The 115,343-nt window shown below is 49.3% G+C and carries 106 protein-coding genes (1 of these 106 running past the window's edge); 89 read left to right on the top strand and 17 right to left on the bottom strand.

Annotated elements, in window-relative coordinates:
- A protein-coding gene (locus tag ABID13_RS17230; protein WP_048929436.1) for a sensor histidine kinase crosses the window boundary here: on the top strand, positions 1-1,970 show its 3' portion. It extends 805 nt beyond the left edge of the window; 1,970 of the gene's 2,775 nt are visible here — the last part of the coding sequence; its start codon lies beyond the left edge, outside the window; the stop codon is at positions 1,968-1,970.
- A 114-nt stretch (positions 1,971-2,084) separates the two neighbouring features.
- Here ABID13_RS17230 and ABID13_RS17225 read toward each other — a convergent pair whose 3' ends face one another.
- Positions 2,085-3,662: an SPFH domain-containing protein gene (locus ABID13_RS17225; protein ID WP_048929435.1), complete on the bottom strand. Its 1,578-nt coding sequence runs from the start codon at positions 3,660-3,662 to the stop codon at positions 2,085-2,087.
- Positions 3,663-4,405: 743 nt separating this feature from the next.
- Between ABID13_RS17225 and ABID13_RS17220 the strand changes: the two genes are divergently transcribed.
- The 3 genes from ABID13_RS17220 to ABID13_RS17210 are packed head-to-tail and all read left to right on the top strand — an operon-like array spanning position 4,406 to position 9,853.
- Positions 4,406-4,921 carry an NADH-quinone oxidoreductase subunit NuoE family protein gene (locus ABID13_RS17220; RefSeq protein WP_007862874.1) on the top strand — a complete coding sequence of 172 codons (516 nt, stop codon included), beginning with the start codon at positions 4,406-4,408 and terminating at the stop codon, positions 4,919-4,921.
- Positions 4,921-8,016, top strand: coding sequence for an NADH-ubiquinone oxidoreductase-F iron-sulfur binding region domain-containing protein (locus tag ABID13_RS17215; protein WP_048929434.1), 3,096 nt, complete (start codon positions 4,921-4,923; stop codon positions 8,014-8,016). The genes ABID13_RS17220 and ABID13_RS17215 overlap by 1 nt, the downstream gene beginning before the upstream one ends.
- Positions 8,017-8,056: 40 nt before the next feature.
- The gene (locus ABID13_RS17210; protein WP_007862872.1) at positions 8,057-9,853 is read left to right on the top strand and encodes an NADH-dependent [FeFe] hydrogenase, group A6; all 1,797 of its coding nucleotides are present in this window, start codon (positions 8,057-8,059) and stop codon (positions 9,851-9,853) included.
- Between the two features lie 107 nt (positions 9,854-9,960).
- On the opposite strand, the gene ABID13_RS17205 is transcribed toward ABID13_RS17210, so the two are convergent.
- Genes ABID13_RS17205 through ABID13_RS17185 form a run of 5 tightly spaced genes read right to left on the bottom strand, consistent with a single transcriptional unit; the run spans position 9,961 to position 15,066 of the window.
- On the bottom strand, positions 9,961-11,751 hold the full coding sequence (locus ABID13_RS17205; protein WP_007862869.1) for an NADH-dependent [FeFe] hydrogenase, group A6: 1,791 nt from the start codon (positions 11,749-11,751) through the stop codon (positions 9,961-9,963).
- A gap of 18 nt (positions 11,752-11,769) precedes the next feature.
- On the bottom strand, positions 11,770-13,560 hold the full coding sequence (gene nuoF, locus ABID13_RS17200) for an NADH-quinone oxidoreductase subunit NuoF (protein WP_048929433.1): 1,791 nt from the start codon (positions 13,558-13,560) through the stop codon (positions 11,770-11,772).
- Positions 13,561-13,577: 17 nt separating this feature from the next.
- The gene (locus tag ABID13_RS17195) at positions 13,578-13,955 is read right to left on the bottom strand and encodes a (2Fe-2S) ferredoxin domain-containing protein (protein ID WP_007862865.1); all 378 of its coding nucleotides are present in this window, start codon (positions 13,953-13,955) and stop codon (positions 13,578-13,580) included.
- 54 nt (positions 13,956-14,009) lie between these two features.
- Positions 14,010-14,567, bottom strand: a complete 558-nt coding sequence (locus ABID13_RS17190; protein WP_007862864.1) for an ATP-binding protein — start codon at positions 14,565-14,567, stop codon at positions 14,010-14,012.
- A gap of 4 nt (positions 14,568-14,571) precedes the next feature.
- Complete coding sequence (locus tag ABID13_RS17185) at positions 14,572-15,066, bottom strand: NADH-quinone oxidoreductase subunit NuoE family protein (RefSeq protein WP_007862861.1); 495 nt, start codon at positions 15,064-15,066, stop codon at positions 14,572-14,574.
- A 319-nt stretch (positions 15,067-15,385) separates the two neighbouring features.
- Here ABID13_RS17185 and ABID13_RS17180 point away from each other — a divergent pair, with 319 nt between their 5' ends.
- The 29 genes from ABID13_RS17180 (at position 15,386) to ABID13_RS17040 (ending at position 44,452) form a co-directional block, all read left to right on the top strand.
- Entirely contained in the window at positions 15,386-15,733 is a 348-nt protein-coding gene (locus ABID13_RS17180; RefSeq protein WP_007862860.1) for a DRTGG domain-containing protein, read from the top strand.
- 26 nt (positions 15,734-15,759) lie between these two features.
- On the top strand, positions 15,760-16,182 hold the full coding sequence (locus ABID13_RS17175) for an ATP-binding protein (protein WP_045092063.1): 423 nt from the start codon (positions 15,760-15,762) through the stop codon (positions 16,180-16,182).
- 42 nt (positions 16,183-16,224) lie between these two features.
- Positions 16,225-17,625: a [Fe-Fe] hydrogenase large subunit C-terminal domain-containing protein gene (locus ABID13_RS17170; protein ID WP_007862856.1), complete on the top strand. Its 1,401-nt coding sequence runs from the start codon at positions 16,225-16,227 to the stop codon at positions 17,623-17,625.
- Positions 17,622-17,957 carry a hypothetical protein gene (locus ABID13_RS17165; protein ID WP_007862852.1) on the top strand — a complete coding sequence of 112 codons (336 nt, stop codon included), beginning with the start codon at positions 17,622-17,624 and terminating at the stop codon, positions 17,955-17,957. Before ABID13_RS17170 ends, ABID13_RS17165 begins: the two co-directional genes overlap by 4 nt.
- Positions 17,954-18,670 (top strand): PHP domain-containing protein, encoded by a 717-nt coding sequence (locus tag ABID13_RS17160; protein ID WP_007862850.1) that lies wholly within the window; start codon positions 17,954-17,956, stop codon positions 18,668-18,670. The genes ABID13_RS17165 and ABID13_RS17160 overlap by 4 nt, the downstream gene beginning before the upstream one ends.
- A gap of 220 nt (positions 18,671-18,890) precedes the next feature.
- The gene (gene yhfZ, locus ABID13_RS17155) at positions 18,891-19,823 is read left to right on the top strand and encodes a GntR family transcriptional regulator YhfZ (RefSeq protein ID WP_007862848.1); all 933 of its coding nucleotides are present in this window, start codon (positions 18,891-18,893) and stop codon (positions 19,821-19,823) included.
- A 78-nt stretch (positions 19,824-19,901) separates the two neighbouring features.
- Positions 19,902-20,288 (top strand): PRD domain-containing protein, encoded by a 387-nt coding sequence (locus ABID13_RS17150; protein WP_147329394.1) that lies wholly within the window; start codon positions 19,902-19,904, stop codon positions 20,286-20,288.
- Between the two features lie 30 nt (positions 20,289-20,318).
- The gene (locus tag ABID13_RS17145) at positions 20,319-21,638 is read left to right on the top strand and encodes a YhfT family protein (protein ID WP_048929431.1); all 1,320 of its coding nucleotides are present in this window, start codon (positions 20,319-20,321) and stop codon (positions 21,636-21,638) included.
- Positions 21,639-21,656: 18 nt separating this feature from the next.
- A complete protein-coding gene (locus ABID13_RS17140) occupies positions 21,657-22,013 on the top strand; it encodes a DUF2620 domain-containing protein (protein WP_048929430.1) in 357 nt (118 codons plus the stop codon).
- Positions 22,010-23,065, top strand: coding sequence for an amidase family protein (locus ABID13_RS17135; protein ID WP_048929429.1), 1,056 nt, complete (start codon positions 22,010-22,012; stop codon positions 23,063-23,065). Before ABID13_RS17140 ends, ABID13_RS17135 begins: the two co-directional genes overlap by 4 nt.
- Positions 23,062-23,973 (top strand): phosphotriesterase family protein, encoded by a 912-nt coding sequence (locus tag ABID13_RS17130; RefSeq protein ID WP_045092066.1) that lies wholly within the window; start codon positions 23,062-23,064, stop codon positions 23,971-23,973. The genes ABID13_RS17135 and ABID13_RS17130 overlap by 4 nt, the downstream gene beginning before the upstream one ends.
- A 26-nt stretch (positions 23,974-23,999) precedes the next feature.
- Positions 24,000-25,094: an aminotransferase class V-fold PLP-dependent enzyme gene (locus ABID13_RS17125; protein WP_007862839.1), complete on the top strand. Its 1,095-nt coding sequence runs from the start codon at positions 24,000-24,002 to the stop codon at positions 25,092-25,094.
- Positions 25,095-26,261 (top strand): YhfX family PLP-dependent enzyme, encoded by a 1,167-nt coding sequence (locus ABID13_RS17120; protein ID WP_048929428.1) that lies wholly within the window; start codon positions 25,095-25,097, stop codon positions 26,259-26,261.
- A complete protein-coding gene (locus ABID13_RS17115) occupies positions 26,258-27,469 on the top strand; it encodes a phosphopentomutase (RefSeq protein WP_007862834.1) in 1,212 nt (403 codons plus the stop codon). Before ABID13_RS17120 ends, ABID13_RS17115 begins: the two co-directional genes overlap by 4 nt.
- 118 nt (positions 27,470-27,587) lie before the next feature.
- Complete coding sequence (locus ABID13_RS17110) at positions 27,588-28,091, top strand: MarR family winged helix-turn-helix transcriptional regulator (RefSeq protein ID WP_007862832.1); 504 nt, start codon at positions 27,588-27,590, stop codon at positions 28,089-28,091.
- A 455-nt stretch (positions 28,092-28,546) separates the two neighbouring features.
- Positions 28,547-29,908: a C4-dicarboxylate transporter DcuC gene (gene dcuC / locus ABID13_RS17105; protein ID WP_007862830.1), complete on the top strand. Its 1,362-nt coding sequence runs from the start codon at positions 28,547-28,549 to the stop codon at positions 29,906-29,908.
- 47 nt (positions 29,909-29,955) lie between these two features.
- Entirely contained in the window at positions 29,956-31,137 is a 1,182-nt protein-coding gene (locus ABID13_RS17100; RefSeq protein ID WP_007862825.1) for a MalY/PatB family protein, read from the top strand.
- 19 nt (positions 31,138-31,156) lie between these two features.
- Positions 31,157-31,579, top strand: coding sequence for a DUF1893 domain-containing protein (locus tag ABID13_RS17095; RefSeq protein ID WP_007862824.1), 423 nt, complete (start codon positions 31,157-31,159; stop codon positions 31,577-31,579).
- Between the two features lie 454 nt (positions 31,580-32,033).
- Positions 32,034-33,998, top strand: coding sequence for a beta-glucoside-specific PTS transporter subunit IIABC (locus ABID13_RS17090; protein ID WP_045092068.1), 1,965 nt, complete (start codon positions 32,034-32,036; stop codon positions 33,996-33,998).
- 19 nt (positions 33,999-34,017) lie between these two features.
- Complete coding sequence (locus ABID13_RS17085) at positions 34,018-35,433, top strand: glycoside hydrolase family 1 protein (RefSeq protein WP_048929427.1); 1,416 nt, start codon at positions 34,018-34,020, stop codon at positions 35,431-35,433.
- 22 nt (positions 35,434-35,455) lie between these two features.
- The gene (locus ABID13_RS17080; RefSeq protein ID WP_007862821.1) at positions 35,456-36,313 is read left to right on the top strand and encodes a PRD domain-containing protein; all 858 of its coding nucleotides are present in this window, start codon (positions 35,456-35,458) and stop codon (positions 36,311-36,313) included.
- A gap of 1 nt (position 36,314) precedes the next feature.
- Positions 36,315-37,553: an MFS transporter gene (locus ABID13_RS17075; protein ID WP_082173810.1), complete on the top strand. Its 1,239-nt coding sequence runs from the start codon at positions 36,315-36,317 to the stop codon at positions 37,551-37,553.
- A gap of 375 nt (positions 37,554-37,928) precedes the next feature.
- Complete coding sequence (locus ABID13_RS17070; protein WP_007862819.1) at positions 37,929-38,234, top strand: PTS sugar transporter subunit IIB; 306 nt, start codon at positions 37,929-37,931, stop codon at positions 38,232-38,234.
- Positions 38,235-38,248: 14 nt separating this feature from the next.
- A complete protein-coding gene (locus ABID13_RS17065) occupies positions 38,249-39,478 on the top strand; it encodes a PTS sugar transporter subunit IIC (RefSeq protein WP_007862817.1) in 1,230 nt (409 codons plus the stop codon).
- A 15-nt stretch (positions 39,479-39,493) separates the two neighbouring features.
- Entirely contained in the window at positions 39,494-39,871 is a 378-nt protein-coding gene (locus ABID13_RS17060) for a PTS lactose/cellobiose transporter subunit IIA (protein WP_007862815.1), read from the top strand.
- 3 nt (positions 39,872-39,874) lie between these two features.
- Positions 39,875-41,311, top strand: a complete 1,437-nt coding sequence (locus ABID13_RS17055) for a glycoside hydrolase family 1 protein (protein ID WP_048929426.1) — start codon at positions 39,875-39,877, stop codon at positions 41,309-41,311.
- Between the two features lie 73 nt (positions 41,312-41,384).
- Complete coding sequence (locus tag ABID13_RS17050; protein ID WP_007862812.1) at positions 41,385-42,257, top strand: DMT family transporter; 873 nt, start codon at positions 41,385-41,387, stop codon at positions 42,255-42,257.
- Between the two features lie 16 nt (positions 42,258-42,273).
- Positions 42,274-44,208 (top strand): BglG family transcription antiterminator, encoded by a 1,935-nt coding sequence (locus ABID13_RS17045; RefSeq protein WP_007862810.1) that lies wholly within the window; start codon positions 42,274-42,276, stop codon positions 44,206-44,208.
- Positions 44,195-44,452 (top strand): HPr family phosphocarrier protein, encoded by a 258-nt coding sequence (locus tag ABID13_RS17040; RefSeq protein ID WP_007862809.1) that lies wholly within the window; start codon positions 44,195-44,197, stop codon positions 44,450-44,452. The genes ABID13_RS17045 and ABID13_RS17040 overlap by 14 nt, the downstream gene beginning before the upstream one ends.
- Before the next feature lie 33 nt (positions 44,453-44,485).
- Here the strand turns inward: ABID13_RS17040 and ABID13_RS17035 are convergent, their stop codons facing one another.
- Positions 44,486-44,722: a hypothetical protein gene (locus tag ABID13_RS17035; protein ID WP_007862807.1), complete on the bottom strand. Its 237-nt coding sequence runs from the start codon at positions 44,720-44,722 to the stop codon at positions 44,486-44,488.
- 153 nt (positions 44,723-44,875) lie between these two features.
- On the opposite strand from ABID13_RS17035, the gene ABID13_RS17030 reads away from it, so the two are divergent.
- The 10 genes from ABID13_RS17030 to ABID13_RS16985 all read left to right on the top strand — a co-directional run bounded on the left by ABID13_RS17030 (position 44,876) and on the right by ABID13_RS16985 (position 54,402).
- Entirely contained in the window at positions 44,876-46,018 is a 1,143-nt protein-coding gene (locus ABID13_RS17030; RefSeq protein ID WP_048929609.1) for an exonuclease SbcCD subunit D, read from the top strand.
- Positions 46,015-48,948 (top strand): AAA family ATPase, encoded by a 2,934-nt coding sequence (locus ABID13_RS17025; RefSeq protein ID WP_048929425.1) that lies wholly within the window; start codon positions 46,015-46,017, stop codon positions 48,946-48,948. Before ABID13_RS17030 ends, ABID13_RS17025 begins: the two co-directional genes overlap by 4 nt.
- A gap of 46 nt (positions 48,949-48,994) precedes the next feature.
- Positions 48,995-49,153 (top strand): hypothetical protein, encoded by a 159-nt coding sequence (locus ABID13_RS17020; protein ID WP_007862799.1) that lies wholly within the window; start codon positions 48,995-48,997, stop codon positions 49,151-49,153.
- 8 nt (positions 49,154-49,161) lie between these two features.
- Positions 49,162-49,626, top strand: a complete 465-nt coding sequence (locus tag ABID13_RS17015) for a pyridoxamine 5'-phosphate oxidase family protein (protein WP_040416444.1) — start codon at positions 49,162-49,164, stop codon at positions 49,624-49,626.
- Entirely contained in the window at positions 49,619-50,245 is a 627-nt protein-coding gene (locus ABID13_RS17010; protein ID WP_242953478.1) for a pentapeptide repeat-containing protein, read from the top strand. The genes ABID13_RS17015 and ABID13_RS17010 overlap by 8 nt, the downstream gene beginning before the upstream one ends.
- 72 nt (positions 50,246-50,317) lie before the next feature.
- Positions 50,318-50,944, top strand: a complete 627-nt coding sequence (locus tag ABID13_RS17005; protein WP_007862795.1) for a cyclodeaminase/cyclohydrolase family protein — start codon at positions 50,318-50,320, stop codon at positions 50,942-50,944.
- Between the two features lie 60 nt (positions 50,945-51,004).
- Positions 51,005-51,856 (top strand): bifunctional 5,10-methylenetetrahydrofolate dehydrogenase/5,10-methenyltetrahydrofolate cyclohydrolase, encoded by an 852-nt coding sequence (locus tag ABID13_RS17000; RefSeq protein ID WP_045092074.1) that lies wholly within the window; start codon positions 51,005-51,007, stop codon positions 51,854-51,856.
- A gap of 126 nt (positions 51,857-51,982) precedes the next feature.
- Positions 51,983-52,837, top strand: a complete 855-nt coding sequence (locus ABID13_RS16995; RefSeq protein WP_048929424.1) for a basic amino acid ABC transporter substrate-binding protein — start codon at positions 51,983-51,985, stop codon at positions 52,835-52,837.
- Positions 52,838-52,970: 133 nt separating this feature from the next.
- Positions 52,971-53,663 carry an amino acid ABC transporter permease gene (locus ABID13_RS16990; protein WP_007862792.1) on the top strand — a complete coding sequence of 231 codons (693 nt, stop codon included), beginning with the start codon at positions 52,971-52,973 and terminating at the stop codon, positions 53,661-53,663.
- Positions 53,653-54,402, top strand: coding sequence for an amino acid ABC transporter ATP-binding protein (locus ABID13_RS16985; protein ID WP_007862791.1), 750 nt, complete (start codon positions 53,653-53,655; stop codon positions 54,400-54,402). The genes ABID13_RS16990 and ABID13_RS16985 overlap by 11 nt, the downstream gene beginning before the upstream one ends.
- 109 nt (positions 54,403-54,511) lie before the next feature.
- Here ABID13_RS16985 and ABID13_RS16980 read toward each other — a convergent pair whose 3' ends face one another.
- On the bottom strand, positions 54,512-55,012 hold the full coding sequence (locus ABID13_RS16980) for a MarR family transcriptional regulator (protein WP_007862790.1): 501 nt from the start codon (positions 55,010-55,012) through the stop codon (positions 54,512-54,514).
- Positions 55,013-55,223: 211 nt separating this feature from the next.
- On the opposite strand from ABID13_RS16980, the gene ftsH reads away from it, so the two are divergent.
- The 14 genes from ftsH (at position 55,224) to ABID13_RS16905 (ending at position 74,564) form a co-directional block, all read left to right on the top strand.
- Positions 55,224-57,092 (top strand): ATP-dependent zinc metalloprotease FtsH, encoded by a 1,869-nt coding sequence (gene ftsH / locus ABID13_RS16975; protein WP_045092076.1) that lies wholly within the window; start codon positions 55,224-55,226, stop codon positions 57,090-57,092.
- 313 nt (positions 57,093-57,405) lie between these two features.
- Positions 57,406-57,690 (top strand): DUF6809 family protein, encoded by a 285-nt coding sequence (locus ABID13_RS16970; RefSeq protein WP_007862786.1) that lies wholly within the window; start codon positions 57,406-57,408, stop codon positions 57,688-57,690.
- A gap of 471 nt (positions 57,691-58,161) precedes the next feature.
- Entirely contained in the window at positions 58,162-59,442 is a 1,281-nt protein-coding gene (locus ABID13_RS16960) for a BMP family ABC transporter substrate-binding protein (protein WP_007862784.1), read from the top strand.
- A 192-nt stretch (positions 59,443-59,634) separates the two neighbouring features.
- Positions 59,635-61,167, top strand: a complete 1,533-nt coding sequence (locus ABID13_RS16955; RefSeq protein ID WP_048929608.1) for an ABC transporter ATP-binding protein — start codon at positions 59,635-59,637, stop codon at positions 61,165-61,167.
- The gene (locus tag ABID13_RS16950; protein WP_048929423.1) at positions 61,160-62,278 is read left to right on the top strand and encodes an ABC transporter permease; all 1,119 of its coding nucleotides are present in this window, start codon (positions 61,160-61,162) and stop codon (positions 62,276-62,278) included. Before ABID13_RS16955 ends, ABID13_RS16950 begins: the two co-directional genes overlap by 8 nt.
- 16 nt (positions 62,279-62,294) lie before the next feature.
- Positions 62,295-63,275: an ABC transporter permease gene (locus ABID13_RS16945; RefSeq protein WP_007862775.1), complete on the top strand. Its 981-nt coding sequence runs from the start codon at positions 62,295-62,297 to the stop codon at positions 63,273-63,275.
- A 238-nt stretch (positions 63,276-63,513) separates the two neighbouring features.
- On the top strand, positions 63,514-64,047 hold the full coding sequence (locus tag ABID13_RS16940) for a hypothetical protein (protein WP_242849227.1): 534 nt from the start codon (positions 63,514-63,516) through the stop codon (positions 64,045-64,047).
- Positions 63,962-65,338 (top strand): zinc-binding metallopeptidase family protein, encoded by a 1,377-nt coding sequence (locus tag ABID13_RS16935; protein WP_242849226.1) that lies wholly within the window; start codon positions 63,962-63,964, stop codon positions 65,336-65,338. The genes ABID13_RS16940 and ABID13_RS16935 overlap by 86 nt, the downstream gene beginning before the upstream one ends.
- A gap of 113 nt (positions 65,339-65,451) precedes the next feature.
- Positions 65,452-68,301 (top strand): excinuclease ABC subunit UvrA, encoded by a 2,850-nt coding sequence (gene uvrA / locus ABID13_RS16930; protein WP_045093814.1) that lies wholly within the window; start codon positions 65,452-65,454, stop codon positions 68,299-68,301.
- Between the two features lie 219 nt (positions 68,302-68,520).
- Positions 68,521-70,062: a glutamine-hydrolyzing GMP synthase gene (guaA, locus tag ABID13_RS16925; protein ID WP_048929422.1), complete on the top strand. Its 1,542-nt coding sequence runs from the start codon at positions 68,521-68,523 to the stop codon at positions 70,060-70,062.
- A gap of 223 nt (positions 70,063-70,285) precedes the next feature.
- On the top strand, positions 70,286-72,052 hold the full coding sequence (locus ABID13_RS16920; RefSeq protein WP_048929421.1) for a DUF2075 domain-containing protein: 1,767 nt from the start codon (positions 70,286-70,288) through the stop codon (positions 72,050-72,052).
- Positions 72,053-72,343: 291 nt separating this feature from the next.
- Entirely contained in the window at positions 72,344-73,333 is a 990-nt protein-coding gene (locus ABID13_RS16915; RefSeq protein ID WP_048929420.1) for a hypothetical protein, read from the top strand.
- Positions 73,334-73,397: 64 nt separating this feature from the next.
- A complete protein-coding gene (locus ABID13_RS16910) occupies positions 73,398-74,195 on the top strand; it encodes an RNA polymerase sigma factor (RefSeq protein WP_048929419.1) in 798 nt (265 codons plus the stop codon).
- 111 nt (positions 74,196-74,306) lie between these two features.
- Positions 74,307-74,564 (top strand): DUF3795 domain-containing protein, encoded by a 258-nt coding sequence (locus ABID13_RS16905; protein WP_048929418.1) that lies wholly within the window; start codon positions 74,307-74,309, stop codon positions 74,562-74,564.
- 193 nt (positions 74,565-74,757) lie between these two features.
- Here the strand turns inward: ABID13_RS16905 and ABID13_RS16900 are convergent, their stop codons facing one another.
- Positions 74,758-76,035: an MFS transporter gene (locus tag ABID13_RS16900; protein ID WP_048929417.1), complete on the bottom strand. Its 1,278-nt coding sequence runs from the start codon at positions 76,033-76,035 to the stop codon at positions 74,758-74,760.
- Between the two features lie 207 nt (positions 76,036-76,242).
- Here ABID13_RS16900 and hdhA point away from each other — a divergent pair, with 207 nt between their 5' ends.
- From hdhA to ABID13_RS16860, 8 genes are all read left to right on the top strand, one after another.
- On the top strand, positions 76,243-77,031 hold the full coding sequence (gene hdhA, locus ABID13_RS16895) for a 7alpha-hydroxysteroid dehydrogenase (RefSeq protein ID WP_048929416.1): 789 nt from the start codon (positions 76,243-76,245) through the stop codon (positions 77,029-77,031).
- A gap of 68 nt (positions 77,032-77,099) precedes the next feature.
- Positions 77,100-77,921: a GNAT family N-acetyltransferase gene (locus ABID13_RS16890; RefSeq protein ID WP_045093811.1), complete on the top strand. Its 822-nt coding sequence runs from the start codon at positions 77,100-77,102 to the stop codon at positions 77,919-77,921.
- Between the two features lie 289 nt (positions 77,922-78,210).
- Positions 78,211-79,104, top strand: a complete 894-nt coding sequence (locus ABID13_RS16885) for a MurR/RpiR family transcriptional regulator (protein ID WP_048929415.1) — start codon at positions 78,211-78,213, stop codon at positions 79,102-79,104.
- A 107-nt stretch (positions 79,105-79,211) separates the two neighbouring features.
- Positions 79,212-79,889: a 4-carboxy-4-hydroxy-2-oxoadipate aldolase/oxaloacetate decarboxylase gene (locus ABID13_RS16880; RefSeq protein WP_007862714.1), complete on the top strand. Its 678-nt coding sequence runs from the start codon at positions 79,212-79,214 to the stop codon at positions 79,887-79,889.
- Between the two features lie 51 nt (positions 79,890-79,940).
- Positions 79,941-80,393 (top strand): tripartite tricarboxylate transporter TctB family protein, encoded by a 453-nt coding sequence (locus tag ABID13_RS16875; protein WP_007862713.1) that lies wholly within the window; start codon positions 79,941-79,943, stop codon positions 80,391-80,393.
- Positions 80,394-80,404: 11 nt separating this feature from the next.
- Positions 80,405-81,922 carry a tripartite tricarboxylate transporter permease gene (locus ABID13_RS16870; RefSeq protein ID WP_007862712.1) on the top strand — a complete coding sequence of 506 codons (1,518 nt, stop codon included), beginning with the start codon at positions 80,405-80,407 and terminating at the stop codon, positions 81,920-81,922.
- Between the two features lie 76 nt (positions 81,923-81,998).
- A complete protein-coding gene (locus ABID13_RS16865; RefSeq protein ID WP_045093810.1) occupies positions 81,999-83,012 on the top strand; it encodes a tripartite tricarboxylate transporter substrate binding protein in 1,014 nt (337 codons plus the stop codon).
- 37 nt (positions 83,013-83,049) lie between these two features.
- Positions 83,050-84,072 carry a zinc-binding alcohol dehydrogenase family protein gene (locus tag ABID13_RS16860; RefSeq protein ID WP_354021079.1) on the top strand — a complete coding sequence of 341 codons (1,023 nt, stop codon included), beginning with the start codon at positions 83,050-83,052 and terminating at the stop codon, positions 84,070-84,072.
- Between the two features lie 170 nt (positions 84,073-84,242).
- Here the strand turns inward: ABID13_RS16860 and ABID13_RS16855 are convergent, their stop codons facing one another.
- Together ABID13_RS16855 and ABID13_RS16850 are read right to left on the bottom strand one after the other, a co-directional pair.
- Entirely contained in the window at positions 84,243-84,440 is a 198-nt protein-coding gene (locus ABID13_RS16855; RefSeq protein ID WP_007862706.1) for a hypothetical protein, read from the bottom strand.
- 181 nt (positions 84,441-84,621) lie between these two features.
- Positions 84,622-85,416, bottom strand: coding sequence for a DUF305 domain-containing protein (locus ABID13_RS16850; RefSeq protein WP_045093808.1), 795 nt, complete (start codon positions 85,414-85,416; stop codon positions 84,622-84,624).
- Positions 85,417-85,653: 237 nt separating this feature from the next.
- Between ABID13_RS16850 and ABID13_RS16845 the strand changes: the two genes are divergently transcribed.
- From ABID13_RS16845 to ABID13_RS16805, 9 genes are all read left to right on the top strand, one after another.
- Positions 85,654-86,013 (top strand): nucleotide pyrophosphohydrolase, encoded by a 360-nt coding sequence (locus ABID13_RS16845; protein WP_007862703.1) that lies wholly within the window; start codon positions 85,654-85,656, stop codon positions 86,011-86,013.
- A 218-nt stretch (positions 86,014-86,231) separates the two neighbouring features.
- Positions 86,232-86,648, top strand: coding sequence for a YjdF family protein (locus ABID13_RS16840; RefSeq protein WP_007862701.1), 417 nt, complete (start codon positions 86,232-86,234; stop codon positions 86,646-86,648).
- A 455-nt stretch (positions 86,649-87,103) separates the two neighbouring features.
- Positions 87,104-87,880, top strand: coding sequence for a PIG-L deacetylase family protein (locus ABID13_RS16835; RefSeq protein ID WP_045093806.1), 777 nt, complete (start codon positions 87,104-87,106; stop codon positions 87,878-87,880).
- On the top strand, positions 87,873-88,823 hold the full coding sequence (locus tag ABID13_RS16830; protein WP_048929413.1) for a hydroxyacid dehydrogenase: 951 nt from the start codon (positions 87,873-87,875) through the stop codon (positions 88,821-88,823). Before ABID13_RS16835 ends, ABID13_RS16830 begins: the two co-directional genes overlap by 8 nt.
- Positions 88,824-88,850: 27 nt before the next feature.
- On the top strand, positions 88,851-89,939 hold the full coding sequence (locus ABID13_RS16825; protein WP_048929412.1) for a TRAP transporter substrate-binding protein: 1,089 nt from the start codon (positions 88,851-88,853) through the stop codon (positions 89,937-89,939).
- A 91-nt stretch (positions 89,940-90,030) separates the two neighbouring features.
- On the top strand, positions 90,031-90,543 hold the full coding sequence (locus ABID13_RS16820) for a TRAP transporter small permease (protein WP_007862694.1): 513 nt from the start codon (positions 90,031-90,033) through the stop codon (positions 90,541-90,543).
- A 15-nt stretch (positions 90,544-90,558) separates the two neighbouring features.
- On the top strand, positions 90,559-91,848 hold the full coding sequence (locus ABID13_RS16815; protein WP_048929411.1) for a TRAP transporter large permease: 1,290 nt from the start codon (positions 90,559-90,561) through the stop codon (positions 91,846-91,848).
- Between the two features lie 22 nt (positions 91,849-91,870).
- A complete protein-coding gene (locus tag ABID13_RS16810; protein WP_048929410.1) occupies positions 91,871-92,644 on the top strand; it encodes a fumarylacetoacetate hydrolase family protein in 774 nt (257 codons plus the stop codon).
- Positions 92,641-93,810, top strand: a complete 1,170-nt coding sequence (locus tag ABID13_RS16805; protein ID WP_048929409.1) for a mandelate racemase/muconate lactonizing enzyme family protein — start codon at positions 92,641-92,643, stop codon at positions 93,808-93,810. Before ABID13_RS16810 ends, ABID13_RS16805 begins: the two co-directional genes overlap by 4 nt.
- On the opposite strand, the gene ABID13_RS16800 is transcribed toward ABID13_RS16805, so the two are convergent.
- Positions 93,807-94,721: a LysR family transcriptional regulator gene (locus ABID13_RS16800; protein ID WP_048929408.1), complete on the bottom strand. Its 915-nt coding sequence runs from the start codon at positions 94,719-94,721 to the stop codon at positions 93,807-93,809. The two genes, ABID13_RS16805 and ABID13_RS16800, sit on opposite strands and share 4 nt — an antisense overlap.
- 208 nt (positions 94,722-94,929) lie before the next feature.
- On the opposite strand from ABID13_RS16800, the gene ABID13_RS16795 reads away from it, so the two are divergent.
- The 9 genes from ABID13_RS16795 (at position 94,930) to ABID13_RS16755 (ending at position 103,226) form a co-directional block, all read left to right on the top strand.
- Complete coding sequence (locus ABID13_RS16795; RefSeq protein WP_048929407.1) at positions 94,930-95,841, top strand: helix-turn-helix transcriptional regulator; 912 nt, start codon at positions 94,930-94,932, stop codon at positions 95,839-95,841.
- 127 nt (positions 95,842-95,968) lie between these two features.
- Positions 95,969-96,331, top strand: coding sequence for a TfoX/Sxy family protein (locus tag ABID13_RS16790; protein WP_007862681.1), 363 nt, complete (start codon positions 95,969-95,971; stop codon positions 96,329-96,331).
- A gap of 429 nt (positions 96,332-96,760) precedes the next feature.
- The gene (locus ABID13_RS16785) at positions 96,761-98,254 is read left to right on the top strand and encodes a Na+/H+ antiporter NhaC family protein (protein WP_007862678.1); all 1,494 of its coding nucleotides are present in this window, start codon (positions 96,761-96,763) and stop codon (positions 98,252-98,254) included.
- A 166-nt stretch (positions 98,255-98,420) separates the two neighbouring features.
- On the top strand, positions 98,421-99,134 hold the full coding sequence (locus tag ABID13_RS16780) for a CAP domain-containing protein (RefSeq protein ID WP_048929406.1): 714 nt from the start codon (positions 98,421-98,423) through the stop codon (positions 99,132-99,134).
- 471 nt (positions 99,135-99,605) lie between these two features.
- Positions 99,606-100,481 (top strand): branched-chain amino acid ABC transporter permease, encoded by an 876-nt coding sequence (locus ABID13_RS16775; RefSeq protein ID WP_007862673.1) that lies wholly within the window; start codon positions 99,606-99,608, stop codon positions 100,479-100,481.
- A gap of 12 nt (positions 100,482-100,493) precedes the next feature.
- Positions 100,494-101,474, top strand: a complete 981-nt coding sequence (locus ABID13_RS16770) for a branched-chain amino acid ABC transporter permease (RefSeq protein WP_007862670.1) — start codon at positions 100,494-100,496, stop codon at positions 101,472-101,474.
- Entirely contained in the window at positions 101,471-102,241 is a 771-nt protein-coding gene (locus ABID13_RS16765; RefSeq protein ID WP_007862669.1) for an ABC transporter ATP-binding protein, read from the top strand. The genes ABID13_RS16770 and ABID13_RS16765 overlap by 4 nt, the downstream gene beginning before the upstream one ends.
- Before the next feature lie 3 nt (positions 102,242-102,244).
- Complete coding sequence (locus tag ABID13_RS16760) at positions 102,245-102,952, top strand: ABC transporter ATP-binding protein (protein WP_007862668.1); 708 nt, start codon at positions 102,245-102,247, stop codon at positions 102,950-102,952.
- Positions 102,953-102,992: 40 nt separating this feature from the next.
- Entirely contained in the window at positions 102,993-103,226 is a 234-nt protein-coding gene (locus ABID13_RS16755; protein WP_007862667.1) for a hypothetical protein, read from the top strand.
- Between the two features lie 24 nt (positions 103,227-103,250).
- Here ABID13_RS16755 and ABID13_RS16750 read toward each other — a convergent pair whose 3' ends face one another.
- Complete coding sequence (locus ABID13_RS16750) at positions 103,251-104,171, bottom strand: AraC family transcriptional regulator (RefSeq protein ID WP_156200031.1); 921 nt, start codon at positions 104,169-104,171, stop codon at positions 103,251-103,253.
- 261 nt (positions 104,172-104,432) lie between these two features.
- On the opposite strand from ABID13_RS16750, the gene ABID13_RS16745 reads away from it, so the two are divergent.
- The gene (locus ABID13_RS16745) at positions 104,433-105,671 is read left to right on the top strand and encodes an ABC transporter substrate-binding protein (RefSeq protein ID WP_048929404.1); all 1,239 of its coding nucleotides are present in this window, start codon (positions 104,433-104,435) and stop codon (positions 105,669-105,671) included.
- Between the two features lie 11 nt (positions 105,672-105,682).
- The gene (locus ABID13_RS16740) at positions 105,683-106,861 is read left to right on the top strand and encodes a mandelate racemase/muconate lactonizing enzyme family protein (protein ID WP_007862661.1); all 1,179 of its coding nucleotides are present in this window, start codon (positions 105,683-105,685) and stop codon (positions 106,859-106,861) included.
- A 108-nt stretch (positions 106,862-106,969) separates the two neighbouring features.
- Here the strand turns inward: ABID13_RS16740 and ABID13_RS16735 are convergent, their stop codons facing one another.
- Positions 106,970-107,374 (bottom strand): AraC family transcriptional regulator, encoded by a 405-nt coding sequence (locus ABID13_RS16735; RefSeq protein ID WP_082173808.1) that lies wholly within the window; start codon positions 107,372-107,374, stop codon positions 106,970-106,972.
- Entirely contained in the window at positions 107,262-107,834 is a 573-nt protein-coding gene (locus tag ABID13_RS16730) for an AraC family ligand binding domain-containing protein (RefSeq protein WP_048929403.1), read from the bottom strand. Before ABID13_RS16730 ends, ABID13_RS16735 begins: the two co-directional genes overlap by 113 nt.
- A gap of 397 nt (positions 107,835-108,231) precedes the next feature.
- Between ABID13_RS16730 and ABID13_RS16725 the strand changes: the two genes are divergently transcribed.
- The 3 genes from ABID13_RS16725 (at position 108,232) to ABID13_RS16715 (ending at position 111,437) form a co-directional block, all read left to right on the top strand.
- Positions 108,232-109,698, top strand: a complete 1,467-nt coding sequence (locus ABID13_RS16725) for a Na+/H+ antiporter NhaC family protein (RefSeq protein ID WP_007862658.1) — start codon at positions 108,232-108,234, stop codon at positions 109,696-109,698.
- 295 nt (positions 109,699-109,993) lie between these two features.
- A complete protein-coding gene (locus ABID13_RS16720; RefSeq protein ID WP_007862655.1) occupies positions 109,994-110,599 on the top strand; it encodes a sugar O-acetyltransferase in 606 nt (201 codons plus the stop codon).
- A gap of 10 nt (positions 110,600-110,609) precedes the next feature.
- Entirely contained in the window at positions 110,610-111,437 is an 828-nt protein-coding gene (locus ABID13_RS16715; RefSeq protein ID WP_007862654.1) for an HAD family hydrolase, read from the top strand.
- 268 nt (positions 111,438-111,705) lie between these two features.
- On the opposite strand, the gene ilvD is transcribed toward ABID13_RS16715, so the two are convergent.
- Both ilvD and ABID13_RS16705 read right to left on the bottom strand, forming a co-directional pair.
- Positions 111,706-113,376, bottom strand: coding sequence for a dihydroxy-acid dehydratase (gene ilvD / locus ABID13_RS16710; protein ID WP_007862652.1), 1,671 nt, complete (start codon positions 113,374-113,376; stop codon positions 111,706-111,708).
- A gap of 1 nt (position 113,377) precedes the next feature.
- The gene (locus tag ABID13_RS16705; protein WP_007862650.1) at positions 113,378-114,244 is read right to left on the bottom strand and encodes an AraC family transcriptional regulator; all 867 of its coding nucleotides are present in this window, start codon (positions 114,242-114,244) and stop codon (positions 113,378-113,380) included.
- Between the two features lie 307 nt (positions 114,245-114,551).
- Here ABID13_RS16705 and ABID13_RS16700 point away from each other — a divergent pair, with 307 nt between their 5' ends.
- Positions 114,552-115,217 (top strand): hypothetical protein, encoded by a 666-nt coding sequence (locus tag ABID13_RS16700; protein WP_007862648.1) that lies wholly within the window; start codon positions 114,552-114,554, stop codon positions 115,215-115,217.
- Positions 115,218-115,343: the final 126 nt, after the last annotated feature.

Below are 115,343 nucleotides of genomic sequence, written 5' to 3'. Positions count from 1 at the left end.
GAACAGGAAGCCTTAAGGTGGTGGACTTTGCAGGGGGGGATGAGGATGCCTCCAGACTGCTTCAGGCAATGAACCGTTTTGAATTCTACGATCCACTGACCCAAAGGTTGTCTGATGACTACCGCTACAGCGATGTGCGGTTTTCCGGTCCAAAGAATATTAAGATCCAGTTCAGGTGCGTGCCTGACACATTTAACAATGCCATGCGTCTGGCAGATGACTGGGAGACTGATGGCAGATCATACATTGACGGAGGCGGATACTATACGGTCGTGGGCAGCATGATGTTTATCCTGGCCGTAATGGCCCTGGCCCTTCCGGCTGTTAAGAAGCTGGAGATCGGCAAAAGCGCGCTGTGCCGCCTGAGCTTTGAACCTCTCAGCCTGATCGGGATGGGATGGCTCTGCATCATGGGAGAGGGAAGCATTCCCGGTACTCTTATGTCCGCAACCGTGACCGGAACCTTGAAGCAGGAGCTTTTGAGAGCCGAATTCCTGCCATGGTCCGCGGATGTGATGGTGGTGGTGATCAACCTTGTATTCTGGGGAATCGCTTATGGCCTGTTCTATTGGGGGATCACATGCTACAGGGCGGTCTTTTCCCTGGGGTTGTGGCGCTACTTTAAGGAGCGCACCTGGCTTGGAAGATTCCTGCGCTTTATCAAGCGCTGGGCCTGCAATGCCCTGAATGTGTTCAATGAGACGGACTGGGAGAGCCGGTCCACTAAGATCATCGGCAAGGCGGTGATCGGAAACTTCGTGATTTTGACCCTGATCTCTTGTCTGTGGTTCTGGGGGATCGGTGCTCTGGTAATCTATTCCATTGTGCTGTTTATCCTTTTGAGGAAATACTGGGGAGAGATGCAGGTGAAATACAGGACGCTGCTAAATGGGATCAATGAGATCGCAGAGGGCAACCTGGATGTGGAGATCAAGGAAGACCTGGGTATATTTAATCCCTTTAAGGAACAGCTTTGCAGAATCCAGGAGGGCTTAAAAAAGGCAGTTGCACAGGAGGTAAAAAGCGAGCGGACCAAATCCGAGCTGATCACCAATGTATCTCACGACTTAAAGACGCCCCTCACTGCCATTATCACTTATGTAAACCTTTTAAAACAGGAAAATGTCACTGAGGAGGAGCGCAGGTCCTATATCCAGGTGTTGGACCAGAAGTCCATGCGTCTGAAGGTGCTGATCGAAGACCTGTTTGAAGTGAGCAAGGCCAGCAGCGGCACCGTAACCCTGCACCCGGAAAATGTGGATATTATCAGTCTTTTGAAGCAGGTCCGCTTTGAACTGTCGGATAAGATGGAGGCCAGCGGGATTGAGTTCAGGTTTAACCTGCCCGAGGAACGTGTGGTTCTGTACCTGGACAGCCAGAAGACATACCGTATATTTGAAAACCTTTTGGTCAACATTGCGAAGTACGGACTGCCGGGAACCAGGGCATACATTCTGGTCGCCCGGGAACCGGATGGGTATGTTAATATCTCCATGCGCAATATATCGGCCAAGGAGCTGAATGTATCGCCGGAGGAGCTGACCGAGCGGTTTGTGCGGGGCGACTCATCCCGCAACACAGAGGGCTCCGGCCTGGGGCTTGCCATTGCCAGAAGTTTTGTGGAGATCCAGGGCGGCACCATGAAGATCGAGGTGGAGGATGACCTGTTCAGGGTGATCATACGCTGGAAGGAAGCAATGGTGCAGCGAGATAAGGAACCGGATAAAGGACAGGAGAAGGATTCGGAAGGAGAACCGGAAAGAGGACCGGAAAGAGGACCGGAACAAGGACCGGAAGGAGGAATGGAACAAAATCCGGATCAGTATCCGAATCTGGATAACAGAGGAGGCGGAGCACCTGTGTCCGGGGAAGATGGAAGAATTACGGACAGGGAGGCATCTGATGACATTGAAGTGATATCCGGAGAATGGACCGTGGTCCAGGATGAGGAATCCCGAGATGCCAGATAAGGATATGTAAAAATAAAAATAGTATTAAAAAAATGATATTATGAAGATGATATTAAGAAGATGGTGCAGCCGGAAATCTGGCTGCACCATCTCAATATGTAGACAAAATAGGAATTAAACAGACTGATTGGGACTTGCCTCCCCATTTGCGCCGATCACTATGTCAGGGGCGCCGGTAAGATTTACATTGCGTGTCACTTTGGCATCATATGTATCGGCTTTCATGATCTCAGCCAGATCCACGCCCGTGGTCTCTTTCATGGACTCAAACAGCTTTGCCATAACAACGGGGACATTACCGGCGATGGAGCCAACACCGCTTTCAGAGTCGTTGCCGCCTCCTCCGATGATCGTGATCTTGTCGATCTGTGAAAGGGGTTCAGCAATTCTTCCTGCAATTTCAGGAAGCACCTGGATCATCATCTCGGCCATGGCTGCCTTGTTGTACTTCTGGTAAGCCTCGGCCTTTTTCTCCATACCTTCTGCCTCAGCCAATGCCTTGGCCCGGATGGCCGTAGCCTCGGCTTCGCCCTTGGCCCGGATACCTTCCGCCTCCTGGACCATGGCATACTTCTGTGCTTCCGCAATGGCTTTTTGCGCTTCCGCATCCTTTTCGCGCTCATACTGTTCCGCATCGGCCTGGGCTTTTTTGGCCAGTGCTTCCTGCTCCTGCTCGTATTTCTTGGCCTCCGCCTCACGCTGGCGTTTGGTCAGTCCGGCCGCGGCAGCCTGCTCAATGGCATATCTGTCAGCGTCCGCCTTTTTGTTGATCTCGGCCTCCAGCGCCTGCTGCTGGACTAATACCTCCTGCTTGCGCAGTTCGGCCTCACGCTCAGCCCTGGCAATCTGTGCATTGACCGTGGCGGTCTGGATCGTTTTTTGCTGTTCCTGTTTCTGGATCTCGTAAGCAGCGTCCGCCTCCGCTTTCTTGGTGTCGGATGCTTTCTGAAGTTCGGCTTTCTTGATGGCCAGTTCATTGTTCTTCTGGGCGATCTCCGTCTCGGCGATCACCCTGGCATCATTGGCTGCATTGTCGGCCGCAGCCTGGGCAATGGCAATATCCCGTTCCGCTTCGGCTTTTGCAATGGATGCGTCCTTACGGATCTTGGAAGTGTTGTCCATACCAAGGTCCTGGATCAGTCCGTGCTCATCCGTTACATTCTGGATGTTACAGGAGAGGATATCAATTCCCAGCTTTTCCATGTCCTTGGAGGCCTTGATCATTACCTGGTCTGAGAAGGAATCACGGTCCGTGTTAATGGCCCGCAGGGTAAGTGTGCCGATGATCTCACGCATATTGCCCTGAAGGGAGTCCTGAAGGTCCGATGCGATCTTGGCAGGCTCCTTGTTGAGGAAGTTCCTCATGGCCAGCTTCATACGTTCACCATCATCCGCAACCCTTACTTTGGCAACCGCATCCACCATAACATTGATGAAGTCGTTGGTAGGGATATACTCATCCGTTTTGATATCCACGGTGATCTGCCCCAGATACAGTTTATCCATCTGCTCAAAAAAAGGTATCTTGATACCTGCCCGGCCGATGAGCACGCGGGGCTGTTTGCGAAGGCCGGATATGATATAGGCGTGGTCCGGCGGAGCTTTTACGTACCCCTGGGTAATAATGAGGATAACAAGAATGATGGGGACAATAAAGCCCAAAGCAGTGATGATAAAATCTAAATCAAACATAAGGACTCCTTTCTGATAAAAAAGTATAAAGATTTTGTTAAAGCTATTGTACCATATGTTGGAAATGGTGCAAATATTATTCAGAAATTCGACAGAAATCGACAGGAAAAATTTAGAATAGACTGAAAAAAATCGGGTAAAAATGGAGAATTGGAACGGTGAAAAAGATTGTTATAAAAAAGATTGTATATTGACAAGTACAATTTTATATGTTACCATAAAATATATACAAAATTATTTTGATATACCAAAAATTTTTAGGCACAATACAAAGGACAGGATGATAGGACATACCAACGTTCATACGTCTCCCGGATGTGCAGGGCGTTCCGGCGGAACTTTCCGGCATAAGATGCCACGGGGCATGACGGGCGCGGACACCAGTTTTTAAGGGAGATTGAATTGTTTACATATTAGTTCATTGGATTGAGGTGCGATATGAGAGTTGTAATTGGCAATGTTCGTTTGCTACACCGCAAGCGAGAGATTTTTAAAAAGTCAGAAATGATTATACAGGGACATTTTGGCGGGAGCAACCCATAAGGTTGCTCCCGCCTTAACTTTGTATAATTTTTCACAATACACTCTCCCAATGATCGGGAGAACCTGCGATGAGGGAGCCGTCAAACGGACTGCAGCCGTTTGCCAGGCCAGCAACGCAACGCTTAAACAAATGGAAAACAAAAGCGGGCTAAGGAAGGTCCACGGTCAAATGGATCGTGGAAAAGTGAGGAGGTAAAGTTATGGGTGAAAACACGCATACATGCTGCTGTGACCACAGTGAGGAAGCGCTGTTAAAACGGATTGGTGAATTGGCGGCAGAGTACAAGGGCAAGGAAGGAAGCCTGATCCAGGTCCTTCATATGGCGCAGGGAATTTATGGGTATCTGCCTTTGGAAGTACAGAAGGTGATTGCGGACGCGCTGGACGTTCCGCTGGCAGAGGTATCGGGAGTAGTGACATTCTACTCTTTCTTCTCCACACAGCCCAGAGGAGAGCACACCATACGTGTCTGTCTGGGAACCGCCTGTTACGTGCGGGGCGGCAAAAAAATCGTGGAACGGATAAAGGATCTGCTGGATGTGGAGATCGGAGAGACAACGGCCGACAGGAAGTTCACCTTTGAGGTGGCGCGCTGTATCGGAGCCTGTGGTCTGGCACCGGCCATGTCCATTGACGACCAGGTTTACAAGCAGGTAAACCCCGACAAACTGGAGCAGATCCTGGAACGTTACTATGAAGAGGAGGGAGAGCAGTGATGGAAGTGAGAAAGCAGGAAGATCTGTTAAGAATAAAAGAAGAATATCTCAGGCAGCAGCTGTCTTACAAACGCCAGGTGCTGGTATGCGGAGGCGCGGGCTGCATTTCCTCCAACTGCGGGGAAGTAAGGGATGCACTGATCAAGGCGGTGGATGCATATAACCTGTCCCATGAAGTGAAGGTGACAGTGACCGGATGTATGGGCACTTGCGCCATGGGACCTGTGATCCTGGTGGAACCGGAAGGCATTTTCTATACAAAGATGAATCCGGAAAAAGCAGAGCAGGTGGTTGCTAGGCATCTTCTGAAGGATGAGATCTGTGAGGAATTTACATATTTTGACGAGGAATCGGGGAACTACGTTCCAAAGATGGAGGATATAGAGTTTTTCCAGGGCCAGGTGCGCATCGCCCTGAGAAACTGCGGTCATATGGAATATGCTTCCCTGGAAGCATACATATCCAGAGATGGATATGCTGCAATGGCCAAGGCGCTGTCCGGCATGACACCCCAGGAAGTGGTGGATGAGATGAAGGCCTCGGGGCTTCGGGGCAGAGGAGGAGCTGGTTTCCCAACCGGTGTAAAGTGGGAAGCAGGGCTTAAGGCTGTTTCTGAGGACGGCCGGAAATTCATGGTCTGTAATGCGGACGAGGGCGATCCCGGAGCATTTATGGACAGAAGTATTCTGGAAGGAGATCCCCACAGCATTATTGAAGGCATGATGCTGGGCGGATACGCCATCGGGGCCTCCAAAGGATATGTATATGTCCGTGCCGAGTACCCGATCGCGGTGGAACGCCTTGGCAATGCCATTGACCAGGCCAGGAAAGCCGGAATTCTGGGTGAGCATATATTTGGCAGCGATTTCTCCTTTGACCTGGAGATCCGTATCGGTGCAGGAGCGTTTGTCTGCGGCGAGGAGACTTCTCTCCTGGCATCCATCGAGGGCAGGAGAGGCGAGCCCAGGCAGAAACCGCCCTTCCCCTTTGAAAAGGGTCTGTTTGAAAGTCCCACCATCATCAATAACGTGGAGACGCTGGCCAATGTGGCCCCCATTATCCTCAACGGTTCCGGGTGGTACCATGGGATCGGCACTGAGAAAAGCGCTGGTACAAAGGTGTTTGCCCTGGCAGGAGATATTGTCAATGCGGGTATTATCGAGGTTCCCATGGGAACCGTGCTGGGTGACATTATTTATAAGATCGGCGGCGGGATCATTGGCGGCAAGAAGTTTAAGGCCATCCAGTCCGGCGGGCCTTCCGGAGGATGCCTGACCAAAGAACACCTGAATACCTCAGTGGACTATGAATCCCTGTCCAAATTAGGGGCCATCATGGGTTCCGGCGGACTGATCGTCATGAATGAGGACACCTGTATGGTGGATACGGCCAGGTATTTTATGGACTTTATCTGTGACGAGTCCTGCGGAAAATGCCTCCCCTGCCGTAATGGCACCAGGCGGATGCTGGAGATCCTGGAGCGCATTACAGAGGGCAAGGGAGAACCGGGAGACCTGGAGCTTTTGGAGGAACTGGCAGAAACCATCAAGCAGACGGCCATGTGCGGCCTGGGCCAGACAGCCCCCAACCCGGTGCTCTCCACCCTTAAATATTTCCGAAGTGAATATGAGTCCCATATTTACGAAAAACACTGTACCGCTGGTGTATGCGCGGAGCTTCAGTCATCGCCCTGCCGCAACGCCTGCCCTGCCAATGTATTTATACCCGGCTATATGTCCATGCTGGCAGCCGGAAGGATCGAGGATGCTTACCGCCTGATCCGCCAGGATAACCCCTTCCCCGCAGTGTGCGGACGTGTATGTACCCATCCATGTGAGGACCACTGCCGCCGTTCCCAGGTAGATGAGGCGCTGTCCATCTGTTCCGTGAAACGGTTTATCGGGGATTATGCCCTGCGGGATGAGTATGCCATTCCTATGATTGAGCCAAGGCCCGCCACCGGATTACGCATATCCATTATCGGAGCAGGCCCTTCCGGTCTCTCCTGTGCATATTTTCTGGCTAATATGGGGCATGAGGTCCATGTATATGAGGCGGAATCCGTGGCAGGAGGCGTGCTCTACTGGGGAATCCCTGAATACCGACTTCCCAAGGCAGTGCTCCAGAAAGAGATCCGCGCCATTGAGATGAGCGGTGTGAAAATCCACCTGAACACAAAGGTTGGTACGGATATCTCCTTTGAAGATATGAAAAAGCAGTCCGATGCAATCTATATCGCGGCAGGAACCCAGGTTTCCAGGCTGCTGGATGTGCCGGGAGAGGACTTAAAGGGCGTGGAAAGCGGCCTTGGATTCCTTAAGCGGATCGGACTGAAACAGGATATGAGCGTTCCTAATAAGCTGGTGGTGATCGGCGGCGGAAGCACGGCCATGGATGTGGCCAGGACCGCGGTCCGTCTGGGTGCATCAGAGGTAACCGTTATCTACCGCAGATCTGAGAAGGAAATGCCCGCAGGCGGGGAGGAGATCGTGGAGGCCAGGGAAGAGGGTGTGAAGATCATCACCATGGCATCTCCTGTGGAATTCCTGGGAGCGGACAAAAAGGTGACCGGTATTCACCTGGTACGCAGAAAGGAGACGGATTACGGCAGTGACGGACGCAGACGCACGGCGCATATCCCGGATTCTGATTTCTTCCTGGAGTGCGATGGCGTGGTGACGGCCATTAACCAGGATGTGGACCATCAGGCATACAGGACCACCAATGTGGAAGTGAAGAAGAACGGAAAGCTGGCCATTGACCGTTTCACCGGAGCGACCGGCGAGAAAGGCGTATTTGCAGGAGGCGATGTGAGCCCCTGGGGAGCCAATGTGGTGATCCAAGCCATTGCGGACGGTAAAAAGGCGGCTGTGAAGATCGACCAGTACCTGGGCGGACAGGGCGAACTGAATCAGGGTGAGCGGTTTACCATTCCCGAGATCGATATAGAAGTAAATGAACCTCATAACCGGTTCCAGACCAGATGCCTGTCTCCGGAGGAGAGAAAAGACAACTTCATGGAAGTAAACTGCGGGTTCCATAAACTGGATGCCATGGGCGAGGCGCTGAGATGTCTGCACTGTGACCGCAGATAGACGGGATGCCAACTGATCGTAACAAGGAGGAGATAATCGTATGATACATATAACAATCAACGGAAAACCGGTGGAGGCAGCGGAGGGCTCTACCATTATGGAAGCAGCAGAGTCCGTGGGTATCAAGGTTCCCAGTCTCTGCCATATGAAGAACGTTCACCAGTACGGTTCCTGCCGTATCTGCGTGGTGGAAGTGGAAGGCATGAGGAACCTGCAGGCATCCTGTATGGCAAAGGTGCGGGAGGGGATGGTTATCAGGACCCATTCGCCTAAAGTGCTGGAGGCCAGAAAGGTGCTCTATGAACTGCTTCTCTCCAACCATCCCAAGGACTGCCTAAACTGCGGGCGCAATACCAACTGTGAACTTCAGGACCTGGGATATGAGCTGGGAGTGACAGAGAGCCGTTTTGAGGGGGCAATGACAAAACCCCTGGTGGACATTTCCCCGTCCATCACAAGGGATACCAGCAAATGTATCCTGTGCCGCCGCTGTGTGACTGTCTGTAAGGAGATCCAGAAGGTGGGAGCGATCCAGGCGCAGAACAGGGGATTTGACACAGTGGTCAGCCCGGCTATGGGCCTTCCTCTCAATTCCACGGCCTGTGCCATGTGCGGCCAGTGTACGGTGGTCTGTCCCACGGGAGCGCTGAAGGAAACGGACGGCCTTACCCCGGTATGGCGGGCGCTTGCTGATCCCGGCAAGCGCGTGGTGGTCCAGGTGGCCCCGGCTGTGCGTGCTGCCCTGGGAGAGGAGTTCGGCCTTCCTGTGGGAACACCTGTCACCGGTAAAATGGCCACGGCTCTCCATGAGATCGGATTTGATGACGTGTTCGACACTTTGTTTTCAGCTGACCTGACCATCCTGGAGGAGGGAACGGAGCTGCTGGGACGCCTTAACGCAGTGCTGAAGGGGGATGACAACAAGGAGGGGCCAACTGCCCTTCCCATGATCACCAGCTGTTCCCCGGGCTGGATCAAACACATTGAACACCAGTTCCCGGAGGAGCTGGACCACCTGTCTACCTGTAAGAGTCCCCACACCATGCTGGGAGCGGTTGTAAAGTCATTTTATGCAGAGCGCACCGGCACGGATCCCAAGGACATGTTCGTTGTATCCGTGATGCCCTGTACGGCAAAAAAATATGAGATCCAGCGCCCGGAGATGGAAGTGGACGGACGCCGTGATGTGGATGCGGTCCTGACCACCAGGGAACTGGCCAGGATGATCAAAAAGGCGGGATTGGATTTTGTGAATCTGCCGGAAGGTGAGTTTGATTCCCCACTGGGGCTGGGAACAGGAGCCGCCGACATTTTCGGTGTGACCGGCGGCGTTATGGAGGCAGCGCTGCGCACCGTATATGAAGTGGTGACAGGCAGGGAACTGCCCTTTGAAAAGCTGCATGTGACACCTATTGTAGGTCTGGACCAGGTAAAAACAGCATCCATTACCATAGAAGAACCTCTTCCCGTCTATGGGCACCTGAACGGGGTAACGGTAAATGTGGCTGTGACCAGCGGTCTGGAGGGAGCTTCCAAGCTTATGGAGGAAGTGGCGGCAGGTACTTCGCCCTATCACTTTATCGAAGTCATGGGATGCCCGGGAGGATGTATCAACGGCGGAGGACAGCCGCGCTGTACGGAGGAAAATTACCGTGAAAAGCGTTCAAAGGCCCTTTACAGCGAGGATGAACGCAAGGTGCTGCGCAAATCCCATGAGAACCCGGATCTGATGAAGCTCTATAACGAGTACCTGGGAGAGCCCAACGGGCATTTGTCCCACCATCTGCTCCACACCCACTATGTGAGGCGAGGGAAATATAACCAGCTGGTCAAATAAACAGAGGACATAGAATAGAGGATAAAATAGAAGACAAAGCAAAACAGCGGATGCAGGGGCAAGCCTGCAGTCCGCTGTTTTGTATATAAAAATGCTTGCAAAAAACCTTAGTAATCCCCAACCTCAATGGCAATATTGGGCTTTTCATTGACGATCTTTTTATTGATGGTCCTCTTTACATAAGTGGTGTGGAGCAGGTGATGGGCCCTCTCGCTTCCAGGCTCGCCCAGGTAAGTTGAGTAGAGTTCCTTAATGGCAGGATTCTCATGGGACTTACGGATTGGGTTAGCAGAATCAATATTGTAGAGAACCTTTGCGCGCAGGCCGCGGATATCAGTGGTGTTGCGCACATATCCCGGCTGCTGGGGCTGTCCGCCGCCGTTGACACAGCCGCCGGGGCATCCCATGATCTCAATAAAGTGATAATCGGCTTCGCCGGATTTCACCTTTTCAAGCAGTTCTTTTGCATTGCCAAGGCCGGAGGCCACGGCAACCTTTACATCCATACCGGCTACGTTGTAGGTAGCTTCCTTGATTCCCTTTGTACCGCGGACTTCCTCGAAATCCAGTTTGGGCAGTTCTTCGCCGGTCAGTGTTTCCACAGCGGTTCTCAGTGCCGCCTCCATAACGCCGCCGGTTGCGCCAAAGATAACGGCAGCGCCGGTGCCAAGGCCCAATGGGTCGTCAAACTTCTCGTCCGGAAGGTCTAAGAACCTGATGCCGGACTTCTTGATCATGCGCGCCAGCTCCCTGGTGGTAATGGAAATGTCCACATCCGGTACGCCGTTGGCATCCTGGTCGTCACGGCCGATCTCAAACTTCTTGGCAGTACATGGCATTACACTGACACTTACGATATTCTTGGGGTCAATGCCTGCCTTCTCAGCATAGTAGGATTTGGCAATGGCGCCAAACATCTGCTGAGGAGACTTGCAGGAAGAAAGGTTCTCGGTCATATCCGGGAAGTAGTGCTCACAGTATTTAACCCAGCCCGGTGAACAGGAGGTAATAAGAGGAAGCACGCCGCCGTTCTGTACGCGGTCCAGGAATTCATGGGCCTCTTCCATGATGGTCAGGTCAGCGGAGAAGTTGGTGTCAAATACCTTGTCAAAGCCAAGACGGCGCAGTGCAGCTGCCATCTTGCCCTCCACGTCCGTGCCGATGGGCAGTCCGAATTCCTCGCCCAGTCCCGCACGCACGGCAGGAGCTGTCTGCACAATGACATGTTTGGCGGGATCTGCAATAGCTGCAAATACGTCACCGGTGTAATCTTTCTCAGTCAGAGCTCCGGTAGGACATACGGCAATACACTGTCCGCAGGATACACAGGAGGTTTCTCCCAGACCCATCTCAAAGGCGGAGCCGATATCAGTTGCAAACCCGCGATGGTTAGCGCCGATCACGCCAATACCCTGTATGTTATCACATACAGCCACACAGCGGCGGCACAGGATACATTTGCTGTTGTCGCGGATCATGTGGGCAGCGGAGTAGTCGATCTCAGACGGCGTCTTTTCCCCGTCATAATAAGCCTCGTCCTCAACGCCCAGCTCATGAGCCAGTTCCTGAAGCTCGCAGTGTCCGCTGCGGACACAGGATAAACAGGAGCGGTTGTGGTTGGATAACAGAAGCTGAAGTGTCTTCTTTCTGGAATCCAGAACCTTTGGTGTATTGGTGAATACTTCCATGCCTTCCTCAATTGGATACACACAGGAAGTTACCAGTTTTCCATTCTTTAATTCTACAATACAGATACGGCAGGCACCGATTTCGTTGATCTCTTTTAAGAAACACAGAGTAGGGATCTCGATATGTGCCAGTCTTGCTGCCTCCAGGATAGTGGTACCCTTGGGAGCGGTGACTGCAATGCCGTTGATTTTAAGATTAATTGTCTCCATCGTCTATTCCCTCCCTTATTATTTCTTGTAGATTGCGCCGAACTTACATTTCTCCATACAAGCGCCGCACTTGATACACTTGTTAAGGTCAATGACGTGCGGATTCTTAACGCTTCCGACAATTGCACCTGCAGGACAGGTACGTGCGCACAGGGTACATCCACGGCACTTGTCGCGGTCAATGACATAAGACAGAAGAGCCTTACATACTCCGGCCGGACAGCGTTTTTCCTTGATATGTGCCTCGTACTCGTCACGGAAGAAATGAAGGGTGGACAGTACAGGGTTGGGAGCGGTCTGGCCCAGACCACACAGGGAGTTGGCTTTTACGTAGTGGCAGAGTTCTTCCAGTTTGTCCAGGTCGGCCATCTCGGCTGTTCCCTTGGTGATCTTTTCCAGAATCTCCAGCATACGTTTGGTGCCGATACGGCAGGCAGTACACTTGCCGCAGGATTCTTCCACGGTAAATTCCAGGAAGAACTTGGCGATATCCACCATACAGTCATCCTCATCCATGACAATGAGTCCGCCGGAACCCATCATGGAGCCGATGGAGAGCAGGTTATCATAGTCAATAGGGATATCGAAGTGCTCAGCAGGGATACATCCGCCGGAAGGTCCGCCGGTCTGTGCTGCCTTGAACTTCTTGCCGTTTGGAATGCCGCCGCCGATCTCGTCAATAACGGTGCGCAGTGTGGTTCCCATGGGAACTTCCACAAGACCGGTGTTGTTGATCTTGCCGCCCAGGGCAAATACTTTGGTGCCTTTTGATTTCTCGGTGCCCATGGAAGCAAACCACTCAGGTCCATTGAGGATGATCTGAGGAATGTTTGCGTAAGTCTCAACGTTGTTTAAGATACTTGGCTTGCCGAACAGACCCTTCTGTGCAGGGAAGGGAGGTCTTGGCCTTGGTTCGCCGCGCTTGCCCTCGATGGAGGTCATAAGAGCGGTTTCCTCGCCGCAGACAAATGCTCCTGCGCCCAGACGGATGTCCACATCAAAATCAAATCCGGTTCCGAAAATGTTCTTGCCAAGGAGTTCCATCTCACGGGCCTGGTTGATGGCAATCTTCAAACGCTCCACGGCGATGGGGTACTCGGCACGCACATAGACATAACCCTGGTTGGATCCGATGGCATAGCCTGCAATGGCCATGGCCTCAAGCAGTGCATGGGGATCGCCTTCCAGAACGGAACGGTCCATGAATGCGCCTGGATCGCCCTCGTCCGCGTTACAACAGACATACTTCTGGTCCGCATCATTCTGCTTACACAGTTTCCACTTTAATCCTGTGGGGAAGCCTGCGCCGCCGCGGCCGCGAAGACCTGCGTCAAGCAGGGTCTGGATCACATCATCCGGGGTCATCTCTGTTAAAACCTTGCCAAGGGCCTGGTATCCGCCGGTGCCGATGTACTCCTCGATATTCTCAGGGTTGATAACACCACAGTTGCGCAGGGCAATACGGTGCTGTTTCTTATAGAAATCAGTGTCGCTTAAAGCCTTGATGCCGCCGCTTGGGCTGATGGTCTCCTGGTAAAGGAGGTGTGTTACCACACGGCCCTTTAACAGGTGCTCGGCAACGATCTCGGGAATGTCTTCCGGCTGGACCATGGAATAGAAGGTGGCATCCGGATATACGATCATAATGGGACCTAAGGCGCAAAGACCGTGGCAACCTGTTTCAACCACTGCCACTTCTTCCTCCAGTCCCTGTTTTTTAATTTCATTCTGCAGGGCTTCCATGATCTTTGGACTTCCAGAGGAAGTACAGCCGGTACCACCGCAGACTAACACGTGTGAACGATACATGGTACTTTCCTCCTTTATTATTTAAGACCTGCAGCGCCCATGGTGTACTTCTCAACCGGATGTCCACCGATTAAGTGGCGCTCCATCACCTCAAGGGCCTTGTCAGGGTTCATTTTAACATATGTAACTTTTTCTTTGCCTGGCTCCATCACTTCCACGATGGGCTCATACTGGCATAAGCCGATACAGCCTGTCTGTGTGACGGAAATCTTATTAGTCAGTCCTCTGGACTGAACTTCCTGTGCCAGTGTATTCAGAACCGGTCTTGCGCCTGCTGCGATACCGCAGGTAGCCATGCCTACTACCACACGTGTATGGCTGTGATCCTCAGCACGCAGGTTAACCTGGCTCTGCATTTTCTCTCTGATTGCCTGTAATTCAGCAAGAGTTTTCATGCGATTATCCTCCTTGATTTTGAGCACTTACCTTGTTATGAACGGGTGTCCGGCTTAAAGCTGGGCGCCTCCGTCCGTTTCCTGTTGATTCTCCCTCAGAAATTCCATTATGTAAGCAGATATCTCCGGGCTGTTTAAGGGGATCCCGCCAAGAATCTCCCGCATTTCCCGGGTATCCAGTGTGAATGATGCATCATTATACGCGTATGTATAGACGAAGTCCGTGTCAGGATGATACACGATCAGATTGTGTATAGTGGCGTTCATGTCGCCAAGGGGCATCCTGTCAATGTGGGACAGTCCGAAGACTGCTGTCACGGTGGTTCCCTTACCTGGTTCCGATTCAATATGGAAGCTGCCGCCAGTACTTTCCGCGGCATATTTGAAAAATGGAATCCCAAGTCCTACTTTTCTTGTGGTCCTGGTGGTAAAGAAAGGATCCGTTACATGGGCAACCTGTTCAGCCGTCATCCCGCAGCCGTCATCCGCTATGACAATGGTCAGCTTGTCATGGACCGTGTCAGCTGTCACGGAAATGGAAACCAGAGAGGCGCCTGCCCGTGTGGAATTCTCCGATACATCCAGTACATTCAGGGAAATCTCTGTCATCATAGGCTTAATTGTACTTCGCTAAGATGCCGGGTATATCGTCAACCGTAAGTCTTCCGTATACCTCGCCGTTGATCATCATGACGGGAGCAAGTCCGCAGGCACCGACACATCGACAGGAATCCAGGGAGAATTTGCCATCTGCTGTACATTCACCATTGGTGATGCCCAGCAATTCTTCCAGTTTGTTGAAGATGTCACCGGAACCTTTAACGTAACATGCCGTACCGAGACAGACAGATACCTTGTACTTGCCCTTTGGTTGTAACGCAAACTGGGCATAAAATGTGGATACTCCGTAGACTTTTTCCAGCGGAATACCCATTTCGTCAGATATCATGGTCTGCACTTCGATAGGAAGATAACCATAAATGTCCTGGGCCTTCTGCATTACCGGCATCAGCGCGCCAGGCTGGTCCTTAAGCTCGGCTATCACTGCTTTCAGTTCAGCCTCCTGCTCAGGTGTCCCCGCAAAGGGAACGGTTTGTTTTTTGCAAGCCATCTTTTTATTACCTCCTCACTAGTTGTACATTGTGCAATGTATCAATATTTTATCATGAAACCCTGAAAAAATCTACCTTTAATGTGAAAATTCTAACGATGAAAAACATGTGAAAAACCGGAAATGTATTGAAAATCAACAAAATGGATGGTATGCTATATTGTATTAAATTGTGTACAATTGCTTTTGGCTAATAAAATCAAATATGTAAGTACTTTCTCAATGAAAAAACCGAAAACGTAACCATCAGCCCATGTGAGTGGGGATCAAACGCACTCCGGGCGTGGAACATTAAATTTTTAATGAGGAGAGACAGGGTATGACGGTAAGGGATGCAAGGGACATTTTAGGCGCCAGGGTACTGGTGGGGGAAGAATTTCTGGACAGGGAAGTGAAGTCAGCCTGCGGTTCGGATATGATGAGCGATGTGCTGGCATTTTCCAAGGACCATTCCATCCTGCTCACAGGATTATGTAATCCCCAGGTGATCAGGACAGCGGAGATGTTAGACATTGTATGTTTGATATTTGTGAGAGGCAAGAAGCCGGATGAGTCAATGCTTGAGATGGCAAGGGAGCGTGATCTGATCGTCATGGCCACGGGGCACCGTATGTTTTCAGCCTGCGGAATGCTCTATGAGGCCGGCCTGCACAGCGGTGCAATCTAAATTAAAATGAACGAAGGGAACCGATTATGGAGGACGCAATTGTTTTAACATATGACATATCAGCTGATGACTTTACCAGGGCAGGTGAGGCAAGCAGTGATGTGAAACGGAAATTAAAGCAGATGGGTGTTGACCCTGAGGCTATCCGAAAGGTGGCCATTGCTATGTATGAGGGTGAGATCAACATGGTGATCCATGCCAGCGGGGGGCTGATCACGGTGGAGATCACACCGCAGCAGATTAAGATGATACTGGCGGACGTGGGGCCCGGCATCCCGGATGTGGAGCTGGCCATGCAGGCCGGTTATTCCACTGCTCCGGATGAGATCCGGTCCCTGGGCTTTGGTGCGGGCATGGGCCTTCCCAACATGAAGAAATATTCAGATAACATGGAGATCGACACCAAACTGGGAGAGGGAACCACCATCACCATGACGGTGAAGATATAAGGAAAGATAGAAGCAAAGATAGAAGCAAGGGAGCGTTTTGATATGGATAAATTTTATCATTCTGTGAGGCTGGATGAGTCCCTGTGCAAGGGATGCATCAACTGCATCAAGCGCTGCCCCACAGAGGCCATACGCGTGCGGGGCGGTAAGGCCAGCATCAATAACAAGTTCTGTATTGACTGCGGTGAGTGTATCAGGGTCTGTCCCCATCACGCCAAGCATGCTACCTATGATAAGATGGATGTGATGAAGCAGTACGAATACACGGTGGCCCTTCCGGCTCCGTCCCTGTACAGCCAGTTTAATAATCTGGATGATGTGAATATTGTGCTCAACGCCCTGGTGCGCATGGGCTTTGACGATGTGTTTGAGGTCAGCGCCGCAGCGGAGCTGGTAAGCGAGGCCACCAGGCAGTACATATCGGACCATGAGGAGCAGCTGCCTTTTATCAGCACGGCTTGTCCTTCTGTGGTTCGTCTCATCCGGGTACGGTTTCCAAACCTGATCCCCCACCTGCTGCCCCTGAACCCTCCGGTGGAGGTGGCTGCCATTCTGGCTGCGGAAAAGGCCATGAAGGATACAGGGCTTCCAAGGGAGAAGATTGGAATCATGTTCATTTCCCCGTGTCCCTCCAAGGTGACCTATGTGAAGGCGCCCCTTGGAACGGAGAAAAGCCAGGTGGACCATGTGCTGGCCATCAAGGATGTGTATCCCAAGCTGCTGGCCTGCATGAAGGCCGTGGTGGCGGAGGATTACCCTGTTATCGGCACCTCGGGCAAGATCGGTATCAGCTGGGGACACAGCGGGGGAGAGGCCAGCGGCCTGTTTACTGAGAATTACCTGGCAGCGGACGGAATAGAGAATGTGATACGGGTGCTGGAGGACATGGAGGACCAGAAGTTCACCAACCTGCGGTTTGTGGAGCTGAACGCCTGTAACGGCGGCTGCGTGGGCGGGGTACTGACGGTTGAGAATCCCTATGTGGCTGAGGTAAAGCTGAAACGCCTGCGCAAATATATGCCCGTGGCCAGAAGCCATATGCATGACAGCGAGGAGCGCCTGATCAAATGGACCACAGGTGTGGAGTACGAGCCTGTCTTTAACCTGGGCAACAACATGATGGAGAGTTTTTCCAGGCTGAACCAGGTGGAGCGTCTGATGAAGAAGTTCCCGGGACTGGACTGCGGTTCCTGCGGGGCACCCACCTGCAAGGCGCTGGCTGAGGACATTGTAAGGGGAAATGCAAATGAGACCGACTGCGTTTACTACTTGCGTGAAAACCTTCACAAGCTGTCTGAGGAGGTGTCGGTACTGGCAGATGACCTGCACAATGGAGACAAAGGCGGGCAGGAGACTCTGCGTATTCTCAAGGAGTATATACAGAGGATTTCCGATGAGATGTCGCTGCTGGATAAGAAGGATGAAGAGGAGGAGGAACTGTGACAGTACAGGGACTGATTGATAAGGGATTATTTGATGTGGTAAACAAGGGGGATGGGCTGGACCGGGAGATCACCACCCCGTTCTGCTGCGATCTTTTAAGCATTGCCATGGGCCGGGCGCCTTCCGGCTGCGCCTGGGTGACGGTGATGGGCAACATGAATACGCTGGCCGTGGCTGCGCTGACCGATGCGGCCTGTGTGATCCTGGCAGAGGGTGCGGTCCTGGATGAGGTGGCCAAAAAGAAAGCGGTGGACCAGGAAATCACGGTTCTGTCCACAGAGATGCCCATATTTGAGGCAGCCCTTAAGATACATGGGCTGCTGCAGGGATGAACCTGGCCTATGACCTCCATATCCATTCCTGTCTGTCACCCTGCGGGGATGATGATATGACCCCTGCCAATATTGCGGGTATGGCGGCCCTTAAGGGACTGGAGGCCATTGCCCTCACCGACCATAATACCTGCCGCAACTGCCCTGCTTTTCTGGCTGCCGCGGCTGAGTACGGGATCCTTGCAGTGCCGGGGATGGAGATCAACACCTCGGAGGAGGTCCACGCAGTGTGCCTGTTTCCTTCGCTGGAGTCAGCCCTGGATTTTGATGCCTATGTGTACGCAAAGCTGATCAAGTTCCCCAATAATGAAACTATTTTTGGAAAACAGCAGATCTATGATGACCAGGACCACGTATGGGGCACTGAACCCAACCTGCTGATCAATGCAACGGAGATCTCCTTTGACGGCCTGTGGGAACTGGTCCGGTCCTATGGCGGCGTGATGTTCCCGGCGCATGTGGATAAGACGGCCAACAGTCTGATCGCAAACCTGGGTTTTATTCCTCCGGACAGCAAGTTTACCACAGCTGAGGTAAAGGACCTGAAAAAGCTGCACCAGCTGAAACAGGACCATCCGTATCTGGACCACTGCCGTATTATCAGTAATTCGGATGCGCATTATCTGGAGCATATTAATGAACCGGAACTGACATTGCAGGTAAAGGAAAAGACCCCGCAGGGGATTATCGATGCCCTTCTTTTAAACACCTAAGATTATTTGGACAAAAATACCAACTCCTTGTCTATATTCCATAAAAATATGGGGCGGGGAGTTTTTTGCGGATCCATATCCTCAGCGTACAGGGTGCGTGTGTGCACTTGGTCTCTTAGGGTAAGTTTATACTTGACAACACAAAGCAGGAATGTTATGATAAATCCATACAAGGTACAAAATTTTGAACATTGGTTTGTGCCAAAGGGGTGGAAGGTTTATGAAGCAGGATGCCAATCAGGTTTTATATCAGAAAAAGGGTGTTACCATCAGCAAGCTGGCTATGGATCTGCTGTCCAAGGATGTGGGAGACCGCATTGCCCCTATTTCCTATTACCAGGAGGAATTTCAGGTGTCCAGGGGAACCATGCAGAATGCCTTTAACTACCTGAAGGACATGGGCGCTGTCACTCTGGCCCATCACGGACATCAGGGAACGTACATTGAGGCCCTTGACTACATAAAGCTTCAGGAAAGCTGTCTGCAGAGGGAGATCATGGGCATTATGCCCCTTCCCTATTCCCAGACCTATGAAGGGTTTGCCACAGCCATCTATGAACAGTTTAAGCGCCTTAAGTTTAACATGGCGTATGCAAGAGGGGCGGTAGGCAGGATCCAGATGGTGGAATCAGGCACATACCAGTTTGCAGTGGTATCCCAGTATGCAGCGGAACATGCCATCTCCTGTGGAAGGGAGATCGAGTGCCTGATGAACTTTGGGGCGGGCAGTTTCCTGTCAAAGCACATTCTTTTGCTCAGGGACAAGTCTGCCGAGGGGATCATGGACGGCATGAAGGTGGCCTATGACGAGGATTCCCTGGACCAGAGCAAGATCACACAGAACCTGACTAAGAATAAGAAGGTCCGGCTGGTGAATCTGAGAACCCAGCAGACGATCTCCGCGCTTTTGGACGGGACCATTGACGCAGGTGTGTGGAACTATGATGATATGATCGAGAATCACCGCCTGGATGATCTGAAGATCGTATTCCTGGCAGAGAATGAATATAATAACCTGTTCTCCACCGCGGTGATGGTGATCAGAAAAGGGAATGATTACCTGGCCGAACTGCTGAGAAAGAATATCAGTGTGGAGATGACTTTAAAGATTCTGGGAGAGGTAAGGGAAGGTATCAGGCAGCCCTATTTCTAGCATTTCACTGCGAGTGTTTTGGTGAATATAAAAGAGCGCCGCTGACGCTCTTTCATATATGACGTAAAGTACAAAAAAATGTATATTGAGGAGGAAAATGGAATGTGCAGGCAAAGAGAGTTGATGGAGAGGCTTAAGATCTTGGAGGAGTCAGGGATGATATCCAGCAGGGTGTCTGCATTCTGCATGGATGCTGCAGAAATTATTTTAGGAGAAAAGGAGGATGCAGATGGGGAAAAACTAAGTATGCTGATCACACATCTGGCAATGGCCGGGGATAGGATGGAGAAGGAGGATGATAGAGAAATGGAAATCAGTCCGGAGGTTTTGGAGGGGGTAAGGCAGGAAGCGGTTTATCCCCGGGCTTTATGCGTCAGCCAACAGATTTTGAAAGGTACTGCGTTGAAGTTTACACAAACGGAAGCAGATTTCCTGACAGTCCACTTGTGTAATATTTTAATGTAACTATGTAATATTATAAGGAGGGAAAATATAATGTTTAATTATTTGTTAGCTGCCGGAATAGGTGCCATGTCATCTATTTTGGCAAATAAGAATGTTGCTGTATATAATGACGGGTTCCGTCCTGTCTATACAGAGTACTTCAGCGGGCGGATGGATCGGAAGTCTCTGGCTGCCACATCCTTTGCAGTGAGCTTTGGATTAATCGTAGGATTCGGTTTTACAAATTCCATTGCCATGGGGATTATTATTATTCACACATTTCTGCTTATGGGAGATATCATAGGGACCTGGTGTTCCGATACGCCAAGGGGAACAATCCTGTCAGGGGTAATTGGGGCTGTATGGGGGATAATGGTTGTTGCTTTTATGTCATCGATCGCTAATTTCTTTTCTGTTTTTCCGGTTAATTTTCTTCCTTATATAGGGAATGTAGCGGACATTGTAGTGGCAACCTTTGCTGTTTTCCCCTCTCTGGCAGTTACATACCAGCATGGGATAAAAAAGGGCGGTATTACTGCAGCCATAACCCTGGCGGCCTACATATTAGTTAAAAATTTTGGCGTTTTTAATATCGGGGAATTCAAGCTTTCTCTTAACGCAGATGGGATGTCCATGCTTGCAGGAAGTATTGTGATGATCGTTTTTGCGGTCAGGACAAAGCAAGAGGCAATTGGTGCTGATTTGACCAACATTTTTTCGGATAATGTAAATCGTATTAAGAAAAACTGGATTTACTTCTTAATTATGGGAGGGCTGCTTTCTGTTGCTGCATCTCAGTGCGTATTAACAACAGATGTAATATCTGGACCGCTTCAGATGAAAAACGAGTTTGCCCAGGCGGCTTTGGTTGCATGTGTGCGTGCAATTGGTTATATACCGCTGGTCTATACAACGGCTATTGTAACAGGTGTATTTTCGCCGGCAGGTTCTTATTTCTCTGTAGCGGCAGGAATGCTCTGTGCGTCTTTTGGACTTCCCATGCCTGCAACCTGTGCGGTGGCTTTTGTCAGTGGAGCCGTGGTTATTACAGCTGAAACGTTTTTTCTGGGAAGTGTTGGAAATATGCTTGATAAGTTTCCGGCTTTAAGGGAATTGGGAGACCATATCAGAAACGCTATGTCTCAGATTCTTGAAGTAGCCCTATTGGTTGGAGGTTTTACTGCTTCGGCAGCAATTATGAACGAAGTTGGAATGTCATATATTGGCTCAATGATCGTAATGATTGTCTGGATGATGAATAAATGTGTAAAGAAACCGTTTCTGATTCCCATGGCGGTAGGGCCAGTGGTGACCATTGCGATGGGATTTGCAGCTAACTTAATAAAGATATTAGGGCTTGCACTAATTTAAAAAATGGAGGATTAAAGAATGAAAATCGTAGTGGGCGGAGCATTAAATAAAAAAGAGAATGCTGAATTAATTGAGAAGTATGGGGAAGGACAGGTTGAAGTGACGGTTATGCAGGATATACAGGCGGCGCTGGCGCTTAAAAACGGACAGGCAGACTACTATTTCGGCTCCTGCCAGACAGGAGCCGGAGGAGCGCTGGGAATGGCTATTGCAATGAACGGAATGGACAAATGCATTACGGTTGCTATGGTAGGAAGGGTATTGGATGACAACGAAATTTTAAAAGCCATACAAAACGGGAAAAAGGCATTTGGGTTTGTTCCTGAGGCAGCAGCAGGTGTAATTCCTGTGATTATGAAAGGAATATTGAAATGAATCAGATCATAAGGCATGCACAGCAGACTTTTCTGGCAATGAAGGATCCGTACCACTCGGTGGAGAAGGTTTATCCTCAGACTATACATGCAGTGGAAAAGTGTAAGGACATACATTATGTAGGTATAAAAAACGCGGTTCAAATACCGCTGAGCCTGATTAAAAGGCTGAAAAACTATGGGTATGAATTGCACACCATAGACCGGTGCAGCATTAACGGAAGGGCGATTGACATGCAGCTGAGAAATCCCATAACTGGTAACAGAATGACGGGTTCCAGCAGTGGGACGGCAATCAACGTTTTTTTGGGAATAAATGATCTGGGAATCGGAACAGATGGAGGGGGATCTGTCCTTGCACCGGCAATGAGCGTTCAGTGCTATGGATTTATTAGCCCTCTGATAGAACATGAACATATGAAACAATATGAAAAATATTCCACGGATGGTCTTTGCTTCACACCATCCCTGGGGTTTATTTCCAGGGAATTGGGGCTAATAAAGGAGGCGGCTGCAATTTGCCTGGATTTACGATCTGGGGAAAAGACTGTCAACGTTTTCTGTCCGGAATCCCTAAAGGAAAACATAAAACTGTTGACACAGAGAAACAGGAAAGTGGAAATAAATGTAGACTCCATTAGATTTCCAGAGTTTGACAACCGCAGAAGTCCTATGATTGACTTTCTCAGACAAAATCTTCCTGACTGCGATGTACTGGTCAGTTATGAGAAAAAGATTGATGTAAATGGATTGGGAGACAGTATTTTTGGCCATTTTGACCATGAAACTCAAGCTGTCCAGTTAAAGAGCGGAAAGTTTCTTATCAGGGTAGCTAATATGGTGGGAGCGACAGCTCTGTGCATTCCGGATACTGCCCTTGCAAGCGGTTATGTGCTGATGTGCGAGACAAAAGTTGAGAAGATTGAAAAAATGTTCCAAGTTGCAGAGGAATTTCCGAAGTCAGAGGATGAGCTGATAGAAAGGTATTTCAGAAACGCAGATGCCTATTTTACCTATGGCGCCTTGGAAGAAGGACTGATTGGATATAAATGAAGCTGATAGATGGTTATACGCTGATGCATGAGCATGTGACAATTGATTTGTCAGGTGTAAAAAAGGATGAGGACTGCAGGCTGGACTGCTTTGAGGAGACGGTAAAAGAGTTTAAAAGCCTGTACGGATATGGAGTTAGAAATATTCTGGAAGTGACAAACCTGGGAATGGGCAGGAATGTGGAGTATATCAAAAGGGTATCTGAGCAGACGGGGATCAACATTATTGTATCCACCGGGTTTTATAAGGAGCCGTTCCTGCCGGACTGTGTGTACGGCAAGCCGGCGGAGGAACTGGCTCAGCTGATGGAACGGGAACTGACCCAGGGGATTGATGGGTCATGGGAGCCTGTGCCCGGTGATACCGGCATGTGCGCGTCCGTAATCGGGGAGTTTGGAACCAGTAAACAGCAGATGACGGATATGGAGAAAAAAGTATTTGACGCCATGGCAGCGGCAGCGGTCAAGACAGGCGTGCCGGTAACCACCCATACCACCCTGGGGACCATGGGGGCAGAGCAGGCGGATTATCTGATGGAACGCGGAGTAAAGCCCGAGAAGATCATCATCGGACATATGGATCTGTCACAGAACATAGAAACCATACTCTCGGTTTTGAGAAGGGGAGTCAATGTGGGATTTGACACGGTGGGGAAACTGAATTACTGTCCGGATACCTTCCGGGCAGAGGCGCTGAAGCGGATTCATGAGGAGGGAATGCTTTCCCAGGTGGTGCTTTCCATGGATATCACAAGAAAGTCCCATCTAAAGTACAGGGGAGGGATCGGATATGCGTACATGTTCCAGTCATTCCTTCCCCTGCTGTCAGAAAGCGGCTTTACACAGGCACAGATCGATATGCTCTTAAGGGAGAATCCGAGGAGGATCCTTTTGGGAGCCGGATGCTAAGTGCTCATAACGAGGAGGTTTCAGATATGCAGACATATCCGTTATACAGCCTGTCCCTTGAGGAGGCAATGAAGCTTCAGTTTAAGGTGACGGACTGTATCACAAGAGAATTTGAAGGACACGAGTTTTTAAACAGGGGTGATCTTGGCGTGGTGATGGGGCTCAACAAACCGGTGACCACCAGCAAGGTAGAACAGGTGATCGCCCGTATTTTTGATACAGAGGCCTGCGTGCTGGTCAGGGGAGCCGGAAGCGGAGCCATCCGGTTCGGTCTCCACGCCATGCTGACATGCGGGGATAAGATACTGGTCCATAAGGCGCCGGTTTACAATACCACCGGCACGTCCTTTGACATGCTGGGTCTGGTGCCTGTGGAAGCTGACTTTAATGATCTGCCGGATGTTGAGGCAGTGCTTCGTGCTGATCCGGATATTAAGGGCGCTCTGGTGCAGTATACCAGGCAGAAGCTGGATGATTGCTATGATATGCATGAGGTGGTAAAAACCATCAAAGCGGTAAGGGATATTCCGGTCCTGACCGATGACAATTACGCGGTGATGAAGGTAAAGGACATCGGGGTACAGTGCGGCGCTGACCTGTCCTGCTTTTCAGCCTTTAAGCTCCTGGGGCCGGAGGGTATCGGCGTGATCGCAGGAAAGAAGCAATATATAGACCGACTCATATCGGAGAGCTATTCCGGAGGAATGCAGACCCAGGGACATGAGGCGCTGGATGTGCTCCATGGCCTGATCTATGCACCTGTGGCACTGGCGATCCAGGCTCAGGTCAATGAGGAGTGTGTAAACAGGCTTAAGGCAGGGGAGATCCCCCAGGTAAGGGATGCATTTCTGGCCAATGCCCAGTCCAAGGTGCTTCTGGTTGAATTTTATGAAAATATTGCGGAAAAGGTGCTGGAGGAAGCGGAGAAGCTGGGAGCAGCGCCTAACCCGGTGGGAGCGGAATCCAAATACGAGATGATCCCCATGTTCTACAGGGTGTCCGGAACCTTCCGGAAAGCGGATCCCACCCTGGAGCACCGCATGATCCGGATCAATCCCATGCGGGCAGGGGCGGATACCATTTTGAGGATCATAAAGGAATCGATAGAAAGGGTGAAGTAGATGTTTCTGAACCAGACAATCAGGCGGAACCGGGAACTGGCGGAAACCGCATTCATGCTTCATCAGGAAGGGCGGATATTGCCGGATTCCTATGTGGTGGACGTGGACGCATTTCTGGAAAATGCCCGCAGACTGCTGCACAAGGCAGAGGAGAACCATATCAAGCTGTACTTTATGCTAAAGCAGATCGGAAGGAATCCTTATCTGGCAAAGGCATTGGTGGAACTGGGATACAGCGGCGCCGTGGTGGTGGATTACAGGGAAGGGCTTGTGATGATGCGGCACAATATCCCTATAGGCAATGTGGGACACCTGGTGCAGGTACCCGGAGCATTGATCAAGAATATGGTGGCATACGGGCCGGAGGTGATGACGGTTTATTCAAGGGAAAAAATCATGGAGATCCAGGCTGCGGCTGCTGAACTTGGACGCAGGCAGGCTTTGATGCTTCGGGTATACGGTGATTTTGACATGATCTATTCCGGGCAGACAGCGGGCTTCCATCTGGATGAGCTGAAGGAAACCGCGATCTGGATCAAGACAGAGTGCCCCCAGCTGGAGATCAAGGGCGTGACATCATTTCCCTGTTACCTCTATGATGAGACGGCAAGGGATGTGCTGCCCACCAGGAATCTTGAGACTGTAAAATGCGCGGTAGAAATCCTGAAGACCTGCGGGGTAGACGTGACGCTGGTGAACACCCCTTCCGCCACCTGCTGCCATACCATTGACAAAATGGTGGAGTTTGGGGGCAACTGCGGGGAGCCGGGACACGGACTTAGCGGAACCACGCCCATGCATGCGGAACATGATCTGGAGGAAATACCGGCCGTAGTGTATGTCAGTGAAGTTTCCCATAATTTTATGGGAAATGCCTACTGCTTTGGCGGCGGCCATTACAGGCGGTCCCATGTGAAACATGTGCTGGTGGGAAAAAGTTTAAAAGACAGCAGGGACCTTACGGTGATACCGCCCACGGATGAAAGCATTGATTATCATTTTGGAATATCAGAGGAATGCACGGTAGGAGATACGGCGGTCATGGCATTCCGTTTCCAGATTTTTGTTACAAGAAGCGATGTGGCGCTGGTAAAGGGAATCAGGAAAGGATGTCCCGAGATCATAGGTATTTATGACAGCCAGGGAAGAAAGAAGGAAGAATTTTGAAGAGATTTGTTGTGATCGTGTTGGACGGATTTGGAATAGGAGCAATGGACGATGCTGTGACAGCGCGTCCCGGGGACGAGAAGGCAAATACACTGAGAAGTATTTTGAGGGACCATCCTGATATGAAGCTTCCAAACCTGGAACGTCTGGGGCTGATGAATGCTTACGGGGCGGAGAGCAGCCGTATGAAGATGTGGGAAGATGCAAACTTTGGAAAGTCGGAGCTGATGCATTTTGGAGCTGATACGTTTATGGGACACCAGGAGATCATGGGTACATTTCCGCGAAAACCGGATGTCCATCCCTTTCAGGAAAAAGTGGATGCAGTGGCCGGCCATCTCAGGGAACAGGGGCATAAAGTGGAGATTATTGAAAGGGAAGGGCTGCGGTATGTGCTCTGTGATGATTTTGTGACAGTGGCCGACAATCTGGAGGCGGACCTTGGAATGTGCTACAATGTGACGGCTCCCCTGGACTATATACCCTTTGAAAAGGAATATGAGATCGGCCGCCTGGTCCGCGAGGTGGTGACCGTTGGCCGTGTGATCGTGTTTGGCGGGACCGGAAACTCCATGGAGGATCTTTGGAATGCGGAGGAGACAAAGGACCATGCCTTTATCGGGATCGCATCAGCTAAATCCAGATCCTATGAGCAGGGATACCAGTGCCTGCACCTGGGATACGGGGTTGATAAAAATGTACAGGCCCCTACCATTCTGACAGATGCCGGGATTCCTGTCACGCTCATTGGGAAAGTGGCGGATATTGTTGCAAATGACAAAGGAACAAGCATTTCCTGTGTGCCCACCGAAGCGTGTATGGAGCACACCATCCATGCCTTCAGACACATGGAGACAGGGTTCATCTGTACCAATGTGCAGGAGACCGACCTGGCCGGCCATTCCCAGTCTTCATCTGTCTATAGACAGATCCTGGAAACAGCAGACCGCGGCATCGGAGAACTGCTTCCCCTTCTCACCGAGGAGGATGTGCTTCTGGTTATGGCTGACCATGGAAATGACCCGGACATCGGGCACAGCAAACATACGCGGGAGTGTGTTCCCCTTTTGGTGTACAGGAAGGGAGTTGCCGGAAAAAGGCTGGGTATCAGGAAATCCCTTTCCGATGTGGGCGCAAGCGTGTGCGATTATTTCGGGGTAAAAGCACCCCGGAACGGCATCTCCTTTATGGGGTGCCTAAAAGACTAGAAACGCATTGACCGGAAGAAATCCTTGCCATTGATATTTAATTATAGTATACTTTTAACAATGCTTTAACAGTTTGGGAAAAGGCTAATACGGTATATAGTAAAGTTAGGAGTACATTATGGATGAGAAGGCAAGGAAATCATATAGCGATGTAGAGGCTGTGGATATACTGCACCAGGTTTCTAACTTATATATATCTACAAAGGTGCCTCATGATTACGGAACAGGTGAGGCCTATACATCGGTGGAAGTACATACCCTAAAACATATTGCCGACCATCATGGGATCACGGTAACGGAGCTTGCAAGGGATTATGGAAAGACAAAAGGAGCAGTTTCCCAAATCCTGAAAAAAGTGGAGAGCAAGGGGCTGATCTACAGGGAAGTGGATCCCGAGAATGATAACAGATACCACCTGTTTTTAACTGAAAAAGGAAAGGAACTGGACGAAGCCCACCGCAGATATGATGAGGTTGGGTTTGGGGAATCCATGGATATTGTCAGGGAACGGTTTTCAGAGGATGAAGTCAACACTGCCTTTTGTGTGCTTGAGGCCTGGCTGGATATAAGGCGGGGGGTTCAGGAAAGACGGAATGAAAAGAAAAAGAGCAGGAAGAGATAAGGAAATAGATTAACGTATACAGGCCCATGTCCGGTTACGGTCAGGAAGGAGCTGCAGCATTTGCTGCAGCTCCTTTCAGATTGGCGGCAAAGCCGCCGGTCTGATGAACCTCATGGTGAAGCCATGAAAATCATATATGTTCAGAACTGTGCGGGAAGTCTTGATCCAGGAAGATGAAAAACAAAGGCAACCCGCTTGTCAATGTTTTTTGTGAATAAAATTGGATATATTGCACAAAATACACGTATCATATTCATGCATATTGACAAACTATATAATTGATATTGACATTATCAGGTAAAAGGTTTAGAATCTAAACAAGAGGTATACATACTAAACCGAAGGTTAAGATTCTAAACAATATAGGGTTTGGACAGTATACCTGCTTGACTGCAAAAACCGGTACTGCAGGCTGGTGGAGCAAAAACTAATTCCAAAAAGACAGGAGAAGTATCATGAATCATACACTAGCTGTGATAGTAACGCTGCTGTATATCGTCATAGTTGCAACACTGGTAATTAAAAAGTATAATTCAGTATTTGTGTTCCTGGTATCAGGCATGATGATCCTGCTGCTATCGGCAATCTTCGGCGGCGGATCGATCATGGGGGATAAAACCACGGGAAATGCGGTCATAGATGTATTTGCATATGCCGCCAATGCATTCAAATCCAATGCATCCGGTGTGGGACTGACCTTAATGATGGTAACAGGGTACGCTGTTTACATGTCTCATATAGGGGCATCCACAAAATTGGCATATCTGGCAACCAAGCCTTTATCAAAAATTAAAAACCCCTACATAGTTTTAAGCATGCTCTTTATCATTGGAACCCTGCTGAAACTAGTGATCACAAGCCATGCGGGCCTGGCCATGCTTTTGATGGCCATTGCGTTTCCTATCCTCACCTCCCTGGGGATCAGCAAGCTGAGCGCCGCCACTGTTATGATCATGTGCGGCTTTGTGGACTGGGGTCCCAATGATTCAAGTGCGATCTTTGCGGCGGAGAATGTGGTTGGAATGCCCATGATGAACTATTTCCTCACCTATCAGGGAAAAGCCGCAGCGATCCTTATTCTTATCTGTGCTGTCTTTCTTCCCATATATCTGAGGCACATGGACAAGAAAGACGCATCCACAGGAAGCGTTGCGGCAAAGACGGAGATGCCGAGGGATTCCAGCTGCCCGGCATGTTACGCAGTGCTTCCCATTGTACCTTTGGTTTTGATCACCGTCTTCAGCTTTATACCATCCATTAAAATGGATGTGGTCACGGCAAACCTTCTTGGACTGTTCTTTGTATTTATCCTGGAGCTGGTGAGAAGAAGGGACAGAAAAGAGGTGACCAATGACTTTAATGTTGTAATGAAGGCAATGGGCAATTCCTTTGCCAATGTTGTAAGTATCCTGATCGGTGCGGCGGTGTTTGCGGAAGCCATCAAACTGTTGGGCGGTATTACGATCATATCCAATGTCCTGGCCTCTGTTAAGAGTGCGCCGATCATTACCATGGCATTGATGTCAATGATCACATTTTTTGCAGGTATGCTTCTGGGATCGGGCAATGCATCATGGTATGCCTTCGGCCCCCTGGTCCCGGATGTGACGGCCCAAATGGGAGTTTCCACAGCCACCATCGCCCTTCCCATGCAGCTTTCCTCCGGCATCGGCCGGTGTATGTCTCCGGTGGCCGGTGTTGTAATTGCCATTTCAGGCATGGCTGAACTGGAGATCATGGACATTGTAAAACGGTGCTCTGTTCCGGCGATCGTGATGTTTGCCTGTAATATGATCGTCTCATATGTAATTGTTTAATTAAATGAAAATGTGTTATGATGAAAAAAGATAAAGGAGAATTCGTGATGAGCAAGATAATATATGATTTTGATAAAGGCGTTGAGAGAAGAGGAACAGATGCAAAAAAATATGACCCGTCCCTGTGCCCAGGCGATGTGCTTCCATTCTGGATCGCGGACACGGATTTCCCAAGCCCGGTGGAGGTGACCGAAGCCTTAAGGGAGCGCGTGGAGATGAATCATTACGGTTATCCGTATATTGATCCGGCATTTGAGGAGAGCATTGCCAGGTGGTATAAAGTAAGGCACAACACGGTCCTGAATCCGGAGTACATAGATTTTTCACCCTGCGTCATCCCTGCCATGATATGGTTTGCAGAAGAATTTTCAAGTGTTGGGGATAAGATCCTCCTTCAGACACCTGTTTACCCTCCCTTTCATGATCTGGTGAAAAATAATGGCCGTCAGCTGGTTTACAACGAGATGGATCTGGTCAACGGCCGTTATGAGGTCAATTTTGAAGACTTGGAGAAAAAGCTGTCAGACCCCAAAGTGAAGATCCTGTTTATCTGTAATCCACAGAACCCCACAGGCAGGTGCTTTACCAGGGAAGAACTGGTGAGGATGGGGGAAATGTGCATCCGCAACCACGTGATGATCGGGGTGGATGAGATCCATGGGGATATCATTTTTGACGGACATACGTTTATTCCTTTCTGCGGTATCTCGGAGGAGTTTGCCGATCATTCCGTGACATTTATCAATCCTGCCAAGACCTTTAATGTGGCCGGCTTCCGCACCGCCGCATGGTTTACGCACAACAAAGAGATCTACCGCAGGATGATGAACCAGCAGACATACAAAAAGGGAATGGGAAGAAATATATTCGGAAACGCAGCATTGATGGCATGCTATAATCACGGGGATGACTACGCAGACCAGTGTGTTGCGTACTTAAATGAGACCAAGAACCAGGCGGTGGCATACATCAATGAAAACATCCCCAAGATCAAGGCAATTGAACCGGAGGCTACCTTTATGATCTGGATGGACTGCAGGGGACTTGGATTCCAGTCACAAAAAGAGTTAAAGGATTTTATGTTCAGGGATGCCAAAGTGTTATTAAATGACGGAACCACCTTTGGGGAAAAGGAAGGGAAGGGATTTATGAGATTTAATTTTGCGGCTCCCAGGGCAGTTGTCATGGAAGGGTTAAAGCGGATCAAGGAAGCGGCCGACAGGCTGTAACGCAAAGGCAGGTGTCCGTATGAGAGAGGATTTATTAAAGAAAGTCGCGGAAAAGGAAGCGCTGGCAATCCTGACAGATTCTTTGGGAAATGTCATATGGGAATCAGATAAAAGCCCGGTGGCAGCCATGTATGGCCAATATTTTGAACATCAATTTTCCGGAGTAAAAGCCATGGTCCTGTACGCGAACCAGGCAGGTATTGCCATGGGGATCATGGCGGGCCGGATCCCCATCCGGGAATGCCATGGGGTGAGAATGTCGGAAGGCGGACTGAAGATGTTCAGGGAAATGGGGGTGGCTGTCACATATGCAGAGCTCATCCCCCTTGTGAAATCCTCAAAGGATGATACAAAGGTCTGCCCCATTGAACAATTTCTCTATGACCACAGGGACCAGGGAGAGCAGTGGGAGTTTCTTGAGGAGCGTTTTAAGAAGAACTGAAAGTCCGGGACAGAGGGTGTGCAGTGCACATCCTCTGTTTTGCACCTGCTGTGCACGCTGCCCTGTGCTTTACCTGCTGTGGCGCCGCTCAGTGCCGCGCCGCCCAGTGCCGCGCCGCTCAGTGCCGCGCCACCCGTGCCCTGGTTGATACTTTGCCCGGCGTACTTTTACCAGGAGACGTTTTACCAGGAGACTGCATTTTAATGTTGACAGACGGGGTTTTTATATGCTATAATCCAATCAATTTGATAAGGCAGTAATCGACATGTTACTGGTAATGCAGGCAAGATCGAAGGATAGAAGGATAAAGTGGGTATACTTTATTCTGATATACTTGGGTCTTTTTTTGTGTCTGCTCTTAAGACGGATGTGCGTGCGTCTGGTAACTGGGCTTATCAAGGGACATTCACTGGCCGGTGAGCAACCAATTGGAATAATCAAAGAGGAGAATGTTATGGATATCAACAGAGTAGCAAAAGACATATTAAAGCATGTGGGCGGAAAAGAAAATGTAAGTGACCTGAGCCACTGCTTTACCCGTCTGCGTTTTGTGTTAAAGGACATGTCCAAGGCGGACAAAGAGGTGGTTGAACATCTGGAGGGAGTGATCCAGGTGGTCATATCCGGCGGACAGTTCCAGGTGGTGCTGGGCTCCAAGGTTACCAAGGTGTATGATGCAATGCTTCCCATGGTGGATCTGGAATCCGGCGGCGGTGAAGGCGGGCAGGCAGAAAAGGGAAATGTGTTAAATCATGTGCTCCAGGTTATTTCCAAGATGTTCACACCCCTGATTCCGGCCATTGCCGCCTCCGGTCTGATCAAAGGACTTTTGACAGCCGCAAAACTGGTGGCGGCCGGCCGGGGAGTGGATATTGCGTCCAATGACACCTACATCCTGCTGTTTGCAGCCAGCCAGATTATTTTCTATTTTATGCCTGTATTCCTGGGATACACGGCTGCAAAGGCGTTAAAGTGTAATGAGATCATTGCCATGACCATTGGAGGTTTTCTGTGTTATCCGCAATTGGATGCTATTATCCAGGATGTGTCCGCTGTGACCAGGATATTCGGGATCCCTGTGATCAAAGGTGCATGGACCATTGGGGAATCCACCAGGGTGTTCAGCTACACCGAGTCCGTGATTCCCATCCTGCTGGCAGTGTTTGTACTTATGTACCTGGAACGGGCCCTGGAGAAGATCATTCCCCAGATCCTTCAGATCATTCTTGTGCCGGGAATTTCCATGATCCTTATGGTGCCCTTGACACTGTGCCTGTTAGGCCCGGTCGGCATATGGGTGGGCAACGGAATCCAGACCGTATACTATGCCCTGATGCAGTTTAATGCTGTTTTGGGAGGCGCTGTGGTGGGCGGTCTCTGGGGCGTGTTCGTCATTTTCGGGGCACACAGGGCGCTGCTGCCCGTGGGTCTTAATGATGTGGCTGTGAGCGGAAAACAAAACCTGCTGGCATTTGCGGGAGCCGCCAACTTTTCACAGGGCGGCGCAGCCCTTGGCGTTATGCTTAAATCAAGGAACAGGGAGTTAAAGGGAGTGGCTGCCTCAGCAACCATCTCAGCTGTGCTGGTAGGGATCACGGAGCCGGCCATTTACGGATGCAACCTGCGTCTGAAAAAGCCCATGATCTGCGCTATTATCTGCGGCGCCTTGGGAGGCGGCATCATGGGGCTGGGAGGCGTGTACGGAGATGCCTTTGCTAACAATGGCGTGCTGACGATCTTTACCTATGCGGCATTTGGGATGACCCCGTTTATTTTCTACCTGGTCGGAATCGCAGTGTCATTCTTTGGGGCGGCGGTGCTCACCTATTTTGTGGGATTTGACGATATCCCCGACAAAGGGGATGGGGCTGCTGCCGTGAACAGGGCAGGAGATAAGAACAGGGCAGGAGACGAGAACAGGGCAGGAGACGAGAGCAGGGCAGTTTGCGAAAACGCCGGGGAGAATGAGATCCTCCTGGGCTCCCCTATCCAGGGAAAGGCGGTTCCCATGACATCGGTAAAGGATGAGGTGTTTTCGTCCGAAGCCCTGGGCAAAGGGATTGCAGTGATACCGGAAAAAGGGGAAGTGACAGCGCCGGCTGACTGTACGGTGACATTGATCTATCCCACCCTTCACGCCATGGGACTGACAATGGACAACGGGGTGGAACTGCTGATTCATGTGGGTATGGATACCGTGAAGCTGGAAGGAAGATATTTCCAAAAGCATGTGGAGGAAGGCGCCCATATCAAAAAAGGGACAAAAATAGTTTCCTTTGATATTGATAAAATAAAAGAAGCAGGATATGATACGGTTGTACCTGTTATAGTGGGGAATACAGCCAACTTTGCAGAGGTAAAAGGATTGGAGCGGGAACACGCGGATTGTGATACACCGGTGGTCCGAATCATCAGATAACAGGAAAAGGAGAACATATATGGCAGACAGATTTCCAAAGGACTTTTTGTGGGGAGCCTCCTCCTCGGCGTTTCAGATCGAGGGAGGATGGGATGAAGGCGGAAAGGGAATGACAGTGGCGGATCATAATTCCTTTAAGCGTTCCCACAAGCAGGCTGACAGTAAGGTGGCCAGTGATTTTTACAATCACTGGAAGGAAGATATTGCACTGATGAAGGAACTTGGCATGAAGATTTACCGGTTCTCCCTTTCCTGGGCGCGCATCATCCCGGACGGGGACGGTGAGGTGAACCAACAGGGCATTGCTTTTTACAATGATGTGATCAACTGCCTTCTGGAACATGGAATCCAGCCCTTTGTGACCCTCTATCATTTTGATCTTCCCTATGCCCTGGTGGAAAAGTACAATGGATGGGAGGACCGGCGGTGTGTGTACGCCTTTGAGCGGTATGCAAAGATCTGCTTTGGGCAGTATGGGGACCGGGTAAAATACTGGCAGGTCATCAATGAGCAGAACCTGATGATCCGCGTGGACGAGCGCATGAATATCAATGAAGCGGATCCGCTCAAGGCTGACCGGATCCGTGCCCAGATGGATTACCACATGTTCCTGGCCCATGCCCTGGCATCTAAGGCCTGCCACGAGCTGGTAAAGGACGGAAAGGTGGGACCTGCAGTGTCCTCCACCTGTACGTATCCCCTGACCAATAAGCCGGAGGATGTGTGGGCCGCCAGGATGAATGACTGCATGAAGACGGTCTACTGCCTGGATATGCATTATTATGGAAGGTATCCCGGATATTACATGAGGTATCTGAACGAGCGGGGGATCGTCCCGGTCATGATGGAAGGGGATGAGGAGATCCTGAAGCATGGAAGGATGGACTACATTGCCCTGAATTACTACAGGACCCTGTGTGCCAGCTACCTTCCTGCAGACGGATCCCACCCTGTGGGCATGAGGGTATACCGCGGGAACGAGGTGGATTTTGACCAGTACGGCTATTGCAGGGATGAGAAGAATGAGAACCTGGCAGCCAGCGAGTACGGCGCACAGATCGATCCCATGGGATTGCGCATTGTTCTGAATGATTACTACAGCAGATACCATGTGCCCCTGATCATAACGGAAAATGGGCTGGGTATGGGAGACGAACTCACTGCGGACAATCAGGTCCATGATCCATACAGGATCGATTATATAAAAGGACATCTTAAGGCGTGCTCCCTGGCGATCCAGGATGGAGTGGACCTGATGGGATATTCGCCATGGTCCTTTATGGATCTTTTAAGTTCGCACCAGGGCTTTAAAAAGAGATACGGGTTTGTGTATGTAAACCGGGAGGATATGGATCTTAAGGATCTGGCCCGGATCAAAAAGGACAGTTTTTACTGGTACCAGAACGTGATACGGACAAACGGCGAAGAGCTGTAAACAGAAGGATGGGGATGTTAAGGTGCGGGTTGTTAAAGTGTTGAATAATTCACTGGTCCTGGCTCTGGATGAGGAGGGACAGGAGGCCATTCTGATGGGTAAGGGCATCGGCTTTCACAAGGCAACGGGGAGTACGCTGAAGAAAGAGGAAGTGGAAAAAGTATTTGTACTGAAGGACCGGAATATTTCCAGAAATATTATCCGCCTGGCAGCTGACACGGACGGGGTGTTTTTTGAACTGGCAAAAACAGTGATCGATCATGGAAGGGAGCGGTTCGGGATGGAACTGATGGACCATCTCTACCTGTCCCTGACAGACCACCTTTCCTATGCGGTGCAGAGGGTGAAGGATGGGATCATTTTCCAGAATTTCTACACCCTGGAGATGAGGAAGTTTAATCCCCATGAATTTGAAGTGGGAAATTTTGCGCTTGATCTGGTGGAGGAAAAGCTGGGAGTCCGTCTTCCCGATGACGAGGCGGGCAATATTGCCCTGCATTTTATCAATGCCCAGCAGGACAATCCCTATAACAGCCAGAACCAGGTGATCAACAGCGTGGTGGAGGATATCCTGAGTATTATCAAATACAGTTTCCATATTGTATATGATAAGGAAGACACCTCATACACCCGCTGTGTGACCCATCTGCGTCTCTTTGCACAAAGGCTGATGAAGGGCGAGATGATGCCGGATGAGAGGAACACATTCCTGTACCGGCAGATCATGGAAACCTGCGCAAGGGAACGGGAGTGTGTGGAAAAGATAGGGGTCTATGTACGGGAACGGTTTAAGGTCTCCATTACGGATCAGGAAGAACTTTACCTGACCCTTCACATCCACCGGGTGATGGATACCATTCAGCAGAAAGGCCAGGTGTGACATGGAACAAAGAATGATGGAGGGGAAGACAGGGCAGACCACGGCGGATGCCCGCGGTGCACGTCAGCAGGAGGTCATTTTTCTGGCAATCGTGGCACTGTTCTGGTTTGCCCAGTACGTATACATACCATATCAGACCACATACCTGACGGGAATCGGCGCTGCCAGCAGCGTGGTGGGTACCGTGGTGGGGGCCTACGGCATTTCCCAGCTCATCCTGCGCCTTCCGGTTGGGGTGTGCGCAGACCGGCTGGGGCGGCATAAGCCCTTTATCATGGCCGGAGCACTGGCCTCAGGCAGCGCATCCCTGTTTCGGGTATGCCTGTGTAATGAGAGGGGATTTCTGGCAGCCAACCTGCTGTCAGGGCTGGCTTCCGCCATGTGGATCTCTTTTATGGTATTTTACACCGGGAAATATCCCCAGGACCAGCAAAAGGCTACCAGCAGGATCGTGCTCTTTAATAACCTGGGGATGCTTCTGGGATTTGTGGCCAGCACGCTGTGCTATTCCAGGATCGGCATGGGGAAGATCTGCGCGCTCAGCGTGGGTGCGGGAACGCTGGCATTTGTGCTGGCCTTGTTTTTAAAGGAACCGGGAGGAGAGCTTAGGCCCGGGAGGGGAAATCTTTCACCTGCGCAGCTCCTTAAGGTGTGCAGGGGAAAACGTATCATCATGTTTTCCATGATCGCCCTGATCCAGCAGGGGATCCAGCTGACCACCACCATGTCCTTTACCAACCAGATCCTTAAGAACATCGGCGCATCCAATGGGATCGTAGGAGTTTCATCCATTTTGTATATGCTATCGGCAGTAGTGTTTGCAGCCATGGCCTCATCTGATTTCTGTACAAAAAAAGGGCCCAGGTTCTGGATCCCGGCCGTATTGCTGGCAGTGGCCTTTTATTGCCTTATGGTGCCGGCGGCCGGGAGCATTCCCTTTCTTCTGGCACTTCAGGTGCTGCCTGGCATGGCCACGGGAATCCTGTTTTCCTATGCCACCTCGGAGGCAATGCAGGGGGTGCCCGGGGAGCAGAGGTCTACGGCTATGGGATTCTTTCAGGCCGTGTATGCGGTGGGAATGACCACATTTCCCATAGTTACCGGAAAGATAGCTGCAGGTGCCGGGATGGGGCAGGGATATCTGGTTCTAGCTGTCATTGCAGTGGCCGGAAGCGGGGCAGCTGCCCTGTATTACATGGTAGAAAATGGGAAATTCTTGGAAATTATACATAAAAGTTAAATGCGGAATATGAAATTTCCGGTAAGAAAGGGCATTTTTACACTTCAGTGAAGGAATTATTAAGGTTGGATGGAGAGTCTTGACAATTGGGTCAGGGCTCTTTATTTTAAGACAACGGAAGATACACAGCTGCACTCAGAAGATGGTGATGTTTCACATTGATAAAACTGAACTAAAAGAGCACGGGAGAACAATGGCCATGCCGCGGATATGCCGGCGCCGCCATTGCTGCTCCGGTGCTTTTTTTGTGTGGAAGCGGGTATTTTTTTGCATCCTTTCCGTGAAATCGAAGATTTGTGCCGGGCGGGATCTTCCGTTATACTTAGGATATCAAATAACAGCTGATGGGACAGAGACATCAGAGAGGAGAAATACATGAAGAACATTTTACTTGCCTGCGGAGCAGGGGCTTCCAGCGGGTTCATAGCCCAGAAAATGAGAAAGGCGGCACAGAAACAAGGGCTGGATATCAGTATCCGGGCTGTCAGCGATACGGAGATTATGGAAAACATTGATGGGGTGGGAGTTTTGCTCATCGGCCCGCATCTAAAGCATAAATTTGCCGAGATTGAGGAAGAGGTAAGGGATCTGGGTGTGAAGGCAATGATCATTGAACGGAAATATTACGCGACCCTGGACGGAGAGTCCGTATTAAAGCAGGCATTGGAACTAATGGACTAGAGGGAGGTTAAGGTATGGAACGGTTTATGAACTGGATGGGTGATGTGGTTGCCCCGAAAATGGAAGAATTAACAGGTAACGCCTGGCTCTCTGCCATGCAGAAGGCCATTATCAAAACACTTCCCATGGTACTTGTGGGTTCCCTTATCACCATATACAATGTTATTAAGAATTTTATTCCGGCACTTCCTGTGCTGACCAGTCTAAGGGACTATACATTTGGGCTCATATCTATTTTTATGGTATTTCTGATCCCCTATTATGTGCTGGAACTTAAGAAGAACCACAAGATGAAACTGATTGCCGGATTTACCGGCGTGGCCCTGTTCATGATCCTCGTGAATCCGGAGATTACAGATGCCGGTTATGTGTACCAGTTTTCAGCATTTGGTGCAGGCGGCATGTTTGTGGCGATCGTAGCCGGACTGTTTACCGCGTTTATCATGAACCTGTATGGAAAATTCACCTTTTTTAAACAGGATTCCGTGATACCGGATTTTGTGAAGGAGTGGTTTGACTCCATGCTTCCCATTGCCTCCGTTGTGCTGATCGGTTGGCTGGTGGTGATCCAGATGCATTTTGATCTGTATGCGTTTATTGTGAACTTCTTTGCACCGTTAAACAACATTGCCCAGTCTCTTCCCGGTATGATTCTGCTGTATCTGATCCCTACCATCCTGTATTCCATGGGTATCAGCGGCTGGGTGTTCCAGCCGATCATCAACCCGATCGCACTGGTGGCCATCACTGCCAATGCAGATGCACTGGCAGCCGGTATGAGCGCTTCACAGCCCTTTACCAACGAGGCGGTATACGCATGGCTCAGCCTAGGCGGGCGCGGGGCAACCCTTCCCCTGTCCATTATGCTGCTTTTTGCAGCCTCCAGGCAGTTAAAGGCATTGGGCAAGGCTTCTATTGTGCCGAGTATTCTCAATATCAATGAGCCGGTGGTATTTGGCTGTGTGGCCTGGAATCCATTGCTGATGATCCCTATGTGGATCACGGCAATCGTACTTCCTATTATCACTTACCTTGCCCAGGCAACAGGGCTTGTGGCAATCCCTGTGGAAGTGTTTAATATGTGGTACTGCCCGGTATTCATCAGTTCCTGGCTTGTGAACCACAGCCTTTCCGGACTGGTGCTTACTGCCATCAACCTGGCTGCTGCAACTGCCATCTTCTTCCCCTTCTTTAAAATTTATGACAGACAACAGTTAAAGCTGGAGATGGAAGAAAACGATTAATAAGAGGAGCGAATTATGTGCGAAACAATGAGCAGCTATGAAGAAGAGAGAGAGAAAATGGCATCCATTGCCATGCAGATCGTGATTCATGCAGGGGATGCCAGAAACCTGATTATGGAGGCCCTGGACCATGCGGCGGAGGGGCTTTATGATCAGGCGGAGGATAAGCTTAAGGAGGCCAGGGAAGAACTGCGCCAGGCCCATATTTTCCAGACCGAGGTGGTGCAGTCTGAGGCAGGCGGGAAAAAATACGAATATTCCCTTTTGTTTACCCATGCCCAGGACACAGTGATGACCATTTGTACGGAGATGAACCTGGCAAAAAAAATAATCTCTATGTACAGAAAACTGGATGACAGGATATCTAAACTGGAAGAAAAAGCAGAGGTGTAAGGTATGGTGAAAATGCAGCATAAGTTTCCGCAAGGATTTCTGTGGGGCGGCGCCATTGCCGCCAGCCAGGCGGACGGAGGGTTCAGGGAGGATCAAAAGGGCATGTCCATTGCAGATTTCCATCCCTACAGGAATATAAAGAACAGGGATGACCGCAAGGAGGACAGTACCATACGCAATGATGAAAATTTCCTTGTGATCGAACCGGGCCTCTATTATCCCAAGCAGCACGGCGTGGATTTTTATCACAGGTTCGAGGAGGATCTGGGTCTGATGGAGGAGATGGGATTTAAAGCATTCCGTACCTCCTTTGACTGGAGCCGTATCTATCCCAAGGGAGATGAGGAGGAACCCAATGAGGCAGGGCTGAGGTATTATGACAGGCTGATCACCTCCATACGTTCCCATGGAATGGAGCCGTTTATGACCATTTCCCATTATGAGATGCCCGTGCATCTGGTAAAAAAGTACGGGGGATGGCTGAACCGTAGCCTGGTGGACTTTTTTGCAGCATACTGTAATACCCTGTTTGAGCGGTATCACGGCCAGATAAAATACTGGATCGTGTTTAACCAGATCAATCTGACCACATTTAATTCCCTGGGGATATTGGGAAACCGGGCCAAAAACTTTATGGAAGCAGAATACCAGGGAGTCCATCACCAGTTCCTGGCCTGTGCAAGGGCAAAGGAACTGGCCGGAAAATATAAGGGTCAAATCCGGGTGGGCACCATGCTCAGCGATAAGCTGGCTTACCCTGCCACATGCAGACCGGAAGATATGCTCTTTAATATGAGAAAGAACCAGATGCAGTATTTTTTTCCTGATGTACAGCTCAGGGGATCTTATCCGGCCTATGCCTTCCGCTTTTTTGAGGAAAACCATATAAATATTCATATTGACCCGGAGGACGAAAGGCTGCTGAGGGAAAATCCCATGGATTTCCTGTCCACCAGCTATTATTATACAAAGATCAATGATTCATTGAAAAACACCTATGCCCCCATGGACAAGAGCACCAATCCCTATCTGGAAAAAACAGAGTGGGGCTGGGAGATCGACCCCATTGGTCTCAGGGTCAACCTGAACCATTACAGCGACAGATATCCGGGAGTCCCCATTTACATAACGGAAAATGGTTACGGTGCAGTGGACAGGCTGGAGAAGGATGGTGCGGTCCACGATCCGTATAGGATTGATTATTTGAGACAGCATGTGATCCAGATGAAGGAAGCGATTGCGGACGGTGTACCGTTAAAAGGGTATATGATGTGGACGCCTATGGATATTGTAAGCTGTTCATCGGCGGAGATGAAAAAACGATATGGTCTCATCTATGTGGATCAGGATGATGAGGGAAATGGAAGCGGACAACGCTACAGGAAGGACAGCTTTTACTGGTACCAGAAGGTGATTGAGAGCAACGGAGAAGAATTATAGTGCCAGAAGGCACCATCTCAACAGGAGACGGTGCCTCAGCGCGCATCTTCGGGAGAAATTCAGAGGGAGTTTCATGAGTGGAAATAGAAAGAAAGCCGCTATGTATGCGGCAGCGGCGGGTTGTATGTGGGGCACCATCGGCCTGTTTGTAAATGTGGTTTCAGGCTATGGTATCCGTTCTCTGGAACTGACCGTATCCAGGATGGTGATCGCAGCGGCGATCCTGGGAATCTGTTTTTTGATCAGGGGCAGGAACCTGTTCAGGGTTAGGGCGGGGGACCTTATATGGTTGGGGGTGGCGGGAATCCTGTGTTTGCTGTTTTTTAATGTGAGTTATGGAATTGCCATAGAGAGATCATCCATGTCGGCAGCAGCAGTACTGTTATATACATCACCGGTTTTTGTAACCCTGATAGCAGTGCCTGTATTAAAAGAAAAACTTTCCTCGAGAAAGCTGGTGGCTGTCTTACTTGCAATTACCGGCTGTGCGTTTGTGTCCGGGATCATGTCGGGAAAGGTGACATTTCCGGCAGACGCCTTTTTGTGGGGCATGGGTGCCGCACTGGGATATGCCATGTACAGTATTGTGGCAGGGGTGCTGCTGAAACGGTATCATCCTCTGACAGTCCTGTTTTATGCCTTTTTAACTGCCGCAGCAGCGGGATGTTTTCTTGCAGATATGAAACATATGGTATATAGTATAAGTCAGTACCCGCAGCTGGGAGTGGTACTTGTGGTATCAGCCTGTGTGTGTAATATTTTTTCATACCTGTCCTACAACACGGCCCTTAAGTATATGGAGGCCGGAAGAGTTTCCGTGATTGCATCCATAGAACCGGCGGTTGCCTCCTTTCTTGGAGTGGCTGTGCTGGGGGAATCCATGGATTTCTACGGGGCATCAGGGGTTATCTGTATACTGGGAGCAATTGTGGTGCTGAACAGATAGTCGGGGGTAAAGAAACATGAGGGAGAAACATCTGGCGCTTATTAAGATCCTTGTGAATCAGGAGGAATGGCAGACTGCAAAGCAGCTTTCCCTTCAGCTTCATATATCGGAGCGCAGTGTAAAGAACTATATAGGAGAAATCAATTATTTTGAGAATAATCTGATCGAAGGATCCAGGAAAGGATATATGATACAGAGGGAGAGGGGAAAGGCACTGCTGGCCCATCAGGTAAGAAGTGTGCCCGAGACTCCCGGAGAACGGGTTAACTATATCATTACAGAACTTCTCACCAGGGACAGTGAAGGGGGGCAGGGCATTGACCTCTATGATATCAGCGAAAAGATATTTGTAAGCTACGAGACCCTGAAAAAAGACATGGTCAAAGTGAGGAAAAAGCTCAAGGAATATGGACTATATGCCAATGTGGTGACTCAGAAGGTATCCATGGAAGGACGGGAACTGGATAAGCGAAGGCTTTTAAGTTCCATTTTGTATGAGGAATTCAATAAAAATATATTGAGCCTGGATGTGGTTCAGAACGCATTTCCCGATTATGATCTGGAAGAGCTTAGAGACATCATCCTGACAGAGTGTAAAAAATACCATTATTTTATCAATGATTACGCCATGGTCAATCTGATACTGGATGTGGTAATCAGCATGGACCGCATCAGAAAAAACTGCACTTTCCGTACCCATATGGCTGAACGGCGCCGGTACGGCATACGGGAGATGGAGCTTTCGGAACAGATTGCAGACCGGATTGAGCAGGCGTTTTCCATCCGGTTTACGGAGCAGGAGATCGAGGAGCTTACCTCTCTGCTCATCAGCCATCTGATGAAGGTGGATTATGATATGCTGAACCATGAGAATATCAGGGAATTTATTGAACCGGAATGCCTGGACATAGTGGACCGGGTCCTAGTGTACCTGAATGAAAATTATTTTATTGATACGGAAAATGATGAGTTTGTCGTCAAGTTCACCATACATATCCACAACCTGCTTCGTAGGATGGAAAATCAATATACGACTAAGAATCCTTTGACAGAGCATATTAAAAATTCCTGTCCTCTTATATTTGAATGTGCGGTGGGTGTGGCCAATTGCCTCAGCCAGCTGACCGGATATAAGGTGGACGAGGATGAGATCGCCTATATTGCCCTTCACATTGGCGGAAACCTGGAAACCTATGAAAACCAGAAGGACAAGCTGGGGTGTATCCTTTTGTCTCCCCAGTATTACGATATGGCGGATATTATGATGGAGAAGATTGCAGGCAGCTTCTCGGAGGATCTGGTGATCAAGACAGTGGTGACAAAGCCGTCTGAACTGTCCATGGCAAAACGCGAGGATATGATCATCTCTACCATTGCAGTGGACCCGGCGCAGTGGGACCATGTGGTTCAGGTCAATCCATTTTTACCTGAGCGGGACTTGTCATCCATACGCAGGAAAATTTCCGAGGTTAAACAGGCGAAGAAGCTGGAGCGCCTGAGAAAAATGCTTATGCAGATCACCTCCCCTGAGTTGTTCTGCAAAAACGGAGAAATCGGGAATCAGAAGCAGGCCCTGGCCTACATGATCAGGGCATTGGAGGAACAGGGATATGTGGATGGGGAGTTCATCCACGAGGTGGAGGATCGGGAGGCCCATTCCTCCACTGCATTTGGAAGGCTGGCGGTTCCCCATTCCCTGAAAATGGATGCCAACAGGACTGGGATGTATATCCTGCTCAGCGATAAACCTATTGCGTGGGCCGAGCATATGGTAAATGTGGTGCTTTTGTTTGCCATTAACAGGGAGGACCGGGAGCTGTTCCATGAAATATTCGACAATCTGATCGTCCTTCTGCTGGAGTATCAGAACCTGGATAAGGTCCTGCAGAGCAACACGTATGAGGAGTTTATTGAGGCGATACTGGAAAGAAGGTTTTATGGAAACATATAAACATTTGATCATAAGCAGGGACGGGCTCCACGCCAGGATCGCCGTATATCTGGCAAAGATATGCCGTGATGCGGAGAGTACCGTAGAGGTCAGGAACAAAGAACGCAGGGCAAACGGAAAGGAAGTGTTTTCCGTCATGAACCTGTATGCCAATCAGGGAGATGAACTGGAATTTTTGGTGGATGGCAGCGATGAGGAGGAGATATTGGGGCAGATAGCCGTATTTTGCGGGGAGTATTTATAGCATCTGAATTGTAAGGCGGGGATATCCCCGCCTTTACTCGTCCTCCAGCACGCTTTTGAACGTGGTGAGAAATGTGAGATCCTCCTGTTTCACGCGCACATTGGAGGCAATGGTCTTGCCTGAACTGTTGGTAATGCTGATCTCGATCAGGGTACCTTCGTCCATAAAGCCGTCTTTGGAAGCGGCTTTTACAAAGTTCATAAGCTTGGGATGATTGGTCTTAAATTGTTCCCAGGCTGGTTTCAGCTGTAATAATAGCATTGGATTCATCTTATATTCACCTCGCCACAAGTGTAACACAGGGGTGAGGAAATTTCTACCCGGAATCCAGGATTTTATGATATGATGATGGAAGAAGTAGCTGTTCCCAGGGCACCTGTGAATGGCAACGGAAGAAATGAATCCGGAAAGGAAATGATCCAAATGAAGTTTATCCACCTCTCAGACCTGCACATTGGAAAGCGGGTCAATGAATTCCCTATGCTGGAGGATCAAAAATATATATTAAAGGAAATCCTGTCCATAATAGACCAGGAAAAGCCGGATGGCGTGCTGATTGCCGGGGATGTGTATGATAAACCGGTGCCGCCTGCCGAGGCAGTGCAGGTTTTTGACGCATTTCTTACCAGTCTGGCGGACCGGAATATGCCTGTGTTTGTGATCAGCGGAAACCACGACAGTCCCGAGCGTCTGGCCTTCGGGGCGCAGCTTATGGCCGGACGGGGCGTGTACATGTCGCCTGTGTTTGACGGGCATGTGGAGCCGGTGCGGATGAATGACCAATATGGAAGCGTATCCGTGTACATGCTTCCCTTTGTAAAGCCTGCGGTTGTGAGGCGGTGCTATCCCGGCCGGGAGGCAGAGACCTTTGACCATGCGGTAAGGTGTGTGCTGGAAAACATAACCGGAGAAGGCTTTTCTGCAGACGAACGGAACATACTGATGGCTCACCAGTTTGTGATGGGTGCTTCGGCCTGTGATTCTGAGGAACTGTCCATAGGAGGACTGGAACAGGTCAGTGCAGACCTGTTCCGGGATTTTGACTATGTGGCCCTGGGGCACATACACGGCCCCCAGAAGATCGGGCGGGAGACCATGCGCTATTGCGGTACGCCTCTTAAGTATTCTTTTTCAGAGGCAGGACATAAGAAATCAGTGACCGTGGTGGAACTGTTTGAAAAGGGGAATGTTTCCGTTTCCGTCAGGCCCCTTCATCCACTTCACGACATGAGGGAGATCAAAGGCAGCTACAGCCAGGTTACGGACCGGGGATTCTATGCAGGGACCGCCACGGATGATTACCTGCACATTACATTGACGGATGAGGAGGATATACTGGATGCCATTGGAAAGCTGCGGTCCATTTATCCCAATGTAATGAAACTGGATTACGACAACCGGCGTACCAGGGCCGGGCAGACCGTGGACACTGCGGGGGAGATACACAAGTCTCCCATGGAACTGTTTGGGGAGCTTTATGAGCTTCAGAATAACCAGCCCATGAGCGGAAAACAGGAAGAATATTCCAGGAAGCTGATGGAAGGGATCTGGGAGGACATAAATTGAGACCGACAAAACTGACCATATCCGCATTCGGGCCATATGCGGGAGAGATACAACTGGATATGGAGGCCCTTGGGGACCGGGGGCTGTATCTTATTACAGGGGATACAGGCGCCGGAAAGACTACAATCTTTGATGCCATCACCTTTGCACTCTATGGAAATGCCAGCGGTGAGAGCCGCAGGCCCAGGATGCTGAGAAGCAAATATGCACCCATGGATGGACGGACATTTGTGGAAATGGCATTTTTATATAACGGTTTGGAGTATTTGGTGCGGCGGAATCCCGAATACATGCGTGCAAAGCAGAGGGGCGAGGGCGAGACAAGGGAAAAGCCGGATGCAGTTCTGTATATGCCGGACGGCCGGGTCATTACCGGGGATAAGGCAGTGACCCAGGAGACGGAGCGGCTTCTGGGCCTTAGCAGGGAGCAGTTTTCACAGATCGCCATGCTGGCCCAGGGCAGTTTTTCACGTCTCCTCTCAGGCAAGACTGAGGACCGGGGACTGATATTCCGGGAAATTTTTGGGACACGCCCTTACCAGCAGTTCCAGGAAAAGCTGAAGGAGCAGGCAAAAGGCCTGTACGGCCAGTATCTGGACAGCAGGAAAAGCATTGAACAGTATACCGGCGGAGTGATGCCTCATGAAGAACGTGAGGACCTGTCGATCCGCTGGAAGGAGGCGCAGCAGGGAAGCCTGGAGGGGATGCTGGGGATTCTGGAGCAGATGATCGATGCGGACAGCCGGGAGGAGGCCGGTGCGGATGACCGGATGAAGGAAGTGCGGGAGGAAATGGCCACCCTGGGCCTTTTGCTGGGCAGGGCCCAGTCAGCGGTCCGTATTCTTCTGGATTTAGATTCAGCCAGAAAGACTGCGGAGGAAAATGCACCTCTTTTGAAAGCCGCCGGAGAGCTGTATGAAAGGGAGAAAGGGCGCCAAAAGGAGCGGGACAGTCTGATCGGATCCATCTCCAAAATGGAGGAGGCCATGAAATCCTATGTCCAGTATGATGAACTGACAGGCAGCATCCGGTCATGGAACAGCCGTATTGTGAAGCTTGAGGAAGCTGTGCTTACCGCCTGTAAGGAGGAAGATCAATGGCGCAGGCGCCTGGCCCAGGATGAGGCGGAGCTGGAGGCATTAAAACACGCAGGCGAGGAATATCAGGCCGCCCAGGCTGCCATGGATAAGCTGGCGGATTACAGGGCTCGCGTGGAGACACTGGACACGGAGCTCAAAGAGTATCACAGGGAAAAACAGTGTCTGGAGCAGGCCCAGGAAAGATACAAAAGGGCAGATGAGGAGCGGCGGAAGGCGGATGCTGCTTACAGAAGCATTTACCAGAAATTTCTGGACAACCAGGCGGGGATCCTGGCCAGGGAACTGACGGATGGAAGCCCCTGCCCGGTGTGCGGTTCCGTGTCCCATCCGTCTCCGGCCCCGTTTGCGGGGGTGGGGGAAGATGTGACAAAGGAACGGGTGGACCAGGCTGCAAAAGAGTCTGAGGAAAAGAACAGGACCGCATCGGCCATGAGCCTGGAAGCAGGGAAATTGGCAGGAGGCCTTCAGACCCGCTATACCAGGATGCGTCAGCAGATAGACCTTGAAGTGAGTTCATGGAAGGATTCGTGGAGGGAACGTCTGTCACAGGCGGAGTCAGGGGAGCGGCAGGGAGGACTGGGGCAGCATTTTCTGAGAACATGGGAGGAAATGTTAGGTGAGCTGAAAGGACAGCTAATACGGCAGGAGGATGCCGGCCGAAGGCGGGTGGCTGACACCAAAGTCCGGGTCCGCAGAAAGGAAGAACTGGAACAGGGTAAGGCAGGACGCAGAAAATCCATGGAGGATGCCGGGGAGAAAAGGCAGAATGCCCAAAAGCTTCTCATAGAAGCCCAGGAATTCCAAAAGGGCCTGGACCGCCAGCTGAAGGAACTGGCGGAAACTCTCCCATTTGAGGACAGGGACCAGGCGCAGGCAGAGCTGGCCCACAAGCGCGGCGTCCTGGCGCAGATGGAGCAGGCATACAAAGAGGCGGAAATGCAGTACAATGAACGAAGCCGCACAGCCATGGATGCCCAGGCCAAGACAGAGGCCCTGCGGGCACAGCTGGAAGATATAAAACAACCGGGGGAGGCAGACGCGGGCAAGGATATAAAACAGCCGGGGGAGACAAAACAACCGGAGGGCGCGGAATCGGCAGGAGATGCGGTCACGGATCTGCAGAACCGGATGGCCCGGTTATCCCAGGCTCAGAACACCGCCAAGTCAGAGCTGGAGGCATTGGAACAAAAACGAAGCCGGGTCCACCACCGCCTGGAGACCAACCGCATGGCATTCAGCCGGATCATGAGGCAGAAGGATGCCATGGAGGAGATACAGCAGCAATGGAACTGGGTGAAATCCCTGTCCGATACCGCTTCAGGGGAAGTGGGAGGCAAAGAAAAGATCACCTTTGAAACCTATGTCCAGATGGCATATTTTGAGAGGATCATAGCCAGGGCCAACACCAGGTTCATGGTCATGAGCGGCGGCCAATATGAGCTGAAACGCTGTGTTGAGGAGGACAACCGGGGAAAGAGCGGCCTGGGGCTGAATGTAATAGACCATTACAATGGCACGGAGCGGAGCGTCAAGACCTTGTCCGGCGGGGAATCCTTCCAGGCATCCCTGTCTCTTGCCCTGGGGCTCTCAGACGAGATCCAGTCAGCGGCAGGGGGGATCCGTCTGGATACCATGTTTGTGGATGAAGGTTTTGGATCCCTGGATGAGGATACCCTGAACCTTGCCATGAAAGCCCTGGGGGATCTGGCGGAGGGAAGGCGCCTGGTGGGGATCATTTCCCATGTGTCCGAGTTAAAGGAACGGATCGAGCGCCAGATCGTGGTGGTTAAGGAAAAGAGCGGCGGCAGCAAGGCATGGGTCCAGGTTTGAAGGCCGGATGCGTGCTGAAGGGCGCCGGAATAAGGAGCAGTTTGACATGGATCATACGGACCGGTTTATTAAAGGCATACGGATTGACTGGGACAGTGAACTGTATTATGAACGATACGGGGGCAGGTCCCTTCACGAGCAGTCCCACGGAGAAAGCTTTCTTTCCCTGATGCAGAATACCTTTGAGGAAATTTTGGAGGAATAAAGATGGAAATGAGAAGAAAAGAACGGGAGATAGCGGACAGGGACAGCATCCTTAAGATCATACGGGAGTGTCAATGCTGCAGGATCGCGCTGGCTGACGGAAGGTGCCCATATATCGTGCCTGTAAATTTTGGATATGACAGTGCGGGCAATGTATTATACTTTCATGGCGCGGCGGAGGGAAGGAAAATGGACTTGATCCGCAAAAACGGATGTGCCGGTTTTGAGATGGACACGGCACATGAACTGGTGAGGGCGGATGCGGCCTGCGGTTTCTCATTCCGCTACCGGAGTATTGTGGGGGAGGGAAGGATCGCTGTGGTGGAGGATCCGGAGGAGAAACGGCACGGACTGGACTGTATCATGAAGCATATGTCCGGAACCGGAACCTGGGAATATCCTGACGCAATGCTTCGGCGCACTGCGGTCATACGCCTGGATGTGGAGAAGCTGTGCGCCAAGGCGAATGAATAATAATGAAAGGAAACATATGCTTTTAAATGACATTGTGCAGGCAGCCCTTGAGGAATGCCCTGTGGAGAATCAGAAATACACGGATGAGGTTGCAGAGGAGGCAAAGGGACAGCGGGTGGAATTTGACACGGTCACCTTTGTAAGATGCCGGTTCACGGACTGTGATTTTACAGGGGCATCCTTCTGCAATGTCTTATTTGACAATTGCGATTTTTCCAACTGTACCTTTGGGGACAGCTATTGGAAAAACACAAAGGCAAAGGGCTGTAAAGGGGACGGAAGCCGGTTTACCAATTCCAGCTTCAAGTGGGTGACGTTTCAGGAATGCCAGTTCCGCTATGCCAATTTTTCCACGGCATACTGGGAATTCTGTGAGATCACCTGCTGCTGCCTTAGGGAGTCCTTTTTGTCCGAGGTAAAATTCAAGAAAACAACGTGTTCCAAAACAGATCTGACTCAGACGGATTTTTTCAGAACACCCTTAAAAGGAATGGACTTGTCAGACTGCACCATTGACAATATAATGGTATCAGACCAGTACACGGAACTTTCAGGTGTCAAGGTGAACCTTTTTCAGGCAGCGGAGCTGGCAAAGCTGATGGGGGTCAAAATCGTATAGGGCGGCACGCCCCGGGAAGTAGTGCATGGAGCAGTACGGAATAACATTGATAAAACGCAGGAGGTCGTCAGTATGGTAGAACAAAAGACAATAGAAGCATTTCTGGAGGTACTGTCCTCTAAACAGCCTGTGCCGGGCGGCGGCGGGGCATCGGCCCTGGCAGGGGCCCTGGGCAATGCCCTTGGCCGGATGGTGGGAAACCTGACCATTGGAAAGAAAAAGTATGCGGATGTGGAGGAAGAGATACAGGGGCTTCTATCCAGGATGGAAAAGATGCAGGCCCAGTTTGTGGCCCTGGCAGACAGGGATGCAGAGGTGTTTGCCCCACTGGCCCAGTGCTACAGCCTTCCTTCCGCCACGCCGGAGGAAAAGGCTTATAAGGAAAAGGTGATGGAAGAACGCCTGCTGGACGCAAGCTGTGTTCCGCTGGAGATCATGGAACGGGCAGTGGAAATGCTGGATATCCTGGAAGTCCTGGGGGAAAAGGGAAGCCGGCTGGCAATCAGTGACGTGGGAGTGGGTGTGCAGTTTATCCGCACCGCGGTCCTGGGAGCCGTGATGAATGTGTATATCAATACGAAGTCCATGAAGAACAGGGATAAGGCAGAGGACCTGAATGCCAGGGCAGAGCGGTTGATCGAAGAGGGAACAGCCAGGGCGGACCGGATCTATGCCGGGGTTTTGGAACAGCTGAAGTGAGAAACGGTAAAATGCAGACACGTTTTGGAGTGAACAGTTGGCAACAGGAAGGAGACAACAATGGAGATACTAAAGGGGGCAGAGGTTTCTGCCAAGATTAAGGAGCAGGCCGCACAGATGCTTTCCCGGCTGGGAGAGCATGTGCCGAAACTTGCAATTGTCAGGGTGGGAGAGCGGCCGGACGACATGTCATATGAGCGGGGCGCCACAAAAAAGATGGAGAGCTTCGGACTCAGGGTACAGTCCTATGTGTTCCCGGAAGATGTGTCGGACCAGGAGTTTAAACAGGAATTTCATAAGATCAACCGTGATGAGGATGTGACAGGGATCCTGCTGCTGCGCCCCCTGCCAAAACAGATTGTGGAAGCCGACATTGAGAAGATGATCGATCCTTCAAAAGACCTGGACGGCATCTCCCCGTCCAACATCGCAAAGGTGTTTGCAGGAGACAGCACGGGATTTGCCCCCTGTACCGCGGAGGCGGTTATTGAGGTGCTGAAAGCAAACAATATCCCTATTACAGGAAAGCGTGTGACGATCGTGGGCCGCAGTATGGTGGTTGGCCGCCCCTTGTCCATGCTGATGCTGAAAGAAAATGCAACCGTTACCATTTGCCACACCAGGACAAGGGAACTGGAAGCAACCTGCCGTGACGGAGAGATCCTTGTAGCCGCCGCAGGCCGTGCCAAAATGCTGGACAGCCGGTATGTGGGCCGTGACGCGGTTGTGATCGATGTGGGGATCAATGTGGATGAGAACGGTAAGCTGTGTGGGGATGTGGATTTTGATTCCATTTCAGAGACGGCTTCCATGGCTACACCCGTACCTGGCGGCGTGGGTGCGGTGACTACCGCGGTGCTGGCCAAGCATCTGCTCTGTGCAGCTCTTCGCAGAGCCGGCCTGGAAGGCTGAAAGGAAATTCTTTGCTAATTCCCGCATTTTCCTCTTGCTAAACTTAAAAAATGCATTATAATATAAAATGTTAAATATTTTTATAGTTATGCATTTTCATGCATAAAAGAAAAGAGGAGAGTAATTATGAAGAAGAAAATGATAGCTCTGACCATGGCAGCACTTATGGCAGCTTCCCTGACCGCATGCGGCGGCGGTGCAAAAGAAACCACTGCAGCAACTACAGCAGCAGACACAACGGCAGCAGATACAGCAGATACAACGGCAGCTGAAAACGCAGAGACATCAGCTGAGGCAGCTGAGACAGAGGCAGCCGGCGGTGTTCTGGTTATGGCTACTAATGCAGAGTTCCCGCCATATGAGTACCATGACGGCGGCGAGATCGTTGGTATTGATGCGGAGATCGCAAAGGCAATTGCAGGCGAACTGGGCATGGAACTGGAGATTGAAGATATTGCATTTGATTCCATTATTCCTGAGATCACTTCCGGTAAGGCTGATATGGGCCTGGCAGGCATGACTGTTACAGAGGACCGCAAGCAGTCCGTAGACTTCTCCGATACCTATGCAAAGGCATCCCAGAAGGTAATTGTAAAAGAGGACAGCGAGATTGCTTCCCCGGATGACCTGGCAGGCAAGATTGTAGGCGTTCAGCTTGGAACCACCGGCGACATCTATGTATCTGACCTGGAAGCAGACGGCACCACGGTAGAGCGTTACAACAAGGGCTTTGAGGCTGTTCAGGCATTAAGCCAGGGCAAAATCGATGCGGTTGTGATCGATGGCGAGCCTGCCAAGACGTTTGTTGCACAGACCGAAGGCTTAAAGATCCTTGAGGAGTCCTTTACAGATGAGGAATATGCGATTGCTGTAAAGAAGGGCAATACAGAGCTGTTAGACAAGATCAACGGCGCATTAAAGACCCTGAAGGAAAACGGTACTCTGGATGAGATCGTTGCTAAGTATATCAAGGCAGAATAATTGACCGATATAACGACATGAGGGTGCCGGCAGTGGCATGATTGGCCGGTATCGGACTGCCGCAGTACTGTCTTCGGCAGTCTGCGGCAGTTTTTACGATTTATTATAGAAGAAAGAGCAGAGGACGATTAGCATGTGGAATACGTTTACAGATGCATTTTACCTGAACTTTGTTTCTGAGAACCGGTGGAAATATCTCACGGACGGTTTGAAGACAACATTGATTATCACACTGTTTGCCTGTCTTATGGGCATTGTGCTGGGCTTCATTGTGGGCATGATCCGCTCCACCTATGAAAAGACCCACAAACTGAAACTGTTAAATGCCATCTGCAAAGTGTATCTGACCGTAATCCGCGGCACGCCCGTGGTGGTACAGCTGCTGATCATCTACTTTGTGGTGTTTGGCAGTGCCAGGATCGACAAGGTGCTGGTGGCCATTATGGCATTTGGCATCAACTCAGGCGCTTATGTGGCTGAGATATTCCGAAGCGGTATCATGTCCATTGACGCGGGACAGATGGAGGCAGGACGCAGTCTGGGCTTTAACTATGTACAGACCATGTGGTACATCATCATGCCCCAGGCATTTAAGACCGTGCTCCCGACCCTGTGCAACGAGTTCATTTCCCTGTTAAAGGAAACCTCCGTATCCGGTTATATTGCCATCCAGGATCTGACAAAGGGCGGCGATATTATCCGAAGCAGGACATACAGCGCTTTCATGCCTTTGATCGCGGTAGCCCTTGTGTATCTGGTCATTGTCATGATATTTACAAAACTGATCCAGATCCTGGAAGGGAGGTTAAGGCAGAATGAGCGGTAATTTGAACAGAGAGCCATTGATCCAGGTACAGAATCTGGGTAAAAGCTTTGGCGACATCCATGTATTAAAGGGAATCAATGTAAATATATACAAAGGTGATGTGGTGTTTGTGGTAGGCCCTTCCGGTTCGGGCAAAAGTACGTTCCTGAGATGTCTGAACCTTCTGGAGGAACCCACACAGGGCCAGATCTATTTTGAGGGGACCGATATAACGGATCCCAAGACAGACATTGACAAGCACCGCCAGAAGATGGGCATGGTGTTTCAGCAATTTAACCTGTTCCCCCATATGGATATCATGAAGAACCTGACCATTGCTCCCATGAAGCTCCAGGGAAAAAGCGCCCAGGAGGCCGAGGCGGAGGCCATGACGCTTTTGGAGCGTGTGGGCCTGGCCGACAGGGCTCATGCGTATCCAAGCCAGCTGTCCGGCGGTCAGAAGCAGCGTATTGCCATTGTCAGGGCATTGTGCATGAAACCGGATGTGATGCTGTTTGACGAGCCCACGTCCGCCCTGGATCCGGAAATGGTAGGCGAGGTATTAAGCGTTATGCGTGATCTGGCCAAGGAAAAGATGACCATGGTGGTGGTTACCCACGAGATGGGATTTGCCAGGGAGGTGGCCAACCGCGTAATGTTTATGGATGAAGGGTATTTCATGGAGGAAGCTGCGCCGGAAGAGTTTTTCGGCAATCCTAAGAATGAGAGACTGAAATCATTCCTCAGCAAGGTGCTGTAACATAACAGGTACTTCATATATAGCAGGGCCGCTGCCCTTGGCCGGAAGCAGAAATGTTTCCGGTCAAGGGCAGCGGCCTTTTTGTATATTGTGTCAGATTTCGCAAATCCTATATCTGAGGGAAATCCCCGCAGTCCATATCCTGGGGCTTCTGGGGGTCGAACTTGTCTAAAAGGGCGGAAAGCCTTACCAGGCAGTCATCCATCTCAGACAGCTCCTCCCTGGTAAAGCCGGAAAGCCCGGCCATGGTGCAGCTGAGCATGGCTTCCTTTAACTGCTGCACGATCCTGACGCCGGTGGGAGTGATGGTCAGATAGACCTGGCGCCGGTTCCTGTGGTCATGCTGTCTTTCCACCAGCTGCTTTTCCTCCAGGTCATTGACCAGTTTGGTCAGCTGCTGTTTGGTGATCTCCAGTTCCGAGGCCAGCTCCGACATGGTGGGAGCCGGACGGCCCGGCTGGTTTAATACCACCAGGGCATGAAAGGCCACGGAGTTGGCCTTGATCTGGTTCTGCTGCTGGTACCTGCCCTTTGCCAGGTTAAAAAATGAGATGATAAATTCCAGGAAATGTTCCCCCACAGTTCTGGAATCAGGTGTATGATCAGTCATTAATGTAACTACCTCCTCTGTGAGTCCTCTTTTCACGTTTTATCACATAACGGGAGAAATGTCAATAAATATTAAAAGTAAATAAAAATTTACTATAAATCATTGACAAAATTTGCATTTCGTATTATCTTACATGTGAACGGAAACAAAAAATACGGGGATGCGTAGGAAGACGCATCACAGAGTATGAGAAGAGAAAAGGAGAACATATATGGGTACAAGTGAAGACGGCAAGAGAACAGCCGGCGGCCCAGGTAATAAAAAGCCGTTTATCTACTATTATTTTTTAGTCATATTGATCGTCATGGTGTTAAATGCCTTGGTATTTCCCATGATGGAGCGCTCAATTGAGGTTCCCTACAGTGAATTTATCACACAGCTGGATTCTGGTAATGTGAAAGACGTGTACATGAGCAGCGATGAGACACAGGTCCAGTTTTCCACCAAGGACCAGCAGTGGAATGTGACTTACAAGACAGGCCCTGTGCCGGGTGATAATCTGGCCCAGCGTCTGGACACAGCTAAGTCGGAAGGAAAGGTGGAAAACTATACAAGGGAGATTCCCACAAAGGCTTCCCCGCTGCTGAGTTTCCTGATGTCATGGGTGGCGCCCATCCTGATGTTTGTGATCATCGGACAGATCATGGGACGCATGATGAGCAAGCGCATGGGCGGCAACAATGCCATGACTTTTGGAAAGTCCAATGCAAAGATTTATGCTGAAAATGAAACAGGGATCACATTTGCAGATGTGGCGGGCGAGGAGGAGGCCAAGGATGCGCTGAAGGAGATCGTGGATTTCCTGCACAATCCCCAGAAGTATGCGGACATTGGCGCAAACCTTCCCAAGGGCGCCCTTCTGGTGGGACCTCCCGGAACAGGTAAGACGCTGCTGGCAAGGGCTGTTGCAGGTGAAGCCCATGTGCCCTTTTTCTCCATATCAGGTTCTGAATTTGTGGAAATGTTTGTGGGCATGGGCGCGGCCAAGGTCAGGGACCTGTTTAAGCAGGCCAATGACAAGGCGCCCTGTATTGTATTCATTGATGAGATCGATACCATTGGAAAGAAACGTGACGGCGGCGGGATGGGCGGAAATGATGAGAGGGAGCAGACCCTGAACCAGCTTCTGACCGAGATGGACGGATTTGACGGCAAGAAGGGGGTTGTGATCCTGGCTGCCACCAACCGTCCGGAATCCCTGGACAAGGCCCTTCTGCGTCCGGGCCGGTTTGACCGGAGAGTGCCCGTGGAACTGCCTGACCTGAAAGGGAGGGAAGCCATCTTAAAGGTACACGGACAAAATGTGAAGATGTCTGATGATGTGGATTACAATGCCATTGCCAGGGCAACGGCAGGAGCCAGCGGAGCGGAGCTGGCCAATATCATTAACGAGGCAGCCCTGAGAGCGGTGAGAATGGGCAGGGGAGCCGTGGTGCAGGCGGACCTGGAGGAAAGCGTTGAGACCGTCATTGCGGGATACCAGAAAAAGAACGCCGTGATCTCCCAGGAGGAGCGCAAGATCGTGGCATACCATGAGGTTGGCCATGCCCTGGTGGCGGCCTGCCAGACACACTCCGCACCGGTGCAGAAGATCACCATCATACCAAGGACATCCGGTGCATTGGGATATACCATGCAGGTGGAACAGGGAGAGCGGTATCTCATGAGCAAGGAGGAGGCGCTGAACAAGATCGCCACCTTTACAGGGGGACGGGCGGCTGAAGAACTCATTTTCCATTCCATCACCACAGGCGCATCCAATGATATTGAACAGGCCACAAGGATTGCCCGCTCCATGGTCACCCGGTACGGCATGACGGATGAATTTGATATGGTTGCCATGGAGACTGTAAACAACCAGTATCTGGGCGGTGACACCTCCCTGGCCTGTGCGCCGGAGACTGCCAGGCTCATAGATGAACAGGTTGTTAAGATCGTGAAAGAACAGCATGCCAAGGCTTTGGATATCCTTCGGAACAATGAAACCAGGCTCCATGAGATAGCTGCCCATCTGCTGGAGAAGGAGACTATTACCGGCGAGGAATTTATGGAGATCTTTAACAGGGTGCAGGAAGCGTGATCCTGAATACGGATTCTTGTATTGCAGCCCCGGGACAGATGCAATTTAAATTTGCATTTGCCCCGGGGCTGTGTTATTCTTAAATCATAGACAGGGTGGGGGCGTTTGGAATGTGCTCCGTATCTGTGCCTTGAGATAAGCAGATGGTACCCTCAGCAGGCAGGGGATATATTTACCTTTGTCCATTGAGGGTAGGAATAGATGATGGATAAGATGGATTTTGGATGAGGAGAGAGGCAGCAGAGAGACGGGATCAAGTACAGGATGGGCCAGGCCCTGCCGTATACTGACAGATGAAAGGCAGGAATAAGGAATGGGTAAAATTTTGGACATGCTTTATGCAGGAGAGCTGCACCCCGCGGACAGTGTGATACAGGGCTGTGAGGAATATGATGAAATGTGCAGGGAATCATTGAAGGAGATGGAACGTTTCACGGAACGGCTGGATGAGGATATGAGGGCTGAGTTTGACACTCTGATGGAGCATTACCTGGAGCTGACTTTCATGGAGAAATCCCATACATTCAGCCATGGGTTCCGTTTGGGAGCCGGAATTATGTGCGAGGTATTTTGCGAAAACGGGCGGGACCAAGCCTGAAATATAAGTGTAGCTTAAGAATATGAGTGGGGATTGCTGATAAATCAAAGTGGATGTACTTTATTGTGTAAAAATAGGTTGAAATTACTGGTTAATATTGACAATGATGGAAAAAGTGATATACTTAACTACGTATTTGTGTTACTTTTAACAGGGTAGGACAGCGATGGAGCGTCAGGAAGAAGATGGTACGGCTTTGTATAGTATTGCGGCACTGTCAGAACCTGACGTATTTTCGGTCCCGGAGCGTGTTTGATCATTGTTTTCCGTCAGATATGTTTTCTGTTTGTGGGAGATTTGAACCAAATAAAGGACGCATAGCAAGGGATGCAGCCTGAATTTTGGCTGAATATACCGCAAAGCAGGATGGACAGACGGCGGAGATGGATGTTCAAACAGGGTCTGACCCTAAAATTACAGTGTACTTTCGGAACCTCCGATCGTACGCGACACTTCATGGAGGAGAGTACTATGAAATTACGTAAGTTTGTCAGCGTGGCCCTGGCCGGTGTGATGACACTGTCATTAGCAGCCTGCGGCGGATCCAAGACAGCGGAGACCACAGCGGCACCGGACACCACAGCAGCAGTGGAGTCATCTGCGGCAGCAGGCGGGGCTGAGACAGAGGCCACGGAACCAGCGCCTGCGGGCGGTGTGGCCAAGGAAGATCTGAAGGTTGGTTTTGTCTACATAGGCGATGAGAATGAGGGATATACAGCTGCCCACTATGCCGGCGCCATGGAGATGAAGGAGGCACTGGGCCTGTCTGACGATCAGATCATTGTTAAGTGGAACATTCCAGAGGATGAGACAGCCAAGGATGCAGCCATGGACCTGGCAGACCAGGGATGCCAGATCGTATTTGCCAACAGTTTTGGACATGAGTCCTATGTGATCGAGGCAGCCAAGGAGTATCCTGAGGTTCAGTTCTGCCATGCTACCGGTTTCCAGGCGGCTTCCAGCGGTCTGAGCAATATGCATAACTATTTTACATCTATTTATGAAGCTCGTTACGTGTCAGGCGTGGTTGCAGGCCTTAAACTGAACCAGATGATCGAGGACGGCACAGTGGCCAAGGATGCCTGCAAGATCGGATATGTGGGCGCTTATCCATATGCTGAGGTTATCAGCGGATATACATCCTTCTTCCTGGGCGTGCGTTCCGTATGCCCGGATGCCACCATGGAAGTTAAGTATACCAACAGCTGGGCCAGCTTTGATCTGGAGAAAGAGGCTGCAGATGCTTTGATTTCCGATGGATGTGTGCTGATCAGCCAGCATGCGGATACCACCGGCGCACCTACTGCCTGTGAGGCAGCCGGCGTTCCCTGTGTAGGCTACAACATTTCCATGATCGCAACCGCTCCCAAGCAGGCTCTCACATCCGCTTCCAACAACTGGGGCGCATATGTGACCGAGGCTGTAAAGCATGTCCTGGATGGAACCGAGATCCCGGTAGACTGGTGCAAGGGCTTCTCTGACGGCGCTGTTCTTATCACTGAACTGAATGAAGCTGCTGTTGCCCCGGGAACCAAGGAAAAGGTAGAGGAAGTGGAACTTAAGCTGGCATCCGGCGAGCTTCACGTATTTGATACCTCAACCTGGACCCAGGATGGCAAGACACTGGATACCTACAAGAAGGATGGCAGTGATATCGAATACATTTCCGATGGATATTTCCATGAGTCAGAGTTTGCGTCTGCTCCTGCCTTCGATATCCTGATCGATGGAATCAAGACAATTGACAACTAAATTCCCGCTGGGGATCAATTGGGCTGTAAAAGCGGAGCCACGCCATTGGCTCCGCTTTTTTCCACGAAGCAATGAACCATGGAAAATAAAGTGAAAAGAGATTTTCTCCTGTATAGTAAGAAAGTTTCTTTTGGTTTTATTTCAGATGGAAGAGGATACGCAAGAAAATAGAAGAAAATGGAGGTCTGCCGGGTGAGCGAAACATATGCAATTGAACTGAAAAACATCACAAAACGATTCGGCAAGGTTACTGCAAACCACAAGGTATGTCTTTCCGTTAAGCGGGGAGAGATACTGTCCATTCTGGGCGAGAACGGAAGTGGGAAGACCACTCTCATGAACATGATCTCAGGGATCTATTATCCGGATGAGGGACAGATATTTGTAAATGGAAACGAGGTGACCATCCGTTCCCCCAAGGATTCCTTTACACTGGGGATCGGCATGATCCATCAGCATTTCAAATTGGTGGATGTCCTGACAGCGGCGGAGAACATCATCCTTGGTCTGGCAGGCAAAGAGGTCCTGGATATGAAAGGCGTGACTGCCAGGATCAATGAGCTCACAGCCAGATACGGCTTTGACCTGGATCCCGGCCAGAAGATCTATACCATGTCCGTGTCCCAGAAACAGACCGTGGAAATCGTCAAGCTTCTGTACCGGGGAGTGGATATCCTGATCCTGGACGAGCCCACCGCTGTGCTGACGCCCCAGGAAACGGACAAGCTCTTTGCAGTTTTGCGCAATATGCGCCAGGCAGGCCATTCCATTATCATCATCACCCATAAGCTTCACGAGGTGCTGGCGCTGTCCGACCGTGTTTCCGTCCTGCGCAAGGGACAGTACATAGGGACCGTACAGACCAGTGAAGCTACGGAGGAATCCCTTACCGAGATGATGGTTGGGAAAAGGGTAAGCCTTAACATTGACCGGCCAATGCCGGTGAACCCGCAGAAACGTCTGGAGGTATCGGGTGTCACCTGCGTGGGCAAGGAAGGGGTTAAGACCCTGGACCAGGCTTCCTTTACTGCTTACAGCGGGGAAATACTGGGAGTAGCGGGGATCGCGGGAAGCGGGCAAAAGGAACTGCTGGAGTCCATTGCAGGGCTTATGCATATGGAATCGGGCGCCATCACCTACTACCCTCCCGAGGGAGGGGAAAAGAACCTGGCAGGCATGAGCGCTGCGGCTATCAGCAAGCTGGGAGTAAAGCTTTCCTTTGTGCCTGAGGACCGGCTGGGCATGGGGCTGGTGGGCTCCATGGACATGACGGACAACATGATGCTCAGGGGATACAGGAAGGGGCGTTTGTTTTTTGCCGACAGGAAAACGCCCAAGACCCTGGCTGAACATATTATAGAGGAACTGGAGGTGGTGACACCGGGGGTTTCCACGCCTGTGCGCAAGCTGTCAGGAGGCAATGTGCAGAAGGTTTTGGTGGGGCGTGAGATTTCCTCCAACCCCAAGGTGCTGATGGTGGCATATCCGGTCCGGGGACTGGATATCAATTCTTCCTATACAATCTACCATCTTCTCAATGAGCAGAAGCAGCAGGGGGCTGCTGTGATCTGTGTGGGCGAGGACCTGGACGTTCTGCTGGAGCTGTGCGACAGGATCCTGGTGCTGTGCGGCGGCCGGATCAGCGGCATTGTGGACGGCCGGACGGCAACTAAGGAAGAAGTGGGCCTGATGATGACAAAGGTAGGAGGTGGCTTAGATGAGTAAGGAGATAACCGCAGTATCCACAAGGGAACCTCTGATGCATATATCCAAGCGCGATGGGATTGAGCCATGGAAGGCATGGCTGATCAGGCTGGCTGCCGTTATTCTGGCGCTGGTGGTCTGTGCCGGTGTCATATTTGCTCTTACCGGGCTGAATCCCATTGAGGTATATAAAGGGATTATTGACGGTGCAGTGGGCACCAAAAGGCGTATCTGGATGACCATCAGGGATACCCTGGTGCTTTTGTGCATTGCGATCGGTATCACGCCCGCATTTAAGATGCGGTTCTGGAACATTGGCGCCGAGGGGCAGGTACTGATCGGGGGCGTTACATCCGCTGCCATGATGATCTACTTGGGAAACTCCCTTCCCGCCATTGTGCTGTTTCCGCTGATGCTTTTGGGCAGCGCCCTGTCCGCCATGGTGTGGGCAGCGATCCCGGCATTTTTTAAGGCTTACTGGAATACCAATGAGACATTATTTACCCTGATGATGAACTACGTGGCCATGCAGGTGATCACCTACTGTATCATTTTCTGGGAGAACCCCAAGGGCTCCAATTCAGTGGGTACCATCAATTCCTCCACCCAGGGCGGCTGGCTTCCAAAGCTGTTCGGGCTGGATTACGGCTGGAACCTGGTCATTGTGCTGGCATTGACCCTGGCCATGTTCATTTACCTGAAATACAGCAAGCAGGGGTATGAGATCGCTGTTGTGGGCGAGAGCGAGAATACGGCCCGGTACGCGGGGATCAATGTAAAAAAGGTGATCCTGCGGACCATGGCCTTATCCGGCGCCATCTGCGGAATTGCCGGATTTATCATTGTCAGCGGCGCAAGCCACACCATTTCCACCAGCACGGCGGGGGGACGGGGCTTTACGGCCATCATTGTTTCCTGGCTCAGCAAGTTTAATGCGTTTGCCATGATCCTGGTTTCATTTTTCCTGGTGTTCATGCAAAAGGGAGCGGGGCAGATCGCTTCCCAGTTTAATCTGAATGAAAATGCTTCTGATGTCATAACAGGTATCATCCTGTTCTTTATTCTGGGCTGTGAGTTCTTTATCAATTACAGGGTAGCTGTGCGCGGCAGGCATAAAGACCGGACGGTTTAGAAGGGAGGATGAGAATATGGGATTTTTAGTTATATTTATACAAAAGGCCATTGGGCAGGGGATCGGGATCCTGTACGGCGCCCTGGGGGAGATCATGACGGAAAAATCGGGAAACCTGAATCTGGGTATTCCGGGAATGATGTACATGGGCGGTATTGCCGGCCTGATCGGCGCATTTTTATATGAAAATTCAGTGGAGACGCCCAATGGGTTTGTGGGGCTTTTGATCTCCTTTTTCTGCGCATTTGCCTGCGCGGCCCTGGGAGGCCTGGTGTACAGCGTACTGACCATCACGCTGCGGGCAAACCAGAACGTAACCGGCCTGGCCCTGACCACATTTGGCGTGGGATTCGGCAACTTTTTCGGCGGTTCCCTGGCAAAGCTGGCAGGAGGCGTGGGACAGATTTCCGTGGCTGTCACTGGCGCGGCCTACAAGACGCCCATTCCCGGGCTTTCCAAACTGGGAGTGGTGGGGCAGGTGCTGTTCTCCTACGGATTTCTCACATATCTGGCAATCCTTCTGGCCATTGCACTTGCATTTTTCCTTAGCAAGACAAGGAAGGGACTTAACCTCAGGGCCGTGGGCGAAAGCCCGGCAACAGCTGATGCGGCCGGTATCAATGTCACTGCCTACAAGTATCTGGCAACCTGCATCGGGGGCGGGATCAGCGGTCTGGGCGGATTGTATTTTGTAATGGAGTATTCAGGGGGAACCTGGACCAACAACGGATTCGGCGACAGGGGATGGCTGGCCATTGCCCTTGTTATATTTGCACTGTGGAAGCCGGTGAATGCCATCTGGGGTTCCATCCTGTTTGGAGGCCTGTACATCCTGTACCTGTATATTCCGGGACTGGACAGAGGGGCGCAGGAAATTTTTAAAGCCCTTCCCTACGTTGTCACCATTGTGGTGCTGGTGATCACCAGCCTTAGAAAGAAGAGGGAGTACCAGCCGCCCCAGAGCCTGGGACTGGCGTATTTCAGAGAAGAGAGATAAAACAGGAAAGAGAGATAAAAACAGAGAAGAGGCAGGGACTGTATTTTGGGCAGCGGTTCCAGTCTCTTCCTTTTTTGGCGGCAATGAATCTCTATCCGCTCTTTTAATCCCCCTCTTACATCTTGACAATACCCAGTAAACTGCTATGATTAGAGGAGCGTTTATTGGAAAGAGGATGACCGGATGTGAAGATCCGGTGTAAAACAGTTGTTTTGGTTTAGGTGACATGGAGGCGGATGTGGTGGAAATAAAGGACAGAATTTACCGGTATATGAAAGAACTGGTGGCGATTCCCAGCGTGTCTGATACGGAATATGAGAGGGCGGCAGCGGATTATATAGAGGCGGAGCTGAATGCCCAGCCCTATTTTGCAGCCCATCCCCAGATGGCGGGAAGCTATGCGCTTAAGGGGGATCACCTGAAACGGACCACACCCTATGGGCTGATCAAGGGGAGCACGGGGAGGACCATTATACTCACAGGCCACTATGATGTAGTAGATACCCGGGAGTACGGCAGTTTTGAATCTTTTGCCTATGATGTGGAGGCGTGGAAACGCGCCGGCAAAAGCCAGTTGGAAGCATTGGCGGCAATGCTTCCCAGGGAAGCCAGGGAGGATCTGGAGTCCGGTGAATGGCTGTTTGGAAGAGGCGTGAACGATATGAAGGGGGGGACTGGCCATTGCCATGGCACTTATGGATTGGTATGGCCGGCTGATGCTGGAGCATCCGCAGCTGCCCGGGTGCCTGCTTTTTGCAGCGGTGGCGGATGAGGAGGCATATTCCGCCGGGATGCGGGGCTCCATTCCGCTGTTTACAGGTCTTTTGCAAGAGTATGGACTGGAATATGCATGCCTGCTGGATCTGGAGCCCAGCTTTAATGAGGAGGGGAAGCAGCAGGTGTATATCGGTTCCGTGGGAAAGACCATGCCCGCGGTGCTGGTACAGGGGGCCAAAGCCCATGTGGTGAACTGTTTCCATGGACTAAACGCAGTGGGCGTACTGGCTGAGATGTTTATGCGCACCGAGCTGGCGCCTGAGTTCTCTGAACAGTATGAGGGGGAACCATGCCCTCCGCCCACCTGGTTTAATCTGAGGGACCGCAAGGAGGGATATGATGTCTCCGTTCCCCTGAGAGCAGCGGGATACATGAGTATGCTGGGATTCAACAAGACAGCGGATTCGGTTATGGCCAGGCTGAAGGAAATCGGGAGGGAATCATTTTCCTCATACCTGAAACGCATGGAGGCCCAGGAGGCATGTGTGAAATCCGGGGATATCCTTCCAAAGGTGGATATGGACCGGTGCGTGATGGAGTATGTCCAGCTGGTGGATGTCTGCTACAAGCGCCACGGGGAGGAAGCGGGAAAGTGGTTCCGTGACCTCTATGAGACAGCACAAGCCCGTATCCGGTCAGGGGAATGGAATTATCCCAAGGCCACGCTGGAGATCATGGACGCGGTACTGACCTACTCGGAGATTACAGCCCCTTTGATGGTGATCTCCTTTGCACCGCCTTATTACCCGGCTTATCACAGCGACCGCATTCCGGATGGCGCGGGTAGGGATAGCGCGGAGGGCAGTGCGGGGGGCAGTGCAGGGGGAGTAAGAACAGGGGGAGGAGAAAGTACAGGGGGAGGAGAAAGTACAGGGGGAGTAAGCATTGGGAGAGAAGGTGCGGGAGGAGAAAGTACAAGGGGAGGAAGCACTGGAAGAGGAAGCGCGCTGTATGAGATACTGGCAGCATCGGCAGAGACAGTGTGCGGCATACCGCTGGGCAGGCGCAATTACTGCTGCGGGATATCGGATTTAAGCTACTGCGCAGGTCCGGACCGGGCGGAACTTCAGTCCTATGCGGCTAATACGCCGCTGTGGGGAGGTATGTATCATATGGACCTGGATGCCATGGCGGGATTCCAGGTTCCGGCCCTTCTTTTTGGCCCAGTTGGCAAGGATGCCCACCAGATGTCGGAGCGCGTCAATGCCAGGAGCCTGCTGGAAGAAGTTCCAGGAATTTTACAATATTTTATCGAACAAGTGTTTGCAAATGGAACGCAAATGTGATATACTTACGCAAGATATTGTAACTGGATATTGTAACATTGATACGATTCACACCCGGGCGCCAAAAGGACAGGTGCCTGGCGTTCTATGCAAGAGACAAGGAGCATTTTTAGATGGCAAAGCAGTACATTAAAATCCGCGGGGCCAATGAACATAATCTGAAGAATATATCCGTGGATATACCGAGGAACGAGCTGGTGGTACTTACAGGACTGTCCGGGTCCGGCAAATCTTCACTGGCTTTTGATACTATTTATGCAGAAGGGCAGAGGCGCTATATGGAGTCTCTGTCTTCTTACGCACGCCAGTTTTTGGGGCAGATGGAGAAGCCGGATGTGGAAAGCATTGAAGGGCTGTCACCGGCTATTTCCATAGATCAGAAGTCGACCAACCGGAACCCGCGTTCCACTGTGGGGACGGTGACGGAGATCTATGATTATATGAGGCTTCTCTATGCCAGGGTGGGCATACCCCACTGTCCCAAGTGCGGCAAAGAGATCCACAAACAATCCATTGACCAGATGGTGGACCATATCATGGCCATGCCTGAGCGGACTAAGATCCAGCTTCTGGCGCCTGTGGTGCGGGGCAGGAAGGGAGAGCATGCAAAGGTGCTGGACCAGGCGCGCAAGAGCGGCTATGTGCGTGTCCGCATTGACGGGAATCTTTATGAGCTTTCCGAGGATATTAAGCTGGACAAGAATATAAAGCATAATATTGAGATCGTGGTGGACCGTCTGATCGTAAAGGAAGGGATCGAGAAGCGCCTTACGGATTCCATTGAGACGGTGATGGCGCTGAGCGGCGGCCTTATGACCGTGGATGTGACGGAGGGGGAGCCGGTGAATTTCAGCCAGAGCTTTTCCTGCCCGGACTGCGGCATCAGCATCGATGAGGTGGAGCCCAGAAGCTTTTCCTTTAACAACCCCTTCGGCGCATGTCCCGAGTGTTTCGGACTTGGGTATAAGATGGAGTTTGATGAGGACCTGATGATTCCGGACAAATCCATATCCATTGACGATGGCGCCATTGTGGTGTTGGGCTGGCAGTCCTGCACGGACAAGGGAAGCTTTACCAGGGCCATACTGGACGCTCTGGCCAAGGAGTATAAATTCAGCCTTTCCACTCCTTTTCAGGATTACCCCAAGGAAATACAGGATGTGATCCTGTACGGTACGGGAGGCAAGGAAGTCAAGGTACGCTATAAGAGCCAAAGGGGCGAGGGCGTATATGATGTGGCCTTTGAGGGATTGATTGAGAATGTGAACAGGCGCTATAAGGAGACATTTTCCGAGGCCTCCAAGGCGGAATATGAGTCCTATATGCGGATCACGCCATGTCCTGTGTGTAAAGGGCAGAGGCTTAAAAAGGAGTCTCTGGCAGTTACGGTGGGGGATATGAATATCTATCAGGCAACCAATATGTCCATTGTAAAATTCAAGGACTTTATGGACGGCCTGAAGCTGACTTCCATGCAGCAGACCATTGGCGCGTCCATCTTAAAGGAGATCAGGGCAAGGATCTGCTTCCTCATTGACGTGGGATTGGATTATTTGTCCCTTTCACGGGCCACAGGCACCCTGTCAGGCGGGGAGGCGCAGAGGATCCGTCTGGCAACACAGATCGGCTCCGGTCTGGTGGGGGTTGCATATATCCTGGATGAGCCAAGTATTGGACTTCACCAGCGGGACAATGACAAGCTGTTAAAGACCCTGATCCATCTGCGTGATCTGGGGAACAGCGTGCTGGTGGTGGAACATGATGAGGATACCATGCTGGCAGCGGACTGTATCGTGGATATCGGACCAGGTGCAGGCGAACACGGCGGACAGGTGATCGCCATGGGAACCGCCAAACAGATCATGGCCAATAAGGATTCCATCACAGGCGCATATCTCAGTGGAAGGATGGCCATTCCCGTGCCGTCTGAGCGCAGGAAACCAAGCGGATGGATCACGGTCCGGGGCGCTGCTGAGAACAACCTGAAGAACCTGAACGTGGACTTCCCGCTGGGTGTCATGACTTGCGTCACAGGAGTGTCCGGCTCCGGCAAGAGTTCCCTTGTCAATGAAATACTTTACAAAGCCCTGGCCAAAAAATTGAACCGTGCCAGGACCATTCCCGGTAAGCATAAGGGAATTGACGGGACAGAGCAGCTGGATAAGATCATTGCCATTGACCAGTCGCCGATCGGGCGTACTCCACGGTCGAACCCGGCCACGTATACAGGCGTGTTTGACCTGATCCGTGATCTGTTTGCCTCTACCGTGGATGCAAAGGCCAAGGGCTATACAAAAGGCCGCTTTAGTTTTAATGTGAAGGGCGGACGGTGTGAATCATGCAGCGGTGACGGCATTATCAAGATAGAGATGCATTTCCTTCCCGATGTCTATGTTCCCTGCGAAGTCTGCGGCGGAAAGCGGTACAACCGCGAGACCCTGGATGTAAAGTATAAGGGAAAGAGTATATACGATGTCCTGGATATGACAGTGGAGGACGCGCTGAAGTTCTTTGAAAATGTGCCCTCAGTCACCAGGAAGATACAGACCCTGTACGATGTGGGCCTGGGATATATCCGGCTGGGACAGCCGTCCACTGAGCTGTCGGGCGGTGAGGCACAGCGTATCAAGCTGGCTACCGAGCTGTCCAAGCGCGGGACGGGAAAAACCATCTATATTCTGGATGAGCCCACAACAGGGCTGCATTTTGCAGATGTGCACAAGCTGATCGACATTCTGCGCAGGCTGTCGGACGGAGGCAATACCGTTGTGGTGATCGAGCATAACCTGGATGTGATCAAGACTGCCGACTATATTATTGATATCGGACCGGAAGGCGGGGATAAGGGCGGAACGGTCATTGCCAGGGGAACGCCTGAGGAAGTGGCTGAGAACCCGGTTTCCTACACCGGCATGTACATTAAGAAATATCTTGAGGCGGGAAATAAAAAGGGAATAAAATAAATTAAAAAATTTGTCGAAATTGCTTGCTATTTGTAGTTAGGTGGCATATAATAGACATATACGAAAGATAAAGAAGAGATTGTACTATTTTGTACAATCTCTTTCAATTTATACGGAGATAAATATTTTCTGGTAAATTGGGTCATGGTATAGGGAGAGGACATTTCGGTTTAACCGTTTTGGCGGGGATATCCAGAAAAATATGGAGGAATAGATCTCATGGATAGAGAGATGATTATCGTTTTGGACTTCGGCGGTCAGTATAACCAGCTGATTGCACGCCGTGTCCGTGAGTGCAATGTGTACTGCGAAGTACATCCGTACAATATGAGCCTGTACAAGATAAAGGAGATGAATCCCAAGGGGATCATTTTCACAGGCGGCCCGGACGTGGTGTTTGAAGACGGTGCGCCGCGCTGTTCCAAGGAGATATTTGAACTGGGTATTCCGGTTCTGGGAATCTGTTATGGAGCGCAGCTTATGAGTTATCTGCTGGACGGCGTTGTGAAAAAGGCGGTTGTCAGCGAGTATGGACATACAGAGGTGGATGTGGACACGTCTTCCAAGCTGTTTGAGGGTGTTTCACCCAGGACCGTGTGCTGGATGAGCCATGGAGTATATATTGCAGAAGTACCTGCCGGGTTCAGGATCACTGCCCACACAGAGTCATGCCCGGTTGCAGGTATGGAGTGCGCGGGAAAGGATTTCTACGCGGTTCAGTTCCATCCTGAGGTGGTTCATACCAAAGAGGGGACAAAAATGCTGTCCAACTTTGTATACAATGTCTGCGGCTGCTCCGGAGACTGGAAGATGGATTCTTTTGTGGATACTACCATCAAAGCGCTGAGGGAGAAGATCGGTGACGGCAAGGTGCTGTGTGCCCTTTCCGGCGGTGTGGATTCTTCTGTTGCAGCGGTTATGCTGTCCAAGGCCATCGGCAAGCAGCTGACCTGTGTATTCGTGGACCATGGCCTGCTGCGCAAGAACGAAGGGGATGAGGTGGAAGCCGTATTCGGTCCCAAGGGCCAGTATGATCTTAACTTTATCCGTGTCAATGCCCAGGAGCGTTTCTACGCAAGGCTGAAGGGCGTGGAAGAACCTGAGGCAAAGAGAAAGATCATTGGCGAAGAATTCATCCGTGTATTTGAGGAGGAGGCCAGAAAGATCGGCGCAGTGGATTACCTGGTGCAGGGCACCATTTATCCGGATGTGATCGAATCCGGGCTGGGCAAATCCGCTGTGATCAAGTCCCACCACAATGTGGGCGGTCTTCCCGAGCATGTGGATTTTAAGGAACTGGTGGAGCCGCTGCGCCTGCTGTTTAAGGATGAGGTGCGAAAGGCCGGGCTTGAGCTGGGGATCCCGGAATATCTTGTATTCAGGCAGCCGTTTCCAGGTCCCGGACTTGGGGTCAGGATCATTGGCGAAGTAACGGCTGAAAAGGTAAAGATTGTTCAGGACGCGGACGCTATATACAGGGAGGAGATTGCAAAAGCCGGAGTGGATAAGAATCTGGGCCAGTATTTTGCGGCACTTACCAACATGCGGTCCGTTGGATGCATGGGAGATGAGAGAACCTACGACTATGCGGTTGCGCTGCGGGCTGTCCTGACCTCTGATTTTATGACTGCAGAGGCTGCGCAGATTCCCTGGGAGGTGCTGGGAAAGGTGACCAGCAGGATCGTGAATGAGGTGAAGGGCGTGAACCGGGTGATGTATGATTGTACGGGGAAGCCGCCGGCTACGATTGAGTTTGAGTAGCGGATAAGCTAAATATAGTGTATAATTATGGCAGATAATCTCCAGGATTATCTGCTGTATTTATATTATTCAATTTAGGATCGTTTGGAAGAAGTTAATAGAATCAACGAAATGAGCATGAATAAAGAACGGTTTGTTGAAAATGGCCTTATCTGAGTAAAGAAGAAAACAGTAAGACGAAGTTCTATAGTGGATATATTGATGGATAGGATGAGAAATTATTATGGGGACAATTATAAGCCCCTTTGTATATCAAATAAAAGATGATGCAGAGGGATTAAAACAATTTAAAGATGATTTAGTTGAAAACACTTCTCAGAAGGTGCAGGAAATTATGCTGCAATTTCCTACGGTATACATACATATCTGGAAAAATGCTGAGGATTATGAAGTATATATTGGTGAATCTAACAATATTATTCAAAGAACAAGGCAGCATTATGACAGTATGTCAGATGAGACAAAATGGCAGCATCAATTGATGGTGCATACGGGGACGTTATATATAGTGGGGCATGAGCATTTTAATAAATCGCTTACACTTGATTTGGAAAATCGCTTAATGCTCTATATGATGAGTGTAGATCGGGTTAAAAAAATTCATAATATGCGGGGAAATCCTCAGAATAGGTATTACCCGGATTCTGAGGTGGATAATATTTTTCATATGATGTGGTCCAAACTGCATTGGAACAATAAATATTTATTTCCAAGTGAAAGTTCCATTAAGGATTCAGCTGTTTTTAAGGCATCACCGTTACATAAATTAACATCGGATCAGGAACAAATAAAAGAGATTATTATCGAGAGAGTATTTGAGGCATTATCTTCAAATAAAAAGAATCAACTTATCTTTATTGACGGTGAAGCAGGTACTGGAAAAACTGTTCTCAACAGCAGTACCTTTTATGAATTATTTGTTAAAGCAGAGAACCAGAAACGAAAACCTCTTAGCTGTTATATGATGGTAAATCATGATGAGCAAAGAAACGTATATTCACAGATCGCACAAAAACTTGGGCTTGTCGACCGTTATGCTGATGTTGTATGTAAACCGACTTCTTTCATTAATAATCATACAGTAGATGAACCAATAGATGTAGCGTTTATTGATGAGGCACATTTATTATTAACTCAAGGAAAACAATCTTATCAAGGCGATAATCAACTACAGGATATTATTAATAGAGCACGTGTTACAGTTGTAATGTTTGATGAGAATCAAATTTTGACCACTGAACAATACTGGGAATCAGAGATACTAAATAAATTCAGAAGACAGGCAAAAGAAGAAAATAATTATTTTGTTCTTAAAAATCAGCTTAGAATTAAAGCATCTAAAGAAGTGATAGATTGGATAGACAATTTTACAAAACAAAAGATAATTACAAATATTCCAAAGAGTTTAGGTGGATATGATATCAGAGTATTTGATGATCCGGAATTACTTGAGCGGAAATTAAAAGAAAAAGCTATTTGTGAAAATCATAAATTATCCAGATTAGTGGCCACTTATGATTGGGATTATAATAATAAAGCTGCTATGGAGTCTAGGCTAAGTAAATATTGGGAGGTTATAATAGGGAAATGGCATAAGCCTTGGAACAGAGAACTGGAACAAGACCTTTCCCGAACAGAGAAGAGAGCAATCAAATCTTTGTCATGGGCAGAGCAGCCTCAGACAATTGATGAGGTTGGTTCTACATTTACCATTCAGGGATTTGATCTGAATTATGCAGGCGTGATTTTAGGACCGTCTGTAAAATACAGAAACGGTAGGGTGGTTTTTGATCCATCTGAAAAGAATTATAAAAAAATGACACAGAACCGTACTCTTTCCGATGGCACAAAAAAACAATTTGGAGAAGAGTTAATTCAGCATGAAGTAAGAATTTTAATGACACGTGGAGTAGAAGGCCTCTTTATCTATGCATGTGATGAGGAATTACGAAATGTACTTCTTATGGCCAGTGAAAGAAGCGATAGATGATATGGCAATGTGACAAATTTTTGTGTTCTATGATAAATACGTATGGACTGGATATGATTCATTGTCCAAACTAAAATTGAACAGAGTATGACGCTTACAGAGGCGGAGGGATGTAAGATCCTTCTACCTCTGTCTTCATATCTGTCTATTTCGATTTTCTATACAGTTAATACTTTGATCAATAAATGTTTTTATTGTTTTTATGTGGTATAATTAATACGGATTTTAGTAAAACCAAGAGTGATATGCGTGATGAAAAGCAATGTTGTTTGCAAATGAGGAGGCGTTGGAATGGAAAATGTAATTTTACAGCCAGCAAGCGATAAAAAGGCAAAAAAGCACTTTCATGACACCGTATTGAATCCAGTAGAATTAGATATCATGAAAGAGTATATAGATGACCCGTTATACGAAAGAATTAAAAATTTATATCCGGATGGAAAAGTATATGTTTGGGGTATTACAAATGGGAAACAAAATGCTAAGAAAACAGAATGGAAGAAGATAAAGCCAGGAGATATATGCGTGTTTACACAAGATAAAAAAATTTTTAAAAGCGCGGTAATCACGCTGACATTTGCTAATAAGGAATTGGCAGCGAGGTTATGGGGAGTTGATATGAATGGAGAAACTTGGGAGAACATATATTTGGTAGATGAATTAATTAATTTAGATATATCTTATGAGACTTTTAATGAAATTATTGGATATAAGCATAATTATATTATTCAGGGTTTTAGGTATTTAAATGATGAAAAAAGTGAAAAGATATTGAGTGAATTAGATCTTCATAGTACCAGGATCATGGAAGATATATCAAAAGAGGAGTATGATAGTGAGATTGAAAAATTAATGGATAAGGATCATTTAGACCGGCCGGTGAGTTCCACCAGTAGAGTAGAACAGGCGTATCTGAGAAAGGTATTATTTGATGGCAAGACTGAATACAGATGTGGTATCTGTGGCAATGTATATCCTATCGATTTACTGATTACAGCTCATATAAAAAAGAGAGCTGATTGCTCAAAGGAAGAACGCTTGGATGCTGCTCATATAGCAATGCCAATGTGTAAGTTTGGATGTGATGATTTATATGAAAAAGGTTATTTATTAGTTGAAAAAGGAGTTATAAAGGCAAATAAAAGAAAACAGATGACAAAATATGTTGAAGAATATATTAATAAAATAAAAGATAAAGAATGTGAGTATTGGACTGATGATACCAAGAAGTATTTTGAGGCTCACAATAAAACATTCATAGACCAGGATAGTAAAATATAAATGGAAAAGGTTGAAATATAAGATATGATGAATGTTAATTTGAACATAAGTGAGGAACCCACCCATGGAAAACCACAACTCCCCCCTAATTGAAACCATCATAAACAACTACGCTCCCTACATCTTCAACCTCTCCCTGAAGCTGACAGCTGACCCGGACAAAGCAGAGGATCTGGCCCAGGACACCTTTATCAAAGCATGGATTCATATAGCTGATTTAAAGAATGAGACTGCCATTAAAAGTTGGCTTCGTACCATCTGCATCAATGAGTTCCGCATGATGATAAGGAAAGAAAAGCGTGAAGCCACAACCTACATAGAGAGTGTGGAAGAACTGGAGAGGGACGGAACGCTATTGGCGGATTATCCCCCTTTGATCATGGATGAGGTCCGGGCTTCGGAGGAGGTGGCTAATCTGCGCAATGGCTGCTTCCTGGCCATGACAAGGAGACTCACATTGAACCAGAGAACGGTATTTTCACTAATTGATATGTTTGGCCTGCCGATAGGGGAAGTGTCACAACTTCTGGATCTGACGCCCAAAGCAGTCAAGGGCCTGCTCTACCGTGCCAGGATGAACCTGGAATCATTTTTTCAGGGACATTGCAGTTTTGTGGATATCAGCAACCCCTGTAAATGTACTGCGTGGATGGAATTTATGAAGGACAGAAATACATTTCAGGAAAAATTAAGGCAGAAAAAGGAATATCTGGATTATAAGGAAAAAGGATATGTCCACGATCCTGATACGAGCCAAAAAATATTGTATTATTACCGCAACATGCCGGAACAAAGGCCGCCTCAGGAATGGTTTGAAGGGCTGATCACTTTGATGGAAGATTGCTATAAAGGTTATAAATGAAATATGCAATAAAAATTCCAATTAAAAAGTTTGCATTACCCGGGACTTCTGCCAAGAAACTTCATCTTCTATTATGTAAAGGAAAATACCAGAAGAAAAGAGGAATGGAATATGTTTCAATCAAGATGTGGTGTATGCTGTGATTTATGTGAGAGAAAGGATGCGGTCAGCTGTAAAGGGTGTATCAATATGGATGGGCCTTTTTGGGGAGGGGTCTGTGAGGTGAAATCCTGTTGTGAATCCAAAGGACTGAACCACTGCGGCGAATGCGGAGACTTTCCCTGTAACGTATTGTCCAATATGGGGGTGGAGGAAGGATATGACCCTGTTGTGAAGATAGAGCAATGCAGGCAATGGGTACTTGAGTGAGTATATTGCCAGTTTCACGGAATCGGTTGATACTACCATGTATTGCCGGTCACAGCCAATCTTTAGATCCAAAACTAACATATGACACGGAACGTTTCATGTAAAAAGCCCGGGGGCTGGCCTCCCGGGCTGGATTTATGCACATAGGATCCTCATCCATTGCCATGGCATCGAAGCCGCAAACCAACATTTCTCATTTCTTCCACAATGCACACCCCGCCTGGGTGCACCTGTTTTTCCATCCCAAGGTAATGCTTAACAATGCAATCACCAACAGGCAGAGCATTGCGGCAAGCACGGTTTGATAACTCTCTGTCAGGTCAAAGATAAATCCATACGCAGGTATCAGGACAATAGAGGATATGGGAGCTCCCATGGACAGCTTGGCAAAGATTTTCTCATAGTCAGTGCGCCCGTAAAATTTCAGTGTCAGGATAGGAGCCAGGACCATGATGCTTGAGCTTACCAGCCCGTGTAAGAAGGCTGACAGGCCAAATATGCCAAACCCATTTCCGCTGAACAGGAATCCGAAAATGGATAAAAAGCCGATTCCGATCATTCCATAACATGTTTTCAGGCTGCCGATCCGGTCACTGATGATACCGATGGCAATGGAGCCGATGGCGCTGCCCACGGAAGCCAATGCAAGTGCTTTTCCTGTCTGGCTTGGGGTGTAGCCCAACAGGGAGCCATAGTTTGGAATATGCTGGGAAAAGACGCCGATGCCGGTTATGGAGATCATAAACAACAGCAAGAGGGCAAAGGAGATGGAGTAAATGGCTGTTTTTTCCGGGATCTCAACCGTTTCAACCGTTTCAGTGGTTTCTCCGGATCCTGCTTTGCCCTGTTTGGAAGGCCGGATATCGGCGCCCAGGGGGGAGAGATGTTTATCCTCCGGTTTGTTGCGGAGAAGGATCAGTGATGTGAGGATTACAACAAGAAAAGCCGCTCCGCCCATGAGAAAATAGGCGGTCCTCCACCCCTGGCGGAAAATGATATTGGATGCGGCAGGCTGCAGTACTGCTCCGAATAATCCCACAAAGGCCATTTGGATCCCCATCATCAATCCCGCATTTTTTGTAAACCACCGGTTGATCAGGATTGGGCCCAGCAGGCTGACTAAGATGGTTGCGCCCATAGCGTAAGGAATGGACAGGATATACCAGCCATACACCTGGTTTAATAAACCGAACGCCATAAAGGAAAGGGTCTGAAGCACAGCGCCTGCCACAGCCATCACCCGGATATCATACCGGTTGATCAGCGTTCCGGCAAAGGGCAGCCAAAAGACCATGACAATGGAGGTGATGCTGAAGTAGATAGACAGTGTACCGATTCCCACATCCAGTTCCTGTGAAACAGGAGGCAGGAATAGGCCGGAGGTGGTGTTCAGTCCGCCTCCCGCAAAACCACGGATTAAGATAACGCCCAATAATATGAACCATGCATAATGTATGTTCTTTTTTTTCATAGATTCCCGCCTCTCTTACCATCGGAGAGTGCCTGAAATTTTGGCTTCTGCTGTCTGCCCGCCTTGTCTTCTGACACATCCCGGTATAGGATCTCAGGATTATTTTCCTCTTCTGTTTCATTTTTATTCCTGCTATGAAGACAAAGGGAATAAATTAGGACTTTATCCAAATACTATTCGCGATGAATAGATAAGGATGGTGAATTTATGAAAAAACTGGAAAATAGGGTGGCATTGGTCACCTCTGCCACAAAGGGAATCGGACTTGCGTGCGCTCTGAAACTGGCTGAAGCCGGTGCCAGCGTCTACATGGGAGTGCGCAGGCTTCAGGCAATCCAGGAAATATGTGATGAATACCGTGAAAAGGGATATAAAATGGTTCCGGTTTATTTTGATGCCACGGACAGATCAAGCTATCAATCCATGGTGGAGGAGACCGTCCAGGAAGCCGGTCAAATTAATATTCTTGTAAATAATTTTGGCATTGGAAGACCGGCGGAGGACCTGGATCTGGTCAGCGGCAGCGAGTCGGCTTTTTTTGATATACTGGACCTGAACCTGGGAAGCGTTTACCGCATATCCAAGCTTGTGGTCCCGCACATGCTTAGGGCGGGCGGCGGTTCCATTGTGAACATTTCCTCCATCGGGGGAATGATCCCGGATATCACCAGGATCGGCTACGGTGTTTCAAAATCAGCGATCAACAATATAACCCAGCAGATCGCCGTGCAGTTCGCCCGCCGGAACATCCGCTGCAATGCAGTTCTGCCGGGCCTTACTGCCACGGATGCGGCTTTGAAAAACATGCCTGAAGAATTCCTGAAATCCTTTCTGTCCCACATCCCCTTAAACCGGATGGGAACCCCCGAGGATATTGCCAATGCGGTCCTTTTCCTTTCTTGTGATGACTCCGCATATATAACAGGACATATTTTGGATGTTGCGGGAGGATATGGGATCGGAACCCCACAGTATGGGGATATGATGAGAAAATAGTGCTATCTTTCTTAGATATCTTCCATTACAATAATCTGTAGAAAGATGAGAGAATGGGAGATGTTTTTATGATCATAAAATTAACCGATCCGGAGCAGGCCGGGGATATTTTTGCCCATTGGGATGAAACCATCATCTGGTCCTGCCTGCAGAATATAATGGGAGACATATATGCTGTGTATAATGGGAAGTCTCAGGAGACTCCCGGATCAGCCATGGCTTTTCTTGGGGATTTTTGTTTCCTTGCAGGTGTTCCCTCCAGGGAACTGGTGATGTTCAGGCCGGACGGCTGCGGACCGTATATCATAATGGTTCCCCAAAATGACGGCTGGGCACAGCTGATCTGGGATTGTCACAGGGACAATGCAAAGAGGATCACCCGGTATGCGATCAAAAAAGAACAGGATGTATTTGATAAAGAAAAGCTGCACCGGGCAGTCTCTTCCTTGCGGCCCGGCTTTTCCCTGAAAATGATGGATGAAGAGCTTTATCATCTGTGCAGGTCCAGGGAGTGGAGCAGGGACCTGGTGTCCCAATATGCAGATTATGAAATGTACCGGAAACTTGGCATTGGAGTGGTTGCCCTAAAAAATGGGCAGCCGGTTTCCGGTGCATCCTCCTATGCGACTTATAGAGGCGGCATTGAAATCGAGATCGACACCAAGGAAGAATACCGGAGAAAGGGCCTGGCGTACGCATGCGGGGCAAAATTGATTCTGGAGTGCCTGGAACAGAATCTGTATCCCAGCTGGGACGCCCATAACATGTGGTCGGTTGCACTGGCTGAAAAGCTTGGTTATCATTACGACCATGAGTATACGGCATTTGAACTATATACAGACGAGAGTGCCCCCATTTTCGCATGGGATGTCCTGAACAGTTACAAATAAAATATGAAAATAACTATTTGATATCTAAGAGATCCCGCCGGCCGGCAAATTGGGCTTGGTGGGATTTTTATGTTTAAAAGTTGTACGTGAAAAGATTTTCACCCAGTATTTATAAAAAGGTCCGTGAAGTTATGCATGTTGCATAATAAAGTCTAAATAAATTGTATGATTTTATTATTGACCCGCAGGAACATTTTGGTACAATAAAAATAGTTTCAGAAACTTAAATAAAATATGAAAAATTTTTCATCAACAGAATTACGAAAAAAAAAGGAAAGGTGGGGATCAAATGGTAAAGGATGTTGAGGAATACGTATCACGGATAAGAAGCAAGTACAGCGTTATGAGTGAGTCAGAGAAGAAAATTGCAGATTATATTTTAAGCAATGATTTTGTAAATGAGGACAGCAGCATTAATAATTTGGCGGCAGCCACAGGAACCAGTGTTTCAACCATGGTTAGGTTCTGTAAAACTCTAGGATTTAAGGGTTATGCAGAGTTTAAATTTTATTGTCAGAAGGGTATCCTGTCTCCTCTGAGCGGACAGATTGAGATCAGTAACCATGACAGTGCCGGGACGATCAAGCAGAAGGTGGCTGAATTTTCCAAGAACGCCATTAATAACAGTATTTTATACACGGATAATCAGGAAATTGAAAGAGCCATCAATGCATTGTCCAGGGCAAGACAGATCCTGGTATGCGGGGAAGGCAGCGCCAGCGGGATCGCACTTCTTGCAGTCAATACATTCATGAATCTGGGTATACCCAGCTATACCATCCAGGACCCTCTGGCGCAGATCAGAACCGCTTCCTTTTTAGGGGAACAGGACGTGGTGATTGGAATTACAAACTGCGGTTACATCAAGGATGTGGTGGATACATTGGCGGTGGCAAAGGAAAATGGAGCAACCACCATCTGTATTACAGGCCTTAATGATTCCCTTGTAACCAAGTATTCCGATGTATGCCTGTGCACCACCCACCGGGATAACCAGAGTCCCCTGGACCTTCCCACCACCACCATCTGCCAGATGATCACACTGCACACACTTCAGATTGGCTATATTGTCAGGAACAATGCAGATATAGAAGAAAATGTAAAGAATATGCATCATGTATCTGAATTAAAACGGTATGATTTTGCAGTTGGTTCCATCAGTAAGGAACGTGTGAAATTCTAGGCCGTGTCCGGAAGTTTATTTTCCCCGGGGTATTTCCATACAGGAATGATCCTGCTCCGGGAGCATACTCCGGACACGCCTGACCATAAGAGAGGAGCAGCAATCATATGTTTGATATCATTAAAAACTACGAAAAGGTAAGCCAGGAACTTGTAGAAAAGTTCTCTAAATTAGAAGAGAGTGCATCCATTAATGAGTGTATGCAGGTCAACGGGGCAATGAACCACGATATACGTCCGGTATGGCCAGGTTCCAGAATGTGCGGAACCGCATTGACTGTTTGTGCCAGAGCGGGTGATAACCTGATGCTTCACAAGGCCATTTCCATGGCTAAACCAGGAGATGTGATCGTTATCACCTGTGACGGTTTCCAGGAATCCGGCGGTATGTGGGGCGGGATCATGAGCAATGCTGCCCAGACCATGGGAGCGGCAGGAATGGTGACGGATGGAAGTGTCCGGGATACCATGATGATGAAAGAGATCAATTTTCCGGTATTTTCAAGAGGCATTGGTGTAAAGCGGAGCACCAAGGCATTGGGCGGCACCATCAACCATCCCATTGTTGTGGGTGGTGTTCTGGTTCATCCCGGGGATCTGGTTTTTGCGGATAATGATTCCGTGGTTGTGGTTCCAAGGGAGCAGGCGGAGGAGATCTACGAGCTTGCGGTTGCCAGGGAACAGCATGAGGATAATACACTGGTAAAGGCAAAGCTGGACGGCACCGTAACCTTCCAGACCTTTGAGAAGGAATTCCGGGCGCTTAATCTGAGCGAAGAGTGCTGATACTGCCTCATGGATTAGGGGTATGGATACTTACCCGGAAAGGAATGGAATATGAATAAGCAAGTATACAGGCAGGATATGATTGCTGCCGTAGTTATCATAATGGTTGGTGTTGCAGCGTTTGTATTGTCACTGGTTATGCCGGGTAAGGCGTCCATGTTTCCCAAAATTGTTTCTTCCGGCCTAATGGTATTGGGTGTTCTGCTGATATTTGACAGTATAAGGAAGATCAGAAAGGATGTGCCTACCGATGAGGAGCCGGCCAGGCTGGGTGAATTTCAGAGTCCGGTCATTGTGCTGGCCCTGCTGATCCTCTATGTACTGGCGGTGATCTATATCGGATTCTACATTTCCACGCCTGCTATGCTGGTCATTTACATGTATTTTATGGGCATCAGGAATATTAAAACAATTTTAATTACAACAGCAGTGGTCATGGCCTTTGTATACTGCCTGTTTACACTGCAGCTGGGTGTGCCTCTTCCGGCAGGGATCCTGGGTTAGGAGGGAATATGATGGGGATTATACAAGAACTATTTACAGTACAGTGTCTGATCGCTTTAGTTGCAGGCACCGCAGGCGGACTTCTCATCGGAGCGCTGCCCGGACTCAGCGCAACCATGGGAATGTCCCTTCTGATACCTATTACATATGGAATGGAAACTGCTCCGGCCATGATTATGATAGCGGCTGTTTATGTTTCGGCTGTGTATGGAGGAAGTTTTTCCGCAATCCTGATCCATACGCCGGGAACTCCTGCTTCCGCTGCGACAGCCATTGACGGATATGAACTGACTAAGCAGGGAAAGGGCCTGAAGGCCGTGGGAGTATCCAGTATCAGTTCCGTCACAGGCGGTGTGATCAGCGCAGTGGCCCTGCTTTTTCTGGCGCCGCAGCTTGTAAAGGTATCGCTGATGTTCAGTTCACCGGAGTATTTCCTGATCGCAATCTTTGGTTTGACCATTGTGGGAAGCCTTTCCGGAGGCAACATGCTCAAGGGACTTGTGGCAGCGGTATTCGGACTGCTGCTGGGAATGGTAGGCATGAATATTTTCCCGTATGCAAGGTATTCGTTCGGAAACCTGAACTTGGCCAGCGGAATACAGCTGGTGCCGGCTATGATTGGATTGTTTTCCATTTCCCAGGTCCTGATCCAGTCAGAAAAACTGAATGACGCCATCAGGAAAAAGGGAAAAGCAGATGATGAACTCAATCAGCAGATTGAAAATGCAAAAAATATGAAGGGAAGCTTTTTCCCGACCAGAGAAGAGATGCGCACCCTGCTTCCCGTTATGTTGAGAGCATCTGTTCTGGGAATATTTGTAGGCATCCTGCCGGGGGCCGGCGGCGATATCGGATCCTGGGTTGGCTATAATGATGCAAAAGCCCAGAGCAAACACAAGGAAATGTTTGGAAAAGGGAGCCTGGAAGGAATCGCAGGATCTGAGGCGGGTAATAACGCGGTATGCGGAGGCGCATTGATTCCCGCATTGACCCTTGGCATACCTGGAAGCGGAGCCGCAGCAGTGCTTCTGGGAGCCCTGACCGTACAGGGATTTGCCCCGGGCCATGACCTGTTTAATAAATACGGTTCTATAACATATGCGATTTTGATCGGTTTTCTACTGGCAAATATCCTCATGGGAATTTTTGGGTTTCTCATTGCAAAAAGGGCGGTAAAGCTGGCAGCCATGCCTCTGGGGATCCTTCTTCCCGTTATTATGCTGCTGTCAGTCATTGGTTCATTTGCAATCAGAAACAATGTATTTGATATTTTTGTAATGTTGTTTTTTGGAGTGGTGGGTTATCTGATGAGGAAGATCAATATGCCTGCAGCCCCCGTGGTCCTGGCATTAATATTAGGTCCTATGGCGGAGCGTAACCTGATCAATTCCCTTCAGATGGTAAAGGGGAATGTATTTACTTATTATGGTTCCAGGCCCCTGTGCTGGCTGTTCGGACTTTTGATCATCGGCTCATTGGTATCGCCGATTATTTCGTCCAGAATGAAGAAAAGAAACGTAGACTCATAGAATATGTGAACTTGCAGATTATGTGACTTTATGAGTTATGTAAACTCATGGTCATGCGGAATAAAGGAGAATGGTTATGAAGAAAAACAGATTATTAGCAGCAGCATTATGTCTGGCTATGGCATTGACCGCAGGGTGTTCCCAGGATAAGAAACAGGAGACGGATACTACGGCAGCAGCTGTTTCATCAGCAGCCGGAGAGGAAAAGGGGAGTTATCCTGTTCCTAAACTCACATTTTTATGCCCGAGTGATGCGGGCGGGGCAATGGACAACAATACCCGTTTCCTGGCGCCCTACCTGGAAAAGCATCTGGGGGCATCTGTGGACGTGATTAATATGGGGGGAAGCGCGTGTTGGGTAGGCTGGAAACATTTGACAGAATCTCCTACTGACGGCTCCATGATCTCCTATGCAAACTTCCCCAATATGCTGACAGGATACCTGGACCCGGCGGCATCCATTGGGATGGACAGGACCAACTTCGAGTTCCTGGCCCTGTACACGTCAGATGACAATATCATCATGGCTAAAAAGGATGAGACAAGGTTTAAAGATGCCAAGGAATTTTTTGAATATGCTAAAAATAATATTGTGACCATTGGTACTGCGGGGGCCAGGACGGATGATGCGGTGGCGGTTGCCATGCTGGAAAAGGAACTTGGGTTTGAATTCCAGCATGTGCATTATCAGAATTCCGCAGAAGGATTTGCAGCAGTCATGGGCGGACATATCGATGTTCTCATGGGTAATGTGAGTGAGGCTGTTAACAAGGGTGAAGAGATTATGCCGGTTGTGGTATTGTCCCAGGAGCGGAGCGAATATTTGCCTGATGTCCAGTGCACCTATGAAAATGATATCAAGGTAGCTGCATCCTCCAGCCGTGGCGTGATCGCAGCAAAGGGGCTGGATCCCGCTGCCAAAGAGGCACTTCTGAAAGCGCTGAAAGCAACCATGGAAGATCCGGATCAGCTGGCAGAAGCAAAAAAGCAGGGAATTGCTGTAACACCTATCTACGGTGATGACTTTGAACAGTGGATGGAGCAGCAGGAGGAGTCGATCAAGGGAATCTTTGATCTGTTGGACGAATAATAAAAAAGACTGCATAAAATGAAATTCTTTGGAGGCTATGATGATAAAAGCGATTAAATTTGAAAAACCATGGGATGTGGCCTGTGTGGAAAAGGAAATGCCGGTGCCGAAAAAGGGGGAAGCCCTTATACGGGTAAGATCAGCGGGGATATGTGGTTCTGATATTGGAGCATACAGGGGGACCAATCCCCTGGTATCCTATCCCCGGGTCATCGGACATGAGATTGCAGGTGAGATCATTTCCATATCAGAGGATAACCGGGGACAGCTGAAGCCGGGTGACCATGTGATCGTGGATCCCTATTTATACTGCGGCCACTGCTATCCATGTTCCATTGGAAGGACCAACTGCTGTACGGATCTAAAGGTTCTGGGAGTTCATGCTGAGGGAGGTATGGCGGAATATTTTGTCCATCCTGAGAACATGCTGGTCAGACTTCCGGACGATATGCCATGGGATTTAGCTCCCATAGCGGAACCTCTTACCATAGCCCTTCACGGTATCCACAGAGGAGGATTAAAAGCAGGAGAATATACTGCGATCATCGGAGCCGGCCCCATCGGAATGCTGGCTGCCATGACAGCCCTTGCTTACGGCGCAGAGCCGATTATGATTGATTTGGTGGAAGAACGGCTTTTGCAGGCAAAGCAGCTGGGAGTCAGGTACACCATTGATTTAAGAAAAGAAAATGCAGAGGAAAAGGTCAGAGAGTACACAGGCGGGAACATGGCCCATCTGGTAATGGAATGCTCCGGCGCAAATGCAGCCGTCAGGTCCACTCTTGACTTGGTGTGCAATGCGGGCAGGATAACCCTGACAGGATGGCCGAAAAATGAAACCCCTCTCCCTACTGATGTGATTACCAAAAAGGAAGTGGACATTCGCGGGGCCAGGACCAGTGCCAATGAATTTGAGGAGGCGATCCGGCTGATCCATTCCGGGCAGGTGGACGCAAGACAGATCCTGACTAAAACCGTAAGCCTGGATGAGGCTGCAGATACCATAAGGGATATTGAAAAAAATCCCGGAAATTATATGAAGGTAAATGTGATGATATAGCTCGATCTTCAAATTCCCCCGCCTGTGGGGCGGCCGGATGAAAGAGCGGTTACGTTCTCTCATCCGCGGCAGTACTAAAATGCAGAAAACAGCAGACGCCCTACATTTAGTAACAGATGTATTCAGTGACAGATGTATTCGGTGACATATGTATTCAGTGACAGATGTATTCAGTGACACATGTGTTCCGGAGACATGGACGGTGTTTCCGGAGTGATGATGATCTGATCTGCCAGGATCTTCACCCGGCATAGCTGTCCCGGGAAAAAGTTGGCCATGATCAGATATTCAAAGTCAGCGCCGTAGTTTTGGATACATTCCTGGGTAATTCTGAAAAGCCATTGTCCGATTACCATTTCTTCATCCATAGAAGGCTCCTTTCAAGTTGGTCTTATGGGTCGGTTTTTGTTAAGTAAAATCAGAATAGCACAAGGGTGGGGGGAAAGTAAATTAAGATATCGTAAAAAAATGATTTGGTGTTAGTATAAAAATATCTCCGGAGAGGGCTGTGTGAATGCCTATTTCCGGAGATATATTTGGGTTTGCTGATTATTTCTGAATCAGCTTCTGCATTTGTTCTATTTCTTTTTCCTGAACATCGATGATTTCCTGTGCCAGCTGTTTTACCTCTTCCTCATCCGTATAGTCCAGGATGTCCTTGGCCATGTCCACGGCCATCTGGTGATGCATGATCATGCCCTCGGCAAAAGCCTGGTCAATGTTGTCAACGCCGGAAGGATTAATGTGGTGTGACATGGAATCATCAGAAAACATTTCGCTGTATTTTGCCAGGTAGGCATCTTCCTTATCCTGGTTTTTCTTACCTTCTTCCTCATATTTTTTGATCAGGTCATTCATCTGCACCAGTTCTTTTTTCTGAGCCGTAATGATGTCCTGTGCCAGGGTCTGCAGATCAGATACCTCTCCGCCGTAATTCAGGTAGCTCTCCGACATTTTAATGGCCGCCTCATGGTGGGGGATCATGCCTTTGAGAAAGTCAATGGAAGCACTTCCGGATTTTTCACGGATCATCATGTCCTCCATCATGTTCATCATGATGGAATCCTGTTCCGTGAGATACCGGCTCAGATCATCTGTACCGGCTGCCTGGCCGCCATGGGAAGAGTGGTCCATGTGGCTGTCGGACATGGAACTGCCCTGGGCTGCCTGATCACCTGAACCCATGGAAGCATTGCTGTCCGCGGTCACGCCGCTTTCAGAGGTGGTGCCGGTCTCCTGACCGCTGTCGCTTTTTTTGTTCATGGCAGCTGCAGCAGCTACAATGATGATGATCAGTGCAACACAGATTCCGATAATCCATAAACGCATATTCTTGTTGTTCATAATTTAAGTCTCCTGTAAATGTTTAATGGGTGGTTTTATAATAGAATGGTCTTATTATTTGTTGTTTTCTGGAAAATATACCAGCAGGGGAAAATGGAGGAGACTTGGAGAGTACACAAAGGAATCCGGGAGGAAACATTAAAAAAATATTTATCCGGGCTTTGCTTTGTGATAGACTAGTATCATGCATCAAAGTGATTTTTATGAAGTTATTTAATGAAATGTGGGAGAGAAGCTATGGATGAAACAATAACAATAGGGAGTATGAAGAAGATTGTAAAAGAATTCTGCGAGGCCCGAGACTGGGACCAATTCCATAATCCCAAGGATCTGGCAATCGGGATATCCACAGAGGCCAATGAATTACTGGATATATTCAGATTCCAGTCAGAGGAGCAGATGAGGGAACTGATGTCAGACCAAACAGTACGCAGCCACATTCAGGAGGAACTGGCGGATACACTTTTCTTTCTTTTAAGGTTTGCCCAGATGAATGATATTGATCTTTATGATGCGCTGACTGATAAAGTGAACAAAAACGGTCAGCGGTATACCATTGAGAATTCTAAAGGAAAAAACATAAAAATACATGGATAGAGATTAAGAGATACGCTGGCGCATTCCCCCTTCTTATAATATAATAGTGATCACAAAGATAAAAACACAGCGCATGTATCACATGCAGATCCGGTTGGTAGTCCGGACGGAAGACCCCTGTTCCTTGCCTGAACCGGTATTGACAGGCAGTTCTTCTAAGTAGCCCTCCTCCTTGGTCGTCCATTCTTTGTTCATAACATCTTAAAGGAGGAATTGTCATGGACAAAGTATCGGTAGCGCTGAGAGTATTTTTTGAGGATCCTTTCTGGATCGGCATCCTGGAACGGGTGTCGGAGGGCAGGATGACTGTGAGCAAAATAACCTTTGGCCCGGAGCCAAGGGATTATGAGGTACAGGAATTTCTTATGAAAAATTACTACAGTCTGCGGTTCAGTCCGGCTGTGGCAGCTGCTGTAAAGGAGAACCATGTAAATCCAAAGCGCATCCAGCGTCAGGTGAGAAGGGAACTTCAGGATACGGGCATGGGAACCAAATCCCAACAGGCTCTGAAACTGCAGCAGGAGCAGATGAAGACTGACAGAAGGGCCGTGAGCAGAGAGAAAAAGGAAACGGAGGCCAGACGCCAGTTTGAACTGAAACAGCAAAAAAAGAAGGAAAAGCACAGGGGCAGGTAATACTGCCTCTGTGCTTTTTTGCCATAAAATCAGGCTGATTCTGTTTTTTCCGCGCATCGCCAATCTCTAAGATTTACTTAGAGAGCTATTGCGATTATGCGTTTTACTTGTATTTGTATATTAATTATAATAAAGACATAAAAAACATCAACATATTATACATTGTGACGGTCATTGGACGATCTGAACCATTGGATGTCTGCTAAATGGAGTTATCACCTGTGTGTACGGAAGCGGCGCAGGCTGCGGAAAGCTATACCAGTTTTTACCAGCAAGAGATACAACGGTCCTGTGTTACAGTAAAAGTAATGTTAAATGTTTCCAGCACAGGACTGGTTGGCCCTCAGCCGGAGGATATAAGACCTGAGGCATTATGGAAAACCCCAAAAAATCCATTATGGCAGCCGTGGAGCCGGCCGGAGTCTGTAATATGTTTTGGAAAGGAACCGCAGGATATGAGCAAAAAAATGCTGGTGGTCAGCGCACATGGCGCTGACTGGTGTACAAGGGCCGGAGGGACTATTTTAAAATATGTAAACGCCGGCTGGGAGGTAACGGTATATGCCCTGACCTTTGGTGAACACGGTGAATCAGGGGCTTACTGGAAGGATCATTGGGGGACCAATGTGGAGGAGGTGAAGCATTGCCGCAAGACGGAAGCCCAGGCAGCGGCAGCGTTCATGGGAGTAAAAAGGATCGAGTTTTTTGACTATGGGGATTATCCTCTGGATATGGGAACTTCCAGAGTACAGGATCTGATCTGCCGAATCATGGATCTGCGCCCGGATGTGATATTGACCCACTGGATTGACGATCCCTTTAACATGGACCATGAAATCACAGGCAAGGCGGTTGTCAGGGCTGTCAGTGCATGCGGGATGAGAGGAGCTATACCGGATACGGATCCCCACTTTATTCCGGATATCTTTTTCTTTGAGACCACCATGCCCCATTCGGAATTTAATCATTTTGAGATAGACACATACCTGGACATTGGAGATGTCTTTGAGAAAAAGATACAGGCGGTCAAGCTGTTTGCAGCCCAGCCCCAGCTGGTGGAATACTACACCCGGTGTGCAAAGAACCGGGGGGTACAGGCAAATGACTGGTCAAGGGGCAGGCGCAGTATCCAGTATGCAGAGGGATTTAAGCGGTATGTGCCTTATCTGGGGGACTGTCTGCCTGTATCATCATTGGAGGAGCGTTTTATCAAGGAGGACGGATATGTATAAAATACTGATACCGGAGGATATTGCCCAATCAGGAAAACAATATCTTACCGACCGGGGGTATGAACTCAGGGTAGGGGTCCCCACGGATGTGGAAAGCTTAAAGCGCGAGATCGAGGATGCGGATGGGCTGATCGTGAGGAATGCCAGATATCCAAAAGAGGTGCTGGAAGCCGGAAAAAGGCTGAAGGTCATTGGACGCCACGGAACAGGGGTGGACAATATTGCAGTGAAGGAAGCTGAATTGCTGGGAATCCAGGTGGTTAACGGCCCCACTGCCAATATCAATGCTGTGGCGGAGTATACGGTGGGGCTGATACTGGCGCTGAGCTGCGGCCTGGTGCAGGCGGACCGGAAAACCCGGGCCAAGGACTGGACATACCGTTTATCCATGGAGCGATATGAGATTAAGGGTAAGACCCTTGGTCTTGTGGGATTTGGACGTATTGGCCAGCTGGTGGCGGATAAGGTTATAAGTGCCCTGGGCATGGACGTTATTGCATATGATATCCATTCAAATGCCCATCCCTTATCAGGAATCCGTTTTACCGGCTGTTTGGATGAGATTTTGTATGAAGCGGATTTTGTGTCCCTTCATATCCCATCCACACCTGAGACAAGGGGAATGTTTGATTACCAGTTGTTCTCTATGATGAAAAAGGGAGCTTATTTTATCAATTGTGCCAGAGGCGATGTCTATGTGGAGGAGGATCTGGTGCGTATATTAAAAGAAGGACATCTAAGTGGAGCGGCGCTGGATGTTTACAGCCAGGAGCCGCTGAAGGACAGTCCTCTGCTGTCCATGGAACAGGTAATACTGTCTCAGCATAACTCAGGGCTTTCCGAGGAGAGCAAGGACAGAATGTCACTGTATGCAGCCATGGGAGTAGATGAGGTACTGACAGGCAGGACACCTGCATGGCCGGTCAATAAACCACAAAAGTAAAAAATAAAAACCAGGAGGGTTAAGACTATGAGAAAAAGCAAACGTTTATTAGCACTTGCAATGGGGATGACACTGGCGGTGGGAATGACTGCCTGCGGTTCCAAGGAGGCAGCGCCCCGGACAACAGCGGCAGCGGCCCAGGACAGCCAGGCAAAGGACAGCCAGGAGGACAAGTCCAAAGACAGCGCACCAGCCGGAAAGGAGGCGGCTCCTGCGGCATCGGAAACTACATATAACTGGAAATGGGGAACAGTGGATTCCACATCCAACCCCAATTATGAGGCCATGGAGTATTTCTGCACCTTGCTGGATGAGAAAGCGCCTGGGAAATGGTCCATCCAGATCTATCCGGACTCCCAGCTGGGGGATGCGTCCCAGTTGTGTGAATCCGTCCAGATGGGTACTCTGGAGATGGCCTGTCCTGCCAGCTCCATTGTTGCAAACTACGTGCCGGATTACGGTGTGTTCGACATGCCCTATCTGTTCACCACGGCTGAAGAGGTGGATGCTGTCCTGGACGGTGAGGTTGGTGCAGAACTGGCGGCCCTGGCCGACAATGCCAACATGAAGCTGGTGGCATGGTGGGAGATCGGCTTCAGATGCCTTGCCAACAATGCCCGGCCTATCAACTCAGTGGAGGATGTAAAAGGGCTCAGGCTGAGGGTTATGAGCAATGAGGTGCACCAGGCTCTCTGGACCGCACTTGGGGCGGACCCGGTGCCCATGTCCCTGTCCGATGCCTATGTGGCCAACCAGAACGGGACCATTGACGGCCAGGACAATCCCCTTCACTCCCTGATCGCCAATTCCACCTTTGAGGTATGCCATTATATTGCAGTGACCAACCATGTGTACAGCCCTCTGGGGGTCATCGTGTCCCCCAAGGCCTGGGCATCCATGTCCCCTGAGGACCAGGAACTCTTTATGGAATGCATGAAGGAAGCCACAGCGAACCAGAAAAAGCTGGTGCGTGAGCAGAATGAGAAGGCGGCCAAGGAGCTGGAGGAAAAGGGATGTGAGGTGACCTATCCGCAGCTACAGCCGTTTGCGGACAAGATGGAGGTGGTGTACGAACAGTATCCCCAGTTTTCCGTATGGCTGGATAAGATCAAATAGGACAGGTGTAGCATGTATGATATATGTAATATGTATGATAGAGGGGACATGGGCGAATGTGTAAGGATGTAACGGAAGGAGCTGTGGATCGGTGAAAACCATAGACAAGATCAATTTACAAATCCAGAGGGTACTGGATGTGTTCCTGGGAGCTGCCAGCGTGGTCATGCTGGCAGTGAACCTGGCCCAGGTTCTGGGGCGGTATGTGTTCCATTCCAGTATCACCTGGTCGGAGGAACTGAGCACCTATATGTATGTGTGGATCATCTTCCTGGCGCTGTATGCAGCCTGTAGGGAGAGGAATGAACTGGGGATCGAGGTCCTGCGGTTAAAAGATCCGAAAGGGAGAAGGACGGTCCTGATGGTCCGTGAACTGCTGGGCCTGGCCGCCTGTGCGGCCTTCCTGTACGGAAGTGTCCTGATGATCAGAAACTCCCTGGCATTCCCGCAAAAGACCGCGTCCTTAAAGATCATCACGGCATACCTGTATTTCTGTATGCCGCTGAGCTTCACGCTCCTGGTCTGGATGAAGGCAGTGCATATCATCCATGATATCCGGTTTTTGTCAGGCAGGGAGACGGACGAAGCGGGCACAGGAAAATAGAGGAGAGGAAGGGAAATGTCTACAGCAGCAATTGTTCTTATCGTATCCGTGATCATCTTCGCGGTATTGGGAGTGCCCCTGGTGTGGTCGCTGGTTTTGGCCTGTGTCTGCTCCGTGGCGGCGGGAGGAACTTTGGATGCCCTGCCCATCCTGGTGCAGAGGATGTTTGCAGGGGGGCTGCAGTACTCCCTGCTGGCAATCTTTTTCTTTGTGCTGGCAGGTGCCATCATGCAGTATGGAGGGCTGTCCAAGCGCCTGGTGGATTTTGCCAACAGTCTGGTGGGGCACATCAGCGGAGGAGCTTCCCTGGTATGTGTGATCGCGTGTACATTTTTTGCAGCCATATCCGGGTCGGCGGTGGCCACCACGGCAGCCATAGGAGGGATCATGTATCCGGAACTGAAGCGCCTGGGATACCCGGAGGATTATGCAGCAGCCCTCCCGGCAGCGGCAGGAGTTCTGGGAGTCATCATACCGCCCAGTGTGCTGTTCATCCTGTACGGGAACGTGGCCAGCGTCTCGCCGGGGAAGCTGCTCATGGCAGGCGTGATCCCGGGTCTGATGGGGGCGTTTTTCATCTGCATCATGTGCTACGTGTTCGCAAAAAGGAAATCCTATCCAAGAAATGAGGGATTTGAGGCAAAAGTGGTGATTAAGACCCTGAAGGATTCCATCTGGGCCCTGCTGATGCCCATTATTATTCTGGGAGGAATCTACACGGGGATCTTCACCCCCACGGAATCAGGTGTGGCGGCGGCAGCCTATGGGCTCATCTGTGCCACTGTGATCTACCGGGATATGGATCTTGCTTTATTCAGGCGCGTGATCAAAGAAAGCTGCCGGACAACAGCCAATGTGATGATTCTGTGCATGGCGGCCACCTCCTTCAGCTACCTGCTCACCATTTACCAGATACCCGCGACACTGAGCCGGTTTCTGATTGCCAATGTGAGCAACCGCTACATGTTTATGATCGGAGTGATCATCCTGCTCCTGTTCCTGGGGATGTTTATGGATGTGGCGGCTTCTATCCTGATCCTGGCCCCCATGCTGGCGCCGGTGGCAGTGGCCTTTGGCATTGATCCCATCCAGTTCGGCCTGATCTTTGTGTTCACCATGGCGATTGGCCAGGCCACACCACCCTTTGGGACGAACCTGTTTGTGGCCTGCGGTTACAGCGGAAGGTCAGTGATGTCCATAGGGAAGCACTCCCTTGTATTCTGCAGCGCTTTGGTGCTTGTGATCCTGCTGTGTATGATATTCCCGGGCATTTCCACATTGCTTCCAGGCGTTATGACCCAGTAGGCGGTCTTAAGGGGAGGGAAATATGAAGTATGTAAGATTTTGCAGTCCGGACGGACATGTTGGAAGGGGTATTTTATCCGGACAGGAGATAGAAGAACTGGAGGGGGATATCTTTTCACAGTACCGGCTGATTGGAAGAAAGTACGGATTGCGGGAGGCAAAACTGCTGCCGCCCTGTGAGCCGGGGAAGATCGTGGGGGTGGGCGCAAATTACAAATCCCACCTGAGCAGCAAACATATGGATCCGCCCTCCTGCCCCAGACTTTTTATAAAGCCTGGTTCCTCGGTCATTGGGCCGGATGATAGGATCATCTGTCCGGATCCTGCCCATACGATCCACTTTGAAGGGGAACTGGCAGTGGTGATGGGGAAACGGTGCAGCAAAGTTCCGGAGGAAAAAGCATTGGACCATGTGTTTGGATACACCTGCATCAATGATGTGACAGACAGGACCATGCTGGAAGAGGACGGGCAGTGGACCAGGGGAAAGGGGGCGGATACATTTGCCCCTCTGGGTCCTGTCATCGCGGACGGGATCGATGGAGGCGATTTGATCCTTGAGACACGGGTCCAGGGGCAGGTGAGGCAGCATATGAGCACGTCAGACCTGTATTTCCCCATCCCATATCTCATTTCCTTTATCTCAACGTATATGACACTGTATCCGGGCGATATGATTGCTACCGGTTCACCGGTGGGAATGGGCCCACTTAAAGTGGGGGAGACGGTTGAAGTGGAAATACAGGGAATTGGCATCTTAAAAAATAAAATGACAGTAAAAGAGGTAAAACCATGAAGATAGAGAAAGTGGAATGCATTCCCATGGTATATCCCTTGGAGGAACCAATCTACAGCGGTGTGGGAAAATGCAGCCAGAGGCAGCTGCTTCTGGTTCGGATCTATACGGACAATGGCCTGGTAGGGCTGGGGGAGGCGGCTGCCTACGGAGGGCCGGTGCAGTCCACATTGACAGTGCTGGAACAGGAGATCGCCCCCATGCTCATAGGGGAAGACCCAAGGGATGTGGAGCGTATCTGGCACAAGTGTTTCTTTGCGCATTTTCAGCACGGAAGGTCAGGAATCCTGATCTCCGCCCTGTCAGGAGTGGATATTGCACTGTGGGACCTGCTTGGAAAATCTGCATTGACCCCTCTCTACCGGCTGCTGGGAGGATTTAAGAGATCTGCTCCCGTGTATGGCAGCGGCGGTTTTTATATGGAGAACAAGGGGATCAGGGAGCTGGTGCAGGAAGCAGAGCATTACGCTGACATGGGGATGAGGGGCGTTAAGATCAAGGTTGCCCGCACAGATACCCCGTTTTCCCTGGGAGTATTTAACCGGCCGGACAAGTGCAGAATGGTGACCATGGAGGAGGACATTGAGCGGGTGGCTGCTGTGAAAAAGGCCCTGGGAAATGACTGCCAGCTTATGCTGGATGCCAATGCGGCCTGGAGTTACCCGGATGCGCTGGCTGCGGGAAAGGAATACGATAAGCTGGGCATCCATTTTCTGGAAGAACCCGTCCGCACGGATGATTATGAGGGAAGCGCCCGGCTGGCTGCTGACCTGGTGACCAGGATAACCGGCTATGAGACAGAATGCCTGGCCACTAATTATATGAGGATGATACGGATGGGGGCAATGGATATGGTACAGCCTGACTTGAGCTGGTGCGGCGGCATCACACAAGCCAGAAAAATTGCAGCCATTGCAGAGGCCAATTTCATGGAATGCACAACCCATGTCTGGTCTTCCGGTATCCTTCTGGCCGCCAGCGCGCATTTCACTTGCGCGATTCCCAATGGGGCAACCATGGAATATGACCTGAGTGATAATATATTCAGGGATGGGCTTTTAAAGGAACCCCTGCGTCCCGACAGCAGCGGAGTGATCACTTTAAGTGATGCTCCGGGTTTGGGCATCGAACTGAGGGAAGAGATCATAGAGAAATACAGGATCTAGCCCTTTTGGTTTTCCCAATATTCCTTGGCAAGTTCAATAAAGTCCCGGGCAGCGCTGCTCAGGTATATGTCTTTGCGGTAGGAGATGGCCAGGTCCCAGCAGGGGTGACCGGGAAGGGCAAAATATACCACGCCTTCCGGATATTTCCGGGAATAAAAATAGGGCACCACACCGCAGCAATAGGTGGACTGGACCATCATTAAGATACTGACCGTGTTGGATGTCTCAAATAGGAGGCTGGGCTCAAAGCCCGCCTCCTTAAATGCGTTATCCACAATTTCATGCAGGGAGGATTCCTTAAATAAAAGTACAAAAGGAGTGTCCTTTATCAGGTCCAGGTTGATCACTGCCAGAGGCCGGCCGGGAGGATTGGCAGATCCGGCGGCTGGATGGGATGCAGGAAGGGCCAGCACCATTTCCTCGGAAATCAGGTTTTCATAACAATCACTGGTCCGCTGCTCCCTGGAAAGGGCGAGGAAGCCCATGTCAATGGAGCCCTGGACAATGGCTTCCTGCTGCTTGTACACATTCATTTCAACCGGTCTGAGGTCCAGGCCGGGATAGCGTGAATGAAGTTCCGGGTAGAGGGAAGCAAACATATAGATCCCCCTGCCATGGGTCAGTCCGATGGTAAGCGTGCCTGTTTTGGAATCGCAGATATCCTGGATCCGCGTATAGGTGTCGTGCTTGATCTTTAACGCATCCCTGGCACCTTCCACATAAATCTTTCCTGCTTCCGTAAGGTGCCAGTTTGTCCTGGAACGGTGAAACAGCCTGGTTCCCAGCTCCTGCTCCAGTTTCAGGAGCTGCTGGTTAAGGGCTGACTGGGAAATGAAGAGTTTTTCAGATGCTTTGGTTATATTATTTTCTTCTGCTATCTTAACGATATATTCTAATAATCGGAAATCCAATGCTGTATCTCCTTTGCGATTGATTGCATGATATGCCCCGGCATGGCAGTAATGCTGGTCTGTCCGGTTAGCTTATTTATACAATAAAACAGCGGCAACTGCAAGCAAGGGGGGATATTTCTTCCATTAGAAAGCAATTCTCAAACAGGCCATTGTGTGTTATGGTATATGATAGATGATATTCCATTTGCAGACGAGGTTAACACACATGAAAATAGACCGCCTTATTGGCATACTTTCCATTCTTCTCCAAAGAGAAAAAGTCACTGCGCCCTACCTTGCGGACAAGTTTGAGGTTTCACGGCGGACCATCAGCCGCGACATTGAGGATATCTGTATGGCCGGTATCCCTATTGTCACGGCAAGAGGAGCAGGAGGAGGCATTTCCATTATGGAAGGCTTCCGCATGGATAAGACACTTCTCACTTCACGGGAAATGCAGTCTATCCTGGCCGGGCTTCGCAGCCTGGACAGCGTGTCCGGTACAAGCCGGTACAAGCAGCTTATGGACAAGCTGGCGGTTGGAAACCAGGACCTGATCAATGTGGACAGCCATATTGTGATCAACCTGTCCTCCTGGTACAAGGAATCCCTGACCCCAAAGATCAAGCTGATCCAGGATGCCATTGAGGACAGCTGCCTGATCCATTTTTCATACTATTCTCCGTCCGGGGAAACAGGACGGACCATTGAACCCTACACCCTGGTATTCCAGTGGGCGTCCTGGTATGTGTGGGGATATTGCTGTCTCAGACAGGATTACAGAATGTTTAAGCTGAACCGGATGGTGGATCTGGAACTGAAAGGGGAGCATTTTAAAAAGCGTGATATGCCTGCATATGAAAATGAACCCAATGGTCCCTTCCCCATCCGGTTCCAGGTAAAAGCCATCTGCCAGCCCCGGATCAAGTGGCGGGTGGTGGAGGAATTTGGAGTAGAGAGTCTGACAGAGATGGAGGACGGCAGGCTGCTTTTTCAGGCCGGATATTCGGACAAGGAGAATCTGCTGTCATGGATACTCAGCCTGGGAAGCCAGATCGAGCTTTTGGAACCGGCAGAATTCAGGGAGGACTTGTTACAGATTGCAAATGTACTTTGTAAGCAGTATGAGCAAACATGACATACAGTTGTCCTGTTTGCAATGGTACAATGAAAAAAAGAAACGGGGTGCTGTATGGAGAAGACCGTTACCTGCTGCGGCTGTATCTGTGATGAATGGGGCACTGGATTGAGAGGAGGTAAGACGGATGGCTTCAAGTTTGGACTATGTCCAGTATGTTGCATCACAGCTGGCCGGCGCCGGCGTGATCACATATAAGAAATTATTCGGCGAGTACGGGCTGTGGTGCGGAGGTAAATTCTTCGGCACAGTGGAAGAAAACCAGTTCTACGTTAAGATAACGGAGGCGGGACACAGGATGCTGCCGGATGCAAAACCAACGGCTCCCCATGGAGGCCGGCCGGGAATGTACCTGGTGGAGGACCTGGATGACGCCGGGTTTCTCACAGAACTTGTGATAGTGACGTGCGAAGCGCTGCCCGAGCCGAAGACTGGGAAAAGAGAGGGGAAGAAGGCGCTTACCTCTCAGGTTTCCAAAAATAAAACTTAAACCTGTCTGTACTTTGGGTCTGCCATTTTGGCAGATCTATTTTTTTTCATCTGAATACTTCCATGGTGTATTTCTCAATGCCCCCACCTTCCTGTTAGGATGACAAAATAGTACAATAACCCGATGAAATAATCAATATTTAATGCAATACTGACGAAATAGTACAGTAATCCGGGAAGATAAACCAAGATTTTCCCAATTAATCCTTTTATAATAGTCCTAAAGATGGCTGTTATGCATAGGGCGTCTAATGGCCATATGATAAAAGGATTGAGATTACCAAAAAATGTAAGGTACATTTTAGGAATCTCCCCGGCCCCATCTTTGCGGCTGATTTTCCGCCGGTTGCGTACAACTGACAAAAAATCATCTCGCAGATCTGAGTACCAGTGGATCCCGAGAGTACACTAAGTATTGAGGAGGAAAAAAATGAATAACGAAGTTCTTTCTTTTAGAGGTGGGAAGTACACAAGTCTTATCCCGTTTCTGCTCATGGTTGCGGGACTGCTGGGATGTTCCGCAATGGGGCTGGCTGCTATGGAAGCATTCTGGGTGGTAGCCTGTGTATGCATTATGCTGGGGATGGTGCTGGCATCTGACTCGGCAAAGTATTTTGACGCCATCATCCACGGTGCAGCATCTCCGCTGTATATCACACCTATTTTCTGCTGGATCTTTGCCGGTATGTTTGCAAGTATCCTGAAAGCTTCCGGGTTGGGAAACGGTCTGGTCTGGATGGGGCTGACCTTTAACATAGGCAAAGGATTTTTTGCGGGTATTACCTTTCTTGTGGCAGCGATTTATTCCACATCCAATGGTTCCGGCAGTTCAGCTATTGTGACAATTGGTGCGCTTTTATATCCGGCAGGTGTGGCACTGGGGGTCAATCCCCTTGTGATGGCCGGAGCCATTGTCAGCGGAGGTGCCTTTGGGGACAATCTTGCCCCGGTATCCGACTCCACCATTGTGGCTGCTGCCACTATGGGAGTGGATATTCCCGGAGTTGTAAAAACACGTCTGCCATATACTTTGGTGGCAGGGGGGATATCCTTTTGCCTGATTACGGCTCTTGGTTTTATCCTGGACAGCGGTGTTTCCATATCCGCAGAACAGTATGCCCTTATCACCGGCCAGGCGGACCCTAAAGGGCTGATCATGCTCGTCCCCGCGATCCTGGTGATCGTCCTGGCATTCCGGGGTATCAACCTGATCCTGTGTATGTCAATGGGGGGCGTGCTTGCCGTTATAATGGGGATTCCCTCCGGACTTCTGACATGGAGCGCTATCATACATGTAACGGATTCCGGGATCGGCGGAGCATTGATAGAAGGTATTTCAGGCTTTATTGGCCTGATCGTATTTATCATCTTAAGTGCGGCAGTTATTCAGCCCATGATATCCAGCGGTGCAGTAGGATCCCTTCTGGGCAAGATCAAGAGATTCATCAAGACGCCCAGACAGGCTGAGGTCACAAACTGGTTTGTGATCGCGCTGTCCGCATTCGGCCTTTGCAACAATGTGACATCCCAGATCGTAGCCGGTCCTATTATGAAAGGGATTGCTGAAGAGTACCACATCTCTTTGTACCGGGCGGCAAATTTCTCAGACTCAGTGCAGGCCATGTTTGGGTATACCATGCCATGGGGCGGACAGAGCATCCTGATGTGTGCAACCGCAGCAGCGGCAGCGGCCACCTATTCCTGGTGCCCGTCCATTACCAATCCGCTGGCTATGATTCCCTTTACGGTCCATGCGTTTGTAATTGCCCTGGTCTTCCTTTTTTCAGCTGTTACCGGAGTTGGCAGGAAATTGGATGAAAAGGCGGAAGATGCTGTTGGATATGTGAAAAAGAATATGGAAGAAAATGTGGAAGAGACCTTAGCGGAAACCACGGCAGAAACCATCATTGAAACGATTGCATGATAGATATCGCTTTTTGATTGATATTCCTTACACCTTAAAAATGGATCAGATAGAGTAATGGTTTCCAGAATTACCATCTATCTCCTAACGTATTTCCATTAATTATGTGGTATTATCCTTTTGTAACAAAAATGTAATATTTATGTAACAATAGGAGGAACATACCATGAAAAAATTATCAATTTGCCTACTGACAGCAGCAACTACCTTGGCAGCAGCGGGAGCGATCCCTGCAACCGCGTATGCTGCAACCGGTACATACAACATTCCAGGAGGAAAGGTGGTTGTGATCGGCGGTACTATGAACGGAGCTAACTGCGACCAGATCCTGCCAGGCATCAATCTTCCGGGAATCCAGTTTCCTGGAGTGAATATACCGGGATCCAATGTACCGGATAACAGCCTTCCCCTTCCCGAGTTCCCAATTCCGGACCAGCCGGGAAATATGCTGCCGGACCAGCCGGGTGACACCACACCGGATCAGCCGGAGACTGATGGAAGCCAGGATGCATTTGCAAACCAGGTGGTAAAGCTGGTGAATGAGGAAAGAGCCAAAGCCGGCCTGTCACCGCTGAGCGTGAACAGTAAAGCTGTAAACGCTGCCCAGACCAGGGCCAGGGAGATCGAAAAATCCTTTTCCCACACCAGGCCTGACGGAAGCAGTTTTAACACGGCGCTGACCGAAGCAGGGGTGAGCTTCAGGGGAGCAGGGGAGAACATTGCTTATGGTCAGACCACACCTCAGCAGGTAATGGAAGGATGGATGAACAGTTCCGGCCACAGGGCCAATATCCTGAATGCAAATTATACCTCCATTGGAGTGGGGCATTATAAGAATGGGGCAGGGGTAGATTATTGGACACAGCTGTTTATCCAGTAAAGATAATTTTATTAAAAAGGGTGAAGTTAGGATAGGGATATCAATACAGAAAGCGTCAATTCCGGATTCGGGATCGGCGCTTTCTGCACGTATATAACATTTATCAGATGAAATAATCGGATAAATAGCAAGTATTGCAACAAAATAGTCAGTTAATGTAATGTACTTTGGTGTAATTATCTGATAAAATAATGCGTGATAATGAAAGATCAGAAAGCAATTTGGCTAAAATGCAGCAATCCATTGGGAAATCAGATGAATCTGATCATGAGAATGGTTGCCGGAAAGGGGAGATCAGAAGGGTTCGGCATTTTAGACCATATAAAACACGAAACAGTTCAGGACGGCGGGTAAATGGGTGCAAAAGCGGGCGTTAAGCTTGCTCATAAGTCCGTTTTTGCATCCATTTTCACATCGTATGTCCTGAACAGTTACTAAAATTTAATATATCTTGAAAGGAGAAAGGTAATCATGTTTCTTCAGCATTTAGTTAATGCATTGAGTATTGGAAGCGTCTATGCGCTGCTTTCCATTGGTTACAATATGGTTTACGGTATTTTGGAAAAACTGAATTTTGCCCATGGAGATGTGTATGCAGTTGGATGCTTTGTGGTATTTTCCATGATTGGAACGGGGTGTAATCCAATTCTGGCAATTTTACTGGGATGTTTAGCAGGGTTTATCCTGAATGTTATTGTGGAGCGGTTTGCATACAGGCCGCTGCGGGATTCCGGGCGTGTGGCGCCCACCATTTCCGCTGTTGGTATTGCCTATATCATGAGGAATCTGATACAGCTGATCTGGGGGACTGAGACTTACAATTTTAATCTGGGGATCTTTGATATGTCCAGTATCAGTATTGGCGGAATCGTCATAGGAAAACTGCAGATCTATATTTTGATGATCTCCCTGGTATTGATGATGGTTATTTCACTTTTGCTAAAAAAGACCAAATGGGGTCAGGCGATCATCGGTATTTCACAGAGTATTCCGGCAGCTTCACTGATGGGAATACCGGCCAACCGGGTGATTTCCATCGTATACGGCCTGGGTGCGGTCCTTGGTGTGATCGGAGGACTTCTGTTCTGTTCCTACTACCAGATGATCTATATGGGGATTGGTTTTGCCTATGGTACCATGAAAGCCTGGATGGCAAGCATCTGGGGCGGTATCGGAAGCCTGAAGGGTGCGATCGTTGGAGCGTTTGCGCTGGGGCTGGCGGAAACCTTTATCGGGGCCTACGTGTCATCTGCGTACAAGGATGCCTTTGTATGGCTGATATTTATCATTTTTATCTTAATCCGTCCACAGGGTATGTTCCCTGCACAGATTGCAGAAAAAATATAAGGAGGAGAAGATATGAAAATGGACAGCATACTGAAACGGAAAAATTCTGTTTTATTGGTATTCCTGATTGTAGTTTGTACAATCCCGTTATTTGTTAAAAATACATATGCGTTAAAAGTGATCAACAATGTTATGATCTATTCCATCATTGCCCTTTCCATCAACCTGATCGTTGGCTTTTCAGGGCAGTTGGATTTTGGAAGATCGGCGTTTGCCGGGATCGGCGGATATTTTTCAGCTATTATGATGAGCAGGCTGGGAGTTCCCTTTATTATCAGCTTTATTGGCGGCGGACTGTTTGCCTGTTTATTAGGGCTGCTGTTGGGAATGTTGTGCAGGTACTCCTCCTTTGACTATCTGACATTAATCACCATTGGATTCAGTGAGATCGTTCGGCTGATTCTTCAAAACTGGATCAAGGTGACAGGCGGAGCCTTTGGTTTTGTGGCGGAACGGCCTAAATTATTTGGATATACATTTGCAACCCATCAGTCCATGTTTTATTTTAATTTTGTTCTGCTGATTCTTTGTTACATTGTGATCCGCAGGATCACGCGGTCCAAAATGGGAAGAGCGTTTATGGCATTGCGGGATGACCCCATTGCTGCCGCTTATGCAGGGATTGACGTTGCGAAATATAAAATGATCAACTTTGCAGTGGCATCCTTTTTTACAGGGATCGCAGGCGCCGCACTTGTCCATTATACAATGTTTGCATCGCCCACCAATTATACCATAGATGAGTCCCTGATCATGCTCCAGATGCCCATCTTAGGCGGCCTGGGCAGCCTTCCCGGATCCATTGTGGGAACCGTGATCCTCACTGTACTGCCCGAAATCTCCAGATCCTTCTACAATTTCCGTCTCCTGTTCATGGGCGCTTTGATGGTTATCCTCATGCTGTTTGCACCCAATGGATTGTTTGGTGTGAACGGAATCAGGGATCAGATCATGGCATATGTAAAACTCAGGAAAGGGGAAAAGAAAGAATGAAAGAAATATTAAAGATTGAAAATGTTTCCAAAAATTTCTCCGGACTAAAAGCGCTTTCCGATGTTTCCCTGGAAATCTATGAGGATGAGATCTTTGGATTGATCGGGCCTAATGGCGCTGGAAAAACAACACTTTTTAATGCGGTTTCAGGCTTTTCCATGCCAAGTTCAGGCAAGGTGTATTTTAACGGAAAAGACATGACCGGAAAAAAGACAACCGACTATGCTTTGGAGGGACTTGCAAGGACATTTCAGAATATCCGGGTATTTTCAAAAATGACGGTCCTTGAAAATGTAGCCGTGGGGATGCACAAAAACGTCCATACAGATCTCTTTTCCATTTGCATGAACAACAAAAAACAGAAAGAGGCTGAAAAACAGGCGTCTGAAAAGGCCATGGAAATACTGCGGTTTTTAAAGATTGAAAGATTCGCAGATGAGACAGCCGGAAACCTTCCATACGGTACACAGCGTCTTGTAGAGATCGCAAGGGCGCTGGCCAGTGAACCTAAACTCCTTTTGCTGGATGAGCCTACAGCAGGTATGAACCAGCAGGAAACCATGGAACTGATGATGCTGATCCAGGAGATACGAAAACAGGGTCCGGCCGTGCTGGTAATTGAACATAATATGAAATTCATGATGAGTCTCTGTCACAGGATTGCCGTCCTGAATTTTGGCCAGCTGCTGACATTGGGCGAGCCTGTGGCCGTGCAGAATGATCCTCAGGTAATCGAAGCCTATCTGGGAAATAGTGAGGAGGAATAGCATATGGCTCTGGAGGTAAAAGATTTAGTTGTAAAATACGGTGAGATTTCAGCGCTGAGAGGAATATCCTTTACAGCGGAAGACGGAAAGCTGACAACCCTGATCGGTTCAAACGGAGCGGGAAAAAGTACTCTGCTAAAGACAATTTCAGGACTCCTAAAACCTGCGGCAGGAAGTATTACGCTGGACGGCAGGGAGATTGGAGGAATGGAAGCTGACAAGATCGTGACCCTGGGTATCTCCCAGTGCCCGGAGGGAAGAAAAGTATTCCAGAATCAAACGGTTTATGAAAATTTGAAAATGGGAGCATTTACAAGAAAGGACAACGGGGTGGAGGCTGATATTGAAAATCATTTTAACACCTTCCCCAGACTGAGGGAGAGACGCAACCAGCCGGCCGGTTCCCTTTCCGGCGGAGAACAGCAGATGCTTGTTATCTGCCGGGCACTGATGGCAAGGCCCAAGCTGCTTTTGCTGGATGAGCCGTCCATGGGATTGGCGCCGATCGTTGTCCAGGAAGTGTTTAATATCATTAAAGGTGTAAATGCCCAGGGCACATCCATATTGCTGGTTGAGCAGAATGCAAAACAGGCATTGAGAATTGCGGATTACGGTTATGTGCTGGAGATCGGTAATGTGGTTGCTTCCGATACGGCGGAGAACCTTCTGGCAAGCAAGGCCATCCAGGAAGCATATCTGGGCGGAGCTTAAGCGTACGAAAAACAAATTTTGTCTGAGGAGGAAGGGAAACATGAAATTCTATAAGATTGACGACATTGAAGGATTTTTTAGGACGGTTGACAAGTGTAAGGGCAGGGTTGAACTGCTCACCGAGGAGGGGGACAGGCTGAATCTGAAGTCACAGCTGACCAAATGTGTGTCTCTGGCCACATTTTTCTCAGGAGGAGAGATTAAGGAGATGGAAATCCTGACCTCGGATCCCGGGGATATGGACCAGCTGGTGAGATTTTGTATTTACCGTTAGATGAAAAGCTGAATTAAGTTTTGGTTATGTCCGGCATAACAGTCGGTATTCTTTTGGCGTATAGCCGGTTATGCGTTTGAACTGCTTATAAAAATAGCTGATCTCAGAGAACCCCACCCCATAAGAAATCTCGGAAATGGTGGTCTGTGAATCTCTGAGCAGCCTGGCGGCAACCTCTATGCGGTAGTGGAGTATATAATCAAAGGGAGGTATGTTAAGCGTGCGCTGAAAACACCGCCCGCATTCGCTTTTGCTTATATTGCATACATGGGACAGTTGAGACAGGGTTATCTTCTGTTGGTATGAATGATGGATAAAATCCAACATGAGCCGTATTCTCTGGCTGTCAATTGAGTCTTCTGTCTGAACCTGATCCAGAATAGAGGGAGAATTGGCAACGATCTGATGCCATATGGAGCAGGACTGGGATTTGATGAACAGTTCATACCCTGTGCACCGATGCATTTCCGCATCAAAAATACGGCGCAGGGACTCCAGAACCTGGGACTTCCACGCAAAGTCCTCCTGCAACACGATGCATTTAAAAAGGGTATTATTGATGATCGGGGCAACATATTTGGTGTAGAGAAGGATATCGCTCTGGCTGCTGATCAGAGACGGGTCCATATGCAGGGTGATGGCGCAGCTGTCTTCTTGGGCCAGTGAGTTGACACAGTGGAGTGCATTGGAGTTGATAAAGATCCCCTCTCCGGGATTCAGTATATACTCATCGCAGCCCATGGAATATTTGACCTGCCCCAGAATCACAAGACTGAATTGCAGTGAGCGGTGCCAATGGTTTTGAAAGGTAGTTAGTGAATGCTGTTTAAATTCATCCAGGAAGATGCTGTAAGGAGAGAGGTCGGAACTGGAAAGGCTGATCTCCTCCAGCTGTTCGTTTACCCCTATCTGCGGGGCACGGGTGATGGTATCATAATAGTCCATAAGTGACTGGCATGTTTCGCTGATATAGTACAATTAATTGCGGATATCACCGAGTGATGCCTCTCCTTTCTCGTGATATAATGATTGTATCAGACGAAACGGTAATATTCAACAAATAATCCAGAATAATTACAGGGATAAGCCGGCATGTGCCCTGTATGGGATCAATGAATAGCCGTATGGTTTAACGCTGTTGTTATGCTGTAATAATACAATAATCTTATGATGCAAAATTATGATACAAAATAAGGGGAGGTAATCATGAAAAAAGCGATTGTTAGCGTTTCGGTATGTCTCATTATGGCCATGGTACTCAGCACAGGATGTCAGAAGGCTGCTTCAGTGCAGTCTGATAAAAAGTCAGAAACCACAAAAAAAGCAGAATCAGCCGTACAGGGATCAGCCTCGCAGGAAGCCGCTTCACAGGAAACGGAAGCAGGGACCATTCGGTTTGCTGTGGTAGGGCCCATGACAGGAGATGCGGCTTCCCAGGGAGCGCAGCAGCTGAATGGAATCCAGCTGGCTGTAAATGAAATCAATGAAGCCGGTGGAATCCTTGGGAAAAATCTGGAGTTTGATGTGTATGATGACCAGCTGAATCCCAATCAGACGATCATCTGCGCAGAGAAGATTGTTGCAGATCCCGGTTACCGTTTTGTTATGACCACGGTGTCTTCCGGAGGGACTCAGGCATCTTACCCTGTATATAAAACAGTGGATTTGCCTGTTATCGCAGGTATCAATACAGCGGATCATCTGACACAGCACGGGTTTGAGAATTTGCTGCGAGTCAGTTACAGGGATAATGCAAATGTGGCGCAGCTGTGTGACCTGATCGTAAATGAAATGAAGTTCCAGAAACCGGCCATCATCTATACGGTTAGCGACACGGATGTATCTTCTTATGAGTACTGTGCAGGTTATCTGGAAGATACATATGGGATGGAGTTTATTTCCACAGCCTGTGTGAACCCTACCACGGAGAAGGATTACACGGCCCATGTAACTAACTTTAAGAATCAGGGAGCGGACTGTGTTATCATTATGTCGGAATATTCCCCGGCAGCACTTTTTACCAAGCAGGCCCGCTCTCTTGGATATGATGGCCAGATCTTCTCATTGGGAGGGGCGTCCAACCCTCAGTTTATTGAAATCGCAGGTGAGGCAGCAGAAGGATTTGTTTCCGTATGTGGATTTGACCCCACGGTGGAGAATGAACAGGTCCAGAGGTTTGTGGAGGCATACAAGGAATTGTCAGGCTTTGCTCCCGGTGAGTGGGGGGCAGGATGCTATGACTCCATCTATGTGGTGGCGGAAGCCTTAAAGTCAAAGGAAGCAAAAGACCTGACAGGGCGGGATCTGGTGGAGTGGCTCCGGGCGAATACGGATTACAGCGGCGTGACAGGTGAGGTTGCTTTTGACGGAAATGGAGATAATGTAAAGTGCAAAGCACATTTTATCCAGGTAAAAGACGGGGCATTCCAGCATTTTGAGCCATAGGAAATGGTCAAATGACAAAATTAAGAGTTGGAGGCATTAAAACAGAAATGAAAATAAGGGATGTAATTACATATGCACTTCGTGAAACACTGGCAGATCCCACCGCATATGGAAATGGGATTATCAAGGAGCGCTGCTCTGTGATTGTGAAAATTGAGACAGATGAGGGAATTGTGGGCTGGGGAGAATCCATGTGCCATGGCACACAGCCCCCGGAACCCGCCAGGATCACGATCGACAGCTGGTTAAAGCCGTTGTTAATTGGGAGAGACCCCTTTGATGTGGAAGTTTTATGGGAGGAAATGTATAATCTGACCCGTCAGGTGGGCCAGGGAGGCATTGCCGTGAATGCAATGAGCGGAGTGGACATTGCACTGTGGGATATTATTGGAAAAGCAGTACAAAAACCAGTGCATAAGCTTATTGGCGGCGCCTTTAGAACAGAGATCCAGCCTTATGCCACCGGATTTTACAGAAAGGAAAATTTTACCTATCAGGATTCCATTGATGAGGCGAAGATGTATTTGGAAGACGGGTTTAAGGCATTTAAACTGGTCATTGGGTTTGATGTGAAGGATGATATCAAGTTTGTCCATACGGTTAGGGAGGCTGTGGGTGATGATGTCCTTATGATGGTGGATGCCAACTGCGCATATAATGCAGGAACTGCAAGGCGGGTTCTCCTGGAGACTGAGGACGCAAAGCTGAATTTCTTTGAGGAGCCGCTTCCACCTGAAGATTTGGAAGGATACAAGGAGTTAAAGACCTTGACGTCCACCTATATTGCAGCTGGTGAGAATGTCTTTGGAAAGATTGGATTCAGACACTGGATATCAGGCCATGTCCTGGATATCCTGCAGCCGGAACTGTGTTCTTGCGGCGGCATCACCGAGATGAAAAAGGTGGCAGCCATGGCTCAGGCATATAATACCATGGTGATCCCCCATGTGTGGGGGTCGGGGATCGGTCAGGCAGCTTCCCTGCAGTACATTGCGTCCCTTCCGCCAACCCCTCTTTGTCTGAATCCCATGGAGCCGATGATCGAATTTGATAAATCAGAGCATCCTTTCCGAAACGATCTTGTATATGGAAGGGTCAGAATGGAAAACGGAATGGTAAAGGTTCCGGATGGACCGGGTATTGGAGTTGAGGTGAATGAGGAAGTTCTGAAGCGGTTTTCCGTGGATTGACGGATATAGACGTAATATGGCGGCAGCCGTTTGAGAACTTTATACCGGGAGAAGGTATTTAAAAGGCGTTAAAAACCAGAAATGGGATTTAAACGCCTTTTACTGTTTTTATTTTTTTTGCCCTTCCAGCGAGGCCTGTCTGTATTCGGACGGACCAATGCCAACTATTTTTAAAAATGTCTTATAAAAATAACTGTAGTTATGGTATCCGGAGCAGCGGCAGACATCCCTTATTGAAAGGTCGGTTGTCAGATACTGCTTTGCTGTATCGATCCGTTTTTCATTGATATATACATTCAGTGTTTTACCGGTGTATTTTCTGAATACACGGCAAAGATGATATTTGCTGTAAAAAAAATGTTCGGACAGAAAATCAAGGCTTAAATCCTCATTGATATGTTCACTGATATAAGTAATCAATTTTGCGATGACGGCAGCGGTCTGGGTGTCCGTTGTGTCCAAAATTGATGGGGGGGGGGGTGAAATCGCGGTACAGGTCAGACAAAATCTCATAGATAATGGAGCGCAGCATAATGTCGCTTCCGGAATACTGTGGGAGCTGTTCGTATTTCAGCAGCAGGGATACGTACTCATTAAAGCGGACGGTTCCCACAGCTAAAATAGGATATCTGTTGTTTTCAGAATGGAATAACTGCAGTAGGTTTGTCTCCTCAGTGCAGGCCTGCAACAGGAAATTACTGTCCAGGGATATACAGAATCTTTTATAATAGGTCCCGTCATTCCTAAGTTTAACATAGTGTGGCTGGAAGATGTTGAGAAACACAATATCTCCCCCCCTTAGGGGGTATTCCTGGTCCCCGATCAGAATGGAGCCGGCATCCTGAAGATAAAATTGTACTTCATAAAAATCGTGATAATGCCCCCCGGGAGTAAACTCATAATCTCGGCTATACAAGATACAGCTGTAATCACCGCGGTAGATATTTGCGCTCTTTAGATATACATCCGCCATTTTCACTCCTCCTTTTGTACAGGCGCAATTTTTAGCTTCTAATTATTATAGCCTTGCGGCGGACCTGTGTAAAGGCTGAAGCAAAAAGAGGGCAATATATGAAAACATAAATTTGAAAAAAGAAGTAGAATGCAGAATATTGGGCAATATGCTATATTTATTACCGTAAATTAGAAAAAAATAGTAATAGTTGACCAATATTGCCTAGTTGATTACTTATTTTGCGGTCGGAATCCCTAACTATTGTTATTGCATTTTTCCTGTGATAGTATAAGAGCACGTTGAAGACATAACCAAGCAAGATGTTAATTGGAATCAGGTGATGACTTCTGCAAAGGAACATACGGCCGATGTTCAAAAAAATGTCTTATCATTTTATTTAAAATGGAGGAAAAATATGAGCAATGATTTAAAAGCTAAAAAGCTTACATTTTATGGCGGTATTTATATGAGTTTAATACCGTTCCTGTTATTTATTTTAGGATCCTTTGGCCTGGCGATTTTTAATATTGCAACCGTTGAGGGATTTTGGATCGTGGCAATTGTGGGTATTATCATCGGCATGTGGCTTTGTAAAGATCCGGTGGCATATTTTGATGAGATCTGTCGCGGAACAGCGTCAAACCTGCTGACAACAGCCATTTTCTGCTGGCTGTGGTCTGCTGCTGTCGCAGGTATTCTCAAGGCATCCGGGCTGGTTGACGGATTGATCTGGCTGGGATTAAATGTCCATTTGACAGGCGGGCTTTTTGTGGGATTTACCTTTATCCTCGCCAGCATGTATTCGACCGCAACAGGCACTGGCAGTGGAACCGTGGCGGCAATGACCGTACTCCTGTATCCGGCCGGAGTTGCCCTGGGGGCAAGCCCGTTTTGGATGGCGGCTGCCATTATCAGCGGCGGCGGTTTCGGGGATAACCTGGCGCCTATTTCAGATACCACCATTACTGCGGCTACAACCATGGGAGTGGATGTTCCCGGACTGGTTAAAAACCGTATGCCTTATACCATTGTAGCAGGTTTGATCACTCTGGCTATTGTAACAGGAGGAGGGCTTTTGTCCTCCGGAGCTGTTGAGATCTCGGAAGAGGCATATCAGGGAATCGTAGCACAGGCTTCCCCGGAAGGTCTGATCATGCTGATTCCGGCAGCATTGATTGTATTTTTGGCCATGAAGGGTAAGACGCTGATCGAGGCCCTGACCTATGGCGGGATTGTAGCGATCATTCTTGGTCTTGCCACCGGATTGTTTGACTGGAATTTACTGGTTGCCGTTGATACAGTGAACGGAACCGTGGGAGGGGCCATTACTGATGCCATTTCAGGCTGGTACGGCATGATCGTTCTCATTTTCCTGGTGTTTGCCCTGGCTCACATCATGCAGGTGTCCGGTGCTCTGGCAGCCTTGCTGGAAAAGATAGAGAGAAGGTTTGTCAAAACAAAGGTTGGGGCAGAGATTGTCTGCTGGTGCTGTATTGCGGTTTCGGCACTTGGATTATGTAATAATATTACATCGCAGATCGTTGCCGGACCTATTATGCTGAAGATTGCAAACAAGTACCACCTTTCCCACTACAGGATCGCCAATTTCTCAGACGCGGTCCAGGCAGCATTCAGCTACACCATGCCCTGGGGCGGCCCGGCCCTTACATTCTGTGCCACCTCCATCATTGCCAACTCTGTATATGGGTGGTGCCCTGTTGTCACATCACCGGCATCCCTGGCTTTGGGAGGGGTTTACGGAATTATAATCGGCCTTGTATACCTGATCTGCGCCATCACCGGTATTGGCAGAAAATATGACCAGAAGATGGAAATTCAACGTCTTGGATATACGGAAGAGTATTTTATGACTCAGGAATAGCCAATGCGTCCTTAAAGTTGTCGATCCTAAGAGAAAAGGCAGGTTATTGTAAATGTCATCATTCGAGCAAGAAATGTAATAGGAAAAATAACAGAACCAATTTATACTTTAGGTAACATACCCTCAGTGGATAAGGGCACACACGCCCCAACTGCCGTCTTTTGGCGGCTGGCTGCGTTAACATCAGTCGGCGTACGCCCAGCGACAGTAAAGCCGCAGAATCGCAAATCTGTGGTACAAAACCGTGTGTTCCCTTGTCTACTGAGGGTAACTTGACATGAGGAGGAGTAGGAAGATGACGTTTGAGGAGCAGAAGCAGCGGATCTTACAGGGAAAAATGTATAATGACTTAACCCCGGAACTGGTGGAAGCAAGGAGAACTGCGGTCGAGCTGACCAATGAATACAATGCCAGCTATGGGCAGGCGCCGGAAATCCGGGAACCTATACTAAAAAAACTGTTAAAGAACGTGGGAGAGCATGCTTTTTTTGAGCCTGGCTTCCGCTGTGAATTTGGATTTAATATATCGGTGGGAAAGAATTTCTATGCCAACTTTGACTGCATTCTGTTGGACCCGGGTCCCATTGAAATAGGGGATCATGTGCTGTTTGGACCCCGTGTATCCATCTATACGGCCAGACATGCTTACAACGCTGCTGAGAGGGCAGCAGGAGCCTGCTTTGCAAAACCAGTAAAAATAGGCAATCATGTATGGGTGGGAGGCGGCGTGCACATGGATCATGGGATTACCATAGGCGATAACACCATTATAGGCGCCGGCAGTGTTATAACCAGGGACATTCCGGCCAATGTGGTTGCGGCAGGCGTACCCTGTAAGGTGATACGCCCTATTACGGAAGATGAGAAAACAGACTATTTTGACATATTAAAGAAGTATTAGGAGGATGGTCATGAAGACATTATATATATCAGATCTGGACGGAACTCTGCTGAACAGCAAAAAGGAAGTGACGGATTACACGGCCGGGATCATCAACCGGTGTATTGAGGCCGGAATGCTGTTCTCTGTTGCCACCGCAAGAATGCCTTATGGTTGTGATTACAGACTGAAACAATTGAACCTTCAGACCCCGGCTATCCTGACAAACGGCGTGTTTATCTATGACTTTAACACAAAGAAATACCTTCACGCAGAGAAGATAGAAAGGGATGCGGCACGGGAAGTAATAGGAGCATTTGAGGAAAATAAAAAATCCTGTTTCATGTATCTGTTCCATGATGAACAGATCAGCATCTGCTACGGTGATGATTCCTTAAAAGCCCAGGAGCAGTATTACAGCAAAAGGGCCTTGGAGAGCTGTGAGCGTGTGTACCGGACCGATGATTTCAGAAAAGAGATGGAACAGGGGGATGTGGTCTACTTTGCCCTCACAGGCACGGAGCAGGAATTAGAACCCATCTGCAAAAGCCTTGACCAGGTCCGGGGAATCCACTATACCTGTTACCTGAATATCTATAATGGACTTTACTGTCTTGAGGTGTTCAGCCACAAGGCCAGCAAGCGCCATGCCCTTTTAAGACTGAAGGACATGCTGGGATGCGGCCAGCTGGTGGTGTTTGGGGATAACCATAACGACATGCCAATGATCGAGATCGCTGACAGAAGCTATGCGCCGGCCAATGCGCTGGAGGTGGTGAAGCAGGCAGTGACGGATGTACTGGAAGACTGCGACCATGACGGCGTTGCAAAGTTCCTCAGAAGAGAACTGGGAATATAAAATAAAAAGGTGCTGGTTCAGATGGACGGCACAGGCAGGGAACCCTCCATCAAAGAATGGTCCACTCAATCCATTCCTATGCCCGAGCTACCCCAGGGTCTTATCAGCCCTTGCTCAACCCTGCCTGTGCCGCCATCTGAGCCGGCACCTGACTTTTAGTATTTATACCCTTGTCCGATGAGGGTATCCATATAAGAAGTATCAAAAACAGCCCAGGCAATGATTCCATTTAGGAATATTGCCTGGGCTGTTTTTGCCAATCCCTTATTTAATCCCACATCTGCATGGCTGCTCCCTTTTCCGGAGGCAGACAGTTCTTGGCATAGGTGCGCATAAATCCTTTTTTAATGTTCGGTTCCGGAAAGACCAGATCTTTTTGTCTCTTTTCCAGCTCCTCATCAGACACCAGCAGGGTCAGGGAGCGCCCCGGGATATCAATATCGATCAGATCCCCATCCTCTACCAGGGCGATGGTTCCGCCAATGGCCGCCTCAGGCGATACATGTCCGATGATGGGACCGTGGCAGAAGCCGGAGAACCTTCCGTCTGTGATCAGCGCAACGCTTTCGTCCAGGCCAAGGTTGATGATGGCCTCGGTGGCTTCCATGATCTCCACCATTCCGGGCGCGCCCACGGGGCCGCAGTATCGGACCACGATAATATCACCGGGCCGTACCTTTTCCTGGATAATGGCGTCATGTGCCTCGCTGTCGCTGGAAAATACCTTGGCCGTACCACGGAAATGATGCATGCTCTCCTTGACTGTGGAGGAGCGCACAACACAGCCGTTGAGGGCCAGGTTTCCTGACAGGATCGCAAGCCCGCCGTCCTTTACGATCGGATTGTCCAGGGAGCGGATCACGTCATCAGGTTCGGATGGGACAGTACTCAGGATCTCGCCCAGGGTCTGGCCGCTGACATTCAGGCATTCCTTGTGGACAATGGATTCCAGCTGCTTAAAGATGGCAGGCACACCGCCGGAATAGAACAGGTCGTCCACTGCGTAGACTCCGCTGGGGCGCACATTTGCAATACATGGCGTGGTGCGGCTCAGTCTCTCAAAATCCTGTAAGGACAATTCAATATTCAGCTCATTGGCCAGGGCCAGAAGGTGGAGGACCGCGTTGGTGGAACCGCCGATGGCCAGATCCATGTAGATTGCATTTTCAATGGCTTCCCTGGTGATGATCCGGGAGGGGACCAGATTCTCGTGGACCATATCCACGATCCTGCGTCCGATCTGCTTACAGCTGATGATCTTGTCTGTGAATACGGCAGGGATGGTGGATGCGCCGGGAAGGGTCATTCCCAGGGCCTCGGCCAGGATCTGCATGGTGTTGGCTGTTCCCATGGAGGAACAGGCACCCATGGACGGGCAGGCACTGCACTCCGCTTTTAGGATGGCTTCCCTGCTTGCGGTTCCTTTTGAGATCTGTCCATATGAGAACTCGGTGACATCGCACTGCAGGAACTGTTTGCCGTCCAGACGGCCGGAGAGCATGGGTCCGCCGGTACAGCAGATGGCCGGGATGTCCAGTCTGGCAGCTGCCAGAAGGGTGCCGGGGACAATGTTATCACAGCCGGATAAAAGAACCAGTCCGTCAAAATGCTGGACACTGCTCACAATCTCAATGCCGGATGCCACAATGTCACGCATGGCCAGGTCCATACACATGGTATCCGTGCCAATGGCAACCTCGGCGCAGGTGGAGGGGAGTCCGAACTCAAAGGGAACGCCGCCTGCCTGCCATATAGCGCTTTTCACAGCAGCAGCCAGCTCCCTCAGATGGGCGTGGCCTGCGGAATTTTCGCTGAAGGTGTTGGCAATCCCGATGTGGGGGCGGTTCAGGTCCTGGGGGTCATACCCGCTTCCCTTGTACACTGAGCGGGAATGCGCAGCGGAGTCGCCTGTAAAGTATTTCTGGTTAAAGTCTTTCATATTATTTCTCCTTTTCCATGATCTCCTTGTATTTGGCAGGATTGATGCCTGTTACATTTTTAAAGGTCCTGTAAAAATGATTGTAGTTGTTAAAGCCAACTTCCTTACTGACCGTAGTGATGGGAACCTGGCTTTTCAGTGACAGCTTGGCTTTGTCGATCCGTTTGGTAATGATGTACTTGTTCAGGGTGGTGCCTGTATACCGTTTGAACATACGGCTCAGGTGAAAGGCGCTGAAATTCACATGCTCTGCAAGCCGTTCCAGGGAAAGGTCCCCGGCAATGTTGGCGTCTATGTAATTGATCAGCTCCGTGATGACGGCAAGGCTTCTGGAGTCCGTGGCACTGATTTCCTGCCCGTCATAGAAAATGTCGTAGATATGGGCAAAAATTTCCAGGATCAGGGATTTCTCCATGATATCCCGCCCGTGTCTGACGGTTAAATGTTCGTGCTTATTGTAAATGCTCACAAAGGTAGCAATCTGTGCCGGGGTCAGAGGCTGGGAGTATTTTACGTCAGCGCAGTGTGAAAAGATGTTGAACAGATTGGATGCATTGGAACATGCAAAAAGCAGCAGACTGGAATCAAAGGAAATACAGTAGCGTGTATATGGAACCTTGCAGGTAATGTTGATCTGATGCACATCAAACATATTGATCAGGACCATACATCCCTGAGTCAGCTCCCTGGTTTTGCCGTTCATGGTAATTTCCCCTATCTTTCCGTCCTCGGACTCGCAGAGGTAAAACTGCATCTCGTAAAAGTCGTGGTAATGCATTTCTTTTGAAAATTCATGGGTAGCGTCACGTTTGGTGATGGAATAGTTCCCATTATAAACATCTGTTTTGGATAGAAAAACAGCCTCCATTGATTCATGCCCCCTTCTTTTGGTAAAAGCAATAATTGTTATATAGAATCATATCACAAAAAAAATCCCCACTCAATTGATATATATGTAAAAAGCAAGATATGTAATGTAAAAAGCAAGGAAGTATATGTGGAGGAGCCTTGATAAATCAGCAAATACCAGGAAGGCAAAAAATGTAATACCAGCGGCAATATACTTAATCGACAAATAATGAAAGGTTGGATTATGATTAGTGCGTGCTAAGCAAAAGCAATAATTGCAACAAGATAACTACAACAAATAGAAAAGCGAAAAGGAGAAGATGAAGATGTCAGAATTAATAGTTATGTTAACACACAATGATGTAACGGTGCCGGATGCAATGGAAACATTCCTGGCGTGCAAGGACCTTCCGGTTAAGTATTGGGGATTTAAGGATCACGGCATGGAACCGGATAAGATGAAGGAACTGACACAGTGCATGAAGGACAACGGAAAGACCACATTCCTGGAAGTGGTAAGCTACACCGAGGCCGAGTGTATGCGCGGCGCCAAGCTGGCAGTGGAGTGTGGATTTGATTATCTGGTAGGAACCATCTTTTATGACAGCGTGTTTGAGTATATTAAGACAACAGATTTAAAGTATTGCCCATTTGCAGGTACAGTAACACAGAACCCAAGCATTCTGCAGGGAACTGTACAGGAGATGCTGGACCAGGAAGCAATGTTTGCTGAAAAAGGCTGCATGGGAACTGATCTGCTGGGGTACAGGTATGTGGACGGCGATCCGGCTGCCCTGTCGGCAGAATACATAGCAAAGGCAAAGAAGCCCGTTATCCTGGCAGGTAGCATTGGAAGCGATGAGAGGGTTGCAGAGGTTCTGAAAATGAACCCATGGACGTTCACAATGGGAAGCGCTCTGTTTGCCAAGAAATTTGTTGGGGACGGCAATTTCCGCCAGAATCTGGAATATGTCCTGGGCCTGTTGAAATGAGTAGGAACCTATGAAACAAAACATAAAAAATAAGCCTGCAAATAAAAAGTCAAGCTAAATTTTAAAGAACATTGAAAAATTTATACAGGTTGAAAAGTGGGTATCAAAATAAGACCGCCAGGATAT

This window comes from Enterocloster citroniae, from assembly GCF_040545455.1.
Classification (GTDB): Bacteria; Bacillota; Clostridia; order Lachnospirales; family Lachnospiraceae; genus Enterocloster; species Enterocloster citroniae.
The sequence above is the reverse complement of the archived record's forward strand: the minus strand, read 5'-3'. Positions and strand labels throughout refer to the sequence as shown.

Bases quoted from the DNA above. Each gene is read 5' to 3' on its own strand.
- ABID13_RS17225 (WP_048929435.1), bottom strand. From the start codon at position 3,662: ATGTTTGATTTAGATTTTATCATCACTGCTTTGGGCTTTATTGTCCCC.
- ABID13_RS17220 (WP_007862874.1), top strand. From the start codon at position 4,406: ATGGGTGAAAACACGCATACATGCTGCTGTGACCACAGTGAGGAAGCG.
- ABID13_RS17215 (WP_048929434.1), top strand. From the start codon at position 4,921: ATGGAAGTGAGAAAGCAGGAAGATCTGTTAAGAATAAAAGAAGAATAT.
- ABID13_RS17210 (WP_007862872.1), top strand. From the start codon at position 8,057: ATGATACATATAACAATCAACGGAAAACCGGTGGAGGCAGCGGAGGGC.
- ABID13_RS17205 (WP_007862869.1), bottom strand. From the start codon at position 11,751: ATGGAGACAATTAATCTTAAAATCAACGGCATTGCAGTCACCGCTCCC.
- nuoF (WP_048929433.1), bottom strand. From the start codon at position 13,560: ATGTATCGTTCACACGTGTTAGTCTGCGGTGGTACCGGCTGTACTTCC.
- ABID13_RS17195 (WP_007862865.1), bottom strand. From the start codon at position 13,955: ATGAAAACTCTTGCTGAATTACAGGCAATCAGAGAGAAAATGCAGAGC.
- ABID13_RS17190 (WP_007862864.1), bottom strand. From the start codon at position 14,567: ATGATGACAGAGATTTCCCTGAATGTACTGGATGTATCGGAGAATTCC.
- ABID13_RS17185 (WP_007862861.1), bottom strand. From the start codon at position 15,066: ATGGCTTGCAAAAAACAAACCGTTCCCTTTGCGGGGACACCTGAGCAG.
- ABID13_RS17180 (WP_007862860.1), top strand. From the start codon at position 15,386: ATGACGGTAAGGGATGCAAGGGACATTTTAGGCGCCAGGGTACTGGTG.
- ABID13_RS17175 (WP_045092063.1), top strand. From the start codon at position 15,760: ATGGAGGACGCAATTGTTTTAACATATGACATATCAGCTGATGACTTT.
- ABID13_RS17170 (WP_007862856.1), top strand. From the start codon at position 16,225: ATGGATAAATTTTATCATTCTGTGAGGCTGGATGAGTCCCTGTGCAAG.
- ABID13_RS17160 (WP_007862850.1), top strand. From the start codon at position 17,954: ATGAACCTGGCCTATGACCTCCATATCCATTCCTGTCTGTCACCCTGC.
- yhfZ (WP_007862848.1), top strand. From the start codon at position 18,891: ATGAAGCAGGATGCCAATCAGGTTTTATATCAGAAAAAGGGTGTTACC.
- ABID13_RS17150 (WP_147329394.1), top strand. From the start codon at position 19,902: ATGTATATTGAGGAGGAAAATGGAATGTGCAGGCAAAGAGAGTTGATG.
- ABID13_RS17145 (WP_048929431.1), top strand. From the start codon at position 20,319: ATGTTTAATTATTTGTTAGCTGCCGGAATAGGTGCCATGTCATCTATT.
- ABID13_RS17140 (WP_048929430.1), top strand. From the start codon at position 21,657: ATGAAAATCGTAGTGGGCGGAGCATTAAATAAAAAAGAGAATGCTGAA.
- ABID13_RS17135 (WP_048929429.1), top strand. From the start codon at position 22,010: ATGAATCAGATCATAAGGCATGCACAGCAGACTTTTCTGGCAATGAAG.
- ABID13_RS17130 (WP_045092066.1), top strand. From the start codon at position 23,062: ATGAAGCTGATAGATGGTTATACGCTGATGCATGAGCATGTGACAATT.
- ABID13_RS17125 (WP_007862839.1), top strand. From the start codon at position 24,000: ATGCAGACATATCCGTTATACAGCCTGTCCCTTGAGGAGGCAATGAAG.
- ABID13_RS17120 (WP_048929428.1), top strand. From the start codon at position 25,095: ATGTTTCTGAACCAGACAATCAGGCGGAACCGGGAACTGGCGGAAACC.
- ABID13_RS17110 (WP_007862832.1), top strand. From the start codon at position 27,588: ATGGATGAGAAGGCAAGGAAATCATATAGCGATGTAGAGGCTGTGGAT.
- dcuC (WP_007862830.1), top strand. From the start codon at position 28,547: ATGAATCATACACTAGCTGTGATAGTAACGCTGCTGTATATCGTCATA.
- ABID13_RS17100 (WP_007862825.1), top strand. From the start codon at position 29,956: ATGAGCAAGATAATATATGATTTTGATAAAGGCGTTGAGAGAAGAGGA.
- ABID13_RS17095 (WP_007862824.1), top strand. From the start codon at position 31,157: ATGAGAGAGGATTTATTAAAGAAAGTCGCGGAAAAGGAAGCGCTGGCA.
- ABID13_RS17090 (WP_045092068.1), top strand. From the start codon at position 32,034: ATGGATATCAACAGAGTAGCAAAAGACATATTAAAGCATGTGGGCGGA.
- ABID13_RS17085 (WP_048929427.1), top strand. From the start codon at position 34,018: ATGGCAGACAGATTTCCAAAGGACTTTTTGTGGGGAGCCTCCTCCTCG.
- ABID13_RS17075 (WP_082173810.1), top strand. From the start codon at position 36,315: ATGGAACAAAGAATGATGGAGGGGAAGACAGGGCAGACCACGGCGGAT.
- ABID13_RS17070 (WP_007862819.1), top strand. From the start codon at position 37,929: ATGAAGAACATTTTACTTGCCTGCGGAGCAGGGGCTTCCAGCGGGTTC.
- ABID13_RS17065 (WP_007862817.1), top strand. From the start codon at position 38,249: ATGGAACGGTTTATGAACTGGATGGGTGATGTGGTTGCCCCGAAAATG.
- ABID13_RS17060 (WP_007862815.1), top strand. From the start codon at position 39,494: ATGTGCGAAACAATGAGCAGCTATGAAGAAGAGAGAGAGAAAATGGCA.
- ABID13_RS17055 (WP_048929426.1), top strand. From the start codon at position 39,875: ATGGTGAAAATGCAGCATAAGTTTCCGCAAGGATTTCTGTGGGGCGGC.
- ABID13_RS17050 (WP_007862812.1), top strand. From the start codon at position 41,385: ATGAGTGGAAATAGAAAGAAAGCCGCTATGTATGCGGCAGCGGCGGGT.
- ABID13_RS17045 (WP_007862810.1), top strand. From the start codon at position 42,274: ATGAGGGAGAAACATCTGGCGCTTATTAAGATCCTTGTGAATCAGGAG.
- ABID13_RS17040 (WP_007862809.1), top strand. From the start codon at position 44,195: ATGGAAACATATAAACATTTGATCATAAGCAGGGACGGGCTCCACGCC.
- ABID13_RS17035 (WP_007862807.1), bottom strand. From the start codon at position 44,722: ATGAATCCAATGCTATTATTACAGCTGAAACCAGCCTGGGAACAATTT.
- ABID13_RS17030 (WP_048929609.1), top strand. From the start codon at position 44,876: ATGAAGTTTATCCACCTCTCAGACCTGCACATTGGAAAGCGGGTCAAT.
- ABID13_RS17020 (WP_007862799.1), top strand. From the start codon at position 48,995: ATGGATCATACGGACCGGTTTATTAAAGGCATACGGATTGACTGGGAC.
- ABID13_RS17015 (WP_040416444.1), top strand. From the start codon at position 49,162: ATGAGAAGAAAAGAACGGGAGATAGCGGACAGGGACAGCATCCTTAAG.
- ABID13_RS17010 (WP_242953478.1), top strand. From the start codon at position 49,619: ATGAATAATAATGAAAGGAAACATATGCTTTTAAATGACATTGTGCAG.
- ABID13_RS17005 (WP_007862795.1), top strand. From the start codon at position 50,318: ATGGTAGAACAAAAGACAATAGAAGCATTTCTGGAGGTACTGTCCTCT.
- ABID13_RS17000 (WP_045092074.1), top strand. From the start codon at position 51,005: ATGGAGATACTAAAGGGGGCAGAGGTTTCTGCCAAGATTAAGGAGCAG.
- ABID13_RS16995 (WP_048929424.1), top strand. From the start codon at position 51,983: ATGAAGAAGAAAATGATAGCTCTGACCATGGCAGCACTTATGGCAGCT.
- ABID13_RS16990 (WP_007862792.1), top strand. From the start codon at position 52,971: ATGTGGAATACGTTTACAGATGCATTTTACCTGAACTTTGTTTCTGAG.
- ABID13_RS16985 (WP_007862791.1), top strand. From the start codon at position 53,653: ATGAGCGGTAATTTGAACAGAGAGCCATTGATCCAGGTACAGAATCTG.
- ABID13_RS16980 (WP_007862790.1), bottom strand. From the start codon at position 55,012: ATGACTGATCATACACCTGATTCCAGAACTGTGGGGGAACATTTCCTG.
- ftsH (WP_045092076.1), top strand. From the start codon at position 55,224: ATGGGTACAAGTGAAGACGGCAAGAGAACAGCCGGCGGCCCAGGTAAT.
- ABID13_RS16970 (WP_007862786.1), top strand. From the start codon at position 57,406: ATGGGTAAAATTTTGGACATGCTTTATGCAGGAGAGCTGCACCCCGCG.
- ABID13_RS16960 (WP_007862784.1), top strand. From the start codon at position 58,162: ATGAAATTACGTAAGTTTGTCAGCGTGGCCCTGGCCGGTGTGATGACA.
- ABID13_RS16950 (WP_048929423.1), top strand. From the start codon at position 61,160: ATGAGTAAGGAGATAACCGCAGTATCCACAAGGGAACCTCTGATGCAT.
- ABID13_RS16945 (WP_007862775.1), top strand. From the start codon at position 62,295: ATGGGATTTTTAGTTATATTTATACAAAAGGCCATTGGGCAGGGGATC.
- ABID13_RS16935 (WP_242849226.1), top strand. From the start codon at position 63,962: ATGGCACTTATGGATTGGTATGGCCGGCTGATGCTGGAGCATCCGCAG.
- uvrA (WP_045093814.1), top strand. From the start codon at position 65,452: ATGGCAAAGCAGTACATTAAAATCCGCGGGGCCAATGAACATAATCTG.
- guaA (WP_048929422.1), top strand. From the start codon at position 68,521: ATGGATAGAGAGATGATTATCGTTTTGGACTTCGGCGGTCAGTATAAC.
- ABID13_RS16920 (WP_048929421.1), top strand. From the start codon at position 70,286: ATGGGGACAATTATAAGCCCCTTTGTATATCAAATAAAAGATGATGCA.
- ABID13_RS16915 (WP_048929420.1), top strand. From the start codon at position 72,344: ATGGAAAATGTAATTTTACAGCCAGCAAGCGATAAAAAGGCAAAAAAG.
- ABID13_RS16910 (WP_048929419.1), top strand. From the start codon at position 73,398: ATGGAAAACCACAACTCCCCCCTAATTGAAACCATCATAAACAACTAC.
- ABID13_RS16905 (WP_048929418.1), top strand. From the start codon at position 74,307: ATGTTTCAATCAAGATGTGGTGTATGCTGTGATTTATGTGAGAGAAAG.
- ABID13_RS16900 (WP_048929417.1), bottom strand. From the start codon at position 76,035: ATGAAAAAAAAGAACATACATTATGCATGGTTCATATTATTGGGCGTT.
- hdhA (WP_048929416.1), top strand. From the start codon at position 76,243: ATGAAAAAACTGGAAAATAGGGTGGCATTGGTCACCTCTGCCACAAAG.
- ABID13_RS16890 (WP_045093811.1), top strand. From the start codon at position 77,100: ATGATCATAAAATTAACCGATCCGGAGCAGGCCGGGGATATTTTTGCC.
- ABID13_RS16885 (WP_048929415.1), top strand. From the start codon at position 78,211: ATGGTAAAGGATGTTGAGGAATACGTATCACGGATAAGAAGCAAGTAC.
- ABID13_RS16880 (WP_007862714.1), top strand. From the start codon at position 79,212: ATGTTTGATATCATTAAAAACTACGAAAAGGTAAGCCAGGAACTTGTA.
- ABID13_RS16875 (WP_007862713.1), top strand. From the start codon at position 79,941: ATGAATAAGCAAGTATACAGGCAGGATATGATTGCTGCCGTAGTTATC.
- ABID13_RS16870 (WP_007862712.1), top strand. From the start codon at position 80,405: ATGGGGATTATACAAGAACTATTTACAGTACAGTGTCTGATCGCTTTA.
- ABID13_RS16865 (WP_045093810.1), top strand. From the start codon at position 81,999: ATGAAGAAAAACAGATTATTAGCAGCAGCATTATGTCTGGCTATGGCA.
- ABID13_RS16860 (WP_354021079.1), top strand. From the start codon at position 83,050: ATGATGATAAAAGCGATTAAATTTGAAAAACCATGGGATGTGGCCTGT.
- ABID13_RS16855 (WP_007862706.1), bottom strand. From the start codon at position 84,440: ATGGATGAAGAAATGGTAATCGGACAATGGCTTTTCAGAATTACCCAG.
- ABID13_RS16850 (WP_045093808.1), bottom strand. From the start codon at position 85,416: ATGAACAACAAGAATATGCGTTTATGGATTATCGGAATCTGTGTTGCA.
- ABID13_RS16845 (WP_007862703.1), top strand. From the start codon at position 85,654: ATGGATGAAACAATAACAATAGGGAGTATGAAGAAGATTGTAAAAGAA.
- ABID13_RS16840 (WP_007862701.1), top strand. From the start codon at position 86,232: ATGGACAAAGTATCGGTAGCGCTGAGAGTATTTTTTGAGGATCCTTTC.
- ABID13_RS16835 (WP_045093806.1), top strand. From the start codon at position 87,104: ATGAGCAAAAAAATGCTGGTGGTCAGCGCACATGGCGCTGACTGGTGT.
- ABID13_RS16830 (WP_048929413.1), top strand. From the start codon at position 87,873: ATGTATAAAATACTGATACCGGAGGATATTGCCCAATCAGGAAAACAA.
- ABID13_RS16825 (WP_048929412.1), top strand. From the start codon at position 88,851: ATGAGAAAAAGCAAACGTTTATTAGCACTTGCAATGGGGATGACACTG.
- ABID13_RS16815 (WP_048929411.1), top strand. From the start codon at position 90,559: ATGTCTACAGCAGCAATTGTTCTTATCGTATCCGTGATCATCTTCGCG.
- ABID13_RS16810 (WP_048929410.1), top strand. From the start codon at position 91,871: ATGAAGTATGTAAGATTTTGCAGTCCGGACGGACATGTTGGAAGGGGT.
- ABID13_RS16805 (WP_048929409.1), top strand. From the start codon at position 92,641: ATGAAGATAGAGAAAGTGGAATGCATTCCCATGGTATATCCCTTGGAG.
- ABID13_RS16795 (WP_048929407.1), top strand. From the start codon at position 94,930: ATGAAAATAGACCGCCTTATTGGCATACTTTCCATTCTTCTCCAAAGA.
- ABID13_RS16790 (WP_007862681.1), top strand. From the start codon at position 95,969: ATGGCTTCAAGTTTGGACTATGTCCAGTATGTTGCATCACAGCTGGCC.
- ABID13_RS16785 (WP_007862678.1), top strand. From the start codon at position 96,761: ATGAATAACGAAGTTCTTTCTTTTAGAGGTGGGAAGTACACAAGTCTT.
- ABID13_RS16780 (WP_048929406.1), top strand. From the start codon at position 98,421: ATGAAAAAATTATCAATTTGCCTACTGACAGCAGCAACTACCTTGGCA.
- ABID13_RS16775 (WP_007862673.1), top strand. From the start codon at position 99,606: ATGTTTCTTCAGCATTTAGTTAATGCATTGAGTATTGGAAGCGTCTAT.
- ABID13_RS16770 (WP_007862670.1), top strand. From the start codon at position 100,494: ATGAAAATGGACAGCATACTGAAACGGAAAAATTCTGTTTTATTGGTA.
- ABID13_RS16765 (WP_007862669.1), top strand. From the start codon at position 101,471: ATGAAAGAAATATTAAAGATTGAAAATGTTTCCAAAAATTTCTCCGGA.
- ABID13_RS16760 (WP_007862668.1), top strand. From the start codon at position 102,245: ATGGCTCTGGAGGTAAAAGATTTAGTTGTAAAATACGGTGAGATTTCA.
- ABID13_RS16755 (WP_007862667.1), top strand. From the start codon at position 102,993: ATGAAATTCTATAAGATTGACGACATTGAAGGATTTTTTAGGACGGTT.
- ABID13_RS16750 (WP_156200031.1), bottom strand. From the start codon at position 104,171: ATGGACTATTATGATACCATCACCCGTGCCCCGCAGATAGGGGTAAAC.
- ABID13_RS16745 (WP_048929404.1), top strand. From the start codon at position 104,433: ATGAAAAAAGCGATTGTTAGCGTTTCGGTATGTCTCATTATGGCCATG.
- ABID13_RS16740 (WP_007862661.1), top strand. From the start codon at position 105,683: ATGACAAAATTAAGAGTTGGAGGCATTAAAACAGAAATGAAAATAAGG.
- ABID13_RS16735 (WP_082173808.1), bottom strand. From the start codon at position 107,374: ATGAGATTTTGTCTGACCTGTACCGCGATTTCACCCCCCCCCCCATCA.
- ABID13_RS16730 (WP_048929403.1), bottom strand. From the start codon at position 107,834: ATGGCGGATGTATATCTAAAGAGCGCAAATATCTACCGCGGTGATTAC.
- ABID13_RS16725 (WP_007862658.1), top strand. From the start codon at position 108,232: ATGAGCAATGATTTAAAAGCTAAAAAGCTTACATTTTATGGCGGTATT.
- ABID13_RS16720 (WP_007862655.1), top strand. From the start codon at position 109,994: ATGACGTTTGAGGAGCAGAAGCAGCGGATCTTACAGGGAAAAATGTAT.
- ABID13_RS16715 (WP_007862654.1), top strand. From the start codon at position 110,610: ATGAAGACATTATATATATCAGATCTGGACGGAACTCTGCTGAACAGC.
- ilvD (WP_007862652.1), bottom strand. From the start codon at position 113,376: ATGAAAGACTTTAACCAGAAATACTTTACAGGCGACTCCGCTGCGCAT.
- ABID13_RS16705 (WP_007862650.1), bottom strand. From the start codon at position 114,244: ATGGAGGCTGTTTTTCTATCCAAAACAGATGTTTATAATGGGAACTAT.
- ABID13_RS16700 (WP_007862648.1), top strand. From the start codon at position 114,552: ATGTCAGAATTAATAGTTATGTTAACACACAATGATGTAACGGTGCCG.